Annotated in this window: 92 protein-coding genes, 1 tRNA gene and 37 pseudogenes (2 of these 130 cut by a window edge); 70 read left to right on the forward strand and 60 right to left on the reverse strand. The window is 40.8% G+C overall.

Going from position 1 to position 115343, the window contains the following annotated elements:
* The 4 genes and pseudogenes from NYZ99_RS18770 to amaB all read left to right on the forward strand — a co-directional run.
* Positions 1-477, forward strand: partial view of a CAP domain-containing protein gene (locus NYZ99_RS18770; protein WP_260572657.1) — the 3' portion only. The gene continues 18 nt to the left of window position 1, outside the view; 477 of the gene's 495 nt are visible here — the last part of the coding sequence; its start codon lies beyond the left edge, outside the window; the stop codon is at positions 475-477.
* 109 nt (positions 478-586) lie between these two features.
* Positions 587-1129 carry a 3-hydroxyanthranilate 3,4-dioxygenase gene (locus tag NYZ99_RS18775; protein ID WP_260572658.1) on the forward strand — a complete coding sequence of 181 codons (543 nt, stop codon included), beginning with the start codon at positions 587-589 and terminating at the stop codon, positions 1127-1129.
* A pseudogene (locus NYZ99_RS18780) lies at positions 1129-1504 on the forward strand (DUF1304 domain-containing protein). The gene NYZ99_RS18775 and the pseudogene NYZ99_RS18780 overlap by 1 nt, the downstream one beginning before the upstream one ends.
* Positions 1505-1565: 61 nt before the next feature.
* A pseudogene (gene amaB / locus NYZ99_RS18785) lies at positions 1566-3120 on the forward strand (L-piperidine-6-carboxylate dehydrogenase).
* A 42-nt stretch (positions 3121-3162) separates the two neighbouring features.
* On the opposite strand, the gene NYZ99_RS18790 reads toward amaB, so the two are convergent.
* Complete coding sequence (locus NYZ99_RS18790; RefSeq protein WP_260572659.1) at positions 3163-3288, reverse strand: hypothetical protein; 126 nt, start codon at positions 3286-3288, stop codon at positions 3163-3165.
* Between the two features lie 435 nt (positions 3289-3723).
* Here NYZ99_RS18790 and NYZ99_RS18795 point away from each other — a divergent pair, with 435 nt between their 5' ends.
* The 3 genes from NYZ99_RS18795 to NYZ99_RS18805 are packed head-to-tail and all read left to right on the forward strand — an operon-like array spanning position 3724 to position 5217.
* Complete coding sequence (locus NYZ99_RS18795) at positions 3724-4077, forward strand: hypothetical protein (RefSeq protein WP_260572660.1); 354 nt, start codon at positions 3724-3726, stop codon at positions 4075-4077.
* Entirely contained in the window at positions 3980-4633 is a 654-nt protein-coding gene (locus NYZ99_RS18800; RefSeq protein ID WP_260572661.1) for an OmpA family protein, read from the forward strand. Before NYZ99_RS18795 ends, NYZ99_RS18800 begins: the two co-directional genes overlap by 98 nt.
* Before the next feature lie 29 nt (positions 4634-4662).
* Positions 4663-5217, forward strand: coding sequence for a hypothetical protein (locus NYZ99_RS18805; protein WP_260572662.1), 555 nt, complete (start codon positions 4663-4665; stop codon positions 5215-5217).
* A gap of 124 nt (positions 5218-5341) precedes the next feature.
* Here NYZ99_RS18805 and NYZ99_RS22450 read toward each other — a convergent pair.
* The 5 genes and pseudogenes from NYZ99_RS22450 to NYZ99_RS18835 form a co-directional block, all read right to left on the reverse strand.
* A pseudogene (locus NYZ99_RS22450) lies at positions 5342-6281 on the reverse strand (acyl-ACP desaturase).
* Positions 6282-6345: 64 nt separating this feature from the next.
* Complete coding sequence (locus NYZ99_RS18825; RefSeq protein WP_260572665.1) at positions 6346-7080, reverse strand: metallophosphoesterase; 735 nt, start codon at positions 7078-7080, stop codon at positions 6346-6348.
* A 46-nt stretch (positions 7081-7126) separates the two neighbouring features.
* Positions 7127-7768, reverse strand: coding sequence for a hypothetical protein (locus NYZ99_RS22455; RefSeq protein WP_338039144.1), 642 nt, complete (start codon positions 7766-7768; stop codon positions 7127-7129).
* A complete protein-coding gene (locus NYZ99_RS22460) occupies positions 7716-8156 on the reverse strand; it encodes a TFIIB-type zinc ribbon-containing protein (RefSeq protein WP_338039145.1) in 441 nt (146 codons plus the stop codon). The genes NYZ99_RS22455 and NYZ99_RS22460 overlap by 53 nt, the downstream gene beginning before the upstream one ends.
* Positions 8157-8210: 54 nt before the next feature.
* Positions 8211-9349 (reverse strand): annotated as a pseudogene (locus NYZ99_RS18835) (SPFH domain-containing protein).
* Positions 9350-9674: 325 nt separating this feature from the next.
* Between NYZ99_RS18835 and NYZ99_RS18840 the strand changes: the two are divergent.
* The 4 genes from NYZ99_RS18840 to NYZ99_RS18855 are packed head-to-tail and all read left to right on the forward strand — an operon-like array spanning position 9675 to position 12559.
* Positions 9675-10619 (forward strand): carbohydrate kinase family protein, encoded by a 945-nt coding sequence (locus NYZ99_RS18840; RefSeq protein ID WP_260572666.1) that lies wholly within the window; start codon positions 9675-9677, stop codon positions 10617-10619.
* Position 10620: 1 nt separating this feature from the next.
* Positions 10621-11343 carry an alpha-amylase family glycosyl hydrolase gene (locus NYZ99_RS18845; protein ID WP_260572667.1) on the forward strand — a complete coding sequence of 241 codons (723 nt, stop codon included), beginning with the start codon at positions 10621-10623 and terminating at the stop codon, positions 11341-11343.
* The gene (locus NYZ99_RS18850; RefSeq protein WP_260575330.1) at positions 11328-11528 is read left to right on the forward strand and encodes a hypothetical protein; all 201 of its coding nucleotides are present in this window, start codon (positions 11328-11330) and stop codon (positions 11526-11528) included. The genes NYZ99_RS18845 and NYZ99_RS18850 overlap by 16 nt, the downstream gene beginning before the upstream one ends.
* A 14-nt stretch (positions 11529-11542) precedes the next feature.
* A complete protein-coding gene (locus tag NYZ99_RS18855; protein WP_260572668.1) occupies positions 11543-12559 on the forward strand; it encodes an alpha-amylase family protein in 1017 nt (338 codons plus the stop codon).
* Here NYZ99_RS18855 and NYZ99_RS18860 read toward each other — a convergent pair.
* The 3 genes and pseudogenes from NYZ99_RS18860 to NYZ99_RS18870 form a co-directional block, all read right to left on the reverse strand.
* Positions 12556-13693: pseudogene (locus NYZ99_RS18860) on the reverse strand (DUF5929 domain-containing protein). The gene NYZ99_RS18855 and the pseudogene NYZ99_RS18860 sit on opposite strands and share 4 nt — an antisense overlap.
* Positions 13690-14446: pseudogene (locus NYZ99_RS18865) on the reverse strand (SDR family NAD(P)-dependent oxidoreductase). The pseudogenes NYZ99_RS18860 and NYZ99_RS18865 overlap by 4 nt, the downstream one beginning before the upstream one ends.
* Positions 14447-14457: 11 nt before the next feature.
* On the reverse strand, positions 14458-15333 hold the full coding sequence (locus NYZ99_RS18870) for an aldo/keto reductase (RefSeq protein WP_260572669.1): 876 nt from the start codon (positions 15331-15333) through the stop codon (positions 14458-14460).
* 158 nt (positions 15334-15491) lie between these two features.
* Here NYZ99_RS18870 and NYZ99_RS18875 point away from each other — a divergent pair.
* The 18 genes and pseudogenes from NYZ99_RS18875 (at position 15492) to NYZ99_RS18965 (ending at position 32019) form a co-directional block, all read left to right on the forward strand.
* Positions 15492-16494 (forward strand): annotated as a pseudogene (locus NYZ99_RS18875) (AAA family ATPase).
* Positions 16495-16592: 98 nt separating this feature from the next.
* Positions 16593-17459: a DUF58 domain-containing protein gene (locus NYZ99_RS18880; protein WP_260572670.1), complete on the forward strand. Its 867-nt coding sequence runs from the start codon at positions 16593-16595 to the stop codon at positions 17457-17459.
* A 4-nt stretch (positions 17460-17463) separates the two neighbouring features.
* Positions 17464-19119 (forward strand): annotated as a pseudogene (locus NYZ99_RS23100) (hypothetical protein).
* Positions 19120-20116 (forward strand): annotated as a pseudogene (locus tag NYZ99_RS18900) (vWA domain-containing protein).
* A 3-nt stretch (positions 20117-20119) separates the two neighbouring features.
* Positions 20120-21165 (forward strand): annotated as a pseudogene (locus NYZ99_RS18905) (VWA domain-containing protein).
* 1 nt (position 21166) lies between these two features.
* A complete protein-coding gene (locus tag NYZ99_RS22465; protein ID WP_338039146.1) occupies positions 21167-21607 on the forward strand; it encodes a tetratricopeptide repeat protein in 441 nt (146 codons plus the stop codon).
* 8 nt (positions 21608-21615) lie between these two features.
* Entirely contained in the window at positions 21616-22023 is a 408-nt protein-coding gene (locus NYZ99_RS22470; protein WP_338039147.1) for a hypothetical protein, read from the forward strand.
* 61 nt (positions 22024-22084) lie between these two features.
* Positions 22085-23812 (forward strand): annotated as a pseudogene (locus NYZ99_RS18915) (BatD family protein).
* Between the two features lie 2 nt (positions 23813-23814).
* Positions 23815-24576: a tetratricopeptide repeat protein gene (locus tag NYZ99_RS18920; RefSeq protein ID WP_260572674.1), complete on the forward strand. Its 762-nt coding sequence runs from the start codon at positions 23815-23817 to the stop codon at positions 24574-24576.
* A gap of 70 nt (positions 24577-24646) precedes the next feature.
* Positions 24647-24946 (forward strand): hypothetical protein, encoded by a 300-nt coding sequence (locus tag NYZ99_RS18925; protein WP_260572675.1) that lies wholly within the window; start codon positions 24647-24649, stop codon positions 24944-24946.
* A 76-nt stretch (positions 24947-25022) separates the two neighbouring features.
* Positions 25023-26616, forward strand: a pseudogene (locus NYZ99_RS18930) (SulP family inorganic anion transporter).
* A gap of 14 nt (positions 26617-26630) precedes the next feature.
* Positions 26631-27257 (forward strand): carbonic anhydrase family protein, encoded by a 627-nt coding sequence (locus NYZ99_RS18935; protein WP_260572676.1) that lies wholly within the window; start codon positions 26631-26633, stop codon positions 27255-27257.
* Positions 27258-27345: 88 nt separating this feature from the next.
* Positions 27346-27980: pseudogene (locus NYZ99_RS18940) on the forward strand (carbonic anhydrase).
* A 94-nt stretch (positions 27981-28074) separates the two neighbouring features.
* A pseudogene (gene pheS, locus NYZ99_RS18945) lies at positions 28075-29094 on the forward strand (phenylalanine--tRNA ligase subunit alpha).
* A gap of 28 nt (positions 29095-29122) precedes the next feature.
* Positions 29123-29518, forward strand: a complete 396-nt coding sequence (locus NYZ99_RS18950; protein ID WP_260572677.1) for a hypothetical protein — start codon at positions 29123-29125, stop codon at positions 29516-29518.
* 159 nt (positions 29519-29677) lie between these two features.
* A complete protein-coding gene (locus NYZ99_RS18955; RefSeq protein ID WP_260572678.1) occupies positions 29678-30196 on the forward strand; it encodes a hypothetical protein in 519 nt (172 codons plus the stop codon).
* Positions 30141-30872, forward strand: a complete 732-nt coding sequence (locus tag NYZ99_RS18960) for a pyridoxal phosphate-dependent aminotransferase (RefSeq protein WP_260572679.1) — start codon at positions 30141-30143, stop codon at positions 30870-30872. Before NYZ99_RS18955 ends, NYZ99_RS18960 begins: the two co-directional genes overlap by 56 nt.
* A gap of 4 nt (positions 30873-30876) precedes the next feature.
* Positions 30877-32019 carry an AEC family transporter gene (locus NYZ99_RS18965; protein ID WP_260572680.1) on the forward strand — a complete coding sequence of 381 codons (1143 nt, stop codon included), beginning with the start codon at positions 30877-30879 and terminating at the stop codon, positions 32017-32019.
* A gap of 24 nt (positions 32020-32043) precedes the next feature.
* On the opposite strand, the gene NYZ99_RS18970 is transcribed toward NYZ99_RS18965, so the two are convergent.
* The 3 genes from NYZ99_RS18970 to NYZ99_RS18980 are packed head-to-tail and all read right to left on the reverse strand — an operon-like array spanning position 32044 to position 33542.
* Positions 32044-32532 carry a YciI family protein gene (locus NYZ99_RS18970; RefSeq protein WP_260572681.1) on the reverse strand — a complete coding sequence of 163 codons (489 nt, stop codon included), beginning with the start codon at positions 32530-32532 and terminating at the stop codon, positions 32044-32046.
* A gap of 1 nt (position 32533) precedes the next feature.
* Positions 32534-33001: a CYTH domain-containing protein gene (locus NYZ99_RS18975; protein WP_260572682.1), complete on the reverse strand. Its 468-nt coding sequence runs from the start codon at positions 32999-33001 to the stop codon at positions 32534-32536.
* The gene (locus tag NYZ99_RS18980) at positions 32994-33542 is read right to left on the reverse strand and encodes a Rossmann-fold NAD(P)-binding domain-containing protein (protein ID WP_338039148.1); all 549 of its coding nucleotides are present in this window, start codon (positions 33540-33542) and stop codon (positions 32994-32996) included. Before NYZ99_RS18980 ends, NYZ99_RS18975 begins: the two co-directional genes overlap by 8 nt.
* A gap of 151 nt (positions 33543-33693) precedes the next feature.
* Between NYZ99_RS18980 and dinB the strand changes: the two genes are divergently transcribed.
* Entirely contained in the window at positions 33694-34797 is a 1104-nt protein-coding gene (dinB, locus tag NYZ99_RS18985) for a DNA polymerase IV (protein WP_260572683.1), read from the forward strand.
* A 52-nt stretch (positions 34798-34849) separates the two neighbouring features.
* Here the strand turns inward: dinB and pyk are convergent.
* The 5 genes and pseudogenes from pyk to NYZ99_RS19010 all read right to left on the reverse strand — a co-directional run bounded on the left by pyk (position 34850) and on the right by NYZ99_RS19010 (position 39215).
* Positions 34850-36292: pseudogene (gene pyk / locus NYZ99_RS18990) on the reverse strand (pyruvate kinase).
* A gap of 2 nt (positions 36293-36294) precedes the next feature.
* On the reverse strand, positions 36295-36762 hold the full coding sequence (locus NYZ99_RS18995) for an IPExxxVDY family protein (protein ID WP_260572684.1): 468 nt from the start codon (positions 36760-36762) through the stop codon (positions 36295-36297).
* A 119-nt stretch (positions 36763-36881) separates the two neighbouring features.
* Complete coding sequence (gene rnc, locus NYZ99_RS19000) at positions 36882-37613, reverse strand: ribonuclease III (protein WP_260572685.1); 732 nt, start codon at positions 37611-37613, stop codon at positions 36882-36884.
* Positions 37614-37620: 7 nt separating this feature from the next.
* Positions 37621-38873: pseudogene (fabF, locus tag NYZ99_RS19005) on the reverse strand (beta-ketoacyl-ACP synthase II).
* Positions 38874-38981: 108 nt separating this feature from the next.
* Entirely contained in the window at positions 38982-39215 is a 234-nt protein-coding gene (locus NYZ99_RS19010; RefSeq protein WP_047247024.1) for an acyl carrier protein, read from the reverse strand.
* 258 nt (positions 39216-39473) lie between these two features.
* Between NYZ99_RS19010 and purN the strand changes: the two are divergent.
* The 6 genes and pseudogenes from purN (at position 39474) to NYZ99_RS19040 (ending at position 45131) form a co-directional block, all read left to right on the forward strand.
* Positions 39474-40044, forward strand: a pseudogene (purN, locus tag NYZ99_RS19015) (phosphoribosylglycinamide formyltransferase).
* Positions 40044-40679: pseudogene (locus tag NYZ99_RS19020) on the forward strand (ribonuclease H1 domain-containing protein). Before purN ends, NYZ99_RS19020 begins: the two co-directional pseudogenes overlap by 1 nt.
* Positions 40680-40703: 24 nt before the next feature.
* On the forward strand, positions 40704-41117 hold the full coding sequence (locus NYZ99_RS19025; RefSeq protein WP_260572686.1) for a hypothetical protein: 414 nt from the start codon (positions 40704-40706) through the stop codon (positions 41115-41117).
* Positions 41089-42150, forward strand: coding sequence for a tetratricopeptide repeat protein (locus tag NYZ99_RS19030; protein ID WP_260572687.1), 1062 nt, complete (start codon positions 41089-41091; stop codon positions 42148-42150). Before NYZ99_RS19025 ends, NYZ99_RS19030 begins: the two co-directional genes overlap by 29 nt.
* Before the next feature lie 114 nt (positions 42151-42264).
* Positions 42265-43192: pseudogene (locus tag NYZ99_RS19035) on the forward strand (PfkB family carbohydrate kinase).
* 41 nt (positions 43193-43233) lie between these two features.
* Positions 43234-45131 (forward strand): annotated as a pseudogene (locus NYZ99_RS19040) (amidophosphoribosyltransferase).
* A 647-nt stretch (positions 45132-45778) separates the two neighbouring features.
* Here the strand turns inward: NYZ99_RS19040 and NYZ99_RS19045 are convergent.
* Positions 45779-46388 (reverse strand): annotated as a pseudogene (locus NYZ99_RS19045) (superoxide dismutase).
* Between the two features lie 120 nt (positions 46389-46508).
* Between NYZ99_RS19045 and NYZ99_RS19050 the strand changes: the two are divergent.
* The 10 genes and pseudogenes from NYZ99_RS19050 to NYZ99_RS19100 all read left to right on the forward strand — a co-directional run bounded on the left by NYZ99_RS19050 (position 46509) and on the right by NYZ99_RS19100 (position 55073).
* On the forward strand, positions 46509-46928 hold the full coding sequence (locus tag NYZ99_RS19050) for a UvrD-helicase domain-containing protein (RefSeq protein ID WP_260572688.1): 420 nt from the start codon (positions 46509-46511) through the stop codon (positions 46926-46928).
* Positions 46929-47002: 74 nt separating this feature from the next.
* Positions 47003-47869 (forward strand): UvrD-helicase domain-containing protein, encoded by an 867-nt coding sequence (locus tag NYZ99_RS19055; protein ID WP_476738688.1) that lies wholly within the window; start codon positions 47003-47005, stop codon positions 47867-47869.
* Positions 47870-47912: 43 nt separating this feature from the next.
* Positions 47913-49601 (forward strand): 3'-5' exonuclease, encoded by a 1689-nt coding sequence (locus NYZ99_RS19065; protein ID WP_420845236.1) that lies wholly within the window; start codon positions 47913-47915, stop codon positions 49599-49601.
* A gap of 2 nt (positions 49602-49603) precedes the next feature.
* A pseudogene (gene kbl, locus NYZ99_RS19070) lies at positions 49604-50796 on the forward strand (glycine C-acetyltransferase).
* A gap of 113 nt (positions 50797-50909) precedes the next feature.
* Positions 50910-52255, forward strand: a pseudogene (locus tag NYZ99_RS19075) (OmpA family protein).
* 77 nt (positions 52256-52332) lie between these two features.
* Positions 52333-53019 carry a hypothetical protein gene (locus tag NYZ99_RS19080; protein ID WP_260572689.1) on the forward strand — a complete coding sequence of 229 codons (687 nt, stop codon included), beginning with the start codon at positions 52333-52335 and terminating at the stop codon, positions 53017-53019.
* 23 nt (positions 53020-53042) lie between these two features.
* A complete protein-coding gene (locus NYZ99_RS19085; protein ID WP_260572690.1) occupies positions 53043-53573 on the forward strand; it encodes a hypothetical protein in 531 nt (176 codons plus the stop codon).
* 73 nt (positions 53574-53646) lie between these two features.
* Positions 53647-54093 (forward strand): hypothetical protein, encoded by a 447-nt coding sequence (locus NYZ99_RS19090; protein ID WP_260572691.1) that lies wholly within the window; start codon positions 53647-53649, stop codon positions 54091-54093.
* Complete coding sequence (locus tag NYZ99_RS19095) at positions 54074-54583, forward strand: PD-(D/E)XK nuclease family protein (RefSeq protein ID WP_260572692.1); 510 nt, start codon at positions 54074-54076, stop codon at positions 54581-54583. Before NYZ99_RS19090 ends, NYZ99_RS19095 begins: the two co-directional genes overlap by 20 nt.
* A gap of 61 nt (positions 54584-54644) precedes the next feature.
* The gene (locus tag NYZ99_RS19100; RefSeq protein WP_260575287.1) at positions 54645-55073 is read left to right on the forward strand and encodes a PD-(D/E)XK nuclease family protein; all 429 of its coding nucleotides are present in this window, start codon (positions 54645-54647) and stop codon (positions 55071-55073) included.
* A 1-nt stretch (position 55074) separates the two neighbouring features.
* Here NYZ99_RS19100 and NYZ99_RS19105 read toward each other — a convergent pair.
* Positions 55075-55784, reverse strand: a pseudogene (locus tag NYZ99_RS19105) (SDR family oxidoreductase).
* Between the two features lie 108 nt (positions 55785-55892).
* On the opposite strand from NYZ99_RS19105, the gene NYZ99_RS19110 reads away from it, so the two are divergent.
* A complete protein-coding gene (locus NYZ99_RS19110) occupies positions 55893-57212 on the forward strand; it encodes a sugar porter family MFS transporter (RefSeq protein WP_260572693.1) in 1320 nt (439 codons plus the stop codon).
* Positions 57213-57248: 36 nt separating this feature from the next.
* The gene (locus NYZ99_RS19115; protein ID WP_260572694.1) at positions 57249-58193 is read left to right on the forward strand and encodes an ion channel; all 945 of its coding nucleotides are present in this window, start codon (positions 57249-57251) and stop codon (positions 58191-58193) included.
* A gap of 33 nt (positions 58194-58226) precedes the next feature.
* Here the strand turns inward: NYZ99_RS19115 and NYZ99_RS19120 are convergent.
* Positions 58227-58300 (reverse strand) — tRNA-Ala (locus tag NYZ99_RS19120).
* 157 nt (positions 58301-58457) lie between these two features.
* Entirely contained in the window at positions 58458-59150 is a 693-nt protein-coding gene (locus NYZ99_RS19125; protein ID WP_338039149.1) for a universal stress protein, read from the reverse strand.
* 48 nt (positions 59151-59198) lie between these two features.
* Between NYZ99_RS19125 and NYZ99_RS19130 the strand changes: the two genes are divergently transcribed.
* Genes NYZ99_RS19130 through NYZ99_RS19140 form a run of 3 tightly spaced genes read left to right on the forward strand, consistent with a single transcriptional unit; the run spans position 59199 to position 61835 of the window.
* Positions 59199-59702 carry a GNAT family N-acetyltransferase gene (locus NYZ99_RS19130; protein ID WP_260572695.1) on the forward strand — a complete coding sequence of 168 codons (504 nt, stop codon included), beginning with the start codon at positions 59199-59201 and terminating at the stop codon, positions 59700-59702.
* A 7-nt stretch (positions 59703-59709) separates the two neighbouring features.
* The gene (locus NYZ99_RS19135) at positions 59710-61044 is read left to right on the forward strand and encodes an MATE family efflux transporter (protein ID WP_260572696.1); all 1335 of its coding nucleotides are present in this window, start codon (positions 59710-59712) and stop codon (positions 61042-61044) included.
* Between the two features lie 23 nt (positions 61045-61067).
* Positions 61068-61835, forward strand: a complete 768-nt coding sequence (locus NYZ99_RS19140) for an enoyl-CoA hydratase/isomerase family protein (protein ID WP_260572697.1) — start codon at positions 61068-61070, stop codon at positions 61833-61835.
* 165 nt (positions 61836-62000) lie between these two features.
* On the opposite strand, the gene NYZ99_RS19145 is transcribed toward NYZ99_RS19140, so the two are convergent.
* A complete protein-coding gene (locus tag NYZ99_RS19145; protein WP_260572698.1) occupies positions 62001-62645 on the reverse strand; it encodes a 2OG-Fe(II) oxygenase in 645 nt (214 codons plus the stop codon).
* An 86-nt stretch (positions 62646-62731) separates the two neighbouring features.
* Between NYZ99_RS19145 and NYZ99_RS19150 the strand changes: the two are divergent.
* Together NYZ99_RS19150 and NYZ99_RS19155 are read left to right on the forward strand one after the other, a co-directional pair.
* A pseudogene (locus NYZ99_RS19150) lies at positions 62732-63182 on the forward strand (6-pyruvoyl trahydropterin synthase family protein).
* A gap of 29 nt (positions 63183-63211) precedes the next feature.
* Positions 63212-63983, forward strand: a pseudogene (locus NYZ99_RS19155) (UDP-2,3-diacylglucosamine diphosphatase).
* A gap of 203 nt (positions 63984-64186) precedes the next feature.
* On the opposite strand, the pseudogene NYZ99_RS19160 reads toward NYZ99_RS19155, so the two are convergent.
* The 5 genes and pseudogenes from NYZ99_RS19160 to NYZ99_RS19180 form a co-directional block, all read right to left on the reverse strand.
* Positions 64187-65459: pseudogene (locus tag NYZ99_RS19160) on the reverse strand (MFS transporter).
* 3 nt (positions 65460-65462) lie between these two features.
* Positions 65463-65858 carry a VOC family protein gene (locus NYZ99_RS19165; RefSeq protein ID WP_260572699.1) on the reverse strand — a complete coding sequence of 132 codons (396 nt, stop codon included), beginning with the start codon at positions 65856-65858 and terminating at the stop codon, positions 65463-65465.
* A pseudogene (gene recJ, locus NYZ99_RS19170) lies at positions 65855-67544 on the reverse strand (single-stranded-DNA-specific exonuclease RecJ). The gene NYZ99_RS19165 and the pseudogene recJ overlap by 4 nt, the downstream one beginning before the upstream one ends.
* Before the next feature lie 64 nt (positions 67545-67608).
* The gene (locus NYZ99_RS19175) at positions 67609-67959 is read right to left on the reverse strand and encodes a four helix bundle protein (protein ID WP_260572700.1); all 351 of its coding nucleotides are present in this window, start codon (positions 67957-67959) and stop codon (positions 67609-67611) included.
* Positions 67960-67998: 39 nt separating this feature from the next.
* Positions 67999-68427, reverse strand: a complete 429-nt coding sequence (locus NYZ99_RS19180; protein ID WP_260572701.1) for an OsmC family protein — start codon at positions 68425-68427, stop codon at positions 67999-68001.
* A gap of 59 nt (positions 68428-68486) precedes the next feature.
* Here NYZ99_RS19180 and NYZ99_RS19185 point away from each other — a divergent pair, with 59 nt between their 5' ends.
* Positions 68487-69089, forward strand: a complete 603-nt coding sequence (locus NYZ99_RS19185; protein WP_260572702.1) for a carboxymuconolactone decarboxylase family protein — start codon at positions 68487-68489, stop codon at positions 69087-69089.
* 52 nt (positions 69090-69141) lie between these two features.
* Here the strand turns inward: NYZ99_RS19185 and NYZ99_RS19190 are convergent, their stop codons facing one another.
* From NYZ99_RS19190 to NYZ99_RS22480, 7 genes are all read right to left on the reverse strand, one after another.
* Positions 69142-69756 (reverse strand): DUF819 family protein, encoded by a 615-nt coding sequence (locus NYZ99_RS19190; protein ID WP_260572703.1) that lies wholly within the window; start codon positions 69754-69756, stop codon positions 69142-69144.
* Between the two features lie 11 nt (positions 69757-69767).
* Positions 69768-70280: a DUF819 family protein gene (locus NYZ99_RS19195; protein ID WP_260572704.1), complete on the reverse strand. Its 513-nt coding sequence runs from the start codon at positions 70278-70280 to the stop codon at positions 69768-69770.
* Between the two features lie 11 nt (positions 70281-70291).
* On the reverse strand, positions 70292-70366 hold the full coding sequence (locus NYZ99_RS23105; protein WP_420845237.1) for a hypothetical protein: 75 nt from the start codon (positions 70364-70366) through the stop codon (positions 70292-70294).
* Positions 70338-70643 (reverse strand): HopJ type III effector protein, encoded by a 306-nt coding sequence (locus tag NYZ99_RS19200; protein WP_420845149.1) that lies wholly within the window; start codon positions 70641-70643, stop codon positions 70338-70340. Before NYZ99_RS19200 ends, NYZ99_RS23105 begins: the two co-directional genes overlap by 29 nt.
* 2 nt (positions 70644-70645) lie before the next feature.
* Entirely contained in the window at positions 70646-71320 is a 675-nt protein-coding gene (rsmI, locus tag NYZ99_RS19205; protein WP_260575288.1) for a 16S rRNA (cytidine(1402)-2'-O)-methyltransferase, read from the reverse strand.
* A gap of 81 nt (positions 71321-71401) precedes the next feature.
* Positions 71402-71695: a hypothetical protein gene (locus tag NYZ99_RS22475; protein ID WP_338039150.1), complete on the reverse strand. Its 294-nt coding sequence runs from the start codon at positions 71693-71695 to the stop codon at positions 71402-71404.
* On the reverse strand, positions 71695-72063 hold the full coding sequence (locus NYZ99_RS22480) for a hypothetical protein (RefSeq protein ID WP_338039151.1): 369 nt from the start codon (positions 72061-72063) through the stop codon (positions 71695-71697). Before NYZ99_RS22480 ends, NYZ99_RS22475 begins: the two co-directional genes overlap by 1 nt.
* A gap of 106 nt (positions 72064-72169) precedes the next feature.
* Between NYZ99_RS22480 and NYZ99_RS19215 the strand changes: the two genes are divergently transcribed.
* From NYZ99_RS19215 to arfB, 7 genes and pseudogenes are all read left to right on the forward strand, one after another.
* The gene (locus tag NYZ99_RS19215; RefSeq protein ID WP_260572705.1) at positions 72170-72814 is read left to right on the forward strand and encodes a thymidine kinase; all 645 of its coding nucleotides are present in this window, start codon (positions 72170-72172) and stop codon (positions 72812-72814) included.
* On the forward strand, positions 72807-73913 hold the full coding sequence (alr, locus tag NYZ99_RS19220; protein ID WP_260572706.1) for an alanine racemase: 1107 nt from the start codon (positions 72807-72809) through the stop codon (positions 73911-73913). Before NYZ99_RS19215 ends, alr begins: the two co-directional genes overlap by 8 nt.
* 78 nt (positions 73914-73991) lie before the next feature.
* Positions 73992-74399 (forward strand): large conductance mechanosensitive channel protein MscL, encoded by a 408-nt coding sequence (mscL, locus tag NYZ99_RS19225; RefSeq protein ID WP_260572707.1) that lies wholly within the window; start codon positions 73992-73994, stop codon positions 74397-74399.
* A 297-nt stretch (positions 74400-74696) separates the two neighbouring features.
* A complete protein-coding gene (locus NYZ99_RS19230; RefSeq protein ID WP_260572708.1) occupies positions 74697-75686 on the forward strand; it encodes an aspartate-semialdehyde dehydrogenase in 990 nt (329 codons plus the stop codon).
* 92 nt (positions 75687-75778) lie between these two features.
* A pseudogene (locus NYZ99_RS19235) lies at positions 75779-77934 on the forward strand (prolyl oligopeptidase family serine peptidase).
* Positions 77935-78019: 85 nt separating this feature from the next.
* A complete protein-coding gene (locus NYZ99_RS19240) occupies positions 78020-78961 on the forward strand; it encodes an ABC transporter ATP-binding protein (protein WP_338039152.1) in 942 nt (313 codons plus the stop codon).
* A 264-nt stretch (positions 78962-79225) separates the two neighbouring features.
* Positions 79226-79627 (forward strand): alternative ribosome rescue aminoacyl-tRNA hydrolase ArfB, encoded by a 402-nt coding sequence (gene arfB / locus NYZ99_RS19245; protein ID WP_260572709.1) that lies wholly within the window; start codon positions 79226-79228, stop codon positions 79625-79627.
* Between the two features lie 167 nt (positions 79628-79794).
* On the opposite strand, the gene NYZ99_RS19250 is transcribed toward arfB, so the two are convergent.
* From NYZ99_RS19250 to pdxA, 17 genes and pseudogenes are all read right to left on the reverse strand, one after another.
* Entirely contained in the window at positions 79795-80631 is an 837-nt protein-coding gene (locus NYZ99_RS19250; RefSeq protein WP_260572710.1) for a fumarylacetoacetate hydrolase family protein, read from the reverse strand.
* Positions 80632-80641: 10 nt separating this feature from the next.
* On the reverse strand, positions 80642-81970 hold the full coding sequence (locus NYZ99_RS19255) for a GntP family permease (RefSeq protein ID WP_260572711.1): 1329 nt from the start codon (positions 81968-81970) through the stop codon (positions 80642-80644).
* A 1-nt stretch (position 81971) separates the two neighbouring features.
* Positions 81972-83387, reverse strand: a pseudogene (locus NYZ99_RS19260) (dihydroxy-acid dehydratase).
* The gene (locus NYZ99_RS19265) at positions 83366-83692 is read right to left on the reverse strand and encodes a dihydroxy-acid dehydratase domain-containing protein (protein WP_260572712.1); all 327 of its coding nucleotides are present in this window, start codon (positions 83690-83692) and stop codon (positions 83366-83368) included. The pseudogene NYZ99_RS19260 and the gene NYZ99_RS19265 overlap by 22 nt, the downstream one beginning before the upstream one ends.
* Before the next feature lie 60 nt (positions 83693-83752).
* Entirely contained in the window at positions 83753-84214 is a 462-nt protein-coding gene (locus tag NYZ99_RS19270; protein ID WP_260572713.1) for a GreA/GreB family elongation factor, read from the reverse strand.
* Complete coding sequence (locus NYZ99_RS19275) at positions 84192-84533, reverse strand: hypothetical protein (RefSeq protein ID WP_260572714.1); 342 nt, start codon at positions 84531-84533, stop codon at positions 84192-84194. Before NYZ99_RS19275 ends, NYZ99_RS19270 begins: the two co-directional genes overlap by 23 nt.
* Positions 84534-84953: 420 nt before the next feature.
* Positions 84954-86066, reverse strand: a complete 1113-nt coding sequence (locus NYZ99_RS19280) for an NAD(P)/FAD-dependent oxidoreductase (RefSeq protein ID WP_260575289.1) — start codon at positions 86064-86066, stop codon at positions 84954-84956.
* Entirely contained in the window at positions 86063-87454 is a 1392-nt protein-coding gene (locus NYZ99_RS19285; protein ID WP_260572715.1) for an alpha/beta hydrolase family protein, read from the reverse strand. Before NYZ99_RS19285 ends, NYZ99_RS19280 begins: the two co-directional genes overlap by 4 nt.
* Before the next feature lie 49 nt (positions 87455-87503).
* A complete protein-coding gene (locus NYZ99_RS19290) occupies positions 87504-88046 on the reverse strand; it encodes a YybH family protein (RefSeq protein WP_260572716.1) in 543 nt (180 codons plus the stop codon).
* 132 nt (positions 88047-88178) lie between these two features.
* Positions 88179-88742: a hypothetical protein gene (locus NYZ99_RS19295; RefSeq protein ID WP_260572717.1), complete on the reverse strand. Its 564-nt coding sequence runs from the start codon at positions 88740-88742 to the stop codon at positions 88179-88181.
* Positions 88743-89278: 536 nt separating this feature from the next.
* The gene (locus NYZ99_RS19300; RefSeq protein ID WP_260572718.1) at positions 89279-89632 is read right to left on the reverse strand and encodes a hypothetical protein; all 354 of its coding nucleotides are present in this window, start codon (positions 89630-89632) and stop codon (positions 89279-89281) included.
* A gap of 608 nt (positions 89633-90240) precedes the next feature.
* Positions 90241-91600, reverse strand: a pseudogene (accC, locus tag NYZ99_RS19305) (acetyl-CoA carboxylase biotin carboxylase subunit).
* A gap of 73 nt (positions 91601-91673) precedes the next feature.
* Positions 91674-92170, reverse strand: a pseudogene (accB, locus tag NYZ99_RS19310) (acetyl-CoA carboxylase biotin carboxyl carrier protein).
* A gap of 31 nt (positions 92171-92201) precedes the next feature.
* Positions 92202-93195 (reverse strand): annotated as a pseudogene (locus NYZ99_RS19315) (beta-ketoacyl-ACP synthase III).
* 239 nt (positions 93196-93434) lie between these two features.
* Complete coding sequence (gene rpmF, locus NYZ99_RS19320) at positions 93435-93632, reverse strand: 50S ribosomal protein L32 (protein ID WP_260572719.1); 198 nt, start codon at positions 93630-93632, stop codon at positions 93435-93437.
* Positions 93633-93640: 8 nt separating this feature from the next.
* Positions 93641-94171 (reverse strand): YceD family protein, encoded by a 531-nt coding sequence (locus NYZ99_RS19325; RefSeq protein ID WP_260572720.1) that lies wholly within the window; start codon positions 94169-94171, stop codon positions 93641-93643.
* Between the two features lie 119 nt (positions 94172-94290).
* Positions 94291-95344, reverse strand: a pseudogene (gene pdxA, locus NYZ99_RS19330) (4-hydroxythreonine-4-phosphate dehydrogenase PdxA).
* Positions 95345-95402: 58 nt separating this feature from the next.
* Here pdxA and NYZ99_RS19335 point away from each other — a divergent pair.
* The gene (locus NYZ99_RS19335; RefSeq protein ID WP_260572721.1) at positions 95403-95990 is read left to right on the forward strand and encodes a riboflavin synthase; all 588 of its coding nucleotides are present in this window, start codon (positions 95403-95405) and stop codon (positions 95988-95990) included.
* A 145-nt stretch (positions 95991-96135) separates the two neighbouring features.
* On the opposite strand, the gene NYZ99_RS19340 is transcribed toward NYZ99_RS19335, so the two are convergent.
* Together NYZ99_RS19340 and NYZ99_RS19345 are read right to left on the reverse strand one after the other, a co-directional pair.
* On the reverse strand, positions 96136-97221 hold the full coding sequence (locus tag NYZ99_RS19340; protein WP_260572722.1) for an acyltransferase family protein: 1086 nt from the start codon (positions 97219-97221) through the stop codon (positions 96136-96138).
* Between the two features lie 11 nt (positions 97222-97232).
* A pseudogene (locus NYZ99_RS19345) lies at positions 97233-99045 on the reverse strand (sodium:solute symporter family protein).
* A 91-nt stretch (positions 99046-99136) separates the two neighbouring features.
* Between NYZ99_RS19345 and NYZ99_RS19350 the strand changes: the two are divergent.
* On the forward strand, positions 99137-99745 hold the full coding sequence (locus NYZ99_RS19350; protein WP_338039153.1) for a TSUP family transporter: 609 nt from the start codon (positions 99137-99139) through the stop codon (positions 99743-99745).
* Positions 99746-99880: 135 nt separating this feature from the next.
* Here the strand turns inward: NYZ99_RS19350 and NYZ99_RS19355 are convergent, their stop codons facing one another.
* Both NYZ99_RS19355 and NYZ99_RS19360 read right to left on the reverse strand, forming a co-directional pair.
* Complete coding sequence (locus tag NYZ99_RS19355) at positions 99881-100444, reverse strand: hypothetical protein (RefSeq protein ID WP_260572723.1); 564 nt, start codon at positions 100442-100444, stop codon at positions 99881-99883.
* 206 nt (positions 100445-100650) lie between these two features.
* Positions 100651-103266: a M14 family metallopeptidase gene (locus NYZ99_RS19360; protein WP_260572724.1), complete on the reverse strand. Its 2616-nt coding sequence runs from the start codon at positions 103264-103266 to the stop codon at positions 100651-100653.
* A 267-nt stretch (positions 103267-103533) separates the two neighbouring features.
* On the opposite strand from NYZ99_RS19360, the gene NYZ99_RS19365 reads away from it, so the two are divergent.
* On the forward strand, positions 103534-104157 hold the full coding sequence (locus tag NYZ99_RS19365) for a DUF2202 domain-containing protein (protein ID WP_260572725.1): 624 nt from the start codon (positions 103534-103536) through the stop codon (positions 104155-104157).
* A gap of 72 nt (positions 104158-104229) precedes the next feature.
* On the opposite strand, the gene NYZ99_RS19370 is transcribed toward NYZ99_RS19365, so the two are convergent.
* The 4 genes from NYZ99_RS19370 to NYZ99_RS19385 all read right to left on the reverse strand — a co-directional run bounded on the left by NYZ99_RS19370 (position 104230) and on the right by NYZ99_RS19385 (position 106485).
* Positions 104230-104475 carry a hypothetical protein gene (locus tag NYZ99_RS19370; RefSeq protein WP_260572726.1) on the reverse strand — a complete coding sequence of 82 codons (246 nt, stop codon included), beginning with the start codon at positions 104473-104475 and terminating at the stop codon, positions 104230-104232.
* A 212-nt stretch (positions 104476-104687) separates the two neighbouring features.
* Complete coding sequence (locus NYZ99_RS19375) at positions 104688-105542, reverse strand: Gfo/Idh/MocA family protein (RefSeq protein WP_260572727.1); 855 nt, start codon at positions 105540-105542, stop codon at positions 104688-104690.
* Positions 105543-105562: 20 nt separating this feature from the next.
* On the reverse strand, positions 105563-105718 hold the full coding sequence (locus tag NYZ99_RS19380; protein WP_260572728.1) for a hypothetical protein: 156 nt from the start codon (positions 105716-105718) through the stop codon (positions 105563-105565).
* 14 nt (positions 105719-105732) lie between these two features.
* Positions 105733-106485 (reverse strand): formylglycine-generating enzyme family protein, encoded by a 753-nt coding sequence (locus NYZ99_RS19385; RefSeq protein WP_260572729.1) that lies wholly within the window; start codon positions 106483-106485, stop codon positions 105733-105735.
* Between the two features lie 190 nt (positions 106486-106675).
* Between NYZ99_RS19385 and NYZ99_RS23110 the strand changes: the two are divergent.
* From NYZ99_RS23110 to NYZ99_RS19410, 5 genes and pseudogenes are all read left to right on the forward strand, one after another.
* Positions 106676-107978, forward strand: a pseudogene (locus NYZ99_RS23110) (TolC family protein).
* A 42-nt stretch (positions 107979-108020) separates the two neighbouring features.
* Entirely contained in the window at positions 108021-109103 is a 1083-nt protein-coding gene (locus NYZ99_RS19395; protein WP_260572730.1) for an efflux RND transporter periplasmic adaptor subunit, read from the forward strand.
* Positions 109104-109207: 104 nt separating this feature from the next.
* Positions 109208-112430 (forward strand): annotated as a pseudogene (locus NYZ99_RS19400) (efflux RND transporter permease subunit).
* Between the two features lie 12 nt (positions 112431-112442).
* Positions 112443-112736: a hypothetical protein gene (locus NYZ99_RS19405; protein ID WP_338039156.1), complete on the forward strand. Its 294-nt coding sequence runs from the start codon at positions 112443-112445 to the stop codon at positions 112734-112736.
* A 201-nt stretch (positions 112737-112937) separates the two neighbouring features.
* Positions 112938-113144: a YgaP family membrane protein gene (locus NYZ99_RS19410; RefSeq protein WP_260572731.1), complete on the forward strand. Its 207-nt coding sequence runs from the start codon at positions 112938-112940 to the stop codon at positions 113142-113144.
* Between the two features lie 31 nt (positions 113145-113175).
* Here the strand turns inward: NYZ99_RS19410 and NYZ99_RS19415 are convergent, their stop codons facing one another.
* A complete protein-coding gene (locus NYZ99_RS19415; protein WP_260572732.1) occupies positions 113176-113796 on the reverse strand; it encodes a TVP38/TMEM64 family protein in 621 nt (206 codons plus the stop codon).
* A gap of 331 nt (positions 113797-114127) precedes the next feature.
* Here NYZ99_RS19415 and NYZ99_RS19420 point away from each other — a divergent pair, with 331 nt between their 5' ends.
* Positions 114128-115343, forward strand: partial view of an arylsulfatase gene (locus NYZ99_RS19420; protein WP_260572733.1) — the 5' portion only. Its footprint extends 260 nt past the window's final position; only the first 1216 of its 1476 coding nucleotides appear in the window; the start codon lies at positions 114128-114130; the stop codon falls past the right edge of the window.

Here is a 115343-nt window from a genome sequence, read left to right on the forward strand (position 1 = left end):
CTAGGATTTGTCCTAAACCTAATGCTATTACAATCCTGCTCAAAAAATGAACTCATTGAAATAGAGGAACAAAATAATCTGAGTATTTCGGTTTCTGACAATACCCAAACTGAATTTGAGAACGAATTGTTTGATTTAATCAATGCGCACAGAATTTCCATAGGTCTGAATGAACTAGTTTTTGAAAGTACTAGCTACTATTATGCAAATGAGCATACAGACTTTATGATTGCCAACGGAAGCTTAAGTCATGAGAATTTTAGTGCTCGTGCAGAACAAATAGCCGCCAAAACAGGTGCCAAAGATATTTCTGAGAATGTTGCCAAAGATTATAATTCTCCTCAAGAGGCACTTTCTGCTTGGTTGAACAGTTCTAAGCACAGAATCAATTTAGAAGGAAACTATACGCATTCCGCCCTTAGTGTAAAACCAAACAACTTGGGAGAGCTTTACTTTACGCAGATTTTCATTAGATAAGTTTAATTTTGATTTGATATTGCCATGTGACCCTTGCCTTTGCAAGGGTTTTTTTATTCCATGTCCAAATTAGTAATTCACTTTTTCTACCTTTAGAAAAACTATGATTATGGGAATAAAGCCTCCATTTAACCTCAATCAATGGATTGAGGAAAATAGAAAAACATTAAAGCCTCCAGTCGGTAATAAAAATCTGTATAAAGAAGCGGGGGACTATATTGTAATGGTAGTCGCCGGTCCAAACGCAAGAAAAGACTACCATTATAACGAGACGGAAGAACTTTTTTATCAGCTTGAAGGTAACATTGAAGTACATATACAGGAAAATGGTGAAAAGAAGACCATGAAACTAGGTCCAGGGGACATGTATCTGCATCCGGCCAGGGTTCCTCACTCCCCTGTGAGACATGAAAACTCCATTGGACTGGTTATAGAGCGAAAAAGAGCGGAAAAGAATGTCGATGATGGATTACTCCGGTTCTGTGACAATTGCAACCACAAACTCTATGAAGCCTATTTTACCTTAAATGATATTGAGAAGGACTTTTTGGCCCATTTTAAGCATTTTTATAGTTCCGAAGAATTAAGAACATGTGACAAATGTGGAACCGTTATGCCAGTTGATGAACGCTTCATAGCAGAGGAGGAATAATGCTTATCATAGCCAAAATAATAACCCTGTTGGTGGCCTTGATGCACTGTTATTTCCTTTGGTTGGAAATGTTTGCATGAATGCACAAAGGCTAGGAAAGTGTTCAAGAATTTCCCTTCGGATTTATTTGAACCTACAAAAGGAATGGCTGCCAATCAAGGTTTGTATAACGGGTTTCTCGCCGCAGGCTTGTTCCAGTCCCTTCTAATTTCTTCTTTAGAATGGTCTGCAAATATCTCACTGTTCTTTTTAGGCTGTGTTTTGATTGCGGGCATTTATGGGGCACTTTCCGTTTCTAAAAAAATCTTCTATGTTCAGGGACTCCCCGCCCTGTTGGGGATAATTCTATGGTCGATTATCAAATTTGGTTTGTAGGGAGCAAAGTATTCTTCGTATTTTTGTTTAAATATAACAATAGAGATATAAAAAGTTACAAATGTCAGAAATTGCAAAAGAATTTGGAATAGTTGAGGCCTTAGCTGCTTTAGGCATAAAAGAAACAAATAATGGTTCATCTACTGGTCCGGAAAGCTTTGCTTCGGGCCACCTGATTGAATCCTATTCTCCAGTGGATGGCTCTTTGATAAGCAAAGTGAAATCAACCTCAAGGGAGGACTACGAAAAGGTAATGGAAAAGGCTATGGAAGCCTTTAAAATATGGAGAGCAAAGCCAGCACCCCAACGAGGTGAAATTATACGTCAATTCGGAAACAGACTTCGGGAATTAAAGGAACCTCTTGGAAAGCTGGTTTCCTATGAAATGGGTAAAAGTTATCAAGAAGGTCGCGGGGAAGTTCAGGAAATGATCGATATCTGTGATTTTGCCGTTGGATTATCAAGACAGCTTCACGGTCTTACCATGCACTCAGAAAGACCGGGCCATAGAATGTATGAACAATATCATTCCTTGGGAGTGGTGGGAATCATATCAGCATTTAATTTTCCTGTAGCCGTGTGGTCTTGGAATACAGCTTTGGCATGGGTCTGTGGTGACGTTTGTGTATGGAAACCTTCTGAAAAGACACCTCTATGCGGTATAGCCTGCCAAAATATTGCTGCTTCGGTGTTCAAGGAAAATAATTTACCGAGAGGGTATTTCATGTCTTATCAACGGAGATTATCAAGTAGGGGAATTTATGACTCAGGATAATAGAATTCCGTTGGTGTCCGCAACTGGATCTATTCGAATGGGTAAAATAGTGGCCCAAGCGGTCGCGGCCGGACTTGGTAAATCCTTATTGGAATTAGGAGGTAACAATGCAATTATTGTCACACCCGACGCCGACATAAAAATGACTGTTATTGGTGCTGTTTTTGGTGCTGTGGGTACCGCAGGACAAAGATGTACTTCTACAAGAAGACTGATCATTCACGAGTCTATATATGACAAAGTAAAAGATGCCCTAGTATCTGCATACCAACAATTGAAAATTGGCAATCCTCTTGATCAGAACAATCATGTAGGCCCCCTTATCGATACCGATGCCGTAACGCTCTATTCAAAAGCTTTGGAGAAAGTTGTGGAAGAAGGTGGTGAACTCATTGTAGAAGGTGGCGTCCTAGAAGGAAAGGGCTATGAAAGTGGTTGTTACGTAAAACCTGCCATTGCAGAAGCTAAGAACGATTTTGAGATTGTGCAGCATGAGACATTTGCTCCGGTGCTTTATTTACTCAAGTATTCCGGTGATGTTGAGAATGCTATAGCATTGCAGAATGGTGTCGTACAAGGACTATCCTCTGCCATAATGACCAATAATCTTAGGGAAGCGGAAAAATTCCTTTCCGCAGCGGGAAGTGATTGTGGTATTGCCAATGTTAATATTGGAACTTCCGGGGCTGAAATAGGGGGTGCCTTTGGCGGGGAGAAAGAAACAGGCGGTGGCCGTGAAAGTGGTTCGGATGCATGGAAAATTTATATGAGAAGACAGACAAATACAATTAACTATACTACCGAATTACCTCTTGCCCAAGGAATAAGATTTGATTTATAATAGATTATTATAATCGAGAGCGGCTTGAAATTTTGTAAAATCTCAGGCCGCTTTTTGATTAGGCCTATCCGGTGTCCAACTACCTTCCAATAAATTCTGTATGCCCAATATCAAGAACATACACAGGAATTTAAAAACCTCAATACTTCCTTTTTTTAACTTTTTCATACTGTTCTCTTTGTACCAATTCAATGTAGCCATATAAAGAAAAGGGTGAACCCATCAATGTACGATTGGAGTTGATTTTTGTATGATTTGAAATTGTACTCACTTACCATCATAAAAAAGCCCCACGTCTGATAAAGAATGGAGCCTTTTATTTAAACCAACTAACTCAAATATTGAAACTATACTATTACAATGCCACATTCTTTGCGGGAGTAATAGGGATCAAATTATTTGTTATCATAAGTTCTAAAAAAATAATATTGTTTAAAAACTGATTTATACCACTGTTGACATCCCATGTACAAATGGAAAAAATATCTGTATAAATGGTAAATTCCTTTTTTGTCTGATTACTAGATATTAAGGCTTAGAAAATCCTAAAATTTTAAGATTTTTTTAATACATTGTATCACAGACACTAAACTATAATCAGCAATGAACAAAACAACAACCAACCTATTGTTGATGTTGATTACCATTCTTTCCGGCACCTATTTCTACATTAATTATTGTAGCGAATGTGGCACCATGGCAACAGAGGTACCTCCCATAGAGACCGTAATTCCGGAAGAGGTAGCATCAACATCCTATCCATTTGCTTTTAGCGACGGTAATTTTTCCTATGAAGTAAATGACAACTACAACTTCCAATTTTCCTCATCGTCCATTTTGATGCCTTTGGCCACGGGCATTGGAACAGGTATCGATAAATTACAGGGGTATCTGTCAGAGAATCCGAGAGAAGGTTCTCAATATAATTGGCTATTACACCAGCGAGGAAGTAAATAATTCGGCCTATCCCAATCTAGGCCTTGCCAGGGCCAATGCCGTTAAGAATGATTTAGTGGCAAAGGGTATCCCTTCCACTCACATCAATACAAGCAGTGAGTTGAAGGAGATAATGGTTCCCGGAGACGACATTTTTTACGGCCCCATGGCCTACACTATTGACGCTGTATCAGAAACTGCGGATGAGGAACTTTCGGCTCTTTTTGAAAAAATCAATGCTGATCCACTTATTCTATACTTCAATACGGCCGAAGCATCCATAAATCTAAACGCAGAACAGCGTCAGAAAGTAGCGGATATATCCGGATTTATCGATAAAGTATCTGATGGTACAGTAAGCATTACAGGTCATACGGATAATACCGGCCTAGCCGAAACAAACATGAAACTTGGATTGGATCGGGCAAATTTTGCAAAGGACTACCTTATAAGAAATGGTATATCGGCAGACAAAATAACGACTTCTTCCAAAGGTCAAACGGAACCCATTGCGGACAATGCCACTGAAGAGGGAAAGGCCAAAAACCGAAGAACCGTAGTGACTTTAAACAAATAAAAACAACTAACTAATAAAACTCTTTAAAAATGAATTTCGAAACAATGAATATCTGGTGCTGGCTTATACCCCTTTTAGTGGGAGCAATCTGTGGTATATTAGGCTACCTTATTGGTAAATCCGCTACTACCACCATTATCAATTCCGCTGAGATTAAAATTTTGGAAGATAAAAACACCAAACTTCAAGCCGAATTGGACGCTTGTAATAAAAAAGTTTCTTCCAAAGCCAACCTTGGAACAACCGCTACCTCCTTTGCCGCTGGTGCTGCTGTGGCCTCACTACCGTTTGATGCAGACGCTGCCAAAGCTGTGTTTGGAAAAGCCGTAAAACAGGACGACCTTAAAGTTGTAGAAGGAATAGGTCCCAAAATAGAGGGCATGTTCAAGGATGCGGGCATAAAAACATGGAAAGCCCTTTCCGAGTCTACTGTAGCAGACTGCCAAAAGGTGTTGGACGGTGGTGGGAAACGCTATCAAATACACGACCCAGCCTCTTGGCCCATGCAGGCAAAAATGTGTTATGAAGGTAAATGGAAGGAACTATTTAAATGGCAGGAAGAACATAAACACGGCAAATTGTAATTACCAAACCAGCCTAAACTAAAAACCCAAGCAAGTCGCTTGGGTTTTTTTATTCTTTATATTGATAATTATAAAGCTCCATTGGCCTCTACCCATTTAAAATGGTATTGATCCTGGGGAAACTTCATACGCTCTGCAATACGTTCCAATCGGCAGGCAAACTTATAAGATAGTCCCTTGCCTTTTCGGCATCCTCATTTAATGACCGAATCGATTCCAAATCCCAAAAAGCGTTTAACTTTCTCAAAATATCTACATAATCCTGGGCCGTGTAAACTCCCAATCGCTGAGCACAATTTGAAAAATTCTCAAATGCGGTACCAATGGTTCCACCGGATTCCCTCAAAAAATGTGCGGGCATCACTATTTTTTTCTTCATCATATCGGCAAATGCCAACATCATCCCGGAAGGTCCTCTCCAAATATATTTTTTACAAATTCCCTATAAGCAAGGTGGTGCCGCATTTCATCTCCAGCGATAATGGTACACATTTTACCTAAAAGTGCATTGCCTTTCTTCTTGGCCATCTGCCCTACGCGCTTATGTGATATATTGGTTGCCAACTCCTGAAAGGAAGTATAGACAAAGTTCTTGTAGGGATCCCTATCTGTTCCTATGTCAAAACCATCTGTCAGCAAATGTTGTGTGGTTATTTCTATTTCCCTCATATTTACCCTTCCGGATAGGTAGAGGTACTTATTTAAAACATCACCATGTCTATTTTCTTCTCCTGTCCATGCCCTCACCCATTTGGCCCAGCCATTGGTCTTAAAATCTCCGTGTTGATCGATTCCAACAACATCCATCAACCATGATTCATAGGTTGGTAAGGCCTCCTCAGTGATGGTATCCGCAACCATGGTCACCCAAAAATCATATCCCAACTCCTTGGATTCCTCGCGAATTTCCTTCACCTTCTCCAAAAATCCATCTTCCTCCGAATCCGCAAAAAATCACTTGGCTGCCAAATTTTTTCAATGGGTACAAGAAAGGATTCCATAAAACCAGCGACTTTAGGTTCCAATGCCTGCATTACTTCCAATCGTATATTTTTTTCCGCCATGTTTTATTTTTTATCAAAGTTCGACATTAATATACTGTTTTAGCGTTAAAATCGAATTCATTTTTCAGTTTCTACCTTTTTCTCCTGGATAATAGGTATGGATCGGGTCGCTTTGCCAAAATTCCTTTGAATGGACATCCAATGCGGTCAACGGACCTTTGAACGCTGCACCGGTATCTATGTTCCACACGTTGGCAGCTTTTTGAGGTGTTGTCTTTCCCATTCGAGTGACAGGTGTGTGACCAATGTATATTTCATCATAATGAATTAACCTTTGGGGGTAGTGCTCATGGGTTTGGCTCAAATGCGGGTTCAGGGACAGGGCAAGTTCCCAAAGTGTTCGATCCCAATAAAAGGCCTTAGTAAAATATTCGTGTTCAACCCCCTTTAAATGGGTAAACCCGGCATGAAGAAAAAGCTTGTTTTCTTCGCTCAAATAATGGTTTAGCAAACTTTCGTAAAAAGATATGTGAATATTCTTTGTTGCTTGATCTGCATTGGCATATGATTCTGCCGTGGCCCTTCCGCCATGCATAAACCAAGTGGGGTTGTCCTTACCTTCGGTAAGCCATTCATAACATAATTCGTCGTGATTACCCCTGAGAAAGATACAATTGTGAGATGCTCTCAGTTGAATCAAAAAATCTATGGTCTCCACGGCATCGCTCCACGCATCTATATAGTCCCCCGGAAAAATCAAGGTATCCTCCGAAGTGACCCTTGCCCTAACCAGTAAATCCTTTAATGCTTTTAATCCCGAATGGATATCCCCTATAACAAGGGTTCTTTGTGATGTCATTTTGCAAAAATCGCAAATAGTCCTATTAAGACAAGAATAAACAGTACTAAAAAGAATATTTTCCGAAAGAATAGGGCCTACTACCGCTCACTGTTCCGGTTTGCCCATTGATATAGAAATTATAATCCTTACCGGAATATCTATAAGAACTAATATAAATAGGTAATAATATGTGCTTAAATGTTTCATTGGAGAGTTTGATATCGGCGTTTGCAATACGTTGTGTATCGCCACCAATGTCCCTTCTGATCCAGTTGTATGCAATATTTTTAGCTTCCTGGAAGGATTGATGGTGCCCTTCCTTCAAGGAAACTGTATATTTTTCGGTAACAAATCCTGACAAATATTTGGTATTAAACACTACAAGGTCCTTTAAGTTCCAAAAGGCCACTTTTTGAGGAATGTCACTTCTCTTTCGCTTTGAAGCATTTATCAAAATATCGTCCACAAAACCCTCTACAACTCCTGAAGCATAGATCCATCGGGTCTTTCTAACCTGACGTGTCCTCTTTCCTTTATCACTGTTATAGGTTTGGGTTTCGTAATAATAATCGCCTCTTTGACCTTGATATGATGCATATAGATTGGCATCAAAAGTCCAGTAAGGAACATAAAGTCCGTGCAAACCCTCCGGGTCAGGGCGGCTCTTTTGAGATTGTTGGGTGCAAACCAAAGGCTCCCAACCCATGTTTTAAAAATACTTCGGCCTTTTTTGCATCCAATTGAAATGGAACCAGTGCTCCTGGGGTTATCCAACCCTCAACCTCAACATCTTCCCGTATAAGAGGATCACCACAGTAGACACAGTCCAATGATTTATAGTTTTCCTCCACATGTTGATTGGCCCCACAATTTTTACAATGTAACAATTCAATCGTTTCAGTATAGGCATTTTCCCCAACCACTTTTAAGTAATGGGCCAGTTCCAATTCCTCAAAACTGCTCTTGGATTGCTCTATAAACTCCTCATACCCGCAATATTCACAAGTAAGCTGATGGGAACCTGGCTTAAATTTAAGTTCGGCCCCACAATTGGCACATGCTTTTTTAAGTTCTGACTGCTGAATATCTTCCATAGCAAAAGTGTCACTTATTCAACTAAGTGAAACTGTAAGTATTTAATTAGGACCTTAGGCCGATGGTAATGGAGGCGGGGTGTTACCTCCGAGAAAAGACTTAAGTTCTTCCACTTCCTTCAATGAAGCCCAGCTATCCATGCCCTGTTTCCATACCAACGTGTCCCTATTGATGGTCCTGCTGGCAAATAATTCCTTTAATCTATCGAAGGAAACAGGTCCCGCTTGTTGACCATTCACTGCATAAAAATAAGTTACCTGAGCAAAGGAATAGGTGGAGGTCCAACTGGGGCCTGCTGTGATTGATTTCCCATGGGCTGACTTGTGTTCTGACCCATCATATTGCCCATTTGCTGTGCCAGCACAAAACCCATACCCATGCCCATTCCGGCCCCTGCAGTACCGCCCTCGTTCTTAGCTGCAGCTTCCATTGCCTTGGCAGCCTTAAACTGGGAAAGTTTTGTCATATCCAATTTATCCAATCTGCTATACTCAAAAATTTCCTTTTTTAGTTCCTCCGGCATGGATACGTTCTCTATATAGAAGCGCTCCAATTCTATACCAACCCTATTGAATTCCGGTTGCATTACCTCTTGGCATGTCTCTGATAATTCACTGGTGTTGGCCGCATATAGTTCTATGGGAAGATTGGCCTCCCCTACGGTATCGGTAAACCTTGTAACTATTAAACTTTTTAGGTGCTCGTTCACCTCATAATTGGTAAAATTACCATCGGTGCCCACAACATCCACCACGAATTTTCCAGGGTCGTTTATCCTGAAACTATAGGTGCCGAATGCTCTAATTTCTACAAGACCAAAACGATCATCGCTAAGCATAAAAGGATTTTTGGTACCCCACTTTTCATCGGTGAACAATCTTGTATTTACAAAATATACTTCGGCCTTAAAAGGACTATCAAAACCATATTTCCATCCTTTAAGTGTTGTTAGAATAGGAAGGTTTTTGGTATTCAAGGTATATGTGCCTGGGGTAAAAACATCCGCTAACTGGCCTTCGTTTACAAACACCGCAGTTTGCCCTTCGCGTACTATCAACTGTGCGTTGTTCTTTATTTCATTTTGATATCTTTCAAATCTATGTACAATGGTGTCGTTACTGCTATCCAGCCATTCTACAATATCTATAAACTCGTGACTCAGTTTCTTTTTTATCTCATCGAATAATCCCATTTTCTTAGGTTTTTAATTGCTCTAAAAAGGTAGGGATTTAAAAGAATTCACGCAAAAAATAGCATGTTCAATAAGTGCTGTGAATACTTAAATAAGGAAGACCGAATTGACCTCGTAAATCTTTATGAATGGATTATTCATAACCAAAGTATTAAGTAAGCTATTTTTTCTGATTACCTTAGAAACTATTATTTCTGTATTAAGGAAATAAAAAGTATCCGAGAAGAGTTATTTTTGGACTCTTTTTAGGTGTTTTTAGAAGCGCATACCAACACTTAAAAAGTTTTGGGATTACGATTGAAATAAAACCATTAAAACGAAACAAATGAAAAAGGTGTTTTGCATTGGTGAACTACTCATTGATTTTGTAGCCGAAAACCAGGGCAAAAATTTATCCGTGGCCAAAGAATTTACAAAAAAAGCGGGCGGCGCCCCAGCAAATGTGGCATGTGCCATTAGCAAGCTGGAGGGCAAAAGCGTATTTGTTGGTTGTGTGGGTGACGATCCCTTTGGAAATTTTTTGCTGAATATTCTCGAAGAGAATAATGTGGATACTTCAATGGCCCAAAAATCGAACATTTTCACAACTTTGGCCTTTGTTTCCATTGATGACGATGGCGAACGTGACTTTGTATTTAGCCGTGGTGCGGACAAGGAACTTAAATATGATTCTACCTTAAAGAAAGATTTCAAAAACAATATGGTTCATTTTGGGGCCGCAACGGCCATGCTTGGCGGTAATTTGGAAGAAGCCTATAACCGATACTTTTTTGATGCTCTCACCAAGGATTCTTTCATAAGTTTCGATCCCAATTACAGGGAAGATCTTTGGAAACACAAAGAGGACGTTTTTATAAAAAAATGTATGCCTTTTATACAAAAATCACATCCGGGAAAATTTAGTTTAGAGGAAGCAACACTACTTTCAGGAAAAAAGGATCTAGATGAGGCTTGCAATTTTCTCCACCAAACAGGTGTTGCCATCATTGTAGTTACTTTGGGAAAGGAAGGTACACTATTGAGCACAAGGGATTTTAGAAAAACTATACCCAGTATCGAAGTGTCCCCTGTGGACACCACAGGTGCGGGGGATGCATTTATAGGTTGTATGTTGAAACAGATTGCCGAGCACGACAGTTTAGAGCTGCTCCTAGAAAGTGAACAAGAACTTTCCCAAATAGTGTCAAAAGCCAATAAGGCAGGGGCCATTACTACTACCAATTTCGGAGCCATTGAGTCTTTACCTACCCAAAAACAATTAGATTCCTAGCATGAACCAAGCAGCATTGCACCAATTACTGGCCTCCAAGGACATACATGGTAAAAAAGGTAAATCTACTACGGAATTATTTAGGCAAAGATTTCATACCAATCTAACCTATATTAAGGATTTGTTTTTTTCGCTTTATCCTGAGGCGGACAGTACGTACTTGTCCGAAAAACTACCGGCGAAATTAGAATCACTCTTTAAGGAACGGCCCTCTGAATTAAGGGAACAGGACTTAAATAGACTTCAAGAAGGAAATTGGTACCAAAGTGAAAAATTGGTGGGCATGCAATTGTATGTCGATCGTTTTAGCAAGGATTTAAAAAGTTTACAAGAAAAGTTACCTTATTTTCAAGACTTGGGGGTAAACTTTCTTCACTTAATGCCAATTACGACAAGGCCCAAGGGTGAGAACGATGGTGGCTATGCCGTGAATAGTTACCATGAAATAGATCCGAGATATGGCTCAATGCAAGACTTCACGGAACTTTCTAGAAAAGCCCGTGAAAATAAAATCATCCTGATGCTGGATTTTGTAGTAAATCATACCTCGGATGAATTTGAATGGGCTCAGAAGGCAAAAAAGAGGGATAGAAAATACCAGGAGTTCTACTACACATTTGACGATCGAACCATACCCGACGCATTTGAAAAGACCTTACCCGAAATTTTTCCCGAATCGGCACCGGGAAACTTTACCTATATCCAGAAATGGAAAAATGGGTGATGACCGTTTTCAATAACTATCAATGGGACCTCAACTATAAAAATCCGGAAGTTTTCTTGGAAATGTTGGGAAATTTATTGGCCTTGGCCAATATGGGAGTGGATGTTATCCGGTTTGATGCATTGGCATTTTTATGGAAAAAACTGGGATCATTTCTCAAAATTTACCGGAAGCCCATGCCTTAATTTCTTTGTTTAGAATGTGCCTTCAAGTAATCGCCCCCGGGGTTATTCTTTTGGCCGAGGCCATTGTAGCACCCCGGGACATACTAAAATACTTTGGGGAAAACCAATATGAGGGGAACGAATGCGAAATAGCCTATAATGCTTCCTTAATGGCCCTTCTTTGGAATTCAATTGCAACCAAAAAATGCTCTTTGATGCTAAGGAGCTTAAAAGGAATACCGAGTAAGCCCATGGACAGCACTTGGATAAATTATATTCGTTGCCATGACGATATTGGATTGGGATATGATGATAATTTTGTACGGGAAATGGGGTGGGAACCTTTTCCACACAAGCAATTCATCCTAAATTACTTTTGTGGGAGATTGGAGTGGTCACCTTCTAAAGGCCTTATGTTCATGTATAATCCCAAAAATGGGGACGGACGGATTACAGGTAGTGCCGCATCACTATTAGGATTAGAGTCGGCCATGGAACAGGGCAATGAGATAAGCATTTCCTATGCCTTGGATAAGATAATTATGATGCACGGAATCATTCTGTCCTTTGGAGGTATCCCCCTCATTTATGCAGGTGACGAAATAGCTACATTGAATGATTACTCTTATCTAGAAGATGAAAAACATAAAAACGATAGCCGTTGGGTAAACAGGCCAAAACAGGATTGGAAAGTTGTTGAAAGTCTTGAAAAATCGAATAGTCCTGCCTCAAAGGTATACCATTCATTGAAAAAAATGATAGCGCTGCGGAAGGATCATGAAGTTTTTGCGGATCATAATAACATCATCCTACATGAAACCCCTAATCCACATATTTTTGTTTTTGAACGTACGTTGGACGACACATCAATATGGGTAATTTCAAATTTTGATGAGGTTTCACAATCATTGGATATTTCATGGCTTCTATCCATTGGTATATTGACTGGTGAGGATTCGGTGGACTTGCTTTCCGAAAAACCGCTGACCTTAAATGAAAATAAGGACCTTTATATAAAACCTTTTGGTCATCACTGGGTAACAAACCTTTAATTGTATTTTACCTTTCGCAAAATTCTCAAAGATTCCTTTAGGGAAGTATAGGTATTGGGATATTTGTCCTTTACCAAGTTTTTAGCAAGATCCATTTTATCCCGGGCCTCTTCAAAACCATTGAGATAGCATATTAAATAGGTATCAGCCAAATAATTCAAATCCTCTTTTTCCATGGGCTTCAATGCCATATTGTTCTTGATTTTTGAAATCAATGCGTTGCTGCTGTTGTACACATGAAACAAAGTTTTTCTATCATACTGCGGCGGTTCGAATAACAATTTGGATTCAATTTTGTAAGTGCCGTTATCCTTAAACCGTATGACCACTTTTTCCAAAGGATAATATCTTTGTTTGAACTCCAATCCTAAATGAACATATTCCATTGTTGAGAAAGAATTGTCGTCAAAATCTATGGTTACCTCATCCAAATCCGAATAAAACAATTTCACCTGTTCATTGATTAATTCTATGTCAACCCTATAGTAATACGTCTGCCCTTTAACCACTTTTGTATTCCCTGCCCAGCAAACCACAAACTGCTCCTTAAAAACCTTATAATCACTCTCAAGATCCTTGTGCCGGTTGTTCAAAAAATCGATGACACCATCCAACGTCAATTCAATGTTATTTCCGGCATGTTGTTCAATCGTCGCCACAATGTCCGAATTAAGATCTTTTAGCTCCACCCCAAAAGCCTTGGGTAGACTAATACTCCCTTCCCTAAAAAAAACGGAACCCCCATAATACTTCCATATGTTTTTGCGCAGAGCACAGACTTTTCCGATGGATCTGATAGTGACTAAACCTACCACCTTTCCTTCGCTTAAATGAGGAAAAGGTATGTTCTCATAAGAAATGATGGGCGGGTTTTCCGAGATAGGCATTGACCAAATTTTGAATTTTACTGTCATCAAAAAAATCTACGCCCACAATGGTATTGTCCTCGTCCTCAACCCCTACGACGATAAAGGAATTATTCTTAGGATTGCTGTTTGCCAAGGCGCAAACATGTTTCAAAAATTTTGCCTTGCCTTCTTTTTCCCCGATAGCAATAAAACGCTTTTTGTCGTAAAAACTATTCTCGTCATTATGGGCAAGCAAGTTTTTAACAAGTAAGCGTTTATTGATCATACCTTTTTGTTAACTATAGTGGAGGATGCTTGGGCAGTGGGCATTACAATTAGGTCAGCAATATTAACGTGATACGGTCTCGGTAACCACAAAATAAATAATGTCGGCTATGTCTTCAGGTCTTAAAGGTTGAAATCCTTTATAGACATTATCCGCCCGTTCATCATCTCCCTTAAACCGCACATTGCTAAATTCAGTTTCCACCGGACCGGGATTTACGGCACCTACTCGAATGCCATACTGATTCAAATCAATACGCATGCCTTGATTAATGGCGTCCACGGCATGTTTGCTAGCACAATAGACATTCCCTTTTGGGTACACTTCCTTACCTGCAGTAGAGCCTATATTAATAATATGCCCTTCTTTCCTTTCGGTCATTTGTGGCAGTATTGCCTTGGTAACATAAAGCAATCCCTTCACGTTGATATCCATCATAGCGTCCCAGTCATCCAAAGAACCTTCTTCGATTGGGTCCAATCCATGTGCATTTCCAGCATTGTTTATAAGGATATCTATTTTCGAAAAACCCGCGGGCAAAGACTGTATCACTCTCTCAACAGCTTCCTTATCCCTTACATCAAAACAAAGAATATGAACTTTCACTTGTTTTTCAAGGGCTTCCTTAAGTTTCCTTAAGCGATCTTCCCGTCTTCCACAAATGACTAGGTCTATCCCATTATTTGCAAAAAGTTCTGCAGTTGCTTTTCCTATTCCACTGGTAGCACCAGTTATTAATGCCGTTTTGCTCATTTTTCAATTTTCTATGCTACTTCGCTCCCGTTACTTGCCTCCAACAAGAGAAACCAATCCTCCAAGTCTATTTGAATGGCCAAAGCATTCATGGCCAAAGCCAATCTTTCAGGAGTGGCTGTTCCTACAACGGGGTAAATATTCGCAGGATGCCGTAATATCCAAGCAAGTAGTATTTGGTCTTCAGTAGCATCATATTTTGCTTTTAATTGTTCTAATGTCTTTTGAATTCGTTTGGTTTGATCTGAAGATTTTCTAAAATAAGTTCCTAGTGGGCTCCATGCCATCGCCAATCGGTCATGTACGACACAGTCATCAAGGGTGCCGTCTTCCATGGCATCATTATGGGTCAAGGAACATTCTACTTGGTTTCCTTCAACCTTTACAGTGGTTTCCAACAATTTTATTTGTGAAGGTGTAAAGTTTGAAACTCCAAATTGTTTTATTTTACCCTCTTGTTTTAATTTCGATATTGCCTCGAAAATCTCACTCGCATTCATCAGCGGGCTCGGCCTGTGCAATAAAAGAAGGTCTAGATATTCCGTTTTCAATTTTTTCAATGACTGTTCTACTGACCAAATGATATATGTACTACTATAATCATAGTGTTTCACCTTATTATTCCTAGTTTCAGCCTTAAACTGAATTCCGCATTTGCCAATAAATTGAACCTTTTCCCTCTTTAAGCCGCTTTTTGAAAAGGCTTCACCAAAATCCGATTCCGTTGTGTAATCACCATAAATATCAGCATGGTCAAATGTTGTAATCCCAAGGTCAACACAGGTGTTCATCAATTGCACCATTTCATCGGTTGAAAGTCTTTTTCCCCATTTGCCCCAAGTCATAGTGCCGGCAATAATTTTGGAATATTCCGTAGTACTTTTCATAAGGAAGTTAAATTAAAAAGAAATACCTTAAATACTTCACAAAAATAAGGCCTTCTCGCATTTTTTAACCAATCGTTAACAGCTACTCAACCAATTAATTTTCAATTTGCACAACTGTTAAATTTTTAGCTAAATTTCGCGAAAATAGTAACTGATACATGGAAGAAAATACAACTGTAGACATAAGTGCGGTCAATGAGAAAATAGCACAGGAAAGCGCATTTATAGATTTACTTGTTCTTGAGATGAATAAGGTCATTGTAGGACAAAAACATATGGTGGAGAGATTGTTGATTGGACTACTGGGGCAAGGACATATCTTGTTGGAAGGTGTTCCTGGTTTGGCAAAAACATTGGCCATCAATACGTTGGCCAAGGCCGTAAAGGGAAGTTTCAGTAGAATTCAATTTACTCCCGACCTTTTACCCGCGGACGTTGTTGGAACACTTATTTACAACATAAAGGAAAATGATTTCTCCATAAAAAAGGGTCCAATTTTCGCAAACTTTGTTCTTGCGGACGAAATCAATAGGGCGCCGGCCAAGGTACAGTCTGCACTTTTGGAGGCAATGCAGGAAAAACAGGTGACCATCGGGGATGAAACCTTTGTCCTTGATAAGCCCTTTTTAGTAATGGCCACACAAAACCCAGTAGAACAGGAAGGTACTTATCCTCTGCCTGAAGCTCAGGTAGACCGTTTTATGCTAAAAACGGTAATAGATTATCCCAAAATGAACGAAGAACAGTTAATTATGAGACAGAATCTTTTGGGAGGATTTGAGAATGTTAAGCCCGTAGTAACGTTAAATCAGATTCTTAGTGCGCAAAAGGCGATCCGTGAAGTCTACATGGATGAAAAAATCGAAAAATATATTCTTGACATCATTTTTGCGACGCGATACCCGGAAAAATATAACTTGGAGAAACTTAAACCGTTAATTAGTTTTGGAGCGTCTCCAAGGGGTAGTATAAACCTTGGCAATGCGGCAAAATGTTACGCTTTTATAAAGCGTAGGGGCTATGTAGTTCCGAGAAGATGTTAGGGCCGTTGTTCACGACGTTCTTCGACATAGAATAGGAATTACCTACGAGGCCGAGGCCGAAAACATTACGTCCGAAGAAATCATCAATAAAATCGTAAACGAAATAGAAGTACCATAGATCAGTTCACGGGTGACATCGAAAGATATCTTTTCGTTTTAAAGCGGAAATATATTTTATGTTGATTGCTGCATACTAATTACTGTTTACTGAATAAAATGGATACCAAAGAATTACTCAAAAAAGTTCGTAAGATTGAAATCAAGACGCGTCGTCTGTCCGACCATATTTTTGGTGGGGAATATCATTCTACGTTCAAGGGTAGGGGTATGACCTTCAGTGAGGTAAGACAATACCAATTTGGCGACGATGTAAGAAGTATAGATTGGAACGTGACCGCCCGCTACAACGAGCCTTTTGTAAAAGTCTTTGAAGAAGAGCGTGAACTGACCATGATGCTCATGGTAGATATCAGCGGTTCGGAATTCTTTGGCACCAAAAATCAGTTTAAAAATGAAATAGTCACGGAAATATCAGCTACTTTGGCCTTTAGTGCCCTGCAAAACAACGATAAGGTCGGTATTATTTTGTTTTCCGATGAGGTAGAACTGTTTATCCCCCCTAAAAAGGGAAAGACCCATGTACTAAGAATCATTCGGGAATTGTTGGAATTCAAACCAAAAAGCAACAAAACGGATATCAGTGAGGCCCTTAAGTACCTAACCAACGTGATGAAGAAGAAGGCGATCGTATTTGTGCTTTCGGATTTTATTGCTACGGACTACGAAAAAACTTTAAAAATTACGGGCAATAAACACGACGTGACGGGAATACGGGTTTATGACGAACGTGAGGAAGCAATCCCAAATCTTGGTATGGTACAAATGGTGGATGCCGAAACTGGTGCCCTACAATTGGTCAACACACAATCCAAAAAAGTACGTAATTCCTATGCTGAATTTTACAGGGATCGCGTGGAATATTTCAGGGAAACCTTTACAAAATCGGGATGTGGGGTTTTGGATTGCAGGGTAGATGAAAGCTACGTAAAAAAGTTATTGGGTTATTTTAAAAGAAGAGGATAAAAAAATGCGTCATAATAGAAACACATACTTTTCAATTTCACCATGGGTGTGTTGTGTGTTCTTTTTATGCGCCACTATGTTCACTTTTAAAGTAAGTGCCCAGGAGAATCCTCAAATTAATACTTCTGTAGATACTACTTATATTAAAATTGGAGAACAAATCCATTGGAAGGTTTCTGTGGATGTAGATTCTACAGACCAGGTAATTTTCCCTGAGGGGCAGACCTTTTCGCCACTAGAAACCGTGGAGGCGTTTGCAACGGATACGACCAGAAAAAAGGATAGACTTACCTTACAAAAAATATATGCGCTTACCCAATTCGATTCAGGATCTTATAAACTACCAACACAGCGCATAGAAATCAATGGAGTAGGGTATTTTACCGATAGCATGATGATCAATGTAGAAACCGTTCCTGTGGATACGGTGGCTCAAAAAATGTACGACATAAAACCTTTGATCAATGTGAACAAAAGCTATACCGGCTGGTGGAAATATTTGGTCATTGGGCTTTTGATAGTATCGGTTCTTGGAGGGCTTTTTTATTGGTTCGTTCTAAGAAAAAAACCTTTGACCCAAGAGGAGAAAGAAGCTTTGTTGCCTGCTTATGACAGAGCTCTTTTGGAACTAAAACGATTGGAAAATTCCAAGTATTTGATTCAAGATGAATTCAAGGAATATTATTCTGAATTGACCACCATCGTAAGAGCCTATCTCGGAAGAGGATGCGCATGTCGCCGCCTTGGAAAGCACTACAGGGCAATTAATAGAACGACTGGAACTCTTGAGCGATTCCGGAGAACTGGAATTGGACAAGGATACCATTCAGCAATTCAAGAACATTCTCCAAACAGCAGATTTGGTAAAGTTCGCCAGGATCAAGCCTTCTACCGCAGTTGCCGAACAAGACCGAAAATTAGTAGAGCAAATAGTGGTCAAGACCCATGATGCACTCCCTGAACCTACAGAAGAGGAATTAATGCAACAAGCGGAGTATTTGGAAGAATTAAGCCGAAGAAAACAAAAAAGAAAGCTTGTAATTGGACTCTCCACCTTGGCAGGAATCATTGTGCTCGGGGTCGTAATCGCTGGTTTTAAGTACGGATTCACCTACTTGAAGGATTCCGTGATTGGGCACCCTACCAAAGAATTATTGGAGGGTGAATGGATTTCCAGTTCCTATGGGTTTCCTCCCATTATTTTGGAGACCCCAAAAGTATTGGTACGGCAAGAAGTGAAACTTCCGCCGAAGCCAAGGCCAACATCCAGGACATCCAAGCCTTTGGTTACCATAGCCCAATAGGATTATTCACCGTGGCCACGACTTCCATAACCATGAATCAGGAGGTGGAGGCCGCTTTTGAGCAGACCATAGAACAAATCATACAAGGCTTTGAAGCCCAGGGAGCAAAGAATATTATTACGAAGCAAGAGGAATTCTCAACTATTAGTGGTGTAAAGGGGATAAAGATTTTTGGTAATGGGGATTTCCCCGTTCCTGGTTCCAAAGAGTTGGTAAAGGGGGAGTACACCGTGCTACTTTTTGGTGGAAAGGGATTTCAGCAGAACGTTATACTTACTTGGTTAGATGAGGATACCTATGCGCAGGATATCGTTGATAGAATTCTTAGCAGTGTGGAGGTAAAAACAGATGTTTAAATGTTAGATAATATATCATATGCAAATCCGGATTTCTTTTGGCTGTTATTATTGCTGCCATTGGCTATAGCATGGTATATTTTCAAACGTAAGGAGGAAACGGCTGCCTTAAAAATCGCGACCATCAAAAGCTTTAGGCACAAGAGTTTACTTCCAAAGTTAAAACCTGGACTTTTTGTTTTGAGGCTCTTGGCATTGAGTGCCATTATTGTAGCCATGGCCGGACCCCAAACGGAAGATATATCCACCCGAACCAAAACCACAAGAGGTATCGATATTGTAATGGCCATTGATGTCTCCTCAAGTATGTTGGCAAGGGACTTAAAACCCAATCGCCTTTCCGCCCTTAAGGAAGTCGCTGCCGATTTTATAAAAAAAAGGCCCAATGATCGAATTGGTTTAGTGGCCTACGCCGGTGAAGGGTATACTAAAACACCCATTACTACGGATAAAAACATCGTTCTAAATTCCTTACAGGAAATTACCTATGGCCAATTGGAGGACGGTACGGCTATTGGTATGGGACTTTCCATATCGGTGAATAGACTAAAGGAAAGCAAGGCCATAAGTAAAATCATTATTCTTTTGACGGATGGGGTAAACAATTCGGTTTCATTGAACCACAAACTGCTGCGACCTTGCGGTAGAATATGATATTAAAACCTATACCATAGGTTTGGGCACCAATGGTAATGCCCTATCCCCTATTGCGTATAATGCAGACGGTTCCTACAGGTACGGGATGCGACAAGTTGAAATCGATGAGGATTTATTGAAAAATATTGCCGACGTTACAGGTGGAAAATATTTTAGGGCTACGGATAATGAGACCTTGGAAGAAATCTATGATGAAATCAACAAACTGGAAAAAACGGATATCGAGGAATTCAAGTATTACCGCTATGAGGAAAAGTTCAGACCTTGGGTACTGCTCGCCGGAGCACTACTTCTTTTGGAATGGATTTTGAGAAATACGGTATTTAGAAGCTTTATATAGGGAATGATTCAATTAGACGAGAAAATATACTTTTATCTGCTATTCATCGTACCGGTGATCATAGTCCTTTTTCTGTTGCTTCTCGTTTGGAAAAAAAGGACACAAAAGAAGTTTGCCGATACCAATCTGCTTAAAAGATTGACACCTACAAGGTCTTATTACAAAGGCACTTTAAAGCTCATTTTCTTTCTTTTGGGACTATCAGCATTGATTATGGGACTTGTAAATCCCAAAATTGGCACCAAATTGGAAACCGTTAAGAGAGAGGGCGTTGACATTGTTTTTGCAGTGGATGTTTCCAAAAGTATGCTGGCCGAGGATATTGCTCCCAACAGATTGGAAAAAGCCAAACGTTTGGTTTCGGAAATTATCAATCAGTTGGCTAGTGATAGAATTGGAATTATTGCCTATGCAGGACAGGCCTTTCCACAATTGCCGATCACTACGGACTATGGAGCTGCAAAAATGTTCCTACAAAGCATGAACACGGATATGCTCACCTCACAAGGTACAGCTATCAATGAAGCCATAGAATTGGCAACAACTTTCTATGACGATGAGGAACAGACCAATAGGGTCTTGTTTATAATTTCAGATGGAGAGGACCATTCTGAAGATTCTACTTTGAGCGCAGTAGAAAAAGCCGTTGATGAAGGAATCACCATTTACACGATTGGAGTTGGGATCGAAAAAGGCTCCGTAATTCCCATTAAAAGAAATGGCATTATGGAATCCCTAAAAAAGGATGCCCAAGGACTTGTGGTCATTACTAAATTAAATCAGGAAGTGCTCACCGAAATTTCCAATGAGGGCAACGGCGAATATATTGACGGTAGCAATACAGAAGCTGCTGTCGAGTTCATCAAGGAAGAGTTGTTGCAAATGGATAAAAAAGAGTTCGAAGCCAAACAATTTGCTGAGTACAAGGATCAATTTCAATGGTTTCGGGAGCCGGATTATTGTTCCTATTTTTGGAAATATTTATCTTGGACCGCAAGACAAAATGGTTGAAGAAACTCAATTTGTTTAACGATAAACATCCGGAATAAAATGAGAAACCTGATATATACATTATTATTCCTTTTCATTTCCGTTCCTATTATTTCGCAGGAAGAGGATGCAAAGGAAAAGGAGAGGGCTTTGAGGACCTCTACCAATCTCACATGGGATGGAAATAAAAATCTATCCGAAAACAACTTTGTACAAGCCGAAGTAGATTACAGAAAGGCCATTGCAAAAAGTCCTGAAAATGCTGCGGCTCCTTATAACCTTGGTACCGCATATTATAACAATGAAACTTACAGTGAAGCATTTGGACGGTTTAAGGAAGCTGGGGAAGTAGCCACTTCCAAAAAGGAAAAACATAAGGCATACCATAATATGGGCAATGTTTTTATGAAACGAAAAGACTATCCAAAGGCCGTTGAAGCTTACAAGGAGGCGTTAAGAAATGACCCTACGGACGATGAAACCCGTTACAATCGGCCCTAGCAAAGGAAATGCAAAAAAAGGAGGAAGAGGAAAACAAGGACAAGAACGACGAAAATAAGGATCAGCAAGACCAAGAGGATAAAAAAGACCAAGATCAAAATAAAGAAGGGGATAATAAAGACGATCAGAATCAAGACAATAAAGATCAAGGTGAAGATGGGAATGAAGGAGATAAGGGAGATGAAAATAAGGATGAAAACAAAGAAGGGGATGGTGATCAAAAAGAGGAGCAGAATAAGAAACCCGAGCAAGGAGACCAACCTCAGGACCAACCTCAACGAAAACCAAATCAGCTTTCAAAGCAACAAGTAGAAAACTTATTGAGGGCTATGCAAAATGCCGAAAAACAGGTTCAGGAAAAAATAGATGCCAAAAAGGTGAAAGGCGCAAAAGTGAAAAACGAAAAAGACTGGTAGACAAAGATCAATGATTAAAAGACTTTTTTTCTCGGTTCCATTATTCTTCTTCATTCTGTCCATGCAAGGACAGGAAGGGGATGCCGTAACCTTTGAAATGAAGTTGAGCAAACCAAAACTGGGGCTGAATGAACGTCTCAGGGTTGACTTCACCATGAACAAGGACGGTGATAACTTTAATCCCCAGATTTTAGTGGATTTCGAGTGTTAATGGGTCCTTCACAATCCATCAGTTCTTCCTGGATCAATGGGGTGAGAAGTTATTCCAAGACCTATTCCTACACCTTGGCACCAACTGCAAAAGGTACATTTACCATTGATCAGGCGACCATTGTCATTGCTGGTAAAACGTATAAATCCCTACCAAAGGAAATAGAAGTGACCGCGGCGGTCGATAAACCAAGTGATCAGATGACCGCAGAAGATGTAGCGGATGAAAACCTTCATTTGGTTGCAGAGGTTTCGAAAAACAACCCCTATCTAAACGAGGCGATCAGTGTGGTCTACAAGCTTTATGTAAGTCCTAATATAAGCGTTTCCAATTATCAACCTTTGGATAATCCAACGTATAATAATTTTTGGAGCCAGGATATTAAAGTTTCTAGGTTGACGGCACAGAATGGAACCTATCAAGGGAAGCCCTACCGGTATGTCGTTTTAAAAAGGGTGGTACTATATCCACAAAAGGTAGGTAAATTGGAAATAGAGCCCCTATCCTTGGACGTAACTGTAGATGTTCCAACGAGCAGAAGGGACTTCTTTGGTGGTAGAATCTATTCCCAAACAAATAAAACGGTTTCAGCCGGAAATCGGGTCATTGATGTAAAAAACCTTCCAACTGCCAATCAACCGGTAAATTTCACGGGTGCCGTTGGTGAGTTCGATTTTTCGGTAAATACCACAAAAACAGATCTCAACGCCACAGAATCCCTACAAGCAACCGTTGAAGTAAGTGGCAAGGGAAACCTAAAATTGTTCAAACTTCCTGAACCGGAACTTCCCAGCTCCTTGGAAGTATATGAGCCAGAATTTACCGAGGATGTAAGAACCAACCTAAGTGGTATGCAAGGAAAGGTAAGTAATAGTTATACGATTGTACCTTCTTTCAGGGGTAAGTATCCAATTCCCGCCATCTCATTTAGTTTCTTTAATCCAAAAACGGAAAGATATGAGACCCTAAATTCAGAAGAAATCATAATCAATGTTCTTGAAGGTCCCAACAATGGTAGTAACCTTTCAAATCCAGCTGTTGGACAACCTAATAAACAACAAGTGGTTGCCACTGGTAATCAGTTCAATTTCATAAAACTTACCCCCAACCTCTCGAAGATAGGTACTTCGTACTTCTTTGGTTCTACCAACTATTATTTGTGGCTTTTTGTCCCTTTATTATTCATTCCTTTGGCAATATTCCTTCGAAAGAAAAGGGATGCCATTGCTGAAGATGTAGTGGGAAATAAGGTTAAACGTGCTAATAAATTGGCCGGAAAATATCTTTCAGCCGCAAGAAAGGAACTTGGCAACAAGGATGCTTTTTACATTGCCTTGGAAAGGGCCTTGCATAATTACCTAAAAGCAAGATTAAAAATAGAGACCTCTGAATTCAGCAAGGATAAAATTTCAGAATTATTATTGAAAAAAGGGATTGATGAACCTACCATATCAGAGTTTATAGGGTTGTTGAAGAATTGTGAAGCGGCCGAGATATAGTCCGTTTTCAAAGGTAGAGATGCAACGGGACTACGACAAAGCAAGTGAAGTAATCTCATTAATGGATAAACAATTTTAGATATGTTCAAAAAATTATCCATACTATTTGGTCTTTTAATAGGGTTCTTAGGTAATGCCCAAAATGAGGCCCTTTTTAATCAGGCAACGGAGGCGTATAACAGCGGTGAATATGAAAAGGCCATTGAAGCGTACATGTCCATTTTGGAAAAAAACGAACATTCCGCAGCTTTGTACTACAACCTTGGGAACGCCTACTATAAATTAAACGAAATACCAGAGAGCATCTATTATTATGAGAAATCGCTTCTATTAAATCCAGATGACCAAGAAGTGAAAACAAACTTGGGATATGCCCAAAATATGACACTAGATGCCATAGACACCCTACCACAAACGGGATTTTCGAGACTTTATAAAGGCATTACATCAAAACTGACCTATGACCAATGGGCGTATATCAGCATAGTGTGTATGATTCTATTTGTATTGTTATATATAGCCTTTTATTACAATCAATATTCCACAAAAAAAAGGTTTGCCTTTATCGGAAGTTTAATTGCGCTTTTTTTGTGTATCGTTTTCATTGTTTTTGCTTCTATAGAAATGAATGCGTTCAATGCGGATAATCCAGCTATTATATTTGCCGATGAAGTTGCTGTAAGCTCCGAGCCTAATGAATCCAGTGATGATATTTTCACATTACACTCCGGAACAAAAGTGAATGTGTTGGACAGTCTGAACAACTATCGGAAAATTAGGCTTTCCGATGGAAAAACAGGCTGGATGCTGGCCGATGAACTTAAAATTCTAAAAGATTTTTAGCCCTATTAAAGAGATTTCACAGGCATTCCCTCTATATTATGTATATTAGTGAGAAGCAAACCTAACAAAATTGAAATCACTTCTTATTTATTTTTTGTCCTTTTCCTTAATGGTTGCCATACTTGCCCCTTCTATTGGTACAATATTGGAGCTCGATAAAAGTGGTCAATGGGTTATGGATGTAAACGAAGAAGAGGAAAACAATAACCAGGAGACCAGTGAGTTCCTGGAAAAACAGTTAATAGATAATTCACTTCAAGCTGATTTGGGTATGCTACTCCTAAATAAGTCACTTCTATTTGATAAGAATAGGATTGAAATCATCACATCTAACGATATAGAAGTTTCTTTACCTCCTCCTAAGCTATAGGTTGATTTTTTAATACTGATAATTCTAAAATTAACCTGTCTTCCCTATAGGGCAGACTTAAAGTTTTCAATAAACTATGTTCAAACATTTAAAAAGCGATCTTCCAGCAAGTATCGTAGTATTCTTTGTAGCCCTGCCTCTTTGTTTAGGTATTGCTTTAGCCAGTGGTGCACCTTTGTTTTCTGGTTTAATTGCAGGTATTATAGGAGGTATTGTTGTAGGTGCCCTTAGCGGTTCCAATATTGGTGTAAGTAGTCCCGCGGCAGGTCTTGCCGCCATCGTTCTTACAGCCATTGGTGCCCTTGGTGGATATCAAAATTTTTTGGTGGCTGTTGTACTAGGCGGTGTTATTCAACTAGTTTTTGGAATCCTGAAAGCCGGTATCATTGGGTATTATTTTCCATCTTCCGTCATCAAGGGAATGTTAACCGGCATTGGTATCATCATTATATTAAAACAAATTCCCCATTTTTTTGGCTATGATTCCGATCCTGAAGGTGACTTTGCTTTTTTTCAAGTAGATGGTGAAAATACTTTCAGCGAAATATTGAATACAGTGAATAATATCAGTCCAGGAGCAACTTTAATCGCAATAATAGGATTGGCCATATTGATTCTTTGGGACAGCGTATTGACCAAGAAGTCAAAAATTTTTCAGCTCATTCAGGAATCGGTAGTGGCAGTTGCTGTTGGAATAATTTATTATCTGTCAACAGCCGACCATGAAGTGCTAGGTATCTCAAAAGAACATTTGGTAAGTGTTCCGGTACCGGAGAACTTAACTTCCTTTTTTGGACAATTTAGTTTTCCTAACTTTTCAGCGATTACCAATCCACAAATTTGGGTTACCGGTTTTACCATAGCTTTAGTGGCAAGTTTGGAGACCTTATTATGTGTCGAGGCCACAGATAAATTAGACCCCTATAAAAATGTGACCCCCACAAACAGGGAATTATTGGCTCAAGGTACAGGCAATATCATCTCAGGTCTGATCGGTGGATTACCTATAACACAGGTAATCGTCCGAAGTTCAGCCAATATTCAATCTGGCGGTAGAACCAAACTTTCCGCTATAATTCATGGTTTTTTTCTTTTGTTCTCCGTAATTCTTATTCCTACAGTTCTAAATATGATTCCCTTATCGGTTCTGGCGGCCATTTTATTTATTGTGGGCTACAAGTTGGCAAAACCTGCATTGTTCAAAAAAATGTATGACTTGGGCTGGAAACAATCCATTCCATTCTTTGTAACGGTAATCGGAATTATTTTCACAGACCTACTTATTGGGATAGGACTTGGATTGTGTGTGGGAATATTTGTTATCCTATTAAAAAGCTATCAGAATTCCCATTTCTTGCGAAAAGAGAAAAATACTGATGGTAAGGATATTATTAAAATGACACTGGCGGAAGAGGTTACTTTTTTTAACAAAGGTGCTATTCTCAAAGAATTAGAGAGCATTCCAGTAAAACACGTACTTAGAAATTGATAAATTAAACACCCGTTACTTGGATTATGATATCATTGAAATCCTTGAGGATTTTAGGTACAAAGCCAAGGAACGTAATATAGATATTAAATTATTATCAAAAAGAGGGATTGTCGAGAACCCACAAAGTTTTATTGAGTTTTTTAGACCCGATTCAAAATCATCATCGAGTGTTACTTAATTTAAAAAAATACTATGAAAGCACATACAAGAGAAACGCAGGCAACAATGACTCCGGAAAAGTCATTGCAATTTTTAAAGGAAGGAAACCAGCGATTTCAGAACAACCTTAAAGCGAACAGGAACCTTTTGGAACAGGTGAACGATACCAGTGAGGGCCAGTTCCCTTTTGCTACCATTTTGAGCTGTATAGACTCCCGTGTATCGGCGGAATTGGTGTTTGACCAAGGATTGGGTGATATTTTCAGTGTTAGGATTGCAGGTAATTTTGCGAACGAAGATATTCTAGGTAGCATGGAGTTTGCCTGTAAATTGGCGGGTACAAAACTTGTCGTTGTGTTAGGGCATACTAGTTGCGGTGCCATAAAAGGTGCCTGTGACCATGCCGGATTAGGAAATCTCACAGCATTGATCAATAAAATTGAACCGGCGGTCGCCGCTGTCAAGGAACCCACAGATGAAAGTAAAAGAAATTCTTCCAACCTTGAGTTCGTGGACGCCGTATCTGCAAAAAATGTAGAAATAACCATTGAGAACATTAGACAGCGCAGTAGGGTTTTGGCTGACATGGAAGAAAATGGGGAAATCATGATAGTGGGTGCTATGTACGATATCTCTTCAGGAGCCGTAGAGTTTTACTAAAAAATATTCATAAAGAAAGGCCAATGTAACTTACATTGGCCTTTTCTATTTCAGAATGGATTATCTTTCAAAGGAATAATGCTCTTCTATGGCTTCAGATTACTTGAACAAAATATTTGAAAACAATAAAAAATGGATTCAGGATAAATTATCCCTGCAACCTAACTACTTCGATGAACTTGGTAAAGGACAAAACCCGAATCCCTATATATAGGCTGTTCCGACAGCCGGGTAACGGCAGAAGAACTTATGGGTTTAGATCCAGGTGAGGTATTTGTTCATCGGAATATTGCCAATATGGTCATTAACATTGACCTAAATACGATGTCCGTAGTCGAGTATGCCGTGGAGCATTTGAAAGTAAGCCACCTCGTGGTTTGTGGCCATTATGCCTGTGGTGGTGTCAAGGCTGCCATGCAGTCTGCTGATTTGGGGATTTTAAATCCATGGTTGCGTTGTATTAGGGATGTATACAGGCTACATAAGGAAGAACTGAATGCCATTGAGGATGAGGAAAAAAAATACGATCGTCTGGTCGAATTGAATGTTCAGGAACAATGTGTCAATCTCATTAAAACTGCGGTGGTACAAAAAGCGTATCGGCAAAGGGAACTTACGGTTCATGGATGGGTATTTAATGTCCACACGGGAGAGCTCATTGACCTTAATATAGATTTTGAGGGTATTCTAAAGGAAATTATGGAAATATATCATTTGGATTAAATGAGTCCGAACACTATTTGTTGAATATCTTAATCTATAAAAACACAGTCTACCTATTCTAAAAGTTTTAAATTTGCCCCTCTAATCAAGCATTATGATTGATAAAATAAAGGAGCAGATTGCCGAAGTATCCTCTTTTACTGCTGACAATATGGAAGCTGTAGAAGCTTTCAGAATTAAATATTTAGGTAAAAAAGGGATATTAAATGACTTCTTTGCAGCGTTTAAAAATGTTCCCAACGAGCAGAAAAAAGAATTCGGCCGAGACTATCAACCAGTTGAAACAGGCTGCGACCGAGAAAGTTGATCAGTTGAAACAAACTTTGGAAAGCAATGCATCCGAAGAAAAATTGTTCGGTGATCTTACCGGACCTGGAAATCCGACTGAGTTAGGGGCCCGACATCCAATATCCATAGTCAAGAATAAAATTATAGATATATTTTCCGGAATAGGGTTCAACGTTTCAGAAGGGCCTGAAATTGAGGATGATTGGCATAATTTTACCGCTCTGAACTTGCCGGAATATCACCCAGCTCGTGATATGCAGGATACTTTTTTCGTGCAAACCAATCCGGACATCCTACTAAGAACGCACACTTCATCGGTCCAGGTGCGGTACATGGAAAACAACAAGCCACCTATTAGGACAATTTCTCCAGGACGGGTTTACAGGAACGAAGCAATTTCGGCAAGATCCCACTGCTTCTTTCACCAAGTAGAAGGCTTATATATTGACAAGGATGTATCCTTTGCCGATTTAAAACAGACTCTACAATATTTTACCACGGAACTATTTGGAAAATCAAAAATAAGGCTTCGTCCTTCCTATTTTCCCTTTACCGAGCCCAGTGCAGAAGTCGATGTTTATTGGGGATTGGAAACTGAAACCGATTATAAAATGACCAAGGGTACTGGTTGGTTGGAAATCATGGGATGTGGTATGGTGAATCCAAACGTTCTTAAGAATTGCCAAATAGATCCGAAGTATATTCAGGTTTTGCATTTGGAATGGGGATAGATAGGATTGCTCTATTATTACACCAAATTAGTGACATTCGTTTGTTGAGCGAGAACGATCTACGCTTTTTAGAGCAATTTAAAAGCGCACTGTAGCTATTTATCTTTTCTTAAAACCAATTTCTTGAAAAAAGACATAGAAATACCGATTGCCAAGGATGTTTATATTGCCCTTGTTCATGAATGGAACGAGGAATTTTCATCCAAGGACTGGAACGCCTATATCATCAATAATAGGAAAACCCCTATTGAGATGGCCCTTATCGTTTCTAAAGGATATGACGAGCAAGTTAAAACCTCTACCATGCGGCATGCTATTGGGGTTGTAGCTCCTAAATCCTTTGAAAAGGTGGAATTGATCCAAGAAGAAGTACTGCGACTGAACAATGAGTTTTTTGTTACCTATTATGCGGACAACAAACTATATGAAAAAAGATTTCTATTTGAAAAAGGAACCGTTAGCGAACGCAACCTTATTCACATTCCATTGATAGAAAAGGATGGGATATTCGCAAAATAACCCTTGTTTTTGAACTCATAATTATCATGTTGATAATTTTACCCTTTTATAATTATATTTTAAAAATATTAATTACCTGATTTTTACATTATTAGGATAGGAATTGGACGATTCTAGTTTTAAATTAGTCTCTATAGCTAATTAAACCATATAGAACTAATGGAAACAGGAAAATTAAATCGTAGAAACTGGTTAAAGACAGGGTTGCTCACAGCAGGAGGTATTACTTTATTTCCGCATTTAGGTATCTCTGAGGTTCCTAAAACATATATTCCTTTGGATGCAAAAGGAAACGCCTTATACAGCCCCTTTTTCAAGGAGTTCGTACCCAAGGAATTTCCTGAGGAATCTAAACTTTTGGCAAAGTTGAATGCCAATGAAAACCCTTATGGGCCATCACCAAAGGCGGTTGAGGCTCTCAATAATGTGGCTACAAAAGGTAATCGATATGCCTGGCGAGAGTTGTTTGACCTTGTAGATAAAATCGCTGCCGAAGAGGGCGTAAGTCCAAAGAATATAATGATGGGGCCAGGGTCTTCCGATCTTCTCGGAAAAAACAGGTATGATCCTTTTCCTAAATGGCGGCAACGTTGTTTCGGCAGATCCATCCTATATGTCCTTAATGCAGGTAGCACAAGCAACCGGGGCCAGTTGGAAGCCTGTTCCATTAAAAGATGACTGGTCACATGATTTGAAGGCTATGGAAGATGCCATAGACTCCGAAACAAAACTCGTTTATATATGTAACCCCAACAATCCAACTGGTAGTATAACCGACAGCAAAGAATTGTTGGATTTCTGCTCTAGAGTTTCAGAGAAAGTCCCTGTTTTTGTAGACGAAGCTTACTTGGCATTCCTAGAAGATGGGGCCAAACAAAGTATGGTTAGCCTTATCAATGAAGGTAAGGACGTAATAATTGCCAGGACTTTTTCAAAAATCCATGGCATGGCAGGGCTTCGTGTTGGTTATATAGTGGCACAGGAGTCTACATTGGAAAAAATTCAAAAAATTACCAGGGGCGGTATGGGTATATCCTATACTTCGATTTTTGCCGCCCTTGCTAGTATGGATGATAAGGCGTTTCAAGATTCTTCTCGTGAAAAAAATGCTGCGGCAAGGGAATATGTTTATAAAAGTCTATCAAAATTGGGATATGACTATGTTCCATCCCATACAAGCTTCATCATATTTCCAATAGAAATGGACGGTAAGCTTTTCTTGGAAAAAATGAGTGAGAAACAGGTTGGTGTAAGAGCTTTTGAATTTATGGGCAAAAATTGGTGTAGAGTTAGTATGGGCACCATGGAAGAAATGAAAATTTTCACTGCTGCACTTACAGACGTTTTGGCTTAAAAACATGGATTATACACTACAAAAGACATTTACCTTTTTGTTATTTATTGGTATTGGTCTACTCCTTAAATTCAAATTTGGATCAAAGGAAGAGCTGACCGGTATTAAGAAAATAATTTTAAACCTTGCCTTACCCGCTACTATTTTTATAGCCTTATTGGGCATTCAGATAGATGCGGCACTGCTTTCTTTGCCATTTTTAGCTCTTGGTCTAAACATCCTCCTTTTTTTGTTATTTCCCTACATTATGCCCGTTACGGGAATTAAGAAAAATACTCCTGAATATAGAACTGCAAGACTGTTGGTACCTTCCTTGGCACCCGGACTATCCTGCTTTCCATTTGTACTGGAATTTTTAGGTGAAGAGTATTTGGCAAAGGCAGCTATGGCAGACTTGGGCAACAAAGTTTTTGTATTGATTATCCTCTACCTCGTAGCCATGAATTGGTACTATAGCAAAAGGGCTATTAAAGATCAATCAAGAGCTTCAAAATTAAAGTCTTTGACAATGGCAATGATCTCCGAACCCGTAAATATCTTTATAGTCATTGCCTTGATTTTGGTATTTTTTGGTTTTAAAATGGAGTCGTTGCCATTTATCATTAGTGATACGCTAACCCGTCTTAGTGTGATCATGACGCCCCTTGTTCTTTTGTTCATAGGATTGGCCGTGAAAATTAAGAAACAGCAGATTTACAAAATTTTCTCATTACTATTTTTGAGGGCAGGTTTTGTAAGCGTACTTTCCGGAGTATTTATTTTAGTTGCCGATATTTCAGTTCAACAAGACATACTTCTATTGCTTTCATTCGGGCTTAGTGCCTGTAGTTTCCGGCCATTTTCACATATTGCCGTTGTTGGTTCCCAAGAAATTGATATCAAAAAGAAACAAAAGACCTTCAATGCAACCTTTGGAGTGAATATTCTTGCTTTGTCCTTTCCCTTGTCAACAGTTTTAATATTGGGGATTTTATCAAGCGGAAATCTTTTTTCCAATGGATATTCCGTTTTGGTTTTAGGTCTAATTTTTACGTTTGTCGGCACAATACCTTACTTGTTAAAGCAAATTTTCAAAACTAGAAAGAAGGTAGGTCAACAAAAGGCCGATTGGGTAATATACAAGACTACCCGAACCGAAACGACCTAATTTTAAAAAAGAGTAGAAACAAATCTATCTTAGTGGAAATCCTTTAGCGGCCCACCAAGGATGAATTTCAATAACAAGCCTTCCAGCTTTTACCATAGGATCCATATTCGCAAGACTATCTGCCATTTTCAGCGTTGGAGTGTTGTAAATGGTAATTCCCCTAATTTCCCCGTCATCACCAAATGGACCTGATATATCCGCATATCCCAATTCATACATCCGGCCCGGATGTGCCATATGAAGAGATTGCAGACTATCTGCTTCCTCCTTTGTTTGACTTCTGCTTGATCCCGATTTTAAAAACGCTATGAAATACTGCTGCATCAGCACCGTATCTTTGGTTTCCTCATCTACATAATCAAAGATTTCATAACCTTTATCCGTCAATTCTTTCTTTATTTCTGAGGTAGTTTTGGTCGGCTCTTTCAATGGACTGTCCATTTCCCTATCCAGTTTTGGATTCCCACAGGAACAAATCAATATCAGTAAAAGGGCATTAAAAACGTTCTTCATATTACCAGGTATTAAAAGGTTGTTTGCTTAATTGTGAGTTGTAATATTTTATATCGCCGGTCACTTCTTCACCAAGCCAATTTGGTTTTTGGAACAGTTCGTTTTCGGTCGTCAGTTCAATTTCGGCCAAAATAAGCCCTTTGTTATCGCCATCGAACACATCGACTTCAAAATTATGGCCCTCAAAAGGTACCAAATATCCGGTTTTATCTAGAACGCCTTTTTCACATAATTGCAGTAATTTTTGGGCATCGGAATGACCAATCTCGGTTTCCCATTCAAAACGGGTAGTTCCGCTAGCGTTCGATTTTCCTTTAACGGTCATAAACCCTTTTTGCCCTTTAATCCGTACTCTAACCGTACGCTCTGGGTGGGTATTTAAAAAGCCCTGTACAATTTTGGTTTTAGAGACCGCTCTATCTACAAAGTGCATGGACCTTACCAAAAACTTCCGCTCTATTTCAATCACCTTTTGCTATTCTTTTAATTTCATCTGAAGCAATTATTCCACTCTTTTTATCCGTATTTGACAACCTAATCATACATTTTGCTATTTCATTTGGGTGGATAGAGCGATATTTTTTTAAAGGGCCTATTAACAATACATTGAAAATATTGAATAATTGCTTAGCAAGCCATTCCCCAAAACGCCATTCTTCCCGTCGGCCTGAAATCAAGGAAGGCTGTAAGATATATGTTCGGGGAACACCTATTTTAAAAACACTCTCCTCCATTTCTCCCTTTAATCGATTGTAGAAAATGTTGCTTTTTGGATTCGCACCCATTGCTGAAATAATAATCAACGTGTCAATATCATTGGCCTTGCACAATTTACCAGCAGCCACGGGGATTCCATAATCTATTTTACGATAAAGCTCCTTATCAGGAGTTTTGGAATTGGTTGTACCAATACAGCAAAATACCTCATCCGCTTTAAATTCTGAACTAAAGCTTTCCAATGTCAAAATATCACCTATATATTCCTCAATTTTCTGTGAGGATATATCCACACTATTTCACGGAGAACAATTTTATTTTTTCATACCTGTCATCCTGCAACAGCAATTTTAAAAGAGCATTGCCAGTGAGACCGGTAGCTCCCGAATTATGGCTGTTTTTTTGAGCTGTTCCATCAAATTAAATATACCTTAATTTTACAGGATGTCCAATGAATTTCCATTACGAAAAATTATCCATGTGGATATGGATGCGTTTTACGCCTCCGTTGAACAGTTGGACAATCCTGAACTTAGGGGCAAGCCCATTGCAGTTGGTGGCAGCTCAGACAGAGGCGTCGTTTCCGCCGCAAGTTATGAGGCACGAAAATATGGAGTGCGAAGTGCCATGAGTAGTGTTTTGGCCAAACGAAATTGTCCTGATCTTATTTTCGTAAGGGCCCGTTTTGATCGATACAAGGAAATTTCCAAACAAATTCGTTCTATATTTTATGAGTACACGGATTTGGTTGAGCCACTATCCCTGGATGAAGCTTATTTGGATGTGACCGTAAACAAAAAAGGAAATCCTTCCGCGACACTCATTGCAAAAGAAATTCGGGCTAGAATCCTTCAAGAAACAGGGCTAAATGCATCCGCTGGAATTTCCATAAATAAATTTATAGCAAAAGTGGCAAGTGATATAAATAAACCCAATGGTCAAAAGACCGTAAATCCTGAAGAGGTTGTTTCATTTCTAGAAGAATTGGAAATAAGAAAGTTTTATGGTGTTGGTAAGGTCACTGCCGAAAAAATGTATCGCTTAGGGATTTTCACTGGCAATGACCTTAAAAGTAAAACTGAGGGATTTTTGGAAGAGCACTTTGGCAAGAGTGGTAGTTATTATTATAATGTAGTAAGAGGTATCCATAATAGTCCTGTAAAACCACATAGAATTCCCAAGTCGGTAGGAGCCGAGCGTACGTTCAACGAAAATCTGAGCAGTGAAATATTCATGCTGGAACGCTTGGAACATATAACCAACGAATTGGAAAAACGACTAAAAAAATCCAATATAGCCGGTAAAACGGTAACCCTAAAAATAAAATATAGCGACTTTACCCTAAATACCCGAAGCAAGACATTGCCTTATTTTATATCTGACCAAAAACTAATCCTAGAAACGGCAAAAGAACTGTTATATCAGGAAAAACTACAGAACTCCGTTCGTCTTTTAGGTATTTCTTTGGCTAATTTGAACACAGAAAAAAAGGAAAGAACAAAGGAAGTTAAAGAAGTAGTTTCGGTACAACTTAAATTTGAATTTTAGTTGAAACAAAAAAGCCTGTTAAAACAGGCTTTTTACATTTAGTATTGTGGAATTAGAAATTACAGGTCTCTATCTCAGTAACCCTCAGTGTATTAACCATTCCTTTCGCTTTTATTGGCATAGCTGCAAGGCTAACAAGCATATCCCCTACTTCTAAATAGCCCTTTTTACACGCAATTCCGTTTACATCTTCAATAGTTTGATCTGTGGATACAAACTTATCATAGTAAAAAGCCTTCACTCCCCATAATAAATTCAACTGTGTCAATATTCGTTTATTGGAAGTGAACACCAAAATGTGGGCGCTAGGTCTCCATGCTGAAATCTGAAAAGCCGTATACCCACTATTTGTTAATGTGGAAATGGCCTTTGCTTTAATCTCATTTGCCATAATAGCCGCATGGTAACATATCGATTTGGTAATATATCTATTGGTTCTTACATGAGGTGGTTCGTGAGGAACTTTAATTAATTCTGAAGATTCTACGCTTTTGAGAATGCTCGCCATTTTTTCTATAACCTGTACCGGATAATTTCCTACGGAAGTTTCTCCCGAAAGCATCACAGCATCAGCCCCATCCATTACCGAGTTGGCAACATCGTTTACCTCCGCTCTCGTAGGGGTTAGACTCGTAATCATTGTTTCCATCATCTGAGTGGCAATAATTACAGGAATCCGTGCCTTTTTGGCCCTCAAAACTAATTTCTTTTGAATCAATGGAACCTCGTGTGCAGGAACTTCAACACCCAAATCCCCCCTAGCTACCATAAGACCATCACAGTATGCAACAATTTTATCAATATTTTCTACCGCTTCGGCTTTTCTATCTTTGCAATAATGGGAATTTTATGGGAGGAATGTTCCTTGATTATATTTTGAAGGTCAATCAAATCCTGGCTGAACCTCACAAACGAAAGTGCAATCCAATCCACCTGAAGGGAAATGGCAAATTCCGCATCCTTGATGTCCTTTTTTGTAAGTGCGGGCAATGAAATATTGGTATTTGGAAGGTTTACCCCTTTCTTGGACTTTAAAGGCCCTCCTTGAATCACCTTAGCCTTTACTTCAGATTCACCATTGGTGGAAACTACCTCAAAAATCAATTTACCATCATCCAAAAGAATTCTTTCTCCAGGTTTTACGTCCCTTGGGAATTCTTTATAATTCATATATACTCTTTCTGCGGTACCCTCAAAAGGTTCGCCAGTCACAAATGTAATTTCATCACCTGGGCTTACCACTACTTCACCGGACATTACTCCTACCCTAAGTTTATAGTCCTTGTAAATCGGCCAAAATAGCCGTATTGGTTTCCAACTCCTCGTTTAACTCCCGAATTAGATCTACACGTTCCTTTACATCATTATAATCGGCGTGGGAAAAATTGATTCTAAAGACATCCACTCCTGCCAGCATCATGCTTTTTAGCACCTCTTTCTTACTTGTAGCGGGGCCTAAGGTTGCTACGATCTTTGTCTTCTTGTTGCTTGACATTATTAAAAAATTAAATTATTTCTAGATTTTAGTTTGTTTACTTCTACCTGATAGGCAGCCATTATCTTAGGAATGCCCAAAAGGGTTTTTATTATGTCATCATCATCCATTGTATCGTCCTCGTCCTCAATTTTAAGGAAATAATCCACTTCCTTAAGCTCGGGAATTAAACGTGGTGTAGAATAGGTAGTTTCGTACTGAAATAAATCATTGTTTGCTACCAATTCTTTTTTAGAGCTATGATTGGAAATTAGTACCCAATACCTATAATTAAGTTCATCTTCCCAATCATAATAGGGAAAAGACCGGTTTTCCGATAAATCAAAATCCTCCCTATTTCTTTTAAATTTTGCCTTTAACGCTCTATTTAAACCGTATGCAATGGCATAATCTTCTAAGGTACTATGCAATGCGACCAAAATAAAAGAATCATCAAAATATTCATCCTTTATTTTAATTACTGCCGACATATATGCACTGAAAAACGGTAAATATAGAACTATTAAAGTATAAAGCCTAACAGGCAAATAAGTTTAAGATGTGGTTATAGTTACGAAAACGTTAGTGTTTTGTTGTAATTATAACGTTTCTATTTCATTTTGTCCTGGAGGGCAAAGAACGCTCTTTTGGAGGCCCTTTCCTCTGCCTTCTTTTTGGAGGTGGCCCTTGCTTTTGCCACCACATTGTCGTCTATGGACAGTTTAACGGCAAAGTGCTTTAAGGAATCGTTTCCTGTATCCTCATAGACGTTAAAATTAAAGGATTTCTTTTGTTTTTGGCACCACTCGATAATCAAACTTTTATAACTAATGACCTTACCTTCCAACTGCTCAATATCCACATAAGGTTCTATGACCCTTTTGTTTATGAATTTTTCACAATACTTATAACCTCTATCCAAATAAATGGCCCCCACCAATGCCTCAAAGACGTTTCCATGTATGTTTTCCCCAAAATGGGATTTTGGAATCCTACTTTCTACATACTTAATTAGCTCCAAGTCCTTGCCGAGTTCATTAAGGTGCTCCCTACTCACTATTTTAGACCTCATTTTTGTAAGATAACCTTCATCACCTTCGGGAACCTCATTATATAGATGTTTGGAAATAATGGTTCCCAACATGGAATCCCCCAAAAATTCTAATCTCTCATAATTCATGGGATTTCCATTTTCGTCCTTTTGGTTCATAGACCTATGTAAAAAGGCCTTCTTGTAATAAACCAAACTTTTCGGCTTAAAACCTAATATTCTTTTTAGTCCTAAAAAAAAATCCCCATCCTGTTTAGAATGGGAATTAAAGATATTTTTAGGAAAGGTCATATAGGTCTTAATCTATTTTTTTAAAGACAACGCATGCGTTATGCCCTCCAAAACCAAAGGTATTACTCATGGCGACCCTCACATCCCTCTTCCGGGCTTTGTTGAGTGTCAGGTTTAGACTAGGATCTATATTTTCGTCTACCGTTGTGTGGTTTATAGTTGGTGGAACTATTCCATGCTCCATGGCCAAAATGGAGGCAATGGCTTCAATAGCGCCTGCAGCACCTAACAAATGTCCTGTCATGGACTTGGTGGAGTTTATGTTGATATTCTTTGCATGAATTCCCAAACACCTCTGAAATGGCCTTTAATTCTGCAACATCTCCTAAAGGGGTCGACGTACCGTGTGTATTAATGGCATCAACTTCTTCAATATTCATCCCTGCATCACGTAAGCAGTTCTCCATTACCTTTACCACTCCTATTCCATCCGGATGAGGGGCGGTCATATGATAGGCATCACTAGAGAGTCCTCCTCCCGCAACCTCGGCATAAATTTTTGCTCCTCTTGCCTTGGCATGCTCATATTCCTCAAGTATCAAAGCTCCTGCTCCTTCACCAAGGACAAAGCCGTCCCTAGTGGCATCAAAAGGTCTAGAAGCAGTTTCTCGGACTATCGTTACGGGTAGAAAGTGCGTGCATCGCACCAAATCCTCCCATACCAGCAATCGTGACCGCAGCTTCACTTCCTCCGGAAACTATTACATCACAATGTCCCAAACGAATGTAGTTAAGTGCATCTATCAAGGCGTTAGCTGAGGAGGCACAGGCAGATACCGTTGTATAATTAGGCCCCATGAAACCATGTTTAATGGAGATATGACCAGGTGCTATGTCCGCAATCATTTTAGGAATAAAGAAGGGGTTGAACCTTGGAGTACCATCACCTTGGGCAAAATTCATTACCTCATTTTGAAAGGTTTCCAAACCACCGATTCCAGCTCCCCAAATCACCCCCGTCCTAAACTTGTCCAGTTTGTCCAAGTCCAGTTTGGAATCTTTAATGGCTTCATCAGAGGATATTAGTGCATATTGTGCAAACCTATCCAGTTTACGGCCTTCTTTGCGGTCAAAGTAATCCTCTGTATTGTAGTTTTTTAGTTCGCAGGCGAATTTTACCTTAAATTTTTCAGTGTCATAATATGTTATGGGTGCAGATCCACTTTTCCCATTTACAAGACCGTTCCAATACTCCTCAATATTGTTACCTATCGGGGTAAGTGCCCCCAACCCGGTAACCACAACTCGCTTTAATTGCATTGAACTTATTTTTAGTTTAGAAATAAACCGAAGGTAAATTAAAAAAAATTATCCATGCGGAGCATTTACCACATGGATAATTTAAATTCTGTTTAAGAAATCATCAAATTACTTTGCTTCTTCTATATAGCTAATGGCTTGGCCAACTGTTGCGATGTTCTCAGCTTGATCATCAGGGATTTGAATATCGAATTCTTTTTCGAATTCCATAATCAACTCAACAGTATCCAATGAATCTGCCCCTAAATCGTTGGTAAAGCTAGCTTCTGATACCACTTCGTTTTCGTCAACTCCTAATTTATCAACAATGATAGCCTTAACTCTTGATGCAATGTCTGACATAATAATATTGGTTTTAAAAATTTAAATTGATGGCAAAAATAAAAAACTTTGGATTAATTACACCAATTGTCGTTAAAATGTACTGTAATTTAAGAAAATAAAATTCATGCCCCGGTATTTAAATGTAGAAAATTTTAGCACATAAATAGATATAGTTCAAAGTTGTTTTGATCAAAACTTTGTCCCTTATTTAATTTCTGTTTTCTTTTGCCTGTATTATAAGGCATACCTTTCATATAAATAAAAAACCGTTATTCCTTGAAATCTAAACAAATTGTACTTTTTGCATCTGGATCTGGATCCAATGTTGAAAACATTGTAAACTATTTTAGTGAAAACTCCTCTATTGGCATAAAGGCTGTTTTGACCAATAAACGGGATGCCCAAGTTTTGGATCGCTGTGACCGACTTAATATCAATGCACTTTATTTCAATAAGCATGCTTTTCTTAAAAGCGATTGTGTTTTAACTATCCTCAAAAGTTTGAATCCGGATTTAATAGTTTTAGCGGGGTTTCTTTGGAGGATCCTTAGAAAATATTATTAACGATTTCCCTAATAAAATCATTAACATTCATCCAGCATTGCTACCTAAGTATGGGGGTAAAGGAATGTATGGTATGAACGTACACAATGCCGTGAAGGAAAATGGGGAAACGGAAACAGGCATCACAATCCACTATGTGAATGCCAATTATGACGAAGGAGCGATAATTAAACAAGTGAAGACCCCGGTTTTTGAAGGGGACACACCCGAGAATATCGCAGGTATAGTCCACCAACTGGAGTATGAACATTTTCCAAAAGTGATTGAAGAATTATTGTCCTGATGGGAAAAAAGAACAAATTCTATGTGGTTTGGAAAGGCAAAAGGCCTGGAATCTATGAGACATGGGAGGATTGTAAGGCGGCAATAAGTGGTGCCAAAGGAGCGGAATACAAATCTTTTGGAACATTCGATCTTGCTAAAAAAGCTTACAATGGCAACTATTCGGATTTTAAAGGCAAAAAGAAAGGACAGTCCGACCTATCCCCCGAAGATCTTCTTAAAATAGGGCAACCAAACTACCATTCCATTGCGGTGGACGCTGCATCCAGTGGAAATCCCGGAATGATGGAATACCAAGGTGTGGACACCAAAACCAAAAAGAAGCTATTTAAACAAGGCCCCTTTGAACAGGGACCAATAATATTGGGGAGTTTTTGGCCATAGTACATGGATTGGCATTTCTTAAGGAACGTAATAGTGACCGTATCATCTATACAGATTCCGAGAACGGCGATGAGTTGGGTACGAAAGAAAAAGTGTAATACTAATCTTACGGAAAACCTAAAGAACAAAGCATTGTTCGATCTTATCCATAGGGCAGAAAACTGGCTCAAATCAAATTCCTATAAAACCCCCATCGTAAAGTGGGAAACCAAAGCCTGGGGTGAAATTCCTGCGGATTTCGGAAGAAAGTGATTACTTTTCAACAAAAGAAATGTCATGCCTCAGAAATTCCTTTTTCTATCATCCCTATTTTTCCTTGTTGCCCATGTTCAAGACATCAGAAGTCAAGGAAATTGGGTCTGTACCTTTTTTTATTCGGAAACAGAAGTTCGCTATGAAAATGTCTCAGAAGAGCAAAAAAATCAATTGAAAGAATTCCTCTTACAAAACGGTCTTCAAGATGAGTTTCCATATTCCATTTCAATTAATGGTTATAACCATATTACGGCTTTTGCTGGACTACGAAATAATGGGAAGCCGTTTAGAAACATAATATTCCCAAGTTCATTTTTAGATTCCTTGTCCAAAAAAAGAATTCAAGAAAATCGGCTATTTGAGTTTTTTCACGCGTATGGGCATCATTTAAATAAGCACAAGGTAATTGATAGTTTATCCGAGAAGAAGAAATGAACTGCAAGCTGATAGATTTGCCGCATTTCAACTAAACCGATTGGGGATTGTTAGAGACACGAACGATCTCACAGCTTTAATACCAGACTTGAATAGAAAAGAAGAAAGATTTGGTTACCCATCTAGAATAAAGGCCTTTAGAAAAGGTTGGGAACTTTACGAACAGGAGCGGAAGCATTATTTAAAGAACATCAACTTGTCGTTATATAGTTACGATAGAAAAAAAGAGGATTCCCTATTCAAATTCGCAAGAGAGGAACAACAGGTGAATCCGGAGGAAAGTGCTTTGGCATTTTCCAATACCTACAGGTATAGTGCTGGTAAAAACCTGAAAGCTTTACATAATGCCTTCATAATCTATTCGCAACTAAAGGATTTCGAACTTGCCTTATTACATGGGAATGAAATACTGAAGATTGGATCCGGTTTTCTTAGGGAGAAAGAACAAATGGATTTCTTTTTAGAGATGAGCAAAATATATTTTCAGAAGAACCATTGTAGTAAGGCCTTTGACTTTTTTACTCTTGCTACAATGATTGATGGGGAAGACATAGCTATGTTAGAGTATCAGACTCAATTATCTAGGCTATGCTCCAGTTTCGAGGAAAATACGGCCTTATTACAGAAGAGAATCATTGTTGAAGGTGCGAACCCGGAGTTATATTATCAACTATCAAAACAATATTTTGACCACCTAGATTACCTAGAAGCAATTAGATATTTAAAAAGAACGATGAAACTAAGTCCTGAACATATGAATTCCAGATTATTACTTTCAAAAATCTATTTTCAAGAATGGAAGGACATGATTCATATTCTTAAAAATCAGCGGAATTATATTAGTAAGTTTGATTTCGATAAAATCATAACAACAAAAAATGACCTTTTTAAAAAGGCCGAAGATGTTTTAAAAGAGGGTCTAAAATTGAACCGAAACAATAAGTTACTTAGGGTAGAGTTAAAAAACATCAGAAAAGTCGAAAGAGCTGTATCCATTTATTGGCCACAATCGGGAAATTATATAATAGAATGAGTACCTCAAAACTTTTGATAAATCATTTTAATTAAAGACAGGCATAACTGCCAAGTAAATTTATAATTCCCTATTCAAATCCTTATATTTGCAACTTCATTTTTTAACTGCTGTATGGGTAAGCTTTTAATTGTAGGAACGGTTGCATTTGACGCCATAGAAACCCCTTTTGGCAAAACGGATAAAATATTGGGGGGTGCCGCTACCTTCATTGGCTTGGCTGCTTCGCAATTTGATGTTGATTCGGCCATTGTTTCCGTGGTCGGGGAAGACTTTCCAAAGGAATACCTGGATTTATTCGAGGATAGAAACATTGATATTTCCGCACTTGAGGTAGTTAAAGGGGGTAAAACTTTTTTTTGGAAAGGTAAATACCACAATGATCTTAATTCTAGAGATACTTTGGCTACGGAGCTCAATGTATTGGCGGATTTCAACCCCAAAGTCCCAAGTGATTACAAGGATGCTGATGTTGTAATGCTGGGAAATTTGCACCCAAATATTCAAATGAGTGTAATTAATCAGATGGAAAAACGACCAAAGCTCATCATTTTGGATACGATGAATTTTTGGATGAATCATACCTTGTCAGAATTGGCAGAAGTCATCAAAGAAATAGACGTTTTAACCATAAACGACGAGGAAGCTAGACAGCTTACCGGTGAGTACTCCTTGGTGAAAGCTGCACAAAAAATTTATGAAATGGATCCGGAATACGTGGTCATTAAAAAAGGGGAGCATGGAGCCTTACTTTTTCACGGGGGACAAGTGTTTTTTGCCCCTGCCTTACCCCTAGAGGATGTTTTTGACCCCACCGGTGCAGGCGACACTTTTGCTGGAGGATTTTCCGGCTATCTCGGCGGCATCGGAGGATGTTTCTTTTGAGAATTTAAAAAAAGCCGTAATCCATGGATCCAACCTTGCCTCGTTTTCAGTAGAAAAATTTGGAACAGAACGGATGTTGAATCTCGAACGGGATGAAATAAACAGCAGGTTGCATCAATTTAAGGCACTAACACAGTTTGAAATTGAATTACAATAACCCCACGCCCCTTTTTCGGGGTTTTTTTAATACATATACCAATGAGTGACGCTATTAAACATGAGTGTGGCATCTCGGTCATCAGGCTGCTCAAGCCGCTTGAATATTACAAGGAAAAATATGGATCGGCTTTTTATGGGGTAAACAAGATGTACCTCATGATGGAAAAGCAACATAATCGAGGACAAGATGGTGCTGGTTTTGCCAGTATTAAACTGGATGTGGAAGCGGGTCAAAGATACATGAGCCGGGTACGTTCTTGTGAGCAACAGCCAATACAGGATATATTTGCACAAATCAATCAGCGTATAAATAATGAGCTTAAAGAACATCCGGAATACGAGAATGATGTGGCCCTTCAGAAAAAGAACATCCCCTATATAGGAGAGCTTTTATTGGGCCATGTTCGATATGGAACCTTTGGAAAAAACAGTATAGAAAGTGTACATCCTTTCTTGAGGCAAAATAATTGGATGCATCGAAATCTAATCGTTGCTGGAAATTTTAACCTGACCAACGTACACGAATTGTTTGACAATTTAGTGCAGCTGGGCCAACATCCAAAAGAAATGGCGGATACGGTGACCGTTATGGAAAAAATAGGTCACTTTTTGGACGATGCCGTGGCCAAGCTGTATAAACAGATCAAGAAGGAAGGGTATAGCAAGCAGGAGGCTTCCCCTATTATAGCTGAACGCTTAAAAGTCTCCAAAATATTAAAAAGGGCCGCCAAGAATTTTGACGGAGGATTTGCCATGGCCGGACTTCTAGGACATGGTGATGCATTTGTGTTAAGAGATCCCGCAGGTATCAGACCGGCATATTACTATAAGGATGATGAAATAGTAGTGGTAGCTTCTGAAAGACCCGCTATTCAGACCGTTTTTAATGTTCCATTTGAGGAAGTAATTGAATTGGAGCCCGGAAATGCCATAATTGTCAAAAAGAATGGCACCACTAAAATTAAGCAAATATTGGAGCCTAGGGAACGTAAAGCATGTTCCTTTGAGCGTATCTACTTCTCAAGGGGAAGTGACAAGGAAATTTACCAAGAACGAAAAATGTTGGGAAAACTAGTTTTTCCTCAAATTCTTAAAGCTATAGACAATGACCTTAAGAATACCGTATTCTCCTATATTCCAAATACGGCAGAAACTTCTTTCTTTGGTATGGTAAAAGAGGCCCGGAATTACCTCAACAAGAAAAAAGAAGAGCAGATTCTTGCCATAGGTGCGAATATAACCAGTGAAGAACTACATGAAATTTTAGAGGTAAGACCCGAATTGAAAAAGTTGCCATTAAGGATGCCAAACTTAGAACTTTTATTACTCAAGATGATAGTCGTGATGATCTTGTGGCCCATGTGTACGACATATCCTATGGCTCGGTGAAGAAAGGGGATAATCTGGTTATTATTGATGATAGTATTGTTAGGGGTACTACCTTAAAGAAAAGTATTTTGAGGATACTTGATCGGCTTTCCCCAAAAAAGATAATTGTGGTTTCTTCTGCCCCACAGATACGATATCCTGACTGTTATGGAATCGACATGGCGAAGCTTGAAGATTTTATTGCTTTTAGGGCCGCACTGGCACTACATGAGGAGAACAACTCCATGCATATAATAAAAGAGGTCTATAAAAAATGTATTGAGCAAGTGAGGTCTAAGGATAAGGACATCATAAACTATGTTAAGGAAATATACGCCCCTTTCAGTGCAGACCAAATTTCCCACAAAATAGGGCAGCTATTAAGTCCAAGTGATATTAAGGCCGAGGTCCAAATAATCTACCAAGGCATTGCAAACCTTCATGAGGCATGTCCAAAAAATTTAGGGGATTGGTACTTTACCGGAAATTATCCAACACCTGGTGGCAATAGAGTGGTTAACAGGGCATTTATTAATTTTTACGAGGGAAAAAACGAAAGGGCCTACTAATTGAAACTATTCATTCAACCCTAAAACATTGCATTTCGTCGATAAAAAATGTATTTTGTCGATGTAATGGTTTTTCAGATAGCACTAACCTTACTTTTAAGCTTGCCATAGCATAAGTAGGTTAAGTTCATGGTAAGATTTGGGGCAAAAAAGGTGGAGGACTCTCCGCCTTTTTTATTTTCTGTACTTTTCTAAAATTCAACTTTCCTTAGCTGTAGGATAATAATACAACTTAGGTATTTCAACTAAGGTTTAAGTCGTTCAACCAATTCCTTTTATTTGAACGTTCTTTGAATATATCTTTGGAGACCATAGCATAAGTAGGTTAAGTTCATGGTAAGATTTGGGGAAAAAAGGTGGAGCTATGCTCCGCCTTTTTTATTTTGACTCAATACCAATTACTTACCATATAAGTAATCATGACACTTTAAATAGAAAATAAAATTTTTTAACATTTCTTTTTTTATTTCCCACAATACCAGTAATTTAGTCATGCCATAGCATAAGTAGGTTAAGTTTATGGTAAGATTTGGGACGAAAAGGGTGGAGACTTCTCCGCCCTTTTCTATTGTATCCAAACAAAAACCACTTACAGATTTTCTCTATAAGTGGTTAATATTGTCACTATTGAATTGTTATTTAACCTTCTATTTATTCGCCGAATACAATTTTGACACCTCTTCCCAATTGATAATGTTAAAAAAAGCATTTATATAATCAGGTCGTTTATTTTGATAATTTAAATAGTAGGCATGCTCCCAAACATCCAATCCTAAAATGGGATGTCCTCCACATCCAACCCCGGGCATAATTGGGGTGTCTTGGTTAGGAGTAGAGCAGATTTCCAATTTACCTCCCTTATGCACGCACAACCAAGCCCATCCAGATCCAAATCTAGAACCTGCGGCATCACTGAATTTTTCCTTAAAACTATCGAATGAACCAAAAGCGTCTTCAATAGCTTTGGCTAAATCCCCGGAAGGTGCTCCTCCTCCATCCGGGGAAAGTATAGTCCGAGAAAAGAGAGTGATTATAAAAACCTCCTCCATTGTTACGGACTGCCATATTGTTCATATCCAAGCCCGACAAAATATCTTCGATTGATTTTCCATCTAGATCGGTTCCTTCAATCGCCGCGTTCAATTTTGAAGTATATCCGTTATGATGTTTTGTATGATGTATTTCCATTGTCCTAGCATCAATATGTGGTTCTAAGGCCTCATATGAATAGGGCAAATTTGGTAACTGAAAAGCCATAATTTATTTGTTTTTAGATTAATAATTAATGTCCTTCAAATTTAAGGATTTTAACATTTATATTAACCCAATTATTTGTTAAGAACTGTACCATAATCCTTATTTTGCAAGTAAAAATAGGTGCAAGAAAGTCCATTCAAGATATACAACGCCTCGGCCGGTTCAGGGAAGACCTATGCCCTCTCAAAGGCCTATCTTAAAATAGTACTTTCCTCCCCATATAGTTTCAAAAGAATTTTGGCCATTACATTTACCAACAAAGCTGTAAACGAAATGAAATTTCGAATACTGGATAGTCTCTATTCTTTTGGTAAAGTCCGTTCGTTGGATAAGGCGCCGCCACTTTTCCTAGATCTCATGGAAGATTTACAATTAAGTATGGATTCCTTGAGGGATGTAAGCAAGCTCCGTTTAAAGGAAATATTGCACAACTACGCCTTTTTTGACATCTCTACGATTGATAAATTTACACATAGGGTGATTAGAACCTTTGCAAGAGACCTAAAAATACCTCAAAACTTTGAGGTATTCTTGATGTAGATATATTACTCAATGAAGCTGTTTCTAGGGTCTTATCGAAAGCGGGTGAAGACCAAGAACTCACCAAAATCCTAATGGATTTTGCAATGGAGAAAATTGATGACGATAAAAGTTGGGATATTGGTTTTGACCTTTTAAAAATAGCAAAACTTCTTTTAGATGAGACAAATACATACCATATTCAGCATTTTAGGGAAAAGAGGCTTTCCGATTTTATTGCTTTGCAAAAACATATACAGTCGCACATTACACAGACGGAAAAAAGTATACATCAACTAGCCAAAGAAACACTTTCTTTTATACACGCAAGTGGAATTGATGAATCCGATTTTCCAAGACAAACACTTCCCAATCATTTCAAAAAGATTTTGGACGGGGTTATTAATCCATCCCTTATTTATAATAATAAGTTAGAGGATAACCTGATAGAAGGGAAAATATTAAAAGCGGGGTTAGCTAACCCATCAGAAGATTTTGCCCATAATATATTACAGAAATACTTGTCTATAAAGGAACTGGTCTATCAGCGAGGTTTTCTCTTTAATATATACAGCAACCTTGTTCCACTAACTCTTTTGAATACAATAGAATATGAATTAAAGCTTATTCAAACGGAGAGAGACCAACTTTCCATTTCAGAATTTAATACTATTATTTCCAAGGAAATAAAAAATCAACCAGCACCCTTCATCTACGAGCGATTGGGTGAAAAATACAAACATTATTTTATTGACGAGTTTCAGGACACTTCTGAGATGCAATGGGACAATTTGGTCCCATTGATTGGGAACGCATTGGAGGGAACTGATGAACAAGGTAGAGCCGGGTCCTATTTTTGGTTGGGGATGCAAAACAAGCTATTTATAGATGGCGAGGAGGTAAAGCGGAGCAATTTTTGGATTTGGCCACCCGAAAAACAATCCATTCTCCATAACCGGTGAAACGTATCAGCTTCCCAAAAATTATAGGAGCTATGACGAAATTATCCATTTCAACAACAACTTCTTCCAAAACAGTAGTTCCATTTTGGAAAACCCTGAATACCAAGTTTTTTTTAAAGCGGGAAACCTTCAAGAAACGAATAATAAGGACGGTGGGTATGTTGAACTAAGTTTTTTACCCGAAGAAGATGACAAAGCATACGCTCTTAAAGTTATGGATGCTATTGGCCATTCGCTAGAATCCGGATTTGATTATGGAGATATCTGCATTGTAGTACGTAAAAAGAAACACGCCGTTGCCCTGACAGATTTCTTAATGTCTCAGTCCATTCCCGTGGTTTCCTCGGATTCGCTTTTATTATCTAGCAGCCCAAAAGTTCAATTTCTGATTTCATTGGCACGATTTTCCTTAATTTCAGATTATAAGGAAACCAACTATAAAATTCCGGAGTATTTATCCGAGACAAAAGAGGAAAGGCATGACTTTGTCCATACCCATTTAACTGAATTGAATTTGTTCTTAAAGTCGGAGTATGATTTTGATATAGATAAGGTTAGGGGACAATCCCTATTAGATTTTATGGAACATGCCATAAAGGTTTTTGATTTGGCGCCTGATTCTGATGCGCATCTGCTTTCTTTTATGGATTTTGTATTTGATACGGAGCAGCAAAATGGTTCTGATTTCCATGCCTTATTGAACAATTGGGAACTTAAATCCAATACCTTAAGTATTAGTACCCCGGAGAATACGTCTGCTGTCTTGGTCGTAACCATACACAAATCAAAGGGATTGGAATTTCCTGTAGTAATTTTCCCTTATGCAAATTCCAATATTTTTGAGGAAATAGACCCAAAGCTTTGGATACCCGTAGATCCAAAGATATTCATGGGTTTTGATGAGCTCCTTATCAGTAAGAAGCAAGAGGTGAAGAATTATGGGGAAATTGGTAATGCCCTTTTTGAAATGGAACAACAAAAACTTCAATTGGATGCATTTAACCTATTATACGTGGCACTTACGAGGGCAATACACTCCCTATACATCATCAGTTACTATGATATAAAGAAAGACGGTACTCTAAAAACCGATTATTACTCCGGCCTATTCCTAAAATACCTAAAGGATATTGGTGCCTGGAGAGATGGAGTTTTAGAGTATAAATTCGGAAAAGAGAGAAAGTACTTTACACCGGAAGGTAAGGAGGAGAAAAGATTTACGGTTCCATATCTATATTCATATAAGGATCGTGAAACATTTAAAATCCACACCAAAGCAGGAATGCTATGGGATACAAACAGGGAAATAGCTTTGGAACAAGGAAACGTGTACCATCATATCCTTGAAAATATAAGTACTGTTCATGATTTGGAACCGGTTTTGGACAAGGCCCTAAAAAAAGGCCTTGTGACAGAATCATCCTATGGGAAGGTCCGTGAAACCCTTTTTAATTTAATTCAGCATCCAAAATTGGAGGAGTATTTCCAGGAAGACAATATTGTTTATAACGAAAGGGAACTTCTATTATCTGACGGTTCCTCTTTAATACCGGATCGTGTAGTCCTAAAGGAAGATGCCGTCATTATCATAGACTACAAAACAGGTAAAAAAAGTCCCAAATACAAGGAGCAGCTGGAATCCTACGCAAATGCATATGAAGAAATGGGATTCAAAGTAGAAAATAAAATCATTGCTTATATTAACAAACACATAATTGTAGAATATATTTAAAAATGTACGGAAAAATAAAAGAGTATTTACAGGCAGAGCTACAACAAATAAAGGAGGAAGGCCTTTATAAAAAAGAGCGAATTATTGTTTCTCCTCAAGATGCGGTCATAAAAATTTCAACCGGAGAAGAGGTAATTAATTTTTGTGCCAATAATTATTTGGGGCTATCCTCTCATCCATCTGTAATCCAAGCTGCCAAAGATACTTTGGATACCCATGGGTTTGGAATGTCGTCAGTAAGGTTTATATGTGGTACACAGGATATACATAAAGAACTCGAACACAAAATTGCTGAATTCTATGGTACCGAGGATACCATTTTGTATGCGGCCGCCTTTGATGCAAATGGTGGGGTTTTTGAGCCTCTTTTGGGTCGGAAGATGCCATTATATCAGATTCATTGAACCATGCCTCAATAATTGACGGTGTTAGATTGTGCAAGGCACAAAGGTATCGATATGCCAATAGCGATATGGATGACTTGGAAACACAATTAAAAAAAGCCAATGAAAATGGAGCTAGATTTAAAATAATCGTTACTGACGGGGTGTTTTCCATGGATGGTCTAGTAGCACCATTGGACAAGATATGTGATTTGGCGGATAGATACGATGCAATGGTCATGATAGATGAGTGCCATGCTGCCGGTTTTATAGGTTCAAAAGGGATAGGAACTTTGGAGGAAAAAAATGTATTGGGCAGAATCGATATCATAACAGGAACTCTAGGTAAGGCCTTGGGAGGTGCAATGGGCGGATACACTACCGGTAAAAAGGAAATCATTGAGCTATTAAGACAACGATCTAGACCTTATTTATTTTCAAACTCGTTGGCACCCGCAATAGTGGGAGCGTCTATTAAGGTGTTCGATATGTTAGCCAAGGACACCTCATTGAGGGATAAATTACAATCGAATACCAATTATTTCAAGACAGGCATGAAAAAGGCTGGATTTGACATAATTGATGGGGATTCAGCCATTGTCCCCGTAATGCTGTATGATGCAAAGCTTTCACAACAAATGGCTGAAAGGCTATTGGAGGAAGGGATTTACGTTATTGGTTTCTTTTATCCCGTAGTCCCAAAAGGAAAAGCAAGAATCAGGGTACAGTTATCGGCAGCTCACGAAAAAGAACATCTAGATAAGGCAATCAACGCATTCATTAAGGTTGGAAAGGAGCTGAATGTCGTTTAAATGCGCATTTTATGCTATTAAATGAGTTAAAAAAACAAGAAATTGATTTTGTTAATAATATTTAACAACTTACATTTGCAGCTAATAAACACTTAAAACTTAAAATTTTGAACATGAAACATCTTAGCAAATTATTGGTTGTTGTCCTACTTGTTGTAGGTTTTAACAACATACAAGCGCAAGACGAGAATAATCCTTGGCAAGTGCAGTTCGGTGCTAACGCTATCGACGTATATCCTACCGGGGATGTAAGTTCTTTTGGTAATGAATTCTTTAACGTAAACGACCACTGGAACATCCTTCCTTCTATTTCTTATGTAGGAATATCCAAAAGTGTTGGCGGTGGCTTTTCCATTGGAGCTAGAGGTTCCTTAAATAAAATAAGCAAATTAGGCGATGTTAGTGTTGATGACTTGTCTCACTATGCTATAGATGGTACAATAAAATATAACCTAACGAAAGAAACTGTAATCCAGCCATTTATTGAAGTTGGTGGTGGTTATACTTGGGTTGATGAAATTGGTGCAGGTACTGTAAATGGTGGATTAGGACTTAACTTTTGGTTCACTGAAAACCTTGGTCTTACATTACAATCTACTTACAAGCATGCTTTCGAAGATTATGGTGTTAAACATTTCCAACACTTAGCTGGTATCTCTGTTAAGTTTGGAGGTACTGATACTGACGGTGATGGTATTTATGACAAAGATGATGCTTGTCCGTGAAGTTGCTGGTCTAGAAGCGTTTAATGGTTGTCCGAGACTCTGACGGTGATGGTATAGAAGACAGTAAAGATAGCTGTCCAAACGAAGCTGGTTCTAAAGAAATGAATGGATGTCCTGATTCTGACGGTGACGGTGTTGCCGATAAGGATGATGCTTGTCCAAATGAAGCTGGTCTAGCTGCTTTGGCTGGTTGTCCGAGATGCTGATAGCGACGGAGTTGCTGATAAAGACGATGAATGTCCAAACGAAGCCGGTCCATCTGAAAACAATGGATGCCCATGGCCTGATACTGATGGAGATGGCGTTCTTGACAAAGACGATCAGTGTCCGAGATGTAGCTGGTACTGTAGCTAATGCTGGATGTCCGTGAAGTTACTGAAGAAGTACAGAAGCAATTGAACGACTATGCTAGAACTATCTTGTTCGACACTGGTAAGTCTTCTATCAAAGCTGAATCTACTTCTGTAATGGTTGATATCATCCAAATCTTGAATGAGTACCCAACTGCTAAATTTACAGTAGAAGGACATACTGATAGTGTAGGTAGTGCCAAATTGAACCAAAGTCTTTCTGAGTCAAGAGCTCTTTCTGTAAAAGAATTCTTAGTAGACAAAGGTATCGAAGAGTTCAGGTTGTCAGCTGTTGGATATGGTGAGGACAAGCCAATCGCTACTAACAACACAAGAGCTGGTAGAGCACAAAACAGAAGGGTAGAAATTAACTTAGTAAAATAAGTTACCTTAAATAAACATTAAGTGTTTTTATACTTGAAAAGCTCCGCATTCTGCGGAGCTTTTTTATTTTTATGAACATGGTTAGTTTCCTAGACGAAGTAATTGATGAATTATGCAGCCAAGAGGTTAAGCTAGCTGAATGTATCTACATACTTCCCAGCAAAAGAGCTGGAACCTTCCTTAAAAAAATTATTTCCAAAAAACTAGGAAAGACCATACTCTCCCCTGATGTATATAGCATTGAAGAATTTGTTGAAAAAATTGCAGATTTATCCTATGCGACACAAACACAACAACTTTTCGAACTATACAAAGCTTATCTAGAATCAGGTACTTACGAGAAGGAATCCTTTGAATCTTTTTTGAACTGGGGACAAACACTACTTCAAGATATTAATGAAATAGACAGGTATTTAATCGACACTTCTTCGTTGTTTTCCGGATTGGCTGCAATACAAGAAGTAAACCATTGGTCACTAAGGGAAAACCAAACGTCCCTAATGAAAAACTACCTACGCTTTTGGAACCAATTAGACGATATTTACCACACCTTCAATGCCAATCTTATTAGCCAGCATATCGGCCATCAAGGTCTAGTGTATAGAAAAGCTTCCGAAGTGGTAATACAGTATGAAAATCAAGAAAAAAGACCGCATATCTTTTTGGGGTTTAATGCATTGAATGCCGCAGAAAGCAAAATAATACAAATTCTACTGGGCAATCAACAATCTAAGATTTTTGGGACCTGGACACCTACTTTCTAAATGACAACATACATGATGCCGGATTGTTCATAAGTAAACACAAGAAATCCTGGCCTTTCCTTAAATCCAATCCTCTAAAAGGAATTAGTGATAATTATAGGGAGAAGAAAAATATAAGGGTCGTCGGCATACCTAAAAGTATTGCACAAACCAAATATGTAGGTGACCTTATAAATCAAATCCAAGAAACGAATCCAAAACAATTAGAAGGTACGGCCGTCATACTAGGAGACGAATCACTCCTTAATCCTTTGTTGAACAGTATCCCTAAAACTATTGCTTCCGTTAATATTACCATGGGGCAGAAATTGGATTTGACCGGTTTAGCCACATTTTTCTCCAATTTTATAGACCTGCACCTAGCAGTAACCCGAAAAGGATGGTTTTATACTGATTTTACAGCATTTATAAACAACCCTTATTCCATTGCATTACTTGGAATAAGTGATATCAAAGCCGAAAAATTAATATCTCATATACATCAAAAAAATTGGATATATATCTCGAATAGAGAGCTTCGTCAATACTCAGATTCGAATCCGAGAGGTTTTTGATCAGCTGTTTTTCGAATACAAAACCCCAGCACGATTTGTTGAAAAGTGCTCATCTCTGATTCAAACTTTAAAATTGATATTCGAAAAAAACAATGAATACCTCGCCCTCGAGCAATTATTTAAAATACATACCCTATTCAATCAAATTGGGGAATTGGTACAGGAATATGAATATCTAAATTCCTTAAGGAGTCTTAAAAGCCTTTTCCGCCAATTAATTTCGTCAGAGACGTTGGATTTCCAAGGTGACCCGTTAGAGGGTCTTCAAATTATGGGAATGTTGGAAAGCAGAAACCTAGATTTTGAAACAGTAATTCTGACTTCGGTAAATGAAGGTATCCTCCCATCCGGAAAATCAAACAACTCATTCATCCCCTTCGATTTAAAAAATGAATTCGGATTACCCACCTATAAGGAAAAAGACGCCGTGTACACTTATCACTTTTATCGATTGCTGCAGCGGGCCAAAAATATTTACTTGATATATAATACGGAACCGGATGTTCTCGGAAGGAGGTGAAAAAAGTAGGCTTATCACCCAAATATTAACTGATGAAAACAGGGACGATGTAGTTGAGAATATTGCTACCCCTAACATTCAGGCAATAACTCATTCCCAAAAAATTATCCATAAAAGTAAGGGGCTCATTGACCTTTTGAACAACTATGCCGTCAACGGATTTTCCCCTAGCTCACTAAGCAACTACATTAGAAATCCGATAGATTTTTATAAACAGAACCTATTGGGCATACAATATACTGAAGAGGTTGAGGAAAATATTGCAGCCAACACCATGGGGACTATTATACATGACAGCCTCGAGGAACTTTACACTCCATTTATTGATAAGGAAATTGACCGAAACCAACTCATCGAATCAAAGAAATCCATTCAATCCATCGTCCATAAAAATTTTAAGAAAACATATCTAGATGGAGCATATGAGAGTGGCAAAAACCTTATTGCCTATAATGTAGTGATAAGATATATCGAAAACTTTCTCGGATAATGAAATCGAAACGCTTCAACACCATTCTATCAAAATAATTGGACTAGAGAAAAAACTGAACATAAAATTAAGACTTCCCAACTCCGACCAAACCGTGGTTCTTAAGGGAAAACTAGATCGTATAGACCTATGCGACGGTTTGATACGAATTATTGACTATAAAACAGGCAAGGTAGAAAAAAGGAATCTTGAAATAATTGAATGGTCAAGTATTATCGAATCCTATGACTATAGTAAGGCGTTCCAATTACTCTGTTATTCCTATATGTACCTAAGTGGTTCCCCAATCGAGCATATAAAAGCAGGGATTTTCAGCATAAAAAACCTGAAAGAGGGATTAATGTTATTCTATAAAAAATCGTCCCCTAGAGACCCTAAAAAAGACCCTATGATCAACAAAGAAATCATTAAGGAGTTTGAAATACATCTTTATCAACTAATTGAGGAAATATTAAACCCGGAAATTCCTTTTGTGGAAAAAGAAATTTAGGCTACTTCTTGTCCGGTCTACTTGGCCGTACCTCAATTTTACTTGGCAAGGTTCTAGGATGCATTTTCAATAGATCCAAAACAAGTTGTCCAATATCTTCCGGTTGTATTTTCCATGCATCGGACTCATTAGGCTCATGATTATTAAAATGAGTTGCTACAGAACCCGGCATTATCGTAGATACCTTCACATCATATTTTCGTAAATCTAACATTGCCGCTTGGGTAAAACCGACTACCCCAAATTTAGAGGCATTGTAGCCCGCACCGAAGCAAAAAAATTAGTTCCCGCCAAACTTGCCAAGGTCATGTAATATCCCTTAGATCTTTTGAGTTCCTCAACGGACGCCTTTAACGTGTGGAAAACACCATTTAAATTGGTGTCGATCATCCGGTGCCACTGTTTATCTGTCATTTCATCTATTGGTGCAAAATTACCCACGCCTGCATTGGCAAGCACCACATCAAGCTGACCCCATTTTTCAACAATCCGGTTAACAGCATTCATTTCATCCTCAATCCTACAAACATCAGACACGATACCAATGACTTCCGTATTGTTCAGCTCCTTTAAACCCTCATCTACGCTAGCATCGGTTCGACCACTTATAGCTATACGCATTCCAGCACCCAATAGGGTTTTTGCGACCCCCAAACCTATTCCTTTAGTGCCACCAGTAATGTATACTACTTTATCTTTTAAATCCTTCATTTTAAATTTTTTACAAAATTATTAATCTATTGGCACTAAAGTAGCGAATATGCTTAAAGATTTAACGGTTTTGATTTGCTATATTTAAAGGTTTTAAATTCAAGAGAAATGAACAAAATTGTACTATGGTCAATTACCGCTGCTTTAGCAGGGTTTTTATTTGGTTTCGATACTGTGGTAATTTCAGGTGCCGATAAAAAATTACAGACACTTTGGGACAGCTCTGATGCCTTCCATGGTTGGGTCGTAATTTCCAGTGCTCTTTGGGGTACAGTTCTAGGGGCTATCTTTGCCGGCATTCCCACAGATAAGTGGGGTAGGAAAAATACCTTGATCGCCATTGGATTACTGTACAGTATCTCTGCAGTTGGATCGGCCCTATCCAATGACCCTATAACATTTGCCTTTTTTAGGTTCATAGGAGGCATAGGAGTAGGGGTATCTACTATTGCTGCCCCCGCATATATTTCAGAGATCTCTCCAGCGAACAAAAGGGGAAAGCTGGTAGGTTTTTATCAGTTTAGTCTTGTCTTTGGAATCCTCATCGCATTTTTGTCAAACTTTCTTTTGAGCGGAATTGGAGACAACGATTGGCGTTGGATGGTGGGCGTTGAGGCCTTCCCTGCAATAATTTATACGCTATTCATACTAACCGTACCTAAGAGTCCAAGATGGTTGTTAATGAACGGAAAAACAGAGGAAGCGGGCAAAATACTTCAATTAATAAATCCTAACGGAAATGTGGATGAGATGATTGAAGAAATTCAAAAAAGCAATGCAAAACCAGAAAGTCATGAACACATCTTCATGAAAAAATATCGGTTTCCCTTGATTCTCGCATTTTTGATTGCATTTTTTAATCAGACTTCAGGAATCAATGCGTTTTTATATTACGCACCAAGAATATTTGAGGAGGCAGGGCTTGGAGAAAGCACGGCGCTCTTAAGTAGCGTAGGAATCGGGGTAACTAACATGATTTTTACTTTGATAGGGATTAACCTAATAGACCGTTTGGGAAGAAGGCAATTAATGTACATTGGATCCATTGGATATATAATTTCCCTATCATTGGTAGCATGTGCATTTTTCCTCGGATGGGAGGGCATGGCCGTACCTATCTTCCTTTTCATCTTTATTGCAGCACATGCCATTGGTCAAGGAACCATTATCCGGGTCTTTATTTCAGAAATATTTCCTAACCATCTAAGAGGAAGCGGGCAATCTTTTGGATGTTCCGCACATTGGATATTGGCAGCTGCCATTCCAGCAGCAGTCCCATTTCTTTTCTCTAGCATTGGAGCCGGAATGGTATTTGCATTTTTCGCCATTATGATGGTTTTACAGCTTTTGTTTGTTAAGTTCATGATGCCGGAAACAAAAGGTGTTTCCTTAGAGGAGTTGAGTAAAATCCTTGTCGGAAAAAAATAAGACATCATTAAAGGAAAAGGTAATTAACCCAGTAATTTGAAGCTTTATAAAAAAGAAAAATACAACGACCTTGGTCTAGATACCAAATCTCCTTCTAGCGGTTACAGGGCTCTTAACAAAGACGGTAGCTTTAATGTTAGAAAAGAAAACGTATCCTTTTTTGAAGGGATGAATATTTTCCATTCCTTGGTTTCAATGTCATGGCTTCAATTCTTTTTGGTTCTTGCCTTGGGTTATTTCATGATCAATTTAGTTTTTGCCTCGTTATACCTTTTTATTGGTACGGAACATTTAACAGGAATATATGGAACCACCAAAATAGACCAGTTCATTGAAGCCTTCTTTTTCAGTGCTCAAACCATTACTACATTAGGATATGGTCAAATAGCGCCCTTAAACCTGGCGGCAAACATAGTAGCTGCGACAGAATCCCTTTTGGGTCTATTATTGTTCGCTTTGGCCACAGGTCTTATGTATGGCAGGTTTTCAAAACCCTATGCAACTATAAAATACAGCTCCTTGGCCGTAATAGCTCCCTATAATGATATTAACGGCTTTATGTTTAGGGTAGTCAACCCAAAGAACAACCAATTACTGGAAGTAGAGGTGAACGTAAACCTATCCTTAAAACGAGAGAACTCAGATTTACGTGACTTTTACTCTTTAGAATTGGAACGGTCAAAAGTGGTCTTTTTTCCAACCATGTGGACGGTAGTACATCCTATTTCCGATAAAAGCCCTATATACGGATTTAAAAGTGAAGAGCTTATTGCAAAGGATGCCGAGTTCATTGTTGTCATAAAAGCTTTTGACGAGTCCTTTTCCCAATCCGTCTATTCCCGTTCATCTTATAAAGCAAATGAAGTAAGATGGGGAGCCAAATTCACCTATCTCGCCAAGAGGGATGAAACAGGCATATCCATTGACGTGGGAAGAATTGATGACACCTTTGAAATAGATCTGAACCAATCAGGTTCATAAAAACAAAAAAGCCGCACAATTGTGCAGCTTTCGTGGAGAATACCGGATTCGAACCGGTGGCCTCTTGCCTGCCAGGCAAGCGCTCTAGCCAACTGAGCTAATCCCCCTTTTTGAGCGTGGCAAAGGAAATACTTTTTCAGAACGTATCAAAATACATCTTAATCTTTCTTGGTGCTCAAAATCAATACCGGGATAGGAACCGAAAACTCCGACTTCAATATGGTGCTTTTCTCCCAAAGCTTCTTAAAGAAGCCCCGCTTTCTCCTAAATACGCACAAAAGTTCTCGGATGTTTTGACTGAAAATGCTCCAATACACCCAGGTAAGTAGTGGCATTTTCGGTTATCGTCAATTGAGAACTAATGTCCATAAGGGCTGTATTTATTTTAAGATCATCATCTGTATAGCCTGGTGTTTTTACCAATAACAAGTTAACCTTAGCCCTATGCTTTTCAGAAATAGTAATCAAAGGGTTCAATATCCTTTTACGCTTTAGTATACCTGATCTAAAGGCTACCAAAATATTATGATATGCTGTATATTTTGTGCCTTTAGGGACAACTAGAGTGGGAATATTGGTCTGCTTTATGATTTTTCCGGAGGTATGTCCTAAATATAACTCTTCCTGTATATCGTTACTTCGAGGGGCGAGAATAATAAGATCTATTCCCAATTCATTATCTATTTCCAAAAGACCGTCCACCAATTCACCTTTAAAGGACGCTATTTTGATATCTATTTGTTTGGCGTCTATTTGTGAAATGACTCCTTTTAATCGCTCCTTACCACTTTCTGCAACGATTTCCGAAACATTGGCCAGGGTACCGGCCTTAGAAGTAACGTTAAACACTTCCATTACATAAACCTGGGCACCAAAATCGGTTGCAAAGTCTACGGCATATTGCAAGGTTTCGCTGGCATCCGGTGAAGTGCCAATGGGAACAAGGATATTCTTCATGGTTGATTTGTTGTTAATTCCTCTAAATTTACAATTTTAATACATCGAATGACGATTCAGCCAGCAAAGATATCTGAAATTCCCAATATTCTTACCATGACAAACGCATGTAGAATACACATGGAGTCTAAAAACATTTTTCAATGGACAGAGGAATATCCCTCCGAGGAAAAATTCCTTATGGATATTGAGAGGGGCGAGTTATTCCTGCTCAAAAAGGAGCACAAACTCATTGGTTGTATTGTTATGTCTACTCTCATGGATGAAGAATATAGGGATGTTGCTTGGTTATCGAAGAATTCCAAAAACCTTTATATACATAGGTTGGCGGTGCATCCTGAAGAACAAGGGAAAGGATACGCCCAGCAACTGATGGCCTTTGCGGAGAAACATGCCAAGGAAAACGGTTTTGTATCGATTAGGTTGGACACCTTTAGTCAAAATATTCGAAACCAAAAATTTTATGAGGCAAGAGGGTATAAGAAATTGGAGGATATTTACTTTCCAAAACAAAGTTCCTATCCTTTTCATTGTTATGAACGTTTAGTCTAAGCCGATCTTGAAATCTACGGTAACCTTAAAAAGAATCAATAGCCTGGCCATACCGGCCACTGTTGCCGGTATTGCAGAGCCTTTGCTTTCTATAACAGACACCGCCATAGTAGGGAATATTCCGGTAGACGGATTGGAATCACTTGCTGCTGCAGGTATTGTTGGGTCCTTTTTATCGATGTTGATTTGGGTCTTGGGACAGACCCGAAGTGCCATCTCGGCTATCATTTCACAATACTTGGGTGCGGGGAAGTTGGAAGAGGTAAAAACATTGCCCGCCCAGGCCATTTATTTGAACATAGCCCTGAGCGTGCTGATATTATTATCTACTGTTTTCGTAATCCGTGAGATTTTTGAGCTTTTAAATGCCTCCGGAAAAATCTTGGAATATTGTATTAGTTACTATTCCATTCGTGTATGGGGATTTCCGCTCACCCTTTTTGTTTTTGCGGTCATGGGAATCTTTAGAGGGTTACAAAACACCTATTGGCCCATGGTCATTGCCATTACCGGAGCCATACTCAATGTAATTCTTGATTTTCTTTTGGTGTATGGAGTTGAGGGAATTATTGAGCCCATGTATTTGGAAGGAGCTGCATGGGCCAGTCTTATCGCACAGTCGGTGATGGCCATTATGGCACTATGGCTACTTTGGAAAAAGACTGAAATCAGCCTAATCCTTAAATTCCCTATACATCCGGAATTAGGACGATTGGTAGTCATGAGTCTAAACCTATTTGTAAGAGCCTTAGCTCTGAACACGGCCTTAATTCTAGCTGTGAGGGAAGCAACGGCCTTGGGCGATAAATATATTGGTGCACATACCATAGCGATAAACCTTTGGCTTTTTTCGGCCTTTTTTATTGACGGATATGGTGCCGCAGGAAATATTATGGGGGGTAGGCTCTTGGGTGAAAAGAACTATGACGACCTATGGTTGCTGGCTAAGAAAATAGTGAAATATGGATTTTATGTAAGCCTGGTTCTTATGGTCGTTTCCTTTCTTTTTTACAAACCTATAGGCCGCCTTTTTTCCAATGAGGAGCTCGTTCTGAACACTTTCTATAGCGTGTTCTATATTATTATCCTAGGGCTGCCCTTTAACACCATAGCATTTGTACTAGATGGGGTTTTTAAAGGCTTAGGGGAAATGAAATACCTACGCAATACCTTGCTCATCGCAACCTTCCTTGGGTTTGTTCCCATTTTGTTTTTAGGCCGGTTTTTAGATTGGGGGCTTTCAGGCATTTGGATAGCGTTTACCGTTTGGATGTTCATTAGGGGCGGGGCCTTGGTACTTAAATTCCGAAGAAAGTTTCGACCCCTATTGCAAAACCATTAATTTTGAAATAAATACGACGAACTATGGGAACCGATAGGGAAAACGGCAGTCTTTATACCAGTATGAACGGTAAGGTAGCGACCATTGAGTTTGGTCATCCTGCCAGTAATTCCTTTGTGGCGGTTTTGTTGGACCGGCTTGCAAAGGAGTTCAACAAACTTTCAGAAAACGCGGATGTCCATGTCATTATATTAAAATCCGAAGGGGAAAAGGCATTTTGCGCTGGAGCTTCCTTTGACGAATTAATGTCCGTTAGCAACTTGGAGGAGGGAAAGGAGTTCTTTAGTGGGTTTGCCCATGTTATTAATGCCATGCGAACCTGTAAAAAAATAATCGTTGGTAGGGTTCAGGGCAAAACCGTAGGTGGAGGTGTTGGTTTGGCCGCCGCCTGTGATTATGTGTTCGCACATGAAAATGCATCTATAAAGCTATCGGAATTAAGTATTGGTATTGCACCCTTGGTCATTGAGCCAGCAGTGGAACGCAAAATAGGAACAGGCGCTTTGGCAGAATTATCCTTGGCTCCCACAGAATGGAAAAATGCCTATTGGGCACAGGAAAAGGGACTTTACGCCAAGGTGTTCGATTCGTTCTCCGAAATGGATAAGGAACTCGACTTTTTCACCAGTACCTTGGCATCCTATAACCCACAAGGATTGTCTGATTGGAAAAAGGTCCTTTGGAAAAATACCGAGCATTGGGAACAGTTGTTGAATGAGCGTGCCGCCATTACGGGAACTTTGGTACTTTCGGATTTCACCCGAAACGCACTGTCAAAATTCAAAAAATAAGCAATAAGCCAAACCTTGCTTCGTTGTTAACGATAAAATTCTATTAAATGGAAATTCTGCAATTTTTAAACGGGAACCTCATTTTTCCTATCCTAGCGCTTGTTCTTGTCGTCGTTTATTTCGTGAACAGAATTCGTACAAGACGCAGGTTTAAACGATAGTCTACTATCGTGTTTTTAGCCAGCCAGTAATGCTCAACCTTTGACGGTTGGCAGGTTTGACCTCATGTTCAATCTTCTGGCTTTCAAAGATGACTGTCCTACCTGGCATTGGAAAAACAGCTTTTGGATATTCCTTACCGTTTTCATCATTCAAATAAAGTACCAATTCACCACCATGCTCAGGTAACCAATCGTTCTCATTTAAATAGCATACTACGGAAAGTCTGCGGCAATCATCATTTTGGAATGTATCCAAATGCCGTCTGTAGAATTTCCTTGCAGGGTAGACCGCATAATGAAATTCCTTTCGAAGGATTCCCGTAAAACAGGTTTTATTGAGATAGGCGGAAAGTTCATTGATTTTGCCGAAAAAACCTGTCTGTGTGGGATTTAAATTGGCTTCATCCATCCAAAGAATGAAATCTCCCCTGATTTCAGTTTTAATGACTTCGTTTGTCCTGTTTCCAATAGCTGCTTTTTTAAAATGATCCTCCTCGTATTTGTCCAAAAGGTCTTTCCTAAGGCCCGTTATAGTTTCTTGGGGAAAGAAATTATCGAGAATACTATAACCGTCCCTTAGGATATCCTCGATCAACTGCTCGAAAAGCGGATTTTCTTCAAAATCAAGTTGTTCTGCCAATCCAACCATTTCAATTTTTTAAAAAGCCGACAAATGTAATTCTAAAAGGGATCGGTTTTACAAATTGAATACCTTTGTATCCTCAAATGGTATTTATGGGTACGATTAGGATCACCAAGCAGTTCAATTTTGAAACCGGGCACGCTTTGTACGGATATGATGGCAAATGCCGAAATGTTCACGGCCATAGCTATAAACTTTCTGTTACTGTGATAGGAAAACCCATTACAGATACATCTCATGTGAAATTGGGGATGGTAATTGATTTTGGTGATCTAAAAAAAATCGTGAAAGAGGAAATAGTCGACAAATTTGACCACGCTACCGTGTTCAACAAAAATACGCCTCATGTAGAGCTTGCCGCTGAACTCACCGAAAGAGGGCATAATGTAATTTTGGCAGAATACCAACCTACCAGTGAAAACATGGTCATTGACTTCGCAAAAAAAATCAAGGCAAGACTTCCGAGAAAACATTCAATTATTCTCCCTAAAACTTCAGGAAACGGATACCTCCTTTGCGGAATGGTACGCAAGTGACAATTAAGGGCCGAACATTTCCTATCTTTATCAGTGATGACCACTATACATCTTCCCGAGGGCAAAAAAGTTTACTTCGCAAGCGATAATCACTTGGGAGCTCCCAATAAGGAAGTCAGTTTTCCAAGGGAGAAAAAGTTTGTGGCTTGGCTAGATGAAATTAAATCCGATGCGGGTACCATTTTTCTATTGGGGACCATATTCGATTTTTGGTTCGAATATAAAACGGTAGTTCCTAAAGGTTTTACAAGAACCTTGGGAAAGTTGGCTGAGCTTTCGGACTCCGGTATTAAGATTTATTATTTTGTCGGGAATCATGACCTTTGGATGGATGGCTATTTTGAGGAAGAGCTCAATATTCCCGTCTACCACAAACCACAGCAATATCTTATCAACGACATTTCCTTTTTTATTGGGCATGGAGATGGTCCGGGCCCACATGACAAGGGATATAAGCGAATGAAGAAAGTATTCACCAATCCGGTTGCCAAATGGCTTTATAGATGGATGCATCCGGATTTGGGGGTAAAGGTGGCCCAGTACTTTTCTGTGAAAAACAAGCTGATCTCAGGCGATGATGATGCTAAATTTTTGGGTGAGGATAAGGAATGGTTGGTACAGTATGCCAAGCGAAAACTGGAAACCAAGCACTACGACCACTTTATTTTTGGACATCGCCATTTGCCTCTCGGAAATAGACCTTCAAGAAGATTCGAAATATACCAATATTGGGGATTGGGTCAATTTTTTCACTTATGCCGTTTTTGATGGAAAAGAATTGATTCTCAAAACCAACGAACGAGAATAAATTTATTGTATCTTTTTCTTACAAAATAATTAATTGGTTTTACAACATTATTTAGTTCCTGGTGAACATATTATCTAATTTAACCCTGTTATTAAGTTTTAATGTTGATTCCCTAATCCGCATAACCTACTAACCCAAATTTTTAACAATACCTACATTAAAAAAGCAAGCCCCAGTGATGGGGCTTTTTTTGTTCTCGTTTATCAATTGTGGGCCTCATAGTCCTCTATATCCTTTGAAAGGTCCAACTTTCTAAATGATGGTGATCCGAACGCCGTTATCCCAACCGTCAATAAGGTCATACTTCCTCCGAAAATTACCGCCGTGACCGTTCCCATAAGTTTTGCAGTAACCCCACTTTCAAAAGCACCCAATTCGTTGGAAGAACCTACGAACATAGAATTTACGGAAGCTACCCTACCTCGCATATTATCAGGCGTTTTTAGTTGAAGTATCGTCTCGGCGAATAATCATGGAAACTCCGTCCACGGCACCACTTACGAAAAGTGCAATGACCGACAGCCGGAAATAGGTAGACATCCCAAAAACGATGATGCAGATTCCAAATCCGAATACGGCCCACAGTAGCTTTTTACCAGCGTTTTTATGTAGCGGGAATCGCGTGGAGCCTAACATGGTTATGGAGGCTCCAACGGCAGGAGCAGCCCTAAGAATTCCAAATCCTTCCGAGCCCACATGTAAAATATCCTGTGCAAATACGGGCAATAGTGCTACTGCCCCTCCAAAGAGTACCGCAATCATATCCAAGGTCAATGCTCCAAGAATGGCTTTTGTGTTAAACACAAACTTTAAACCTTCACGCAAGCTTTGAAATACAGGTTCCCCAATTTTGGGATTCATAATCGGTTTTCTTGGTATCTGCAACAAGGCCATCAGGGCTAAGATGGAAAACCCAAATATTACGCACATAGACCAATGCACCCCAATAAAACTAATGGAAAAACCGGCCAGTGCAGGCCCCAAAACAGAAGCCAATTGCCACGTAGAGCTGCTCCAAGTAGCCGCATTCGGATAAATTTTCTTTGGAACGATAAGAGCGATGAGCGAAAAGATAGTGGGACCTAAAAAGGCCCGCACCAAACCTCCTAAGAAAACTAGGGCATAAATTCCATATAATATCGTTTCTGTCTCCCATTCATCCTCCAAAGTGGGCCAACTCAACACAAACAGTCCAAAACTAATGACCGAAAAACCTAGGATGCATTTCACCAAAAGGTTTCGTTTTTCTTTTTGGTCTACGATATGTCCGGCAAAAAGAGCCATTCCCACCGCTGGGATAACTTCCATTAAACCAATAATTCCAAGGGACAAAGGGTCTTTGGTCAAGGAATACACTTGCCATTCGATTACAATAAATTGCATGGATCAGGCAAAGACCATAGCAAAACGGACCAGTAAAAAAATATTGAACTCCCTGAACCGCAAGCCTGCGTACGGGTCAATTTTTTTGTTCATACACTATACGGTAATTTCAATTCTGTTCCCTTCCGGATCCAATACAACACTTTCATAATAACCATCTCCTGTAGTCCTAGGCGCACCGATCACTTTAAAACTATCCTTTTCCAATTGGGCCGTTAAGGTATCCACTTTTTCTTTTGAACCCACTGAAATAGCAAAGTGTATCAATCCTAAAAACTCATTTTCTCCCACGGAAGTCAACCCTACGTCAGCTATATCAGCCCGATGCATTAACTCAAGTCTTGGGCCACTATCGAAACTCAGAAAATAAGAAGTGAATTGTTTTCTTGGATTCACATATTTATCCCCCGAAACCGCGCCAAAATAGTCCTCGTAAAAGGTTCGCATCAACTCTAAGTCCCGCACCCATAGGGCCAAATGTTCTATTTTCACTGAATATCCCTTATTTTAAGCTGAAGACTGATAGTTCCCTGCCATTCATTTTCATCGATAGAGAAAACTGCATTGAATGGCTTCCTGCTTGTAACTTTAGAAATTTTGTCGCCCAGTCCAAATCCAATTCCCTCTATCTTATAGCTATCCTCTTGTGTCACCGACACCTTTAAATGTGTTCCGTCCTGCCCCACCGTTCTGACATAACCCGTATCCACCAAGTTCTCGGCCATAAAGACCGGAGCCATATTTCCTGGACTGAATGGGGCAAACTGTTTTAGAATTCGCATTAATTTAGGTGTTATGTCCTTTAGTTCGATTAGGGTATCCACCTGAATTTCAGGTGTTAACAAGGTCGGGTCTATAGTGTCCTTTACCACCTTTTCAAACTGTTCCTTGAAAGCCTCATACTGTTCCTCCAACAAGGTAAGTCCTGCCGCATATTTATGCCCTCCAAATTGTTCAATACATTCGGAACAGCTCTCCAGTGCATTGTACACATCAAATCCTTTGACCGAACGTGCAGAGGCAGCCAACTTATCGCCGCTCTTCGTAAAAACTAGAGTAGGTCTATAATACGTTTCCGTCAATCGGGAGGCCACAATGCCAATCACTCCTTTGTGCCAATCTTCCTGGAAGACAACCGAAGTGAATCGGTCCTCTTCCCTATTTCGCTGTATCTGTAATATCGCCTCCTGGGTAATTTCCTGATCTAGTCCTTTTCTTTCAGAATTAAACTTTTCTATTTCCAAGGCAAACTTTGTCGCTTTGGATATATCAGTTTCGGTAAGCAAGTTCACGGCATGTTGACCATGTTCCATACGTCCAGCGGCATTGATTCTCGGCGCAATGATGAATACCACATCGGTAATGGTAAGAGTCGATTTTTTAAGCTGTTGGATAATGGCTTTAAATCCTGCCCTAGGATTTTGATTGATAACCTGTAGGCCATAATAAGCCAAAATCCGATTCTCTCCGGTTATAGGTACAATATCGGCTCCAATAGCCGTAGCTACTAAATCCAAATAAAGCACTAAATCGTTTATTCCTTCACCTCTTTTGGTTCCAAGTGCCTGCACGAGCTTAAAACCAACTCCGCATCCACAGAGTTCTTTGTAGGGATAATTACAGTCCTCCCGTTTAGGATCCAAAACGGCCGTTGCCATAGGTAAGATAGCATCGGGCCTATGATGATCACAAATGATAAAATCAATTCCCTTTTCCTTGGCATAGGCAACCTTTTCTATTGCCTTGATACCACAATCCAAGGCTATGATAAGTGAAAAACCATTGTCTTCAGCAAAGTCGATTCCCTTATAGGAAACCCCATAACCTTCCTCGTATCTATCTCGGAATATAAGTGGCCACATTTGGGTAATAGGAAAGTAAATAGGAAGAAAGTAACGCTACGGCCGTAGTGCCGTCCACATCATAATCCCCATAAACAAGAATGTTCTCGTTATTGGTGATGGCCTCCTTTATTCGGGCCACCGCCAAATCCATGTCCTTCATCAAAAAAGGGTCATGCAATTCCTCCAATTGGGGCCGAAAAAACTTTTTGGCCTCCTCAAAAGTCGAAATTCCTCTCTGTAGCAATAAATGTGCGACAATATCATCCACCCCCAATGCATTGGCTAAAAAGTCAATATCAGACTGTTCGGGCTTTGGTTTAATTGTCCAACGCATATTTTAAATTCAAATATCAAATACAAATTCAAACACAACCTGCTTTAGTTCCGCAATACCAATCTCACTTAGCTTTATTTTTGATTATGGTAGCTAAAATTTTAATCAATTGTTCGGTCTCATCCAATAGTTCATTTCGGCTTTTGATGGCACCATATTCAATTTTGGATAAAACCTTACGATTAATTCTAGACTCTTTTAATTCCTTTAAAGAAATGCTCGCTTTATTTTTAAAATCATTATTGGTTTGTGCTCCTTGCATTTCTCCAAAATTCAGTGCCGCGCTTCCTGATGAACGTAAAAGTTGGTTGCCATAATACTGTCCGGTAAAATCATTTGGTATGTCCTTACAAAAGATAGCGATATTTGCCGCAAATGTTACTAGCCTATCTTCTAAATCATACACTTTGGACATTCCTTTGAATTTGAGTTTTGAATTTGTAGTTGTATTTTATTATTCGTGATGAAATATGGTTTTTATGTCCAACTCGGCAAATCGTCTAAACATCTCCATCACCCCACAATATTTCTCCACCGATAAATCCACGGCGCGTTGCAACTTTTTCTCTTCAAGATTCGATCCGTGAAAATGGTATTCTATGGTTACCTTATCATAATACTTTGGATGTTCATCTGTAAGATTGGCAATTGTTTCAATATGAAAGTCAGCTACTTCCAATTTCATCTTTTTGATAAGTGCGGCCACATCCAATCCGGAGCATCCTGCCGGACCGGATAGCATAAGCGCCTTGGGCCGATAGCCACTTCCGTCTCCGCCATCTTCCTTGGCAATGTCTATTCGTAAATTATGACCTGAAGGATTGTTGCTCTCGAAGGACATGTTGCCCAACCATTTGGTCGTAATATGATTTGTAGTACCCATAATATTTTGTTTCTTGTAGAATACAAAAATACCATAATTCAAAGACTAAAGCGCATACTATGGCCCTTGTAAATCCACTGGATCCAAATCACGATATAGAAACTAAAAAGTTGGCGGAATTCTTCAACGAAACCTTAGGGTTTTGTCCTAATTCTGTACTAACCATGCAGCACAGACCCGCCATATCCAAAGCGTTCATAAATCTAAACAAAGCCGTCATGGCCAACGAAGGAAGGGTCACCTCTGCCTTAAAACGAATGATTGCTTGGGTAAGTAGCAATGCCACGGGTTGCCGTTATTGTCAGGCCCATGCAATCAGAGCTGCCGAACGCTACGGGGCGGAACAGGAACAATTGGACAATATTTGGGAGTATCGTACCCATCCTGCTTTCTCTGAAGCGGAACGGGCCGCTTTGGATTTTTCCCTACACGCCTCCCAAGTACCCAATGCCGTGGATGCCAAAATAAAAGACCGCCTATACAAATACTGGGATGAAGGTGAAATTGTTGAAATGTTAGGGGTAATTTCCCTATTCGGTTACCTCAACCGCTGGAACGATTCTATGGGTACTACCATAGAAGGAGGCGCTGTGGAGAGTGCCGACCAATATTTGGGAAAACATGGTTGGGAGAAGGGGAAGCACGACGGGTCCCTGTATTAGTGGTTCAGTTCAAAAATGAATCAAGAAGCTTCAGTTTTTTTAGGATTTTGACTTACACCCCAATGCTCCTGAATAACCAAATCGTTAACATCCCCCAAAAGGTCCCAGTGGCCATACTCAAAATCGCCAATACAATGGCATGGGGCATCCATTTTAAGTTATAGGCGGCGGTAACCGCCGGGGCCGTAGCGATTCCTCCCACATTCGCCATACTGGCAATGGGCACCCAGGCCATATTCACGTTTAATATCTTGGCCAACAACAACATAAATATAAAATGCCCGAAAAGCCATATACATAAAAACCCGAAAAATGCTATATTGAATCCAAGGGTGGCTATCTGTAATTTTAGTCCCAAAACTGCCATAACTACAATGATTAGGATTCCACCGGATTTTAAGGCAAATCTAAAGTTCCATCGAGAAATAAAATTGCTCAAAGCCAGCCCTGCGAATGAGAGCAATACCACTTTTATAATGAAACTGTCAATGAAGTAATTGCTCAAAATCACTGTTCCAAGTAGAACAAAGGCACACCGCCAGGGACTCCATCTTTTTCCTTTTTCTTCTCGGATGTCTTCGGGAATTGCAACGTCGGAAATCTTGAGTAATTTATTTAAAACATCGCTCTTTTTTATGGTCTCGGAACATGAGAATTGTCCAGACATTCACCAAAATATTATCCATAATCAAAACAGAGAGAAAAATGTTCTCTCGGACATTCTACCAACTCCTTCAATACAAGCTGACTTGTGCTTCCTCCAATCCAGCTACCTACGATAGGCGGAATACCCATCCAATAGTTATCTATCAACAGTGTTTGGGATATCAACTCGCTATCATAAAAAATTAGTACGAGTACTATTGGGAAAACTGCAATAAAAAAGGAGCCTGCAACAAAAACGAGAATGGGTTTAAACCCAATAGACTTTAACTGCCCCAAGGACAAACTGCTCATGACCGCAATGATGGCCAAGGGAATAAAATAATCCCTACTAAAATTATGGATATCGGCCTGGGAATAATCCACATTGAAACCATAGGAAATTAAGGCTGGGATGATATAGGCCAATAAAATGGCAGGAACCCAATCGAAAAGGGATTTTACATGCCTATTTTCCCATCGATCTAGAAAGTACACGGCCAATACCGTAAAACCGTGAAATGAACCATGGCGCGAACATGGGTTCAATTTAGGTTATTTTACCCATCTATTTTCTGCAAAGGTTCGTCTTCAAACGAAAGTCCTTCAAATCCAGTTTTTATAAAATTTCTGATATTTTGATGTGAGTCTTCCTCTCGGATAATTTAATACCTCATCAAAATAATAATTACCAAAACAAGCTAATGTTTCTTCCCTGGAAAGTCCTTCCCTCAAGGCAAATGCAAATACTTTACAGGAACCTGAATTTTGGCCTTTCTCGTTTTTCAGATCTCCATTTTTAAATGCCGTAGGTACAAATTTGTAGTTAGACTCGATAATACCCATGGATTCCAAAAAGGTAATTTCCTTTGGACTTTCTTTCAGTTTTACCTTAAATTCTTTGATTGTCATATTTATTTGCTTTTTCCCCCTACCACTATCACTATCTCTCCCTTTGGAGGCTTTATAGTATAGTGTTTTAAAACTTCCTCCGCAGTACCACGTACCGTTTCCTCATACATTTTGGTTAGTTCCCTGGAAACGGAGACTGGTCTATCCGCGCCAAAATACTCCACAAAATTCGTTAATGACTTCAGCAATTTGTGTGGGGATTCATAGAAAATCATGGTTCTCGGTTCTTCCGCCAATTGGGTCAATCGTGTTTGCCTTCCTTTTTTTACGGGCAAAAACCCTTCAAAGACAAACTTGTCGTTTGGTAATCCGCTATTGACCAAAGCGGGAACAAAGGCAGTGGCACCCGGAAGACATTCTACTTCCACTCCTGCTTCCAAACATGCACGGGTCAACAAAAACCCTGGGTCGGAAATTGCCGGGGTTCCTGCATCTGAAATTAGGGCTATGGATGATCCCCCTTCGATTCGTTGCACAATACTCGCCACAGTTTTATGCTCGTTGTGCATATGGTGACTTTGCATAGGGGTTGTTACCTCCAAATGTTGTAAAAGCTTGCCGCTGGTTCTAGTGTCCTCCGCCAATATCAAGTCGACTTCCTTTAATATCCTAATGGCCCTTAGCGTAATATCCTCCAAGTTGCCAATGGGTGTAGGCACGATGTATAGTTTTCCCATGGTCACAAATGTAAAGACCCAACACCAAGTGTCGGGCCTCATCAATCTATAAATTTCGCTCTTATAAAAATCTACGTTCTATCAGTTCCATAAAGCGCATTTCATACTCTTCCTTTCCTTCCCAATTGTCATAATCGGCTTCACCATATTTTTAATGAAAGAAACGGAGCGCTCGTGGCTGTCTATGGTACTTAATTGTGACAACACTCTGTTATAATCCTCAGTGCTGCCATTAAATAGATGTTTAATAAACCCAAGCTTGTTATTCAAATCCACTTTTAGCTCCTTGTTTACCAATCTTTCGTTCAAAGATTTAGGAGTCTCCTGTTTTTTGGAGCTTACCGGTGGCATAAATAAATCCTTATCGTTCTTCATCAAATCGGCCTGGACATGAACTCGGTCAAGACCTCCTCCAGATTTTCCGAGTTGGGCATTTCTGAAACCATGTCCTTGATAGTATCCATACCAGGGGTCATAATATCCTCCTCATGCGGATTACTTTCTGGAACGGACGTATTAGCACGCATCACGGCGTTCGCCATTTTCTCAAACTTTTCGGCAATAACGTTCTTGGAAACGTCTACCTGAATGTCATTCAATTCCTCTTCTATGAACTTTAGTACCGCAATCTTTTCATACAGCTTTTTAGCAGCCTCGTATAAATCCGTAATATCATTGACCTCCTTGGAAGTAATGATATCCGTGGACATTTTAATCAGATCCGCCCTTAGTTTTTCCTTCATAACTACAAATTAGGTTATTCCGCGCTAATCCCGCACCTTTTTTTAATAACTTTAAGATTCTATGAATAGAACGGAAAAACCTCTTATTTTCGTTTAAAAATACAAAATGTTTCTCGAAAACACCGTTAATCACCAGGAACAATTCGGATGGATTGAAGTCATTGCCGGCTCCATGTTTTCGGGCAAAACCGAGGAATTGATACGCCGGTTGAAGCGGGCGCAATTTGCAAAACTCAAGGTCGAGATCTTTAAACCTATGGTCGATACGCGTTATGATGACGATATGGTGGTTTCCCATGATGCCAATGAGATACGTTCTACCCCAGTTCCTGCGGCCGCAAATATTCGCATTTTGGCGGACACCTGTGATGTTATTGGAATAGACGAAGCTCAATTTTTTGATGATGAAATCGTTACGGTATGCAATGATCTTGCCAACAAGGGTGTTAGGGTAATCGTTGCGGGATTGGATATGGATTTTAAAGGAAATCCTTTTGGTCCCATGCCGGCCCTTATGGCAACGGCGGAATATGTGACCAAGGTGCATGCCATTTGCACGAGAACAGGCAACTTGGCCAATTATAGTTTTAGGAAATCCAATAACGACAAGCTTGTCCTGTTGGGCGAAACGAACGAATATGAACCCCTAAGTAGAGGGGCATTTTACAAAGCGATGTTAAAAGAAAAGGTAAAGCACATGAATGTAGATTCTGAGGAAATTAAAGACCCTAATAAAAAGTCCAATGCCTAGGGCCACGGAAACGGTTCTAGAAATTGACTTGAAGTCACTAGAACATAATTATCATTTTTTACGTTCCAAATTAAACCAGGAAACTAAATTCCTTTCGGTAGTGAAAGCCTTTGCCTATGGCAGCGACGCTGAAAAAATTGCCCTTACATTACAGGATCTAGGTACGGATTACTTTGCCGTAGCGTATACTCAAGAGGGTGTTAGTTTGCGAAATGCGGGTATTACCAAACCTATTTTGGTCTTACACCCTCAGCCTATCAATTTTGACGTACTAATTGAGAGATGTCTAGAGCCTAGCATTTACTCTCCGAAAATTTTAAAAGAATTTCTCGAAACCGCCAAAAAACATGGGCAGAATAACTATCCCGTTCATATCAAGTTTAATACGGGACTGAACAGATTGGGTTTTTGGGAGAACGAAATTGATTTTATTGTTGCACATTTAAAGGGTCAGAATCATATTAAAATAGCCTCTATATTTTCGCACCTAGCGGCCTCCGAGGACATGACTGAGGATGAGTTTACCCGAAAACAAATTAGCACCTTCCATAAAATAATTGTGGAGTTGGGAGACCAACTTGGCTATACACCTTTTAGGCATTTGTTAAATACTTCCGGAATCATAAACTATACCGATGCACAATACGATATGGTTCGAAGTGGTATTGGGTTATATGGATATGGGAACGATGCAAAAATAGATAAGGCACTAAAACCTATCGCCACACTTAAAACGATTATATCGCAAATACATAAACTGGAACCTGGTGAAAGTGTAGGCTACAATAGAGCGCATAAATCATCCGGTTATACTACTACCGCTACTCTTCCTTTAGGTCATGCAGATGGAATAGGTAGGCACTATGGAAAAGGCAAAACCTACGTTATGGTCAACAATAAAATGGCCCCTATCATTGGAAACGTATGTATGGATATGATCATGATAGACATCACGAATATAGAATGTAAGGAAGGTGATGAGGTAATTCTATTTGGCCCACAGTTATCCGCCCATGACGTTGCCAAGACTGCCAATACGATTTCCTATGAATTGATTACGGGAATTTCTCAACGGGTCAAAAGAGTTTATGTGCCTTAAAAATTGATTCTTTCACATTTTATTAAGAACTATTTTTTCTTACATTGCAGCTATATTAACCACTTTAAACACTAAATCATGCTAAAGGAATTTAAGAACTTTATTATGACCGGAAATGTCATTGATTTGGCAGTTGCGGTAATTCTCGCCGGAGCCGTTGGACTGGTTGTTAACGGATTTGTGACCGACATTATGATGCCTATAGTAGGTCATTTTTCAGGTGGCTTGGACTTTGCCGATATGAAAATTGTATTGGACGAAGCTGTTGTAGGTGCCGGTGGCGAGGTTACAAAACCGGAAAATGCTATCATGTACGGTAAATGGGTCAACGCCATTATCAACTTGATAACCGTTGGTCTTGTATTGTTTATCATCGTTAAGGCATACAACAAAACTAAAAAGAAAGAGGAACCCGCACCGGAAGCACCAAAAGGCCCAACGGCTGAGGAGTTGCTAATGGAAATTAGGGATGCCCTAAAAAAATAATCGCCCATAAAGGGTAGACCGCTGCACCGCAGTTGAATTCTAAAACCGCCAATGTTGTTTCGCTAACAGCTTGGCGGTATTTTTTTATTCTATTTCATAAAAAAAGGCGCTCCAAGGTTTGAACTTCAATCAAGAAAAAATCCTTTAAACTCCCAATAGGATTAAGCAGAAATCCTTCACTTAACACAAATTGTTATATTTTAAACTTTTTGTTATATTTTAATTATTAATATGGGATTCTCTTGCCTAGCTCCGGGTATTACCTATTTTTGCGCCAGCAATTAAAAATTAATACATATGAAGGTAGCTGTTGTAGGTGCCACGGGAATGGTAGGTGAGGTCATGTTAAAAGTATTGGCTGAACGTAATTTCCCCATTAGTGAATTATTGTTGGTGGCTTCAGAACGATCTGTAGGTAAAAAACTTTCTTACAAGGGCGAAGAATATACCGTTATTGGATTAGCGGATGCGGTTGCTGCAAAGCCGGATATCGCCATTTTCTCTGCCGGTGGGGACACCTCATTGGAATGGGCCCCCAAATTTGCAGCAGCGGGTACCACCGTTGTGGACAATTCCTCCGCTTGGCGTATGGACCCGGACAAAAAGTTAGTGGTTCCGGAAATCAATGCAGACGTTTTAACTCCCAACGATAAAATTATAGCGAATCCAAACTGCTCTACGATACAATTGGTAATGGCACTTGCGCCACTTCACAAGAAGTACCGGATGAGAAGAGTTATTGTTTCCACCTATCAGTCGGTTTCAGGTACAGGGGTCAAAGCAGTACAACAGCTGGAGAACGAAATTGCCGGAGTCAGTGGAGAAATGGCCTACCCCTATCCTATTGGCCGTAATGCCCTGCCCCATTGTGATGTGTTCCTGGAAAACGGTTATACCAAAGAGGAAATGAAACTGGCCCGTGAACCACAAAAAATATTGGACGACAGAACTTTTTCAGTAAGTGCCACTGCCGTCCGTATCCCAACATCAGGAGGTCATTCAGAATCCGTCAACGTGGAGTTCCATAATGACTTTGATTTAAATGAAGTACGACAAATTTTAAACGATACTCCTGGGGTCACTGTTCAGGACAATCCGGATACCAACACGTATCCAATGCCAATATACGCCCACGATAAGGATGAGGTTTTTGTAGGAAGGATTCGTAGGGATGAAACCAATCCCAATACCTTAAATATGTGGATCGTTGCGGATAATCTTCGAAAAGGAGCGGCCACCAATGCGGTTCAAATTGCGGAATACTTAGTGGCAAAGGAACTGGTCTAGCGACTTCTTTTAGAGAATGTTAAAACCTTCAAAACACCTCTGTTTTGGAGGTTTTTTTGTGGTATTTTTAGCCTGACTAATTCAAAAATACTATGAAAAAAATCGCTTTCTTTTATTGCGCTGCCATAGCTTTGTCAGCCTGTAAAACAGAAACAAAAAAAGAGCCCATCGCCGTGAATTACCCGTAAACTGCTAAAGTCGACACCGTAGATACCTATTTTGGAAGCGAAGTAAAAGATCCCTATCGCTGGCTGGAAGATGATCGAAGTCCCGAAACCGAAGCCTGGGTAAAAAAACAGAATGAGACCACTTTTGGATACCTTGAAAACATTCCATACCGAAACGACCTAAAAAGTCGATTGGAAAAATTGTGGAATTATGAAAAAATAAGCGCCCCCTTTACCGAAGGCGACTATACTTATTTCTATAAAAATAATGGGCTTCAGAACCAATATGTTGTTTATAGAAAAAAGGGAAATGAGGAAGCTGAGGTATTTCTCGACCCAAATACTTTTTCCGAAGATGGCACTACCTCCTTGGCAGGACTACGTTTCACCAAAGACGGTTCCCTAGCGGCCTATCTTATTTCTGAGGGAGGTAGCGATTGGAGAAAGGCCATTGTTATGAATACTGAGACTAGGGAGGTTGTGGAAGATACCTTAGTGGACATCAAATTTAGTGGTATATCATGGAAGGGAAATGACGGGTTTTACTATTCCAGTTATGACAAACCCGAAGGCAGCGAGCTCTCCGCTAAGACGGACCAACATAAAGTATACTATCATAAATTAGGGACTTCCCAATCACAAGACGAACTTGTATATGGTGGTATTCCAACAGAAAAACACCGTTATGTAGGGGCCAGTGTTACGGAAGATGAAAAATATCTTGTTATTTCCGCATCCGTTTCCACCTCGGGGAACAAACTGTTCATAAGAGATTTGGAAGATCCTAACGGACTCCTAATTCCCATTGTGAACGATACGGATTCTGACACTTACATTATTGAGAATGTAGGTTCAAAACTATATATCGTAACCAACAGAAATGCCCCAAACCAAAAAATAGTGACCGTTGATGCTAAAAATCCTTCCCCGGAAAATTGGGTGGATTTTATCCCGAAACGGAAAATGTGCTAAGTCCTAATACGGGAGGAGGTTACTTCTTTGCCGAGTATATGGTCGATGCCATTTCAAAAGTATTTCAGTATGATTACGAGGGTAATTTAGTACGGGAAGTGGAACTACCTGGTGTGGGAAGTGCCAGCGGTTTTGGAGGAAAGAAAGAGGAAAAGGAATTCTATTTCTCCTTTACCAACTACAACACTCCGGGTTCCTCCTATAAGTACGACGTGGAAACCGGTCAATACGAGCAATATTGGAAACCTGAAATCGATTTTAATCCAGATGATTACGAATCGAAGCAGGTGTTTTATACTTCAAAGGATGGCACCAAAGTTCCTATGATCATCACCCATAAAAAAGGGATTGAATTGAATGGAAAAAACCCTACAATTTTATATGGTTATGGCGGTTTCAATGTAAGTCTTACCCCATCGTTCAGTATTGTAAATGCTGTTTGGATGGAGCAAGGCGGTGTGTACGCCGTTCCCAATCTAAGAGGTGGAGGCGAGTATGGAAAAAAATGGCATAATGCAGGTATTAAAACTAAAAAGCAGAATGTTTTTGATGACTTTATAGCAGCTGCGGAATACCTCATCGATAACCAATACACCTCTAAGGAATACCTGGCCATCCGTGGAGGATCTAACGGGGGACTTTTGGTAGGCGCCACGATGACCCAACGGCCTGATTTGATGCAAGTGGCATTACCAGCCGTAGGTGTTATGGATATGCTTCGCTATCATACGTTTACCGCAGGAGCCGGTTGGGCCTATGACTATGGAACTTCTGAGGAAAGTGAAGAAATGTTCAACTATCTCAAGGGATATTCGCCTGTTCATAATGTAAAGGAAGGAACGGCATATCCGGCGACCTTGGTCACTACGGGCGACCATGATGACCGGGTAGTACCGGCACATAGTTTTAAATTTGCGGCCGAATTACAAGAAAAACAGGCGGGAGACAATCCAACGCTTATCCGAATAGAAACCAATGCCGGTCATGGTGCGGGAACACCTGTAAGCAAGACCATAGAACAATATGCGGATATCTTTGGGTTTACGCTTTACAATATGGGCTTTGAAGAACTCCCTAATCAATCGGTGATGAAGGAGTTTAAGGGTTAATGGAGTATTGTATCAATAATTAAATGGAAAATCCGTTCTTTATATAGGACGGATTTTTTATACCAAACAGAATAGGGCACTATTTATGCTTCGAATAGAAAATGTTTCATATAGCTACGATACGGAAGCCGTATTGGAAAATATAGACCTCAGGATCCAACGTAGGGAACATGTGGCCATCATTGGGGAAAGTGGTTGTGGAAAAAGTACCCTATTAAAAATCATCTACGGCCTGATGGATCTTGAACAGGGTGAAATCTATTGGGAAGACGAACCCGTTTTGGGACCGCGTTCAATGCTGGTACCAGGGGCACCTTTCATGAAATATCTTTCCCAAGATTTTGACCTGATGCCCTTCACGTCGGTAACGGAAAATATCAGTGAATACCTTTCTGTATTCTATCCCAAGGAGCTTAAGGAACGTACCCAAGAGCTATTGGAAATGATAGAGCTTACGGATTTTGCCAATACCAAAGTGAAAAATCTTAGTGGGGGACAACAGCAACGTGTTGCATTGGCGCGTGTATTGGCCCAAAAACCGGAAATACTCCTACTGGATGAACCCTTTAGCCATATAGACAACTTTCTAAAAAATGGGCTGAGAAGAAATATCTTCAAGTACTTAAAGGATAATGGTATAACCTGTATTGTGGCTACCCATGATTATCAAGATGTGTTGCCCTTTACGGACAGGGTGGTGGTGCTTAAAGACAAGACGGTTATGGCCAAAGGAAAACCTTTGGACTTATACAAAAATCCCAGGAGTCTCTATATAGCCTCCTTGTTTGGCGAGGCGAATAGTATTTCCATAGATGTATTGAAGTCTTATGCCAATACAAAGCGTAAAATTATTGTGTATGCCCATGAGTTCAGGGTTTCCGGGAACTCCGGTATACCTACGGTCGTGCATACTTCCTACCCCATGGGTCCTACTATTTGGTTAAGGGAGAAACAGAAGATGGGGAGCCTCTGTTCTTCCATTCCAACAAAGAATTACCTGAGAACAAAAAGGTCTTTCTTAATGTAGCCATTGAGACCATTAACCAAAGATTGCAGCAAACACCTTCCATTTAACGGCAAATTGCGTCTCTAGTCTAGTATCTTAAAATTTTTTATTAATTAATGAACTAAACCCTAGTTCCTTACGTTAAGGAATAAATTTTTCAAATTTTATAATCATGAAAAGATTTCATCTTATCCTTACCCTAGTAGTGTTTACCTTATTGCTAGTACCCATTTTTATCAACTAAGAACTCACTAACAGTTTGTTACCTTTGTCCAAAATGTCAATTTGGACAAGGAAACGATTTTAAAGGAACTTCAATTCAAGGCCGTTCGCAGTAGTGGCCCCGGGGGACAGCATGCCAATAAGGTGTCCTCCAAAGTGGAGCTGTCCTTTGATTTGGAAAATTCTAGTGGGCTTTCGGAAACGGAAAAATCCCGCATTTCCAAAAAATTGGTCTCCAAGCTCACCAATGAAGGGATACTAATCTTTCAATGTGACGAATCCCGAAGTCAACATAAAAACAAGGATTTGGTCATTAAACGATTCTTTGATGTGTTGGAAACCGCATTAATCGTTAAAAAGAAACGAAAGGCCAGCAAACCCTCTAAATCGGCCATAGAAAAGCGGTTGAAGTCCAAAAAGGCCAATGCCGAAAAAAAGGCAAATCGGAACAAACCCGACTTTTAACCCGGAATATGCATTAGGGGAGCGTCGTGAAGGTAAAAAGCGCAATAAAATAAAGTGGTTTGGACATTTTGGCATAGCACCGCTATGGTGAAATTAAAAATACAGCGTAGCGTATTATTTTGAAGCGATTTTTAGCTGTAACACCTTTTCTAAAGCATAATCCGGGTTTAAGCTACCGTATTTACCAAAGTTCCTATCCCGTCAATAGTGATGGTGATAACATCGTTTGATTTTAAGGTAAAATCGGCCGAGGGAACAATTCCGGTACCCGTCATGAGCAAACTGCCATTCGGAAAGGAACACTCGCGATATAGGTATCCCACAATATCGGTTAACTTTCGCTTCATTTGATCTATCCCTATGGAACCCTCAAAAACTACCTTGTTATCCCGTGCTATTTGCAAATGTATTTTGGTGGATGAAGCTAAAGGCTCCTCTGTAAGCAGAATACAGGGGCCTACGGCCGCACACCCATCATAAGTCTTCGCCTGTGGCAAGTATAATGGGTTCTCCCCTTCAATACTTCGGGAACTCATATCATTGCCAATGGTATACCCTATAATTTTACCGCTCGAGGTGATAGCCAAGGTAAGCTCCGGTTCGGGTACATCCCACTGCGAATCTTTCCTGATTCTAACCTTACCTCCATGACCCACCGTTCTATTTGCAGTGGCCTTAAAAAATAACTCCGGACGCTCCGCCTCATAGACCCTGGCATAAAAACTACTCCCTCCGGCCTCTTTGGATTCAGCTTCCCTTCCTAATTTACTATTGAAATAAGTGACTCCGCTGGCCCATATTTCCTGACTTTGCACGGGGGGCAACAACTCATTTTGCAACAAATCCGATGCGTCCTCAATTTGATTTTCTAGATTGATCCTATTCTTCAGGTTAAGCAGGATAGCATCATCATTAATAAAATCATCCCAATTGATGTCCTTCAATAAATGGAAGGTTGTCTTGTTTTCAACTAGAATTCCCTTCGTTGTATGATATATTTTCATCCCTATAGGTTTATCCAAAAATTGTATATAAAATAAAGACGGTTATGGCTCCGGTAAGGCCCAACAATCCACTACCCAAACTGAATAGGCGATAGCCATTTTTTACATTCATACCGCTCATTTGGGTTACTACCCAAAAGAAACTATCATTGGCGTGTGAAACCACGGCGGACCCTGCACCAATAATTACCACCACCAAAGCCTTCTGAACATCGGATTCAAACCCTAAAGAGGACATCATGGGATAAATAATAGAGGCGGCGGTTACCAAGGCCACTGTAGAGGAACCTTGGGCGGATTTTATGGCCGCAGCGATAATAAAGGGTAATAATATACCCAAATTATACCCACTTAATAATTCTCCCAGGGTATCAGCTATACCCGAATTCTGTAATATTTTTCCAAAAATCCCCCCGGCTCCCGTAATTAAAATTATGGCGGCTGCATCCATAATGGCCTTTCCAATCCATCCGGAAGAGGAAACCATGTCATATTCCAGTTTTTTTGGCAACAATAAGCACAAAAACACCCCAATCAATAAGGCGATGACCGGTTCCCCAATGAAATTGATCAGGTCTATAAAACCATTATCCAGTCCTGTTCGCTCAGGGTTCAAAACCGACCTTAATACAATTAAAATTATGGGGATTATGATGGGAATAGAGGATTTTAAGGCACTGGGTCGTGCCTCATGTGTTTGCTTGGTATCGGAACCTCCGATGAGCTCGGGTGCTATATAGGTTTTGGAGGCATATTTTGCCGCAAAGAAAATCCCTGCCACCAAGGCAATGACACTTATAGGAAACCCAAAGGCAATTACCAATCCCAAATCGGCGCCTAAAATTCCCGCTGCAGCGATAGGCCCAGGTGTCGGCGGTACCATTGTGTGTGAGGCCATCAATCCCAATCCCAAGGCAATGGCAGGATCAGCAATGGATATTTTAGCCTTTTTGGAAAGGCTCTTGGAAAGGGGGTGCAACAGTAGAAATCCGCTATCCGCAAAAACGGGAATGGAAACGATATAGCCCAAAACCCCCATGGCGGTAATGATGCGTTTCTTACCAATAAAGTTCAAGACCTTTTCTGCAATAGCAAAGGCACCTCCGGTATTTTCCAAAAAGGCCCCGATAATGACCCCCAATACGATGATCAATCCTATTTTTCCCAGCGTCCCCCCAAAACCCTCATTGATGGATACAATGATATCGGAGTAGGACATCCCAGCGAAAAGACCATAGGCCAAAGAAACGATCAAAAGCGCCATAAAGGCATGAACCTTTAAGCGCGTGGTCAGGAAAATAATGGCTACAATGGCCAGCAATAAATATATAAGTACCATACTAGTGTAAATCTCTTTCTACTTTGGAGCCCGAACCTCCTACCAAGAAGTCCAAGTCGGCTCCCTGGTCTGCCTGTTCCACATGATCGATGTACATTTTCACATAACCCCGATCGGCCATTGGTTTGGGGGGAACCCATTCCTTTTTCCGCTTATCCATTTCAGCATCCTCAATATCCAAATGAAGGGTGCGCTTCTCTACATCGAGTTCGATCCAATCCCCGTTCTGTACGATGGCCAAGGTCCCGCCCACCGTGGATTACGGAGAAACATGCAAGACCACAGTACCTGCGGCCGTGCCGCTCATGCGTCCATCGGAAATACGAACCATATCCGTAATGCCCTTTGCCAACAATTTTTTAGGAAGGTGCACATTCCCCACCTCCGGCATTCCTGGATAGCCCTTGGGCCCTACCCCTTTCAGGACAATCACACTATTCTCGTCAATATTCAGGTTGGGGTCGTCTATGCGTTCATGGTAATCCTCCATGGTTTCAAAGACCACGGCCTTACCCCGATGTTTCATCAATTTGGGCGATGCCGCCGATGGCTTTATGACCGCGCCTTTTTCACAAAGATTTCCCTTAAGTACGGCAATACCCGATTTCTTTTGGAAAGGGTATTCCAAATTGGCGATGACATCCGTATCATAACAAATGGCGTCCTCATAATTTTTGGTGAAGGTAGTTCCGTTAACGGTAACTGGCTCTTTATGGAGCAAAGGGGTCAATGCGTTGATGACCACGGGCAGCCCCCCAGCATAGTAAAAATCTTCCATCAGGTATTTTCCGGAAGGCTTCATATTCACCAATAAGGGAATCTTACTACCAATGGTGTCAAAATCCTGTAATTTAAGATCAACCCCGATCCTACGGGCTATGGCGGTGAGGTGAATGATCAAGTTTGTGGAACCTCCTACGGCCGCATTCACAATAATGGCATTTTCAAAGGCCTTTCTTGTCAATATTTTGGATAGGGTCAGGTCTTCCTTCACCATCTCCACAATACGTCGGCCGGACAGCTGGGCGTACATTTTTTTACGGGAATCCGCTGCGGGAATGGAGGAAAATCCTGGTAAGGTAAGCCCCAATGCCTCGCACATGGTCGCCATGGTAGACGCGGTGCCCATGGTATTACAATGACCGATACTTCGTGCCACACAGACCTCAGCCTCGCGAATGTCCGCTGCGGAATACCCTTGGTTTTCCTGTCGCTCCTTGATCATCCAGTTCATGGAGCCGGAACCTACCTTTTCTCCACGAAAACGTCCACTCAACATGGGTCCGCCCGGCACCACAAGGGTAGGAAGATCTACACTACAAGCCCCCATAATCGTTGAGGGAGTAGTCTTATCACAACCCGTTAACAATACGATACCATCCAAGGGATTGGCCCTTATGGATTCCTCGGTATCCATACTGGCCGATTTCGAAAGAGCATGGTCGTAGGCTTCATAATGGTTTCACCCAAGGACATCACGGGAAACTCCATGGGTACGCCCCCAGCTTCCAAAATTCCCTTTTTTACGACCTCGGCAAAATCCCGGAGGTGGCCGTTGCAAGGAGTCAATTCGGACCAGGTATTACAGATGCCGATGACGGGCCTACCTTCAAAATAATCATCGGGATAACCTTGATTGCGTAACCACGAACGGTGTACAAAACCCATTTTCCCATCATCTCCGAACCATTCGGAACTTCGCAATTTTTTGTCTTTACCCATAGTCAGATTGGCAACAAATTTTAATTTGCCTTCAAGATAGGTAAAAAAATCACGGATTTTTTAGGATATTGATAAAAGGGAAAAGTCCTTCCCGTTAAAGGAAATACTCTCTCCAGCCGATTTGCCTAACAAGAGTTTTCCAATAGGTGTTGCAGGGGAAATACAGTAAATAGCGCTGTTTTCGAACTTCACTTCACCGGAAGAAATAGCGATATAGTAATACGGTCCGTTGGTTTCAATCAGCGCTCCCATTCCTGCGATACTGTTTTGGGAATCGGGTTTGACCCGGTTCATGACCAACTGCATTTTTTCGGTCTCGGCCAATTGTGCCCCCAATTTTTCCCGTTCCAATTGCACCATGGCCCTACCGGTTTCGTGTTTATCGCCAGCGGTGCTTTTAGTTTCGGAAGTCAAAGATTCTTCTACCTCCTTTATCTGCTTTTTAAGACGGGACATTCTGCCGGATACAAAATCCAAGCAGTGTTGATAGGCAATTTTCTTAATTTCCGGCTTCTTCTTCAACGTGGTACAGATCGGCAAGTTTATAGATAAGAAAGTTAATCATTTGATTGGTTCCCTGCCCTTCGTCCACCATATTTTCAATGGCTTCCCGGTTTTCCTTTTTAAAATAGTCCAAATCACCCGATCGATTCTCACTAAAGATATTCCAGGACCGCAAACCGCTCAGCATGGCCCTGTGTGCCTGAAACTTCCGTTCCGCTTCCTCCCGCGCTCTTTTAGTGGCATTTGGGTCATTATGAACGAGCTTGTACTGCGCCTCGATTTGGGCATCCAACTTTTCCGCTTCGGTAATGATCTTAAAATAGGCACGGGAAACCAAGGATTGGTAGCGTTCCTCAAAAGCCGATTCTCCTCAAAATCTGAATTGGATTCCGGAACGATTTCATCTTCCGTGCTCACATACATTCCGGTAGTTTCCGCATCATTGTTTGGTTTCAGGGACTCTTTCCACGCCTGTGATTGTATCATCTCCCGCCAAACATCATTGTACCGTTTCTGATATTTGGTCCGGTTCACCGCACAAGAAGACAGCAGGCAAACAAAAATTAATGTACTAAGGAAACTTCTTCCCATATAATGGAGTTCTCTTTTTATAAAAAAAGCAAAAGAATAGGAAGATGTTCTAAAGGCTTGGGGCACTTTATTCCCGGAAATGGGAACATGCAATATAACAAGAATTTAAAAACCCTATGGGGGTTGGGGATAAGAAGGAGCAAAAATAGTTGAACGGCAGTTTTTCCTAAAACAGGTCGGCCAATTGCCTGCCCACTAAAGTCCCAATGGCAATACCCATCCCCCCAAGACGGACGCCACAAGCAACATTTTCAGATAGTTGTTTGATGATGGGCCGTTTACGGGAACCAACGCCCATAATACCGCTCCACCCATAATCGATTTCAATTTCATGATTGGGTAAAATGACCGTTTTTAAAAGTTCTTCCAATTTTTGTTGAACAAGTGGTGTGGAACCGAATTTGGTCGTCTCCTCGGCACCGAAATCAAGATTTCTACCTCCTCCGAATAGGATTCGGTCATCAATGTTTCGAAAATAGTAATAGCCCTCATCAAAATGGAACGTACCCTTGATCGCCAACCCCGGTATCGGTTTGGTGATGATCACTTGGGCCCTTGCTGGGTGTACTTCCTCCTTTAGCAACAGTTTGGCAAAGCCGTTCGTAGCGACCAAAAGAGTATTCGTTTTAAACTCAAAATCGGCACCTATTACCGAGACCGCATTGCCACTGTCCTCTATCTGTTTGACCTCGGTGGCATTTAAAATTTGTATACGCGAACTTTGGGCCTTGTGCAATAGGGAGCGCATCATCTTTCCGGTATCTATCTGTCCTTCGAAAAGATGGGTGATGTAGTTTTCCTTAATCCCCTTAAAATGGAAGGTATTGGCCGAAATCGTAAATGGAGCTTCCTTAAAAATAGGTTTCAATAGGGAATTGGCATAGTCCAATTGATCTAAACAGTTTTCGTAGAGGCCGGCATCTTTTTCCAAAAAGAGTTCATGCCCACCATATTCCAAATATCCAATGTTCTTATCGCCCAATAATGTTCTAAGGGATTGGATGCCCTCATAGCGCTGTTGCACCAACTGCAGCAGTTCTTCCTCAGTATGGGATTTTAAATCGGACAGGATTTCGGAAATACTGCCAAAACAGGCAAATCCGGCATTTTTGGTACTGGCGCCTTGGGGCAATACCCCACGTTCCAGTACAAGGATATTCGCTTTGGGCTGTTTTTCCTTGAGTCGCAACGCACAGGTCAACCCCACGATACCGCTCCCGACGATGGTAAAATCTACCTCGGACAACCACGAGGTTCGTTCCCAATAGCTCCAATTCATGGCCGTACCTGTTTCTGAATCCACGACAGTATCGTATCGAGTGCCTCCGGGGCCAAGGTCTCGGATAGTTGTCCGTATTCGGCAGGGGAACCTGTAGCACTTTCCTGGAACAAGTGGTTTAACTTGGGCAGCTCTTTTACGGTCACCTGCATATTTCCACCTCTCTCCAAGGCCGTTTGTATGGCCGGTAAATTCTCTTGGGGAGGCACTTGTAAGTCCTTTTCTCCATTGATGGCCAATACGGGGCAATTCACTTCCTCCAAAGCATTGGCCGGGTCGTACCGTATAAAATGCAACCACCATGGATTGAGCAGTTGGTCTACTTTTATTTGGGCATAGGTGTCCGCGTCCACCCCAGGAGGTTTGGTACTGTCCGGATGTTCCTTAAGGTATTGGGTAAGGTCCGAACTTAACTGAGCAAGGTCCGTGGATTCCTTGATCATGGTAAAGACAGTCCTATTGGCTGTTTCAATATCCATCAACATAGTTTCGCTGAGTCCGGACACTTTTCCAACGGCCCGTTGCTGCAACAACAGCAACTCATCCCCGGGAATCCCTACCCCCGCCATGAGCACGATAAAAGCAATGTCGTTATCCCGACTTGCCACCATGGGCGCGATCATGCCCCCTTCGCTATGGCCGACAAGCCCTATATTGTTTTTATCTATTTCTTGTCTTGTACGTAAATAGGTCACGGCGGCTTCCACGTCCTCTGAAAAATCCTCACTGGTGGCCGATTCAAAATTCCCGGTGGACAGGGCCGTACCACGGTCGTCATAGCGGAGGACGGCAATGCCGTTTCGGGTAAGATGATCCCCCAGGATCAAGAAAGGCCGATGTCCGAACAATTCCTCGTCCCGGTTTTGAGGCCCGCTGCCACTGATCAGGACTACTACCGGGAAAACACCTTCTTTTTGGGGCAGGCTCAAGGTCCCAGCCAGTTCAATATTTGCCCTTTCATTTCTAAAGGTGACTTCTTCCGTGTAATAGGGATAGGGTTTTACAGGTTCTTGGGGACGTAGTACGGTTTCCTTTTGTGCAACTTCCCGGCTCAGTTCCAAGGGCATGATTTGCCCAAATTGGTTAAAGTCGCCGGTAATAGTGCCTTCCTCGTTTAACGTACCCTCATATACGATCCCTAGATTGGGCATGTTTATATGTAATACTTGATTTTCAAACGTTGTGGAAGTTACCGGAATATCCTTCGCCCCTTGATCGGGACTGTCCATGGTGGCGGAATAGCCCTCTTCCCCGTCCTGAATATGAAATACCACCCGTAATTGAATGCCCTGCACTTTTAGCATACCATGCCAATCTCCGGTGATGTCTTGGGCGGTTACCGTGAAGGCTGTAATAAATAAAATAAGGACTGTGGGGAGGGTTTTCATAAAGGATTAAACTTCTTGTTTAAAGATAGTTGATCCATAAGGTTTCTACCTATTTTGTTAGTCCTTTATTCCATTCCAAATATCCGAGATACATCTTCCAATCTTGATTGACTTTTTCCGAGACAATCACGTATTTTCCTTTCCAGCTAGCTTCCGTGCCATCTGCCCTTAGGGTGATACCTTCGTAGTAGCCGTAATCATAGGCTTCATTTCCCATAATCTTGATTTCTTCAGGAGTTATCTTATGGTATTTTGTTTGAACCCCTTCAGGCAGGATCCAATACCTAATGATAGCTTCCCGGCCCTTAATTATTTCTCTGTTATTTGGAAATATTTTAGCATCATCTGTATATGCATCACCAATGGATTGATACGCCGAATTCATGACTGCATTTGAAAAGCCTTTGATATTGGAAAGTATTAAGTCAATATCCTCTTGATTGCCCTGGAAGTTTTGAGCGTGAACGGCGAACGTAAAAAAGAACAAGGGAATTAGAGTAAGTGTTTTCATATAACTCATTGTAATTATTGCCGACGGTTTAGCTATGAACAGTACGGGAGCAAACTGGCGTTTGCTTTCCTCCACGCACATAGCGAAATCTTTTTGTTTTGATTTACTTTTTCTTGTCAAGAGCAAAATCCAAAAGATTTTGCGGACTTTATAAAAATACGCAAACCATTCGTCAAAGCCTTTAACCCGTATTGGCTATAGGTTTTGTTAAAGCTAGTTTTCATTTACAATATATTTGAAAGTAAATCCATTTTTTAATACAATTCCTTCCAATGCGATATTGTATAATTCCCATACTTTTTTCGCAAAATATTCTCCGTCTTTCTCTTTTATAACTATAGCCTTATTGTGATTCAGTTTTGGACAAAATAACATTCCAAATTCGCCTTGCGGAAAATGAATTGCAACTCCAGGTTTGTAAACATTTACAGACCTTAGGTAACAGATGCTATATCCGCCAATTGGCGCTCCACCAACATTCATCGGAGTAAAATGTTTGCCACCGGGCACTTTGATTTTTTGATTAGCAAAACTAAACTCTGCCTTAAATTCATAAATGAATATCAAAGATTTCAAATCTTGATGATAAACTGTATCTACGCCAATTTGGAAATCGCTAACTGAAGAGATTTGTTCATCCTTGATAACCTCTGAAAAAGCTATTCCCATCCGAGCGAATTCTGCTTTTCCTTTATTCTTCTCATTATGGTATTCGCTTTGATATTTATTAAATCCATTAATGTCTCCAATCCATAAGTTAGTATGGTCTAAAAACATTTTGCCTTCTGAAATTTTGTAAATGATTGGTTTGTTCTCGAATAGCGTTGCTAAAATAAAATCTGTTTCGAAATTAGATTCATGGTGCAGTTGTCCACATCGATTAAAAAGTTCTTTGAAATTTTTGATTTTCCCTTGATAAAATTCATCTAATACTTTTTCTGCAAAATAGACTTTGCCAGCAAATCCAATGCAAGTGTCTCGGATTGAGAATTATAGTTTTGAGACTGCCAAAAAGAGGGTTATTTCGTACCGCCGTTTCGTCCGTTATTTTCGAGTCAGATATAATTTTAATTTTATCTTCTCTTATTTTGGCAACGATAAGCGTCATTTAATTTCTGTGGATTTTAAATTAGCCCCGACGGTTTGGCTAAGCGTAGTGCGGAGGCAAGGAAACTTTTCGTTTCCGTCTGAGCACGAAGCTAGAGCTTTTGGTTTTGCTTTTTCTTTTTTTGTCCAAAGCTAAATCCCAAAGATTTAGCGACATCATAAATATACACAGACCTTTAGAATTAGCCCTAAAGCCCGCATTACATTTAGGCTTTGTTGGCAAACGTTATTTCGTCAGGCTTTCGAAGTATATTTCCACACTTTTCCTCAATCCGAGATATTAAATTGTGGGAATTAATTATTTCAGGCATTTCATTTAATTTCCCAACTCTTTGTTCAATTTCATCAACTTCATTTTCAGGTAATTTGTAAATGTGTTGAACATCAGATGTACCAAAACTTTCTTCTATGTCATTTAGATTTTGCGTTTCCTCATTTAAGCGTAATGAAATTGAATTAAAATTAGTCTCAAACTCCTTAATTTTACTTTTCAGGTCGCAGGAAGCAGTAGCTTTTCTCGATGAAAAACGTCCATTAGTTTTAGGTATTCCGCTCTCCATTCAGTAATTCGAGTTTTTAATCCATCGTGAGAGAATGATTCAGGGTTAAAGAGAGCATAATTTTTATAATGCAAGTTGACCATTTTATCATAAATAGTTTTCAAAGCATCAATCTGTAAATTGTTGAATTTAGAAAATTTGATTTCACTCTTTTTAAGCTGATTTTTGAAACGTTCTAATTTTTTAGAAACTATTACCGTTTGTGCAATTTGAAATCCCGAATAATAATTATAAGTCCAATTATTGCGTAAATATGATATTCCTTATACTCCGCAAAGTATTTTTCCAATAAATGTTCTATTTGTTCTGTTTGTAGTGTAATTCCCATCTAGGTCATAATGTTTGCCAACAATTATATATAATCAATAATTATATACCCACTATACACCTAAGATAATTAAATCCTTTTTAGGAAAAGGATTACAGGTTTATGGTTCGTGGGTTTTTGATTGTCATTTGACATAAATCTATTATGGTTGTTGCATTTTGGATTTTGACATTTCGACTCCCTTCGGCTACGCTCAGGGTGCGCGCTCGGGACAAGCTACTCAGGGCAGGCCGCTCAGTGACCCCATAAATAAAAAAACTCCAACATCGCTGTTGGAGTTTTACTTTTTAATTTTCAGGTGGGGGTCCATCTTAAAATCGTTCATAAAGGCGGTAGTATAGTTCCCCGCCAAATAATGCGGGTGATTCATCAACTGCCTATGAAAGGGTATCGTGGTCTTTATCCCCTCGATCACAAACTCGTCCAAGGCCCTTTTCATCTTATTGATCGCTTCTTCCCGCGTCTGTGCCGTGGTAATCAATTTGGCGATCATAGAATCATAGTTGGGCGGTATGCTATAGCCACTATATACATGGGTATCCATACGAACCCCATGGCCTCCCGGGGTGTGCAAGGTGGTAATCTTGCCCGGTGATGGTCTAAAGTTGTTATATGGGTCCTCCGCGTTGATCCTACACTCAATGGAATGTAGTTTTGGTATATAATTTTTACCGGGAGATAGGTACCCCGGCCGCTACCAAAATCTGCTCACGGATCAAATCGTAATCAATCACCTGCTCCGTAATGGGGTGCTCCACCTGTATACGGGTGTTCATCTCCATAAAGTAGAACTTACGGTGTTTGTCCACCAAAAACTCTACCGTACCGGCTCCTTCGTACTTTATATATTCCGCCGCTTTTACGGCCGCTTTTCCCATTTCGTCACGGAGTTTGTCCGTCATAAACGGGGAAGGTGTTTCCTCCGTTAATTTTTGATGGCGACGCTGTACGGAACAATCACGCTCGGATAGGTGACAGGCCTTACCATATTGGTCGCCCACTACCTGGATCTCAATATGTCCGGGCTCCTCGATCAGCTTTTCCATATACATCCCTCCGTTTCCGAAGGCTGCCGTGGCCTCTTTTACCGCACTTTCAAAGTGTGCCTCCATCTCATCCTCGCTCCAAACGGCACGCATTCCCTTACCACCACCTCCGGCAGTGGCCTTGATCATGACGGGATAGCCCATTTTCTTGGCCGTCTTCTTGGCATCGGCCAAATCCTTTAACAATCCGTCCGATCCGGGTACACAGGGTACACCAGCCGCCTTCATGGTCGCCTTGGCCGTAGCCTTATCGCCCATACGGTCTATCTGCTCCGCGGACGCCCCAATGAACTTGATATCGTGCTCCGCACATATTTTGGAGAACTTGGAGTTTTCCGAAAGGAAACCGTAGCCTGGATGAATGGCGTCCGCATTGGTGATTTCGGCCGCCGCAATAATATTGGGTATTTTTAAATAAGATTCGCTACTGGGTGCAGGTCCTATACATACGGCCTCATCCGCAAAACGCACATGAAGGCTTTCCTCATCGGCCTTACTGTACACCGCTACCGTTTTTATACCCATTTCCTTACAGGTACGGATAACGCGCAGCGCAATTTCTCCCCTATTTGCAATCAGTATTTTTTTAAACATGTCTTGATCTTTTAGTGAACGTCTTACATCATATCCATTGGGGAAGTACCCAATGTACCGGTCAAATACCGATTTATGCTGGGTCTACCAAGAACAATGGCTGGTCGAACTCCACAGGTGAAGAATCGTCTACCAATACCTTCACAATGGTACCTGATACTTCAGACTCTATGTCGTTGAACAACTTCATGGCCTCGATGACACAAAGTACGTCACCGGCACCGATCTTATCCCCTACCTCAACAAAAGCGGGTTTGTCCGGAGATGGTTTTCTGTAGAAGGTTCCAATGATAGGCGATTTGATCGTGATGTATTTGGAATCGTCCTCTTTCTTTTCCGCTTCCTTGGCAGGGGCCGCAGGAGCAGCAGGTGTCTCTGCCTGTGCTTGTGGTGCAGCCGCAGGTGCTACGGGCGCTTGGGCCATAGGAATGGATTGTACAAATGTAGTTTCGCCACTACCTGGGCTACCGGTACGGATGGTAATCTTGATGTCATCCGTCTCCAATTTTACTTCACTAGCTCCGATTTAGCTACGAACTTAATTAGGCTTTGAATTTCTTTAATATCCATAGTTGTAAAAAAATGTTAGTTGGTCTTCCAATTAATAGGCCCACTTCAAATAAATGAATCCCCAAGTAAATCCACCTCCAAAGGCGGCAAAAACTAAATTATCTCCTTTTTTTAATTTGTCCTCGTAATCGCTTAACAGCAAGGGCAACGTAGCCGAAGTGGTGTTCCCGTACCGTTGGATATTCATCAATACCTTGGATTGGTCCAACCCCATGCGGTTGGCCGTGGCATCGATGATACGTTTATTGGCCTGGTGCGGTACCAGCCACGAAACATCGGTATCCGTAAGATTGTTCCGTTTCATGATGCGTTCCGCTACATCTGCCATATTGGAGACCGCAAACTTGAATACGGTCTTCCCGTCCTGAAATATAAAATGTTTTCTATCCTTTACGGTCTGTTCCGTTGCGGGCATCAGGACCCTCCCCCTTCCATACCCAGGAACTGTCGTCCCGAACCATCGGCCCTTAGGTATTCGTCCTTTAGGCCCAATCCTTCCTCATTGGGTTCGAACAACACGGCACCGGCACCATCCCCAAAGATGATACAGGTGGTACGATCGGTATAATCTATGATGGAGGACATCTTATCCGCCCCGATCAACAATACCTTTTTGTATTTACCCGATTCAATATAGCTGGCCGCAGTGGACATCCCGAACAAAAAGCTGGAGCATGCCGCCAAAAGATCGTAGGCAAATGCGTTTTTAGCACCTATTTCCGAAGCTACAAAGGCTGCCGTAGAGGCGACCATGCTGTCCGGAGTGGCGGTAGCCACGATGACCAAATCTATTTCCGCAGGGTCCAAGTTTTTCTTTTCAAGGATTTTCTTGGCCGCTTGGATGGCCGAGATAGGAAGAACCTTCACCTTCCTCCTTTTTTAATATTCGTCGTTCCTTTATTCCGGTTCTCGGTAGTGATCCATTCGTCATTGGTTTCTACCATTTCTTCCAACATTTTATTGGTGAGGACAAATTGGGGAACATAGCCTCCCACAGCGGTTATGGCTGCTGTAATTTTGGTCATATTTTAATTGCTTTCGTGTGAAAAACTTTCAAAAACACGTCAAAAGTTGTGAAAATTAGTGATTTTCATCGACTTTTTGTGGCAAAACAACCTGTTTTTGAAAAAAATCATGGTCTTATATCGAATCAAATCCAAAATACTGTATTATCCGATACCCATACCCTTTGGTAGAGTTTTGGCTAAAAAAAACTCCCGCTTCTAACGAAGTGGGAGTTATTCCTTAATTTCTTAAAAACGCATTATGCCTCGGCTTCCTCGGTTTTGTCCATCAAAATCTGACCTCTGTAATACAATTTACCTTCGTGCCAGTGGGCTCTGTGGTACAAATGCATCTCTCCAGTTGTAGAATCTGTAGCCAATGTAGGTGCAACCGCTTTGTAATGTGTTCTTCTCTTGTCTCTCCTAGTTTTGGATGTTTTTCTTTTAGGATGTGCCATTTGTAACCTTATTTATCCGTTAATAGTTTTTTTAATTCGTCCCAACGGGGATCACTTTCGTTGTTATCTTTTTTCTTGTCCTTTGGCTGAAGTTCCTGGAGTCTTTCCAAGGCTTCCGATTTTAATGTGCCGTCCGCGATACCCGGATGTACCCTTTTTTGGGGCACTGCCAAGATAATCATTTCATAGATGTACTGCGCTACGTTGATCTGATGCTCGCCATGGGGCAAAATGAGAATTTCATCGTCGTCATCGTCATATTCCTCCCCAAACTTTACCACTAGCTCCATGCTGCCCTCAATCGACTGATCGTAAGGCTCACTAGTAAGATCGCAATCAACGTTCACCGTCCCCGTCGCTTCAAAATCAAGTTCCAACATGGTACTTGTCTTGTTCAGCACGACCGTTAGGTCAACAGCTACTTCATTAAATTCGTCGTAACCAAAAGATTCAAAGAACTTGTTGTCGATTTCATACTTAAAGTCGTGCTTTCCTTGTTTCAACCCTGAAAAAGGAATAGTATACTCCTTTTGCTTCATCACGTACAACTCTTAATATTAAATCCTTACCTTAAAAGGCGGGTGCAAAGATACTATTATTTTGATAACGGACAATAGTTATCAACTATTTATCTTTATAACTTTTTTGGGGCAAAAAACTAACGTTCCCGCTTGACCCGCTGCTTCTTTAAAACGTTTTCCGTAAGCTCCAAATATTCCGTTCTGTTCCTGAATATCTTGATGGCCATGAACACCGCTTCCTTAAAGGAACTATGGTCCGCTTGGCCCTTGCCAGCAATCTCATAGGCGGTACCGTGATCCGGGGACGTTCGCACCTTGTTCAGGCCGGCTGTAAAATTGACCCCCCGCCCAAAAGAAAGGGTCTTAAAGGGTATAAGGCCTTGATCGTGATAGGCCGCCAATACGGCATCGAAATTTTTATAATTGTCCGAACCAAAAAAGCTATCCGCGGAATAGGGACTAAAGACCAAATGGCCATTATTCGCCATTTCCTTGATGACCGGTTTCAGTACCTCATCGTCTTCCTTTCCGATCACCCCATTATCACCGCTATGGGGGTTGATTCCCAAAAGCGCGATTTTTGGTTTACGGATGGCAAAATCCATTTTCAAGGATTTCTCTATCGTATTCACTTTGTCGCGTATCAATCTGGGTATGATGGCCGAAGCCACATCCTTTACCGCTACATGGTCCGTCAACAGACCTACTTTTAGGTCGTCCGTGACCATAAACATCAGACTTTCCCCTTCCAGTTCCTGTGCCAGGAAAATCAGTGTGTCCCGGGAACTTAAAATCCTCGGCCTGTATGTTGTTCTTGTTGATGGGCGCCGTCACCAAGACATCGATATCGCCCTTTTTTAAAGCGGCCACAGCGGCTTTTAGGGATTGCAAGGCGAAACCGCCCGCTTCCTTGGTCGCTTCCCCGAACTTGATTTCGGGTACCTGTTTCCAAACATTTACAATGTTCATCTTTCCATCAACCGCCTTGGAAGCCTCATGAATCCCATTGAAGGGAATGGAAATGCCCAAAGCTTTTTGCTGCCCCGAAATGGTCTTGTTGGAGGCAAAAATGACCGGGGTACAAAAATCGAACATACGGGTATCCTCAAAAGTCTTTAAGACCACCTCACACCCGATCCCGTTTAAATCACCGATGGATATACCCAACTTTATGTTCCCTTTTTCCTCCATTATATCTGTATCTTTGTATGCGAATTTAGGCTTCAAAATTACTTAAATAAAACGACACATGTTTACCGGAATCATTGAAACATTAGGGATCGTTGCCCAATTGGAATCCAAAGGGAGCAACTTGGATATCACGGTCTCTTACGGCATTACTTCGGAACTTCAAATAGATCAAAGTGTGGCCCATAACGGGGTCTGTTTAACCGTGGTAGGGATTTCGGGTAACGACTATACGGTCACCGCCATAGCCGAGACCTTGAAAAAAACCAACTTGGGCGAATTGAAAGTGGGCGATACGCTCAATTTGGAACGTGCCATGATCATGGGAGCCCGGTTGGATGGGCATATTGTTCAGGGACATGTGGATCAAACAGGTGTTTGCACCAACATTAAAGAGGAAAACGGCAGTTGGGTTTTCTCTTTTGAATATGATGTCGCTACCGGAAATCCTACCATTGAAAAGGGTTCCATTACCATTGATGGTACGAGCCTGACGGTGGTAAATTCAGGAAAAAACACCTTTGATGTTGCCATTATACCCTACACCTACGAACACACCAGATTCAACACCTATAAAGTAGGTACTAAGGTAAACCTAGAGTTTGATGTGATTGGCAAATATGTGGCCAAGTTGATGGGAATGAGGTAAAGGTTGATGGTTACTTACCACTTTTCGGTTTCATAAATGTAACCCCCCCTCGCCCCCCTCAAGGGGGGAATTTGTATCAATACTTTTTAATAATTTAATTATTGTCCCCTTGAGGGGACTTTAGGGGTGTCAAATTAGTCACCCTTTACACCTTAATAAAAATCTTTCGTTGATATAGGATATATCCCAAAAAGGCATAAAAAGCCAGTACGGTAAGCCCATATAGCAACGAAGACATTTCCATGGAAATGGCATTGTGAACATAGATTTTCTGAAACAACCATCCATGCAGGGAAGTGTCACCCACTTGAATCTGTCCCATTAGCTTGGCAATAAAGCTGGACAGAAAATAAATGATAATGGCGTTGGCCCCGGCATACCTAAAAATGCTACCAAACTTGATTTGTTTTACATCGGTCAAATAATAGATCAAGGCCAAAATCAAATTGGCCCAACCAGCGGTAACCAAAACAAAACTACTGATCCATAAAGCCTTGTTTATAGGAAATACCAAGTCCCACAGATGTCCTATGATCAAAAGGCTCCCTCCGATACCCATTAATATCGTAGCCTTCTTTTCCTGTTTGGAAACCAATATCAACCCCGTAAAAATCCCTAATAAGGAACTGGCAATAGAAGGAATGGTGCTCAATAGCCCTTCAGGATCATAATCCGGTTTGTAGTTATGCGACCCAAATACCTGAACGTCCAACCAATTGGCAAAATTGTTGGGGGCCCTTTCCAAGGTAGAGGCAACCCCATCTACAGGCACTAAAGTCATTAATAACCAGTAGCCTACCAATAGGGTTATAGTAATTCCCACTAAGGTTTTCCACTTAAAGTTGATGAACAGGATAGATGCAAAAAAGAAGACGACCCCAATACGTTGTAACACTCCCGGAAATCGAATGTCTTCCCATGCCTTGAAAAAGGGAAACTTAATGATAAAGGCCCCCAAGAAAAGACCTAACCCAATCAGTTTTAAAGTCCTAATGACTATTTTTTTATACGTGGCCGAGTTGACTTCCTTATTCCGATAGGAAAAAACAATACTAGTCCCCACAATGAACAAGAAGAATGGAAATACCAAATCGGTTGGCGTATATCCATGCCATTCGGCATGTCTAAATGGAGCAAATACGTTGGTCCAGGTTCCAGGAGTATTTACCAGTACCATTAATAATATGGTAGCTCCTCTAAAAATGTCAACGGAAAGAATTCTATTTTTCATTTTGATCTACTTTATAGAATGTTATCCTTCATTCTTCCCCATGCCTTGATTAACAGGAAACCGGTCACCAAAGCTATTACCGATAAAATAAGCGCACTGGTGGTTCTTCCATAAATCCAATAGCCCGTAGCGAACATGATGGAATAGATTAAGGTAATACCCAATAACATGGCCGTAATACCCTGGGGCACGCTCCATTTTTCACCCGCCTTGACGATTTGCTCGTTTTCAGCCTCGGATTTGGCGACTACCTTCTTCCATCCAGGTCCGCCCGGTTGTATTTTCTTATAGAATGATCGTAGGGTCTCATCAGATTCCGGTGGAGTCATCAAGGTAACCAAGAGCCAAATAGCCGTAGTAACCACTACGATAAAAGGATAATTGGCCCACTCCGGGAAAATACCGGTCTCCGGAGCGAACAGCATCGTGCCCAAACTAGTTTTGGCCAACAAAATGACCAAAATTCCCGATGCGAACATCGCAGTGATCTCGCTCCAAGCGTTGATACGCCACCAAAACCATCTAAGGATAAAAACAAGCCCGGTACCCGCCCCAAACTGAATCAACAAATCAAATACCTCAAAGGCATTTTGAAGCGTCAAGGCAAAAAGGGCGCTTACCACCATCAAAACCACCGTGGAGATTCTACCAACGGCCACCATTTGTTTTTCCGTTGCATCCGGATTGATCTGACGTTTGTAAAAGTCAAAAACGATATAGGAGGAACCCCAATTCAGCTGAGTAGAAATGGTACTCATGTAGGCCGCAATCAAAGAGGCCAATACCACACCTAAAAGACCACTGGGCAATTTGGTCAACATAGCGGAATAGGCCAAGTCATGGCCCAATTTACTTTCGTCCATGTTAGGAAATGCCTCGGCAATGCTAGCAATATCAGGATAAACCACCAAAGAGGCCAGGGCTACCAAAATCCAAGGCCACGGGCGTAAGGCATAATGCATGATATTAAAAAAGAAAGTGGCCCCAATAGCATGATTTTCATCCTTGGCCGCCAACATTCTCTGTGCAATATATCCACCGCCGCCAGGTTCTGCTCCGGGATACCAGGAACTCCACCATTGTACTGCAACAGGTATGATAAAGAGGGTTATCAAGACTTGCGTATTGTCAAAATCCGGAAGTATGTTCAATTTGTCCCTCACATTTTCGTTTTCCATAAGGGCTGCAACACCCCCCACTTCGGGAATGTTCACTAGGTAAAAAGCAGCTCCTATGGCCCCTGACATGGCTACAAAAAACAGAAGAAAGTCTGTATATACTACTCCCTTAAATCCACCGAGGGCACTAAAAATTACCGTAATCAAGCCCGCTCCCACAACGGTTTCCCAAGGTTCCAGCCCAAGCATGATACCACCTATCTTGATGGCCGCCAAGGTTACGGATGCCATAGTGATAATATTGAACAACGCTCCTAGATAGATGGCCCTGAACTTTCGTAAAAAACTGGCGGGTTTACCACCATAGCGCATTTCATAAAATTCCAAATCCGTATTCACATTGGATTTACGCCACAGCTTGGCGTACACAAATACGGTCAACATACCGGTAATCAAAAAACACCACCGGACCCAGTTCCCGAGAGACACCGGTAGACCTAACGATGTCCGTCACCAAATTTGGTGTATCGGTTGAAAACGTCGTGGCTACCATAGACAGACCCAGTAGCCACCAAGGCATGGTTCGTCCTGAAAGGAAAAATTCCGAAGAGTCCTTTCCTGATTTTTTAGAAACGTAAATTCCTATACCTAAGACAATTGAGAAGAAGACCACTATAAAACTGTAGTCGAGGGTGCTTAATTCCATAGTTTGGTTGTTAGTTAGCTACTAAAGATAAAATAAATTAAGATACTTTTGTGATTTGCCCTGTAAACCGTTCGGCATTTACCTTTACACCATGGAAATTTCTTTAACATCCTGGATTTTGGCCACGCTTGCCGCTTTTGTTATTGGTATGTCCAAAGCAGGAATTAAGGGAATAGCGGTTATTAATGTCACCTTTATGGCCTTAGCCTTCGGAGCAAAGGAATCTACTGGGATGGTCGTTCCCCTGCTTATTTTGGCAGATATTTTTGCGGTTATCTATTACAACCGTCATACCCAATGGAGCTATGTTTTTAAGGTGCTTCCATGGATGGTGTTTGGACTTGTCATTGGTGTTTTTATTGGGAAGGACCTTCCAGAAAGCCTCTTTAGAATAGGTATGGCAATTATCATTATCATCACTGTATTCATGATGTATTGGTGGGATAGAAAAAAGGTGAAGACCGTTCCCACGCATTGGATCTTTTCCGGTACAATCGGTACCTTGGCAGGAATAACCACAATGGTAGGAAATTTGGCGGGCGCCTTTTCCAATATTTACTTTTTGGCCATGCGTCTTCCTAAGAACCATTTTATTGGAACCGCAGCTTGGCTATTCCTGATCGTAAACGTTTTAAAATTACCCTTTCACTTCTTTATCTCGGAAGACCATTACTTGGGAATCCCTGATCTTGAATGTTAAATTATTGCCAGGAATTTTCTTGGGTTTCTTTGTAGGTATTCGCATCATTAAGCTGATCAATGAGGAATTCTTTCGCAAAATGATATTGGTCCTGACCGCTCTTGGGGCACTTTTGATTATGGTCGGATAATCCTATTATTTATCACTGCCTAGTCCATGCTCCGGACCATGTACGCAATTATAGTGTGCCATTTCTGCATGATAGGCGGCCGAATAGGAGGCTTCCCTAAGTTCTCCGGCCAAACGATGCGCTATTCTAATATGGTACTGTAAATTTCCCAAATTGTTCGCCTTTACGGCTTTTTTGGCATTACTATACGCCTGTTCCGCCAAATCACGGGCATCGATGGAATAACTCTCTGCTTCAATACTATTGCTAATGACTTCCTTTAATCCGCAAAGCCCCGAATTATATTGCGATTCTTCGGCTAGGCTTACCGCCTCGAAAGCTTGGTCCAATGCCTTACCCAAAAAATGCTCCACTTCCAATGCGTTTAGCTTGGCCTTTTTAAAACTGGCTTCATATCCGGCCAACTCTGCCGGGGCACTTAGGGAATCGGTTAACTGATTGATATTGGTCATGAACTCTTTTACTTCTTTAATTTCGCTTTTTAGTACTTCGCATTGTGCAACCGTTTTTGAAGCTAATAATAGAAATGTAATTGTTAGGGTCGATACTACAATTGTGCTTTTTTTCATGATTTAGGGACTAAAAGAGCGTGCAATTTCTAACCGATATCCTAAATGACTTTCCTTTTTTTGATAAAAAGAGAACAAATAAGGATTAAACGCAGATTACCCCCATTTTAAAAACAAGTAGGCCTGTCACTTACAGACAGGCCCATTCGATAACTTGCCGACATCCCTCGTTGAGAAGTCCTATATGTTTTGGTTAATTAATACTCCTATTCGGACGCACCCTCATAAAGCGCGTTAAAAATCAATTTGTAAGTCCCTCTTGGTTGTGCCCTAAACTGAGGCCTAAATGCGAATAAGATTACATCCCCTTCTCCATAGTTGACTTTTACCATGGCCGGTTTCTTGGCGATGTACTTTTCTTCACCCATGGCCCAACCGCTCATCAGCAAATTTTTAGGCGCGTAACTGGCAATGATTTCCACATTAGGAGCTGGGGCATCTGCAATATCCTCATCGCCACCTTCTCCCTTTTTGCTCTGTTTGTCAATGGTGAAGGCCCGACTCCTATTAAAAGAAACCGATACGGAATCCTGCATTCCAAAAGCCAATGGATTCTTCGTGTCTATGCCTGTTTTTATTAATGACCCAGGAATGAAGAATTCCTTGCTGTCCGCTCCATCGGTCGCATCCCTAAGCGGCAATCCAAATTGCTCGATTACATAGTTGCTGGCCTCATCAAAAGCCAATAAGGTCCCACCATTCTTCACATAGTTGCTAAGTGCCAACGTACCTTCAAGTCCGATACCTCCAGTAAACTTTTCCGGCATGTCCAAGTTGGAATGCCCGTGCAAAATAGATCTGGGCCTTTGTGAAGGGATAATAAGGGCATCGTATTGGGACAAATCCACGGTCTTAATGTCCGCATCATGCAAGGTGTCCATTTCAAATTCGTATTCATCCATGACAAATCGGGTCCAACCTTCGTCCATATTAGCCACCCAGGATTTGTAGAGTCCGACTTTAGGAAGGTGGATTTTTGTCAATCCTATTTCAGGTTTGTCGGATACTCCAATGAATTCAAGTCCATATTCCTTTGCCAAAGTTTCTACCGACTCACTGCCCCCCGAAACAATATATGATCCTGCTGGCAAGCTTACTTTGCCCAATTTTAACTCTTCCGTTGTTTTGTAGGCGATTCCACCTCCTTTTAGAATTTTGTTGGTAGCCAACACGGAAGCATTGCTGTTTGCGCTTAGGGCATATCCAAAAGCACCTTTTCCATCCACTTCTCCCTCACTATAGGCTGCGGTATTGGTCACTTTTTCCGTTGCAACATCAAAAGAATCCTTTATTTTATCCACGGTCACACCCATCTGCATGGGTAACGTCCAACCTGCCAAGTCGTATGGTGTATCCGGTGGCCCACCAGGATACTGAAAACGGGTAGGATAGTTCTGTTTTTCCATCAGATCCAATAAATAGGGCCTGAAGGCCTGTCCGCCATAAATAATGAAAGACCCCTTTTCATATTTTTTATCTCCGATGGTGAAATTCTTGGTGGCCTTATCAATTTCAATACCTCCTTTCAGTAGTACGTTCACTAGATTGACCGCCTCAAAATCGTCCCATTGATCTGTTCCTATGACATAGGCAAAGGGGCCCTCGGTTTTGGCCTTTTCTATGGCCGAAGCTCCCATCTTATATATGTTGTATAGATAATTACTTTTTCTATCCGCAGCAAGGTCCAAAGTGGCCCAAGTAGCCGTTAACATATAGTCTACAGCGTCCCTAAAGTGGGACTCACCACCTTTCCAAGGGTCGGGGTACATAATGTCCGTACCGTCTGTAGGAGTACCCCCGGCTACCGTTTTCGGCAATTTTTCCGGGTCGTAAAATCTTGGTGTAGGTGTGGTATGCCCTGTTTCCGTCAAAATACCGATCATATTATGGTAGTAGGGAACCGTACGCCCACCACCGTTCCAAAACATGGTGTAAAAATTATCTGCAATGGCTCCTGGCATATTCTCCAAACTAAAGCGCTTGGTCATGGCAGAACCCACTTCGCTGACACCTGCCGTTACCGCAGGGTGAATTTTTGGATTCACGGGGTCCGCGTAGGGCGGAAGTGAAATCTTAGTCCAGGAAGGGGAAGATTGATGATGGTTGTAAACAATTTGTGGGTACCATTCATTATAGATGATTTTGGTAACATTATAGGTCTCCGGCATGGTGTTCATAAACCAATCCCTATTATTGTCATGCCCCATATAATAATGATATAGAATAGGGGGTCCGGAAGTTTCATAGGCGGTGCCCATGTTCTTTCTATACCAATCCACCACAATATCCAAACCATCGGGGTTCATTACGGGCATTAATATGGTAATGACATTATCCCTGATCTTTTTCATTTCAGTAGTTTCTGAAGTTGCGAGGGTATATGCTAATTCCGAGGTCATTTGTCCATGGGCCAATTCCGTGGAGTGCATACCTCCATCTACCCAAACAACGGCCTTTCCTTCTTGGGACAATTGCATGGCCTCTTGATCGGAGACACGTACTCCGGCCAACTTGGTGCTAATATCTTTCCATTTATCCAGTGATGCCAAGTTCTCTTCGCTGGAAATGAATAGGATGTACATCTTTCTACCTAGGATCGTGGTGCCGATCTCCTGCATTTTCACCCTATTGGAGGCATTCGACAATTTTCCTAAATAATCCTCTATTTGGGCGTAATCTGCCAGCTTATAATCATCCCCGACACGAAAACCGTAAACATCTTTGGGGGAGGGAACATTCTGTGCCATGGCTTGGAAAAGACACGACAATAACAATACAACGGTCATGAGCTTGACCTTGTATCCTGTTGTTTTTGAAGTCATTTTTGAATTAGTTTGATTTTGAATCAGGAATTTAAGCATTCCTAGGCAAGAAATAAAACGGGAACGCCAAGGATTCGTACTTGTTCGGTCTCTTTTTGTAAGTTCATAATTCCACCTTGGCTTTTTTATGAATTTAGGGGTTTCCATAGAGGGTACATACAGAAGATTTTCCATTACACAATAGGTACTAACTATGTAACTTAAGTAGCTGTAGGGACAAGGTATTCTTTTGAAATTGGCGTATAGTTATTCCTAAAATATAGCGCTATGAAAACTTTACTAGAAAGAACCTTCATTAGACTATTGGTCATGGGAACCGTTTTTTCCTGTGACAAAAACGATGATGCCCAAGATTTGACCCCTATTGGTCAAACAACTTTAACCGAAGATGATAGAGAGGCCCTCCTGTTCATGTTGGAAGAGGAAAAATTGGCTCGTGACACCTATATCTATCTCGGGGAATTATGGAACAACAATCAGTTCTTAAATATTAAGCAAAGTGAACAATCCCACATGGATGCGGTTACCCAATTGTTGGACACCTATGAAATTGACTATACCATCCTAGCCAACGGAGATTTTATCAATGCGGACATTCAGTCGTTGTACGATGCATTTATTACCAGTGGAAGTCAAAATGTGGTCGAGGCAATGGTAGTAGGAGCTACTATAGAAGATTTGGATATCGTTGATTTGGGAGACTACATAAAGCTTACTTCAAATGCCGCCCTCATATCCGTTTTTGAAAACCTTCGGTGTGGCTCTAGAAATCACTTAAGAAGTTTTACCAATGCCCTGGAAATCATGGGGTCTTCTTATACCCCACAATACCTAGATTTAGATACGTATTTCGAAATTATTTCCGCCACCAACGAACGCTGTGGATGGTAAGGCCAGCATAAAGGAACAGGTGTAGTGGTCACTACACCTGTTCCTTCTATTCTAGAATGAACTATATATAGTCTACAAAACTTTTGTTTTACCAGGTGTCGGGATTTCGTAGAATCCATCCGCTTTTGGCATTACTGGTGGTGGGGTATCCCAGGTCATATCATCGGGAACCAGTTGGAGCGTGGATTGCATGGCATCCTCCCACTTGATAACCTCTCCGCTATAGGTAGCCATACGCCCCATAATAGCCGTTAAGGTGCTTTTTGCTCCGTATTCGGCATTATTAAGATCGGTATTTTCGCGAATCGCCTTGAACAATCTATTATGCTCTTCCTGATAGGGATTATGCCCGGATGAGTTTTCAAACTTCCCTATTTCATTTCCTTCCAGATCATATAAAAAGGCCGCAGCGGCATCGTTGGTGCTTACAAAGCCCTTGGTGCCCTGAAATTGTTCCGCTACCCTATTGTAAGTGCCGGGCTGATGCCTGCACTGACTGGAAATGACGGCACCACTAGGATAAGTGAATTCTACGAAGTGGTGGTCAAAGATTTCCCCATGGTCGTGCCCGTACGTACCTGTCTTCCTCCCATACCCTGTGCCGAAACAGGAAATTCATCCAAAAACCAGTTGGCCACGTCAATATTGTGAATGTGCTGCTCCAAAATATGATCCCCACAGAGCCAGTTAAAATAGTACCAGTTCCGCATTTGATATTCCAGCTCCGTATATTCCGGTTTTCTTGGCCGTACCCAAACCCCGGCACTGTTCCAATACACCTGTCCGCCTACCAATTTACCAACGGCGCCTTTTTTAATCTCCTCCAATGCGGCCAAATAGTTTTCCTGATACCTGCGCTGTAGCCCTACCACTACCTTCAGGTTCTTATCCTTTGCTTCCCGGGCATACTTTAATACTTTTTGAATACCGGGAACATCAGTGGCCACCGGTTTTTCCATAAATACATGCTTCCCATTTTCTATGGCATAGGCGAAGTGGGCTGGCCTAAATCCCGGCGTTGTTGCCAAAATAACAACGTCCGCAAGGTCAATCGCCTTTTTATAGGCGTCAAAACCTACAAACCTATTTTTATCCTTTACCTTGATTTTTCCCGTATCCTTATATTTCTCATAAAGGTTGTTATAACTATCGGTGAGCCTGTCCTCAAAAGCATCGGCCATGGCCACCAATTCGATATTTTCATCTGCCTGTAGGGCCTGGTTTGCTGCACCTGAGCCCCTTCCTCCACAACCTACCAAGGCTACTTTTAATTTCTTTTCATTGAAAATGTTGAACATTCCCTTAGATTCGAGTGAAGGGGTGAATACCAATCCTGCCGAAGCCATGGTACCCTTCTTTACAAAATCCCTGCGTGTATTTTTCATATGTTTAATTTTATGTGTTGTTAATCTATTGCTATCCAAAAAGTATTGTCTTCCTGTATTTCGGGGGTATTCACCGGTCGGACGATTCTAAACCCTACAAATGCGGCATCCGTATTCCACCATTTGCTTTGGGGAAACTGGGGATCCCGTACCTTCCAAACCAAATCGGACCCCATACGTACCGTTGAACCTACTTCTTTGGCAGTATTCTTAAAAGACCCTCCTCTAACGACAGTAGGATACGGCTTTGTAATAGGATGAAATACCTGATCCCTTGTATAGGCATCCTCAACATATTGGTCAAGGTCCATTCTGCCACGTTGCCATATATATCATATAGGCCCCAAGGGTTGGGTTTCTTTTGTCCTACTTCGTGGTAGCTCTCCCCACTATTTTCATCGAACCATGCGTACTCCTCTAGATTTCCGTCATTCTCAAAAAAATAGGTTCCAGCACTTCCGGCCCTTGCGGCATATTCCCATTCGGCCTCTGTAGGCAATCGGTAATATACCCCGGTCAATGCAGTAAGCCATTTACAGAACTGTGATGCGCCTAGCACGGTTACATTTGCCACTGGCAAGGAACCTTCGGAACCCATACCCAATCCCATATCCACATAAGGAATTGTGGCTCCGGTTACGGCATCGATTTCAATATTTTCGTTCTTAATGGCATCTATATCCAATTCCCGTTTTAAGAACTCGCGATAAAGCTCCCAGGTAACCTCCTTTGAGGACATCCAAAAACCATCGACAGGAACCTTCCTTTGCGGATACGCATTTTTGTATTCCGGATTGGTACTTCCCATTTGGAACGAACCAGAGGGTATCGCTACCATTTCAATTTCCAAGTCGCTTCCAGGCAGCTTCTGTGTATAGGCTTTTGGCTCTTGGTCCAAAGACACCCATAGTATCATGACCATTATAAGGGTAGTAATTTTCATATTTGAAGTTCCTTCCGAAGTTGGTACCTAGTAAATATATGAAATCATACTAATTCTTGATAACCATAGAAATACCCCGATTTATAAAACCAACAATCGGCATACATTTACCTGCCATATCAGTTCGGTAACAAATGTTACTGCACAGCTTGTTTCCCCAATCTAATTTTGTCCAAAATATATTACAACAATGAAGTATTTATTAGGATATATTATTCTTTTCTCCTGCTATTTTGGGATGGGTCAAAATACCACGCCCATTACGAAGGAAGAAGTGATGACAAGAGTAAAAGAGGGCAATAACACCCTTAAAATAGCCATGCAGGAGGCCCTGGCGGCCAAAGGTGATTACTTGCAGACCAATGCAGTTTTATTGCCGAACATAAGCGTTTCCCATACGGGAATCGCCACTACAAATCCCCTGATGGCCTTTGGTTCCAAATTGAACCAGCAGATCCTTACGGCAGCGGACTTCGATCCCACCCTATTGAACGACCCCAGGCAAATAGAGGATTATGCCACTAGGGTAGAAGTACAACAGCCCTTGATCAACCTGGACGGTATGTTTCAACGAAAGGCTGCCAAGGCGAAGTGGACGGCAACCGAACTACAATCGGAACGCACTGGCGATTACATGGCTCTTGAAGTTGAAAAAGCCTATATGCAATTACAACTTGCCTATAAAACGGTGGACGTGCTGGAAAAAGCGAAGGAAACCGCTTTGGAAAAACCAGCGTATTGCAGAAAACAGCTTTGCCCAGGGATACCTACAAAAGTCGGACGTATTGGCCGTTCAGGTACGGGTCACGGAAATAGACAACCAATTGCAATATGCCCGGAGCAATGTCCTCAATGCCAGTAACTATATATCGGTTCTCATGAACGAGACGGGTACCACGGTTCTGATGCCGACGGAATCGCTCTCCGTATCCTATTCGGACATCGATGCGGTATCGCTTTCTGAAAACCGAAAGGATATTTTGGCCATGGATTCGGCTACGGAGGCCTACAAACAAATGTACAAAGCGGATCAAATGTCCTTTCTCCCCGGATTGAATGCTTTTGGTACCTACGAAATGCATGACGATGAAGTCTTTCAGGGGGACGCCGATGGATATTTGTTCGGGGCAGAACTTAAATGGAATCTTTTTGAGGGAAGCAAACGTTTTGGGAAATCACAGAAAAGCAAGGCCGAATACGACAAGGCCAAACTACAATTGGAGCAATACAAATCTGAAAGTGCGCTGGAACTGAACAGGGCAAAACGAAATTTGGAGAACGCCGAGAATAAGTTAAGGCTTACCAAATTGGCCTTGGAACAGTCCCAAGAATCCCTGCGGATCCGTACGAACAGATTTGAACAGGGCTTGGAAAAAACGACCGACCTGTTAATGGCCGAAACCCAATATTCCCAAAAAACACTGGAGTACTATATGACCATTTTTGAACACAACTATGCCTTGGCATATGTACAGTTCCTGACAAAAATTTAATAATCAATACAGGTTAATGTAAGACCAATTACAACAAGAAACATGAAAAATAAACTTTATATATCAGTAATGGCTTTGGCGGCCCTCACCATATTGGCCGGTTGCGGAAACGACCAAAAAACAACTGCGGCAACCAAAGGTCCTGCCATTTCGGTTACCACAAGTACCGTAACACAAAACAGCAATGACCCTTTCCTTACCGTAAGCGGCAAGGTAGAAGCTGCCAAGAGTGCGAACATCAGTACCCGCATGATGGGGTATGTGGACAAGATATACGTACAGGTTGGTGAAAAAGTATCAAATGGGCAGCTCCTATTGAGCGTGAACAATGCAGATGTATCCGCCAAGTTGGCCCAAGTGAATGCCGGTATCGCCGAGGCAACCGCCTCTTATACCAATGCCGAAAAGGATTATAACCGATTTACGGCCCTTTTTAAGGAGAACAGCGCCTCCCAAAAAGAGTTAGATGACATTACGGCCCATTACACTATGGCCAAGGCCCGATTGGAGTCGGCCAAACAAATGAAGAACGAGGTCAATGCCCAAATGGGCTATGCGAACATTCGCGCTCCCTTTGGCGGCGTGGTCACCAATAAATTTATCAATGCCGGGGATATGGCAAACCCCGGAATGCCCCTTTTGGAAGTAGAGGCCCCGGGAACCTACCAAGTGTTGGCCATGGTTCCGGAATCCGAAATCACTGAAATTAAGGATAATACCCCGGTAAACGTCCTTATTAAATCCTTGGAGCAAAATATAAAGGGTAAAGTGACCGAGGTAAGTTCCTCCTCTAAAAACACGGGAGGTCAGTATTTGGTAAAGGTGCTCTTGGAAAAAACGGACATTCCCATCCTTTCTGGAATGTATGCCACCGTGCAGTTCCCCGTAACGAAAAAAACGAACAATGCCGCGATTATGATACCCACGGATGCCTTGGTGACGAACGGAAGTCTCACCGGTGTGTATACCGTAAGTGAAGGTAATACAGCCCTCTTGCGATGGTTGCGATTGGGGCGCACTTTTGGTGACCGGGTAGAGGTGTTATCCGGGCTTACCCAGGATGAAAAATACATTGTTTCCGCGGAAGGAAAACTGTACAACGGAGCAACATTGGCGATACAATAAAAAAGGAAACGCGTTAGGGATTGCAGTGGTTACCCCGCACCTGCCTTGGCAGGGAGGCGTAAAAACGGAAAGCCCGCCCGAACGCCCCAATAATAAAAAATAAAATGAAGGAAGGTTTAGCTGGCAAGATTGCCAAACTATTTATAGGTAGTAAGTTAACGGTGCTCCTGATGATCGTATTCATGGTCATTGGGGTCTATAGCTCATTTTTGATACCACGGGAGGAAGAACCACAGATCGATGTGCCCATGGCCGATATTTTTGTGGGATACCCTGGGGCGAGCCCAACCGAAGTGGAATCGAGGGTCATAAAACCCTTGGAGCAACTCATCAGTAACATTAAGGGGGTGGAATATGTGTATTCCACATCCATGAAGGAACAGGGAATGGTCATCGTGCAGTTCTATGTGGGCGAAGATATTGAGCGCTCTTTCGTAAAACTGTACAATGAGATCAACAAGCACATGAACTGAGATGCCACAGGGGGTGACCTTTCCCTTGGTAAAGACCCGTGCCATAGACGATGTTCCCATGTTGGGATTGACCCTTTGGAGCGAAAACTATAGCGGCTATCAATTAGGGCAGATGGCACAGGAACTGGAAGCGGAAATCAAAAAAGTGAACGATGTGGCGGTGACCCATAAAATCGGTGGGCAAAACCGACAATTACGCGTGGTTCTGGACAAGGACAAATTGGCTGCCAGTGGACTGGATTTCCTAAGTGTTTCCGAAATGATAAAGGGCAACAACGCCCAACTGAATTCGGGTAGTTTTGACCGAAACGATACCGAATTTTTAGTGAGCGCCGGGAAGTTTTTGGAATCCGTAACCGATGTGGAAAATCTGGTCGTGGGGGTACAACAAAATAGACCGGTCTACCTAAAACAGGTGGCAGAAATCATTGATGATCCCGAGATACCCCAAAATTACGTGAGTCCGGGCTTTGGCCAGGCCAGTGAAAAAGCTTTGGAATATCCATCTGAATATCCTGCCGTGACCTTATCCATAGCCAAAAGGAAAGGAGCGGATGCTATGAAAATTGCGGAAGTGATAGTGGATAAGGTGCACCATTTAAGGACCAAACTTATTCCCGATGATGTGCATGTGGAAATCACCCGAAACTACGGTGAGACGGCCTCCCATAAGGTGTCTGAACTACTCTTGCACCTCATCGGATTCATCATTGCGGTAACCTTTGTAGTAATGTTGGCCATGGGATGGCGCGGTGGCTTGGTGGTATTCCTTTCGGTACCCATTACGTTCGCCTTGACCTTGTTGAGCTACTACATGCTGGATTATACCTTAAATAGAATCACCCTGTTCGCCTTGGTATTCGTAACAGGTATCGTGGTGGACGACTCCATTATCATTGCGGAGAATATGCACCGACATTTTAAGATGAAACGCCTACCGTTTAAACAGGCCGCCCTATATGCCATTAATGAAGTTGGTAACCCTACCATTTTGGCGACGTTCACCGTAATTGCCTCGGTATTGCCCATGGCCTTCGTATCCGGATTGATGGGCCCTTATATGGCCCCAATGCCCATTGGCGCATCCATCGCCATGATCTTGTCTCTCTTTGTGGCCTTGACCATCACCCCGTATTTGGGATATATTTTCCTGCGGGAAAAGGACAAAAAGGAAACCAGTGGAAAAAGTGGAAAAACCGTTGGAGGATACCTTAATCTATAAATTCTATGACAAGTTTGAGCGCCCCTTGATCGAGCACAAGGGAAAACGTTGGATGTTCCTTGGTTTGACCTTCTTCTTGCTCATTGGTTCTATGTTGCTGTTCTTTACAAAATCGGTAGCGGTAAAAATGTTGCCCTTTGACAACAAAAACGAATTTCAGGTGGTCATCGATATGCCAGAAGGTACTACCTTGGAACGTACCGGAGTCGTAGCCCAGGAAATTTCCCAATACCTGGCCACAAGGCCGGAAGTGGTCAACTATCAAAATTATGTAGGTACCTCCGCACCCATTACCTTCAACGGTTTGGTGCGGCACTATGATCTTCGTGGCGGTAGTAATATGGCAGATATTCAAGTAAACCTTATCGACAAAGGCGAGCGAAGTGCCCAAAGTCATGATATTGCAAAATTACTCAGGCCTGAAATACAACGCATCGCCTCAAAATACGATGCCAATGTAAAAGTGGTTGAGGTACCACCAGGACTCCCAGTACTTTCAACTATTGTTGCGGAGGTATATGGTCCGGACTATGATACCCGGATGCAAATTGCGGATAATGTTCAGGATATCTTGAAAAACACCCAAGATGTGGTAGATATCGATTGGATGGTAGAAGCGAATGAGACGGAATATCAGTTTGTCATAGATCGGGAAAAAGCTATGTTGTACGGGGTGGCCCCACAACAGATAGCCTATACAATGCATATGGCATTGAGCAATAGACCTATCGCCAATCTGTACGATGAGAACGCTGTTCAACAGGTGGGATTGGTATTGGCCTTGGATGAAAAGGAGAAATCCACCATCACGGACATTGCCCAATTGAAGGTAAAGTCCCAACAAGGGAATATGATCCCCATTTCGGATTTGGTCGATATACAGCCCGTCACCAGCGCAAAGAGTATCTACCGAAAGAACCGGAAACGCGTGGTGTATGTAATGGCGGATATGGCCGGCGAGTTGGAGAGTCCAGCCTATGCTATTTTGGGCATGGAAGAGAAGTTAAAAGAAATACCGCTACCACAAGGCTATGAAATGAACGAGATGTACTTGGGACAGCCTGAATATGAAGATGATTTTACCGTAAAATGGGACGGTGAGTGGCAAATTACTTTGGAAGTATTTCGCGATTTGGGCATTGCCTTTATGGGGGCGATTATCCTTATCTATATTTTGATCGTGGGATGGTTCCGAACTTTAAAGCGCCCGTGGTCATGATGGTAGCGATACCCTTATCCTTGATCGGGATTATTCTAGGGCATTGGTTAATGGGTGCCTTCTTTACCGCGACTTCTTTTATTGGAATGATTGCTTTGGCAGGTATCATGGTGCGGAACTCGGTCTTGTTGATTGACTTTATAAACCTGCGATTGGCCGAGGGAGTGTCCTTAAAACAGGCGGCCATTGAAGCTGGGGCCGTACGTACTACGCCCATCCTATTAACAGCAGGAACCGTGGTTATCGGGGCATTTGTCATCCTTTTTGACCCTATTTTCCAAGGCCTGGCCATCTCCCTCATGGGAGGAACCATTGTCTCTACCGTATTAACATTACTGGTGGTCCCCTTGGTGTATTATATGATCGAAAGAAAAAATCACCCGGAGCAGCCTTCGGAAACTGAACTAGAATAAAACTTGATAAAGATGAAGCTATTAATCGTCACCGTTGTGGAGGAGTTCGATACCGAAATCCTTCAAATGTTTAAAAAAGCACATATCGATAGCTATAGCGGCTCCGATATCGATGGCTATAAAAATGTTGCGCCCATGGTACGCGCCGCTAGTTGGTTCCCCAGCGAAAAAGGCGGGGTGGAGTCCAGTCTCTTCTTCTCCTTTACGGAGGATGAAAATATCGACCAGCTTTTCGGCCTCATTAAGGAATTTAACAGCAAGATGGAAACCAATAACCCTATCAAAGCGGTTGTGCATTCCCATTGAAAAATCTATTTAACCTGGAATAGGCATTAGGAGAGCGTTGTGAAGGTAAAAAGCGCAATAAAATAAAGTGGTTTGGAAATTTTGGCATAGCACCGCTATGGTGAAATTGAAAATACAGCATAGCCTTTTATTTTGAAGCGATTTTTAGCTGTAACAGCTTTTCTAAAGCATAATCCGGGTTTAACCCTAAATACAATTATTATGATCAACAGATATATTCGTGCCATTGCCGGTACTTTTATCATCATTAGCGTACTATTGGCCCTCTATGTAAACATCAACTGGTTATGGTTTACCGTTTTCGTTGGAGCCAACTTGTTGCAATCCTCCTTTACCAAATGGTGCTTGATGGAAGATATCCTGCGAAAACTAGGGGTAAAGGATGCCGATAAAGGATGCGAAGCATAGTGTAGTGAAATGATAGGGGTGGTTTGGATGTCTATTCAAAATTGTTTGGCGAGCCACCCTTGTTCCGGATTTTCTTGTCCCACCACACATAAAGACCAAATGCCAATAGACTGGCTAAGGAACCCCACAACAAGCCTGTTTTGAGTCCGTCCGTGCTTTTGCCAAAATAGGCAATAAAAAGGGTCAAGGGGGCTATCCCTACTAAAGTGGCTCCAATGAACTTCCAATAGCCCATTTGCAGCAATCCGCCCACAAAACTAATGGCATCATTGGACAAAAAAGGGTTGAGACGGGTTACGATAACCGCCCAAAAGCCATAATCGTCCAAAAAGTCCTCTACTTTCTTTTCAGACTTTCCCCCAATGATTTTCTTTACGATGGAATCCCCAAAATAATCCCCAATAACATACCCCACAGAAGATGCGGCAAATACCGCTACAAAAACAATGACGCTTCCCCAAAAAGGTCCATAGGCCAATATAGCCACCACCATTAATAGAACAGAGGGTATAATGAGTAGGAACATCTGTGCAATCATGGCTAGGACCAACACCATGGGGCCCATCCAACCAAAACCGGAAACCCATTCCTTTATCTGAGCTTCGTCATCGCTTGTCAAAACATCCCAGGCATTATTAAAAAAAGAGGCCACTTCGGGAATATGAAATACGATATGATCAATCCGACCACTAGCGTCATGGAAAGGTATAGCGGTAGTCTACTCTTACTATTTTTCGAGGAGGTGTTTTTAGACATTTTTTACCTATAATTTTATGCTGAAATGATGAAAGGCTTTTTTATATCCAAAAAATATAAGGGATTAAAATGTTTCATATAGACTCTAAAATCAATAAATTAAACTCGAAACCAACATTACTAGTCAATAATGAACTATTCCGAGAAGACTTGTCGCATTTTATCCCTTAACCGCGCTACTAATTTTTAGTATCTCCTGTAAAGAACCACAGGAAAAGTCGGTACCTGTGACCAAACCAAACATCATTTACATTCTTGCCGATGATTTAGGGTACGGAGAATTAGGGGTTTATGGACAGGAAAAGATAGAGACACCTAACATCGACGCCCTTGCTCAAAGCGGTATGCTTTTCACACAACATTATACCAGTGCACCCGTTTGTGCCCCGGCCCGTTACATGCTGTTGACCGGTAAGCATTCAGGGCATGCTTACATAAGAGGCAATGATGAATGGGGCGTACGTGGCGATGTATGGGACTATCGAGCTATGGCCGAAGATTCTACATTGGAAGGGCAGCGGCCCATACCGTCCAACACAGTGTTACTGCCCCAAAAACTGAGGGAACAAGGCTATGCTACAGGAATGGTAGGCAAATGGGGCTTGGGAGCCCCGCATACGGAGTCCATTCCCACAAAAATGGGGTTCGACTTTTTCTTTGGCTATAATTGCCAACGACAGGCACATACGTATTATCCCCTTCATCTCTATCACAATGAAAATAGGGTGCATCTTCAGAACGATACTGTACCCCCATCCACCAAATTCCCTGAAGGAACAGACCCAAACAATCCTGAAAGTTATGCGCCTTATAATCTTACCGAGTATACTCCGGATTTGATGTTCGAACAGATGACACAATTCATTTCTGAAAAGAAAAATGACCCTTTCTTTTTTTATTGGGCCACCCCCATTCCCCATAACCCTATTCAGGCCCCGCAACGCTGGGTGGACTACTACAAGGAAAAGTTTGGATCGGAAGAACCCTATTTGGGCGATAAAGGATATTATCCGCATCAAAATCCACGTGCAGGCTACGCGGCCATGATTTCCTATCTCGATGAGAATGTGGGCAAACTTATCGACCACCTTAAGAAAGAAGGTCTCTACGATAATACACTCATTATTTTTAGTTCCGATAATGGGGTCACCTTCACCGGGGGAACCGATGGCACTTTCTTCAATAGCTCAGGTCCTTTTGGTGAGGAACGCGGAAAGGGAAAAGGTTTTGTGTATGAAGGGGGTATCCGAGTGCCTATGATTGCCAGTTGGCCTGGTCATATACAACCTGGTACGCGAACCGACCATGTATCGGCTCAATATGATGTGATGGCCACACTATCCGCCTTAATTGGTTTTGAAAAACCATCGGACACGGATGGTATCAGCTTTTTGCCCACCTTATTGCAGGAAAAAGGACAACAAGATCACGATTTTCTTTTTT

Source organism: Maribacter litopenaei, assembly GCF_025244665.1.
Classification (GTDB): Bacteria; Bacteroidota; Bacteroidia; order Flavobacteriales; family Flavobacteriaceae; genus Maribacter; species Maribacter litopenaei.

What these genes read in the sequence shown, in the direction of transcription:
- NYZ99_RS18775 (WP_260572658.1), top strand. Translation starts at nt 587, where the DNA reads ATGGGAATAAAGCCTCCATTTAACCTCAATCAATGGATTGAGGAAAAT.
- NYZ99_RS18790 (WP_260572659.1), bottom strand. Translation starts at nt 3,288, where the DNA reads ATGAAAAAGTTAAAAAAAGGAAGTATTGAGGTTTTTAAATTCCTGTGT.
- NYZ99_RS18795 (WP_260572660.1), top strand. Translation starts at nt 3,724, where the DNA reads ATGAACAAAACAACAACCAACCTATTGTTGATGTTGATTACCATTCTT.
- NYZ99_RS18805 (WP_260572662.1), top strand. Translation starts at nt 4,663, where the DNA reads ATGAATTTCGAAACAATGAATATCTGGTGCTGGCTTATACCCCTTTTA.
- NYZ99_RS18825 (WP_260572665.1), bottom strand. Translation starts at nt 7,080, where the DNA reads ATGACATCACAAAGAACCCTTGTTATAGGGGATATCCATTCGGGATTA.
- NYZ99_RS22455 (WP_338039144.1), bottom strand. Translation starts at nt 7,768, where the DNA reads ATGGGTTGGGAGCCTTTGGTTTGCACCCAACAATCTCAAAAGAGCCGC.
- NYZ99_RS22460 (WP_338039145.1), bottom strand. Translation starts at nt 8,156, where the DNA reads ATGGAAGATATTCAGCAGTCAGAACTTAAAAAAGCATGTGCCAATTGT.
- NYZ99_RS18840 (WP_260572666.1), top strand. Translation starts at nt 9,675, where the DNA reads ATGAAAAAGGTGTTTTGCATTGGTGAACTACTCATTGATTTTGTAGCC.
- NYZ99_RS18845 (WP_260572667.1), top strand. Translation starts at nt 10,621, where the DNA reads ATGAACCAAGCAGCATTGCACCAATTACTGGCCTCCAAGGACATACAT.
- NYZ99_RS18850 (WP_260575330.1), top strand. Translation starts at nt 11,328, where the DNA reads ATGGAAAAATGGGTGATGACCGTTTTCAATAACTATCAATGGGACCTC.
- NYZ99_RS18855 (WP_260572668.1), top strand. Translation starts at nt 11,543, where the DNA reads ATGTGCCTTCAAGTAATCGCCCCCGGGGTTATTCTTTTGGCCGAGGCC.
- NYZ99_RS18870 (WP_260572669.1), bottom strand. Translation starts at nt 15,333, where the DNA reads ATGAAAAGTACTACGGAATATTCCAAAATTATTGCCGGCACTATGACT.
- NYZ99_RS18880 (WP_260572670.1), top strand. Translation starts at nt 16,593, where the DNA reads ATGGATACCAAAGAATTACTCAAAAAAGTTCGTAAGATTGAAATCAAG.
- NYZ99_RS22465 (WP_338039146.1), top strand. Translation starts at nt 21,167, where the DNA reads ATGAGAAACCTGATATATACATTATTATTCCTTTTCATTTCCGTTCCT.
- NYZ99_RS22470 (WP_338039147.1), top strand. Translation starts at nt 21,616, where the DNA reads ATGCAAAAAAAGGAGGAAGAGGAAAACAAGGACAAGAACGACGAAAAT.
- NYZ99_RS18920 (WP_260572674.1), top strand. Translation starts at nt 23,815, where the DNA reads ATGTTCAAAAAATTATCCATACTATTTGGTCTTTTAATAGGGTTCTTA.
- NYZ99_RS18935 (WP_260572676.1), top strand. Translation starts at nt 26,631, where the DNA reads ATGAAAGCACATACAAGAGAAACGCAGGCAACAATGACTCCGGAAAAG.
- NYZ99_RS18955 (WP_260572678.1), top strand. Translation starts at nt 29,678, where the DNA reads ATGGAAACAGGAAAATTAAATCGTAGAAACTGGTTAAAGACAGGGTTG.
- NYZ99_RS18960 (WP_260572679.1), top strand. Translation starts at nt 30,141, where the DNA reads ATGCAGGTAGCACAAGCAACCGGGGCCAGTTGGAAGCCTGTTCCATTA.
- NYZ99_RS18965 (WP_260572680.1), top strand. Translation starts at nt 30,877, where the DNA reads ATGGATTATACACTACAAAAGACATTTACCTTTTTGTTATTTATTGGT.
- NYZ99_RS18970 (WP_260572681.1), bottom strand. Translation starts at nt 32,532, where the DNA reads ATGAAGAACGTTTTTAATGCCCTTTTACTGATATTGATTTGTTCCTGT.
- dinB (WP_260572683.1), top strand. Translation starts at nt 33,694, where the DNA reads ATGTCCAATGAATTTCCATTACGAAAAATTATCCATGTGGATATGGAT.
- NYZ99_RS18995 (WP_260572684.1), bottom strand. Translation starts at nt 36,762, where the DNA reads ATGTCGGCAGTAATTAAAATAAAGGATGAATATTTTGATGATTCTTTT.
- rnc (WP_260572685.1), bottom strand. Translation starts at nt 37,613, where the DNA reads ATGACCTTTCCTAAAAATATCTTTAATTCCCATTCTAAACAGGATGGG.
- NYZ99_RS19010 (WP_047247024.1), bottom strand. Translation starts at nt 39,215, where the DNA reads ATGTCAGACATTGCATCAAGAGTTAAGGCTATCATTGTTGATAAATTA.
- NYZ99_RS19025 (WP_260572686.1), top strand. Translation starts at nt 40,704, where the DNA reads ATGCCTCAGAAATTCCTTTTTCTATCATCCCTATTTTTCCTTGTTGCC.
- NYZ99_RS19055 (WP_476738688.1), top strand. Translation starts at nt 47,003, where the DNA reads ATGGATTTTGCAATGGAGAAAATTGATGACGATAAAAGTTGGGATATT.
- NYZ99_RS19080 (WP_260572689.1), top strand. Translation starts at nt 52,333, where the DNA reads ATGGTTAGTTTCCTAGACGAAGTAATTGATGAATTATGCAGCCAAGAG.
- NYZ99_RS19095 (WP_260572692.1), top strand. Translation starts at nt 54,074, where the DNA reads ATGTTCTCGGAAGGAGGTGAAAAAAGTAGGCTTATCACCCAAATATTA.
- NYZ99_RS19110 (WP_260572693.1), top strand. Translation starts at nt 55,893, where the DNA reads ATGAACAAAATTGTACTATGGTCAATTACCGCTGCTTTAGCAGGGTTT.
- NYZ99_RS19125 (WP_338039149.1), bottom strand. Translation starts at nt 59,150, where the DNA reads ATGAAGAATATCCTTGTTCCCATTGGCACTTCACCGGATGCCAGCGAA.
- NYZ99_RS19130 (WP_260572695.1), top strand. Translation starts at nt 59,199, where the DNA reads ATGACGATTCAGCCAGCAAAGATATCTGAAATTCCCAATATTCTTACC.
- NYZ99_RS19140 (WP_260572697.1), top strand. Translation starts at nt 61,068, where the DNA reads ATGGGAACCGATAGGGAAAACGGCAGTCTTTATACCAGTATGAACGGT.
- NYZ99_RS19145 (WP_260572698.1), bottom strand. Translation starts at nt 62,645, where the DNA reads ATGGTTGGATTGGCAGAACAACTTGATTTTGAAGAAAATCCGCTTTTC.
- NYZ99_RS19175 (WP_260572700.1), bottom strand. Translation starts at nt 67,959, where the DNA reads ATGTCCAAAGTGTATGATTTAGAAGATAGGCTAGTAACATTTGCGGCA.
- NYZ99_RS19180 (WP_260572701.1), bottom strand. Translation starts at nt 68,427, where the DNA reads ATGGGTACTACAAATCATATTACGACCAAATGGTTGGGCAACATGTCC.
- NYZ99_RS19185 (WP_260572702.1), top strand. Translation starts at nt 68,487, where the DNA reads ATGGCCCTTGTAAATCCACTGGATCCAAATCACGATATAGAAACTAAA.
- NYZ99_RS19190 (WP_260572703.1), bottom strand. Translation starts at nt 69,756, where the DNA reads ATGTCTGGACAATTCTCATGTTCCGAGACCATAAAAAAGAGCGATGTT.
- NYZ99_RS19200 (WP_420845149.1), bottom strand. Translation starts at nt 70,643, where the DNA reads ATGACAATCAAAGAATTTAAGGTAAAACTGAAAGAAAGTCCAAAGGAA.
- rsmI (WP_260575288.1), bottom strand. Translation starts at nt 71,320, where the DNA reads ATGGGAAAACTATACATCGTGCCTACACCCATTGGCAACTTGGAGGAT.
- NYZ99_RS22475 (WP_338039150.1), bottom strand. Translation starts at nt 71,695, where the DNA reads ATGAAGAACGATAAGGATTTATTTATGCCACCGGTAAGCTCCAAAAAA.
- NYZ99_RS22480 (WP_338039151.1), bottom strand. Translation starts at nt 72,063, where the DNA reads ATGAAGGAAAAACTAAGGGCGGATCTGATTAAAATGTCCACGGATATC.
- NYZ99_RS19215 (WP_260572705.1), top strand. Translation starts at nt 72,170, where the DNA reads ATGTTTCTCGAAAACACCGTTAATCACCAGGAACAATTCGGATGGATT.
- alr (WP_260572706.1), top strand. Translation starts at nt 72,807, where the DNA reads ATGCCTAGGGCCACGGAAACGGTTCTAGAAATTGACTTGAAGTCACTA.
- mscL (WP_260572707.1), top strand. Translation starts at nt 73,992, where the DNA reads ATGCTAAAGGAATTTAAGAACTTTATTATGACCGGAAATGTCATTGAT.
- NYZ99_RS19230 (WP_260572708.1), top strand. Translation starts at nt 74,697, where the DNA reads ATGAAGGTAGCTGTTGTAGGTGCCACGGGAATGGTAGGTGAGGTCATG.
- NYZ99_RS19240 (WP_338039152.1), top strand. Translation starts at nt 78,020, where the DNA reads ATGCTTCGAATAGAAAATGTTTCATATAGCTACGATACGGAAGCCGTA.
- NYZ99_RS19250 (WP_260572710.1), bottom strand. Translation starts at nt 80,631, where the DNA reads ATGAAAATATATCATACAACGAAGGGAATTCTAGTTGAAAACAAGACA.
- NYZ99_RS19255 (WP_260572711.1), bottom strand. Translation starts at nt 81,970, where the DNA reads ATGGTACTTATATATTTATTGCTGGCCATTGTAGCCATTATTTTCCTG.
- NYZ99_RS19265 (WP_260572712.1), bottom strand. Translation starts at nt 83,692, where the DNA reads ATGGGTAAAGACAAAAAATTGCGAAGTTCCGAATGGTTCGGAGATGAT.
- NYZ99_RS19280 (WP_260575289.1), bottom strand. Translation starts at nt 86,066, where the DNA reads ATGAATTGGAGCTATTGGGAACGAACCTCGTGGTTGTCCGAGGTAGAT.
- NYZ99_RS19285 (WP_260572715.1), bottom strand. Translation starts at nt 87,454, where the DNA reads ATGAAAACCCTCCCCACAGTCCTTATTTTATTTATTACAGCCTTCACG.
- NYZ99_RS19290 (WP_260572716.1), bottom strand. Translation starts at nt 88,046, where the DNA reads ATGTGCGTGGAGGAAAGCAAACGCCAGTTTGCTCCCGTACTGTTCATA.
- NYZ99_RS19295 (WP_260572717.1), bottom strand. Translation starts at nt 88,742, where the DNA reads ATGTTTTTAGACCATACTAACTTATGGATTGGAGACATTAATGGATTT.
- NYZ99_RS19300 (WP_260572718.1), bottom strand. Translation starts at nt 89,632, where the DNA reads ATGGAGAGCGGAATACCTAAAACTAATGGACGTTTTTCATCGAGAAAA.
- rpmF (WP_260572719.1), bottom strand. Translation starts at nt 93,632, where the DNA reads ATGGCACATCCTAAAAGAAAAACATCCAAAACTAGGAGAGACAAGAGA.
- NYZ99_RS19325 (WP_260572720.1), bottom strand. Translation starts at nt 94,171, where the DNA reads ATGAAGCAAAAGGAGTATACTATTCCTTTTTCAGGGTTGAAACAAGGA.
- NYZ99_RS19335 (WP_260572721.1), top strand. Translation starts at nt 95,403, where the DNA reads ATGTTTACCGGAATCATTGAAACATTAGGGATCGTTGCCCAATTGGAA.
- NYZ99_RS19340 (WP_260572722.1), bottom strand. Translation starts at nt 97,221, where the DNA reads ATGAAAAATAGAATTCTTTCCGTTGACATTTTTAGAGGAGCTACCATA.
- NYZ99_RS19350 (WP_338039153.1), top strand. Translation starts at nt 99,137, where the DNA reads ATGGAAATTTCTTTAACATCCTGGATTTTGGCCACGCTTGCCGCTTTT.
- NYZ99_RS19355 (WP_260572723.1), bottom strand. Translation starts at nt 100,444, where the DNA reads ATGAAAAAAAGCACAATTGTAGTATCGACCCTAACAATTACATTTCTA.
- NYZ99_RS19360 (WP_260572724.1), bottom strand. Translation starts at nt 103,266, where the DNA reads ATGACTTCAAAAACAACAGGATACAAGGTCAAGCTCATGACCGTTGTA.
- NYZ99_RS19365 (WP_260572725.1), top strand. Translation starts at nt 103,534, where the DNA reads ATGAAAACTTTACTAGAAAGAACCTTCATTAGACTATTGGTCATGGGA.
- NYZ99_RS19375 (WP_260572727.1), bottom strand. Translation starts at nt 105,542, where the DNA reads ATGAAAAATACACGCAGGGATTTTGTAAAGAAGGGTACCATGGCTTCG.
- NYZ99_RS19380 (WP_260572728.1), bottom strand. Translation starts at nt 105,718, where the DNA reads ATGGGGTCCGATTTGGTTTGGAAGGTACGGGATCCCCAGTTTCCCCAA.
- NYZ99_RS19385 (WP_260572729.1), bottom strand. Translation starts at nt 106,485, where the DNA reads ATGAAAATTACTACCCTTATAATGGTCATGATACTATGGGTGTCTTTG.
- NYZ99_RS19395 (WP_260572730.1), top strand. Translation starts at nt 108,021, where the DNA reads ATGAAAAATAAACTTTATATATCAGTAATGGCTTTGGCGGCCCTCACC.
- NYZ99_RS19405 (WP_338039156.1), top strand. Translation starts at nt 112,443, where the DNA reads ATGAAGCTATTAATCGTCACCGTTGTGGAGGAGTTCGATACCGAAATC.
- NYZ99_RS19410 (WP_260572731.1), top strand. Translation starts at nt 112,938, where the DNA reads ATGATCAACAGATATATTCGTGCCATTGCCGGTACTTTTATCATCATT.